This is a genomic window from Pedobacter sp. ISL-64, assembly GCF_018613605.1.
GTDB lineage: Bacteria > Bacteroidota > Bacteroidia > Sphingobacteriales > Sphingobacteriaceae > Pedobacter.
On record NZ_JAGGPU010000011.1, the window covers coordinates 1 to 115,343 of the forward strand.

The 115,343-nt window shown below is 38.7% G+C and carries 96 protein-coding genes (1 of these 96 running past the window's edge); 44 read left to right on the forward strand and 52 right to left on the reverse strand.

Annotation, left to right across the window (positions count from 1 at the left end; genetic code table 11):
• Positions 1 to 172: 172 nt before the first annotated feature.
• Positions 173 to 2,533, reverse strand: coding sequence for a mechanosensitive ion channel family protein (locus J7E57_RS16235; protein WP_215131869.1), 2,361 nt, complete (start codon positions 2,531 to 2,533; stop codon positions 173 to 175).
• Positions 2,534 to 2,886: 353 nt separating this feature from the next.
• The gene (locus J7E57_RS16240) at positions 2,887 to 3,396 is read right to left on the reverse strand and encodes a PRC-barrel domain-containing protein (RefSeq protein ID WP_215131871.1); all 510 of its coding nucleotides are present in this window, start codon (positions 3,394 to 3,396) and stop codon (positions 2,887 to 2,889) included.
• A gap of 282 nt (positions 3,397 to 3,678) precedes the next feature.
• Between J7E57_RS16240 and J7E57_RS16245 the strand changes: the two genes are divergently transcribed.
• Entirely contained in the window at positions 3,679 to 3,969 is a 291-nt protein-coding gene (locus tag J7E57_RS16245) for a hypothetical protein (protein WP_215131873.1), read from the forward strand.
• A gap of 100 nt (positions 3,970 to 4,069) precedes the next feature.
• Here J7E57_RS16245 and J7E57_RS16250 read toward each other — a convergent pair whose 3' ends face one another.
• The 3 genes from J7E57_RS16250 to J7E57_RS16260 form a co-directional block, all read right to left on the reverse strand.
• Positions 4,070 to 6,343, reverse strand: coding sequence for a GH92 family glycosyl hydrolase (locus tag J7E57_RS16250; protein WP_215131875.1), 2,274 nt, complete (start codon positions 6,341 to 6,343; stop codon positions 4,070 to 4,072).
• A 332-nt stretch (positions 6,344 to 6,675) separates the two neighbouring features.
• Positions 6,676 to 7,275, reverse strand: coding sequence for a GIN domain-containing protein (locus J7E57_RS16255; RefSeq protein WP_215131877.1), 600 nt, complete (start codon positions 7,273 to 7,275; stop codon positions 6,676 to 6,678).
• A 521-nt stretch (positions 7,276 to 7,796) separates the two neighbouring features.
• Complete coding sequence (locus J7E57_RS16260; RefSeq protein WP_215131879.1) at positions 7,797 to 8,546, reverse strand: hypothetical protein; 750 nt, start codon at positions 8,544 to 8,546, stop codon at positions 7,797 to 7,799.
• A gap of 853 nt (positions 8,547 to 9,399) precedes the next feature.
• Here J7E57_RS16260 and J7E57_RS16265 point away from each other — a divergent pair.
• The 5 genes from J7E57_RS16265 (at position 9,400) to J7E57_RS16285 (ending at position 18,071) form a co-directional block, all read left to right on the forward strand.
• Positions 9,400 to 11,721 carry a PSD1 and planctomycete cytochrome C domain-containing protein gene (locus J7E57_RS16265; RefSeq protein ID WP_215131881.1) on the forward strand — a complete coding sequence of 774 codons (2,322 nt, stop codon included), beginning with the start codon at positions 9,400 to 9,402 and terminating at the stop codon, positions 11,719 to 11,721.
• A 3-nt stretch (positions 11,722 to 11,724) separates the two neighbouring features.
• Positions 11,725 to 13,176, forward strand: a complete 1,452-nt coding sequence (locus J7E57_RS16270) for a DUF1501 domain-containing protein (protein WP_215131883.1) — start codon at positions 11,725 to 11,727, stop codon at positions 13,174 to 13,176.
• 9 nt (positions 13,177 to 13,185) lie between these two features.
• Positions 13,186 to 14,211: a hypothetical protein gene (locus J7E57_RS16275; RefSeq protein ID WP_215131885.1), complete on the forward strand. Its 1,026-nt coding sequence runs from the start codon at positions 13,186 to 13,188 to the stop codon at positions 14,209 to 14,211.
• Entirely contained in the window at positions 14,211 to 16,373 is a 2,163-nt protein-coding gene (locus J7E57_RS16280) for an FN3 associated domain-containing protein (RefSeq protein WP_215131887.1), read from the forward strand. The genes J7E57_RS16275 and J7E57_RS16280 overlap by 1 nt, the downstream gene beginning before the upstream one ends.
• Before the next feature lie 426 nt (positions 16,374 to 16,799).
• Positions 16,800 to 18,071, forward strand: coding sequence for an MFS transporter (locus J7E57_RS16285; protein ID WP_215131889.1), 1,272 nt, complete (start codon positions 16,800 to 16,802; stop codon positions 18,069 to 18,071).
• A 305-nt stretch (positions 18,072 to 18,376) separates the two neighbouring features.
• Here the strand turns inward: J7E57_RS16285 and pepE are convergent, their stop codons facing one another.
• The 37 genes from pepE to J7E57_RS16470 all read right to left on the reverse strand — a co-directional run bounded on the left by pepE (position 18,377) and on the right by J7E57_RS16470 (position 56,135).
• Entirely contained in the window at positions 18,377 to 19,072 is a 696-nt protein-coding gene (pepE, locus tag J7E57_RS16290; RefSeq protein ID WP_215131891.1) for a dipeptidase PepE, read from the reverse strand.
• A 906-nt stretch (positions 19,073 to 19,978) separates the two neighbouring features.
• Positions 19,979 to 20,374: a hypothetical protein gene (locus J7E57_RS16295; protein ID WP_215131893.1), complete on the reverse strand. Its 396-nt coding sequence runs from the start codon at positions 20,372 to 20,374 to the stop codon at positions 19,979 to 19,981.
• 198 nt (positions 20,375 to 20,572) lie between these two features.
• Positions 20,573 to 21,154: a WcaF family extracellular polysaccharide biosynthesis acetyltransferase gene (locus J7E57_RS16300; RefSeq protein ID WP_251029944.1), complete on the reverse strand. Its 582-nt coding sequence runs from the start codon at positions 21,152 to 21,154 to the stop codon at positions 20,573 to 20,575.
• Positions 21,138 to 21,734, reverse strand: a complete 597-nt coding sequence (gene xrtY / locus J7E57_RS16305) for an exosortase Y (RefSeq protein ID WP_215131895.1) — start codon at positions 21,732 to 21,734, stop codon at positions 21,138 to 21,140. Before xrtY ends, J7E57_RS16300 begins: the two co-directional genes overlap by 17 nt.
• Positions 21,731 to 22,609, reverse strand: coding sequence for a glycosyltransferase family 2 protein (locus J7E57_RS16310; protein WP_215131896.1), 879 nt, complete (start codon positions 22,607 to 22,609; stop codon positions 21,731 to 21,733). Before J7E57_RS16310 ends, xrtY begins: the two co-directional genes overlap by 4 nt.
• Before the next feature lie 7 nt (positions 22,610 to 22,616).
• The gene (locus J7E57_RS16315; RefSeq protein WP_215131898.1) at positions 22,617 to 23,918 is read right to left on the reverse strand and encodes an XrtY-associated glycosyltransferase XYAG1; all 1,302 of its coding nucleotides are present in this window, start codon (positions 23,916 to 23,918) and stop codon (positions 22,617 to 22,619) included.
• 63 nt (positions 23,919 to 23,981) lie between these two features.
• Positions 23,982 to 25,397 (reverse strand): exosortase Y-associated Wzy-like protein, encoded by a 1,416-nt coding sequence (locus tag J7E57_RS16320; protein ID WP_215131901.1) that lies wholly within the window; start codon positions 25,395 to 25,397, stop codon positions 23,982 to 23,984.
• Positions 25,387 to 26,688 (reverse strand): glycosyltransferase family 4 protein, encoded by a 1,302-nt coding sequence (locus J7E57_RS16325; RefSeq protein WP_215131903.1) that lies wholly within the window; start codon positions 26,686 to 26,688, stop codon positions 25,387 to 25,389. The genes J7E57_RS16320 and J7E57_RS16325 overlap by 11 nt, the downstream gene beginning before the upstream one ends.
• On the reverse strand, positions 26,681 to 27,496 hold the full coding sequence (locus J7E57_RS16330; protein ID WP_215131905.1) for an FkbM family methyltransferase: 816 nt from the start codon (positions 27,494 to 27,496) through the stop codon (positions 26,681 to 26,683). Before J7E57_RS16330 ends, J7E57_RS16325 begins: the two co-directional genes overlap by 8 nt.
• Positions 27,497 to 28,768 (reverse strand): glycosyltransferase, encoded by a 1,272-nt coding sequence (locus J7E57_RS16335; protein WP_251029945.1) that lies wholly within the window; start codon positions 28,766 to 28,768, stop codon positions 27,497 to 27,499. It lies immediately after the preceding gene.
• Between the two features lie 7 nt (positions 28,769 to 28,775).
• Positions 28,776 to 29,990: a hypothetical protein gene (locus J7E57_RS16340; protein WP_215131907.1), complete on the reverse strand. Its 1,215-nt coding sequence runs from the start codon at positions 29,988 to 29,990 to the stop codon at positions 28,776 to 28,778.
• A 7-nt stretch (positions 29,991 to 29,997) separates the two neighbouring features.
• Positions 29,998 to 30,720 carry an FkbM family methyltransferase gene (locus J7E57_RS16345; protein WP_215131909.1) on the reverse strand — a complete coding sequence of 241 codons (723 nt, stop codon included), beginning with the start codon at positions 30,718 to 30,720 and terminating at the stop codon, positions 29,998 to 30,000.
• Complete coding sequence (locus J7E57_RS16350; RefSeq protein ID WP_215131911.1) at positions 30,698 to 31,738, reverse strand: glycosyltransferase; 1,041 nt, start codon at positions 31,736 to 31,738, stop codon at positions 30,698 to 30,700. The genes J7E57_RS16345 and J7E57_RS16350 overlap by 23 nt, the downstream gene beginning before the upstream one ends.
• Positions 31,735 to 32,721: a glycosyltransferase gene (locus tag J7E57_RS16355; RefSeq protein ID WP_215131913.1), complete on the reverse strand. Its 987-nt coding sequence runs from the start codon at positions 32,719 to 32,721 to the stop codon at positions 31,735 to 31,737. Before J7E57_RS16355 ends, J7E57_RS16350 begins: the two co-directional genes overlap by 4 nt.
• The gene (locus J7E57_RS16360; RefSeq protein WP_215131915.1) at positions 32,702 to 33,859 is read right to left on the reverse strand and encodes a glycosyltransferase; all 1,158 of its coding nucleotides are present in this window, start codon (positions 33,857 to 33,859) and stop codon (positions 32,702 to 32,704) included. Before J7E57_RS16360 ends, J7E57_RS16355 begins: the two co-directional genes overlap by 20 nt.
• Positions 33,856 to 34,782 (reverse strand): glycosyltransferase family 2 protein, encoded by a 927-nt coding sequence (locus J7E57_RS16365; protein WP_215131917.1) that lies wholly within the window; start codon positions 34,780 to 34,782, stop codon positions 33,856 to 33,858. The genes J7E57_RS16360 and J7E57_RS16365 overlap by 4 nt, the downstream gene beginning before the upstream one ends.
• On the reverse strand, positions 34,783 to 35,751 hold the full coding sequence (locus tag J7E57_RS16370) for a hypothetical protein (RefSeq protein ID WP_215131919.1): 969 nt from the start codon (positions 35,749 to 35,751) through the stop codon (positions 34,783 to 34,785).
• A complete protein-coding gene (locus J7E57_RS16375) occupies positions 35,752 to 36,618 on the reverse strand; it encodes a putative sugar O-methyltransferase (RefSeq protein ID WP_215131921.1) in 867 nt (288 codons plus the stop codon). It lies immediately after the preceding gene.
• The gene (locus J7E57_RS16380) at positions 36,618 to 37,460 is read right to left on the reverse strand and encodes a hypothetical protein (RefSeq protein ID WP_215131923.1); all 843 of its coding nucleotides are present in this window, start codon (positions 37,458 to 37,460) and stop codon (positions 36,618 to 36,620) included. Before J7E57_RS16380 ends, J7E57_RS16375 begins: the two co-directional genes overlap by 1 nt.
• On the reverse strand, positions 37,457 to 38,269 hold the full coding sequence (locus J7E57_RS16385; protein WP_215131925.1) for an FkbM family methyltransferase: 813 nt from the start codon (positions 38,267 to 38,269) through the stop codon (positions 37,457 to 37,459). The genes J7E57_RS16380 and J7E57_RS16385 overlap by 4 nt, the downstream gene beginning before the upstream one ends.
• Positions 38,269 to 39,249 carry a glycosyltransferase family 2 protein gene (locus tag J7E57_RS16390; protein ID WP_215131927.1) on the reverse strand — a complete coding sequence of 327 codons (981 nt, stop codon included), beginning with the start codon at positions 39,247 to 39,249 and terminating at the stop codon, positions 38,269 to 38,271. Before J7E57_RS16390 ends, J7E57_RS16385 begins: the two co-directional genes overlap by 1 nt.
• Positions 39,242 to 40,381, reverse strand: coding sequence for a glycosyltransferase (locus tag J7E57_RS16395; RefSeq protein ID WP_215131929.1), 1,140 nt, complete (start codon positions 40,379 to 40,381; stop codon positions 39,242 to 39,244). The genes J7E57_RS16390 and J7E57_RS16395 overlap by 8 nt, the downstream gene beginning before the upstream one ends.
• Positions 40,378 to 41,508 carry a glycosyltransferase family 4 protein gene (locus J7E57_RS16400; RefSeq protein WP_215131931.1) on the reverse strand — a complete coding sequence of 377 codons (1,131 nt, stop codon included), beginning with the start codon at positions 41,506 to 41,508 and terminating at the stop codon, positions 40,378 to 40,380. The genes J7E57_RS16395 and J7E57_RS16400 overlap by 4 nt, the downstream gene beginning before the upstream one ends.
• Before the next feature lie 92 nt (positions 41,509 to 41,600).
• The gene (locus J7E57_RS16405; RefSeq protein WP_215131933.1) at positions 41,601 to 42,257 is read right to left on the reverse strand and encodes a class I SAM-dependent methyltransferase; all 657 of its coding nucleotides are present in this window, start codon (positions 42,255 to 42,257) and stop codon (positions 41,601 to 41,603) included.
• Entirely contained in the window at positions 42,248 to 42,976 is a 729-nt protein-coding gene (locus J7E57_RS16410; RefSeq protein WP_215131935.1) for an FkbM family methyltransferase, read from the reverse strand. The genes J7E57_RS16405 and J7E57_RS16410 overlap by 10 nt, the downstream gene beginning before the upstream one ends.
• Before the next feature lie 71 nt (positions 42,977 to 43,047).
• Complete coding sequence (locus tag J7E57_RS16415; RefSeq protein ID WP_215131937.1) at positions 43,048 to 44,220, reverse strand: glycosyltransferase; 1,173 nt, start codon at positions 44,218 to 44,220, stop codon at positions 43,048 to 43,050.
• Positions 44,207 to 45,349 (reverse strand): DegT/DnrJ/EryC1/StrS family aminotransferase, encoded by a 1,143-nt coding sequence (locus tag J7E57_RS16420; RefSeq protein ID WP_215131938.1) that lies wholly within the window; start codon positions 45,347 to 45,349, stop codon positions 44,207 to 44,209. The genes J7E57_RS16415 and J7E57_RS16420 overlap by 14 nt, the downstream gene beginning before the upstream one ends.
• On the reverse strand, positions 45,325 to 46,077 hold the full coding sequence (locus tag J7E57_RS16425) for a class I SAM-dependent DNA methyltransferase (RefSeq protein ID WP_215131940.1): 753 nt from the start codon (positions 46,075 to 46,077) through the stop codon (positions 45,325 to 45,327). Before J7E57_RS16425 ends, J7E57_RS16420 begins: the two co-directional genes overlap by 25 nt.
• Positions 46,061 to 46,510, reverse strand: a complete 450-nt coding sequence (locus tag J7E57_RS16430) for a hypothetical protein (protein WP_215131942.1) — start codon at positions 46,508 to 46,510, stop codon at positions 46,061 to 46,063. The genes J7E57_RS16425 and J7E57_RS16430 overlap by 17 nt, the downstream gene beginning before the upstream one ends.
• Positions 46,503 to 47,762, reverse strand: a complete 1,260-nt coding sequence (locus J7E57_RS16435) for an ABC transporter ATP-binding protein (protein ID WP_215131944.1) — start codon at positions 47,760 to 47,762, stop codon at positions 46,503 to 46,505. Before J7E57_RS16435 ends, J7E57_RS16430 begins: the two co-directional genes overlap by 8 nt.
• A gap of 73 nt (positions 47,763 to 47,835) precedes the next feature.
• A complete protein-coding gene (locus tag J7E57_RS16440) occupies positions 47,836 to 48,207 on the reverse strand; it encodes a four helix bundle protein (RefSeq protein ID WP_215131946.1) in 372 nt (123 codons plus the stop codon).
• A gap of 118 nt (positions 48,208 to 48,325) precedes the next feature.
• Positions 48,326 to 49,180: an ABC transporter permease gene (locus J7E57_RS16445; protein WP_215131948.1), complete on the reverse strand. Its 855-nt coding sequence runs from the start codon at positions 49,178 to 49,180 to the stop codon at positions 48,326 to 48,328.
• Complete coding sequence (locus J7E57_RS16450) at positions 49,173 to 50,366, reverse strand: glycosyltransferase family 4 protein (RefSeq protein WP_215131950.1); 1,194 nt, start codon at positions 50,364 to 50,366, stop codon at positions 49,173 to 49,175. Before J7E57_RS16450 ends, J7E57_RS16445 begins: the two co-directional genes overlap by 8 nt.
• Entirely contained in the window at positions 50,356 to 52,143 is a 1,788-nt protein-coding gene (asnB, locus tag J7E57_RS16455; protein WP_215131952.1) for an asparagine synthase (glutamine-hydrolyzing), read from the reverse strand. The genes J7E57_RS16450 and asnB overlap by 11 nt, the downstream gene beginning before the upstream one ends.
• A gap of 154 nt (positions 52,144 to 52,297) precedes the next feature.
• On the reverse strand, positions 52,298 to 52,801 hold the full coding sequence (locus tag J7E57_RS16460) for a UpxY family transcription antiterminator (RefSeq protein WP_215131954.1): 504 nt from the start codon (positions 52,799 to 52,801) through the stop codon (positions 52,298 to 52,300).
• 107 nt (positions 52,802 to 52,908) lie between these two features.
• The gene (locus tag J7E57_RS16465) at positions 52,909 to 55,317 is read right to left on the reverse strand and encodes a GumC family protein (RefSeq protein ID WP_215131956.1); all 2,409 of its coding nucleotides are present in this window, start codon (positions 55,315 to 55,317) and stop codon (positions 52,909 to 52,911) included.
• On the reverse strand, positions 55,317 to 56,135 hold the full coding sequence (locus J7E57_RS16470) for a polysaccharide biosynthesis/export family protein (protein ID WP_215131958.1): 819 nt from the start codon (positions 56,133 to 56,135) through the stop codon (positions 55,317 to 55,319). Before J7E57_RS16470 ends, J7E57_RS16465 begins: the two co-directional genes overlap by 1 nt.
• Before the next feature lie 357 nt (positions 56,136 to 56,492).
• Between J7E57_RS16470 and J7E57_RS16475 the strand changes: the two genes are divergently transcribed.
• From J7E57_RS16475 to J7E57_RS16520, 10 genes are all read left to right on the forward strand, one after another.
• A complete protein-coding gene (locus J7E57_RS16475; protein WP_215131960.1) occupies positions 56,493 to 56,858 on the forward strand; it encodes a hypothetical protein in 366 nt (121 codons plus the stop codon).
• A 136-nt stretch (positions 56,859 to 56,994) separates the two neighbouring features.
• Positions 56,995 to 57,399 (forward strand): hypothetical protein, encoded by a 405-nt coding sequence (locus J7E57_RS16480; protein WP_215131962.1) that lies wholly within the window; start codon positions 56,995 to 56,997, stop codon positions 57,397 to 57,399.
• A 447-nt stretch (positions 57,400 to 57,846) separates the two neighbouring features.
• Complete coding sequence (locus J7E57_RS16485; protein ID WP_215131964.1) at positions 57,847 to 58,299, forward strand: hypothetical protein; 453 nt, start codon at positions 57,847 to 57,849, stop codon at positions 58,297 to 58,299.
• A 338-nt stretch (positions 58,300 to 58,637) separates the two neighbouring features.
• Positions 58,638 to 59,042 carry a hypothetical protein gene (locus tag J7E57_RS16490; protein WP_215131966.1) on the forward strand — a complete coding sequence of 135 codons (405 nt, stop codon included), beginning with the start codon at positions 58,638 to 58,640 and terminating at the stop codon, positions 59,040 to 59,042.
• A gap of 109 nt (positions 59,043 to 59,151) precedes the next feature.
• Positions 59,152 to 59,892, forward strand: coding sequence for a glycosyltransferase family 2 protein (locus J7E57_RS16495; protein WP_215131968.1), 741 nt, complete (start codon positions 59,152 to 59,154; stop codon positions 59,890 to 59,892).
• 319 nt (positions 59,893 to 60,211) lie between these two features.
• Positions 60,212 to 61,291, forward strand: a complete 1,080-nt coding sequence (locus J7E57_RS16500) for an MraY family glycosyltransferase (RefSeq protein WP_251029946.1) — start codon at positions 60,212 to 60,214, stop codon at positions 61,289 to 61,291.
• Positions 61,292 to 62,140: 849 nt separating this feature from the next.
• Entirely contained in the window at positions 62,141 to 63,142 is a 1,002-nt protein-coding gene (gene gap / locus J7E57_RS16505; RefSeq protein WP_215131970.1) for a type I glyceraldehyde-3-phosphate dehydrogenase, read from the forward strand.
• A 424-nt stretch (positions 63,143 to 63,566) separates the two neighbouring features.
• Complete coding sequence (locus J7E57_RS16510; RefSeq protein ID WP_215131972.1) at positions 63,567 to 64,004, forward strand: GNAT family N-acetyltransferase; 438 nt, start codon at positions 63,567 to 63,569, stop codon at positions 64,002 to 64,004.
• Between the two features lie 6 nt (positions 64,005 to 64,010).
• Positions 64,011 to 65,204, forward strand: coding sequence for a phosphoglycerate kinase (locus J7E57_RS16515; protein ID WP_029279640.1), 1,194 nt, complete (start codon positions 64,011 to 64,013; stop codon positions 65,202 to 65,204).
• Positions 65,205 to 65,486: 282 nt separating this feature from the next.
• Positions 65,487 to 66,461 (forward strand): DUF1080 domain-containing protein, encoded by a 975-nt coding sequence (locus J7E57_RS16520; RefSeq protein ID WP_215131974.1) that lies wholly within the window; start codon positions 65,487 to 65,489, stop codon positions 66,459 to 66,461.
• Between the two features lie 75 nt (positions 66,462 to 66,536).
• On the opposite strand, the gene J7E57_RS16525 is transcribed toward J7E57_RS16520, so the two are convergent.
• Entirely contained in the window at positions 66,537 to 67,274 is a 738-nt protein-coding gene (locus J7E57_RS16525; protein WP_215166204.1) for a TlpA family protein disulfide reductase, read from the reverse strand.
• A 183-nt stretch (positions 67,275 to 67,457) separates the two neighbouring features.
• On the reverse strand, positions 67,458 to 69,029 hold the full coding sequence (locus J7E57_RS16530) for a PepSY-associated TM helix domain-containing protein (RefSeq protein WP_215131978.1): 1,572 nt from the start codon (positions 69,027 to 69,029) through the stop codon (positions 67,458 to 67,460).
• 428 nt (positions 69,030 to 69,457) lie between these two features.
• Here J7E57_RS16530 and J7E57_RS16535 point away from each other — a divergent pair, with 428 nt between their 5' ends.
• The 21 genes from J7E57_RS16535 (at position 69,458) to J7E57_RS16635 (ending at position 99,010) form a co-directional block, all read left to right on the forward strand.
• Complete coding sequence (locus tag J7E57_RS16535; RefSeq protein WP_215131980.1) at positions 69,458 to 72,583, forward strand: SusC/RagA family TonB-linked outer membrane protein; 3,126 nt, start codon at positions 69,458 to 69,460, stop codon at positions 72,581 to 72,583.
• Between the two features lie 26 nt (positions 72,584 to 72,609).
• The gene (locus tag J7E57_RS16540) at positions 72,610 to 74,472 is read left to right on the forward strand and encodes a RagB/SusD family nutrient uptake outer membrane protein (protein ID WP_215131982.1); all 1,863 of its coding nucleotides are present in this window, start codon (positions 72,610 to 72,612) and stop codon (positions 74,470 to 74,472) included.
• A gap of 98 nt (positions 74,473 to 74,570) precedes the next feature.
• A complete protein-coding gene (locus J7E57_RS16545) occupies positions 74,571 to 76,868 on the forward strand; it encodes a hypothetical protein (RefSeq protein WP_215131984.1) in 2,298 nt (765 codons plus the stop codon).
• A 1,155-nt stretch (positions 76,869 to 78,023) separates the two neighbouring features.
• Entirely contained in the window at positions 78,024 to 78,491 is a 468-nt protein-coding gene (gene mraZ / locus J7E57_RS16550; RefSeq protein WP_215131986.1) for a division/cell wall cluster transcriptional repressor MraZ, read from the forward strand.
• Entirely contained in the window at positions 78,481 to 79,386 is a 906-nt protein-coding gene (gene rsmH, locus J7E57_RS16555) for a 16S rRNA (cytosine(1402)-N(4))-methyltransferase RsmH (protein ID WP_215131988.1), read from the forward strand. The genes mraZ and rsmH overlap by 11 nt, the downstream gene beginning before the upstream one ends.
• Positions 79,383 to 79,805 (forward strand): FtsL-like putative cell division protein, encoded by a 423-nt coding sequence (locus tag J7E57_RS16560; RefSeq protein ID WP_108199761.1) that lies wholly within the window; start codon positions 79,383 to 79,385, stop codon positions 79,803 to 79,805. The genes rsmH and J7E57_RS16560 overlap by 4 nt, the downstream gene beginning before the upstream one ends.
• A complete protein-coding gene (locus J7E57_RS16565; protein ID WP_215131990.1) occupies positions 79,795 to 81,897 on the forward strand; it encodes a penicillin-binding protein in 2,103 nt (700 codons plus the stop codon). The genes J7E57_RS16560 and J7E57_RS16565 overlap by 11 nt, the downstream gene beginning before the upstream one ends.
• A 164-nt stretch (positions 81,898 to 82,061) precedes the next feature.
• Entirely contained in the window at positions 82,062 to 83,519 is a 1,458-nt protein-coding gene (locus J7E57_RS16570; protein WP_215131992.1) for a UDP-N-acetylmuramoyl-L-alanyl-D-glutamate--2,6-diaminopimelate ligase, read from the forward strand.
• Positions 83,519 to 84,766, forward strand: coding sequence for a phospho-N-acetylmuramoyl-pentapeptide-transferase (gene mraY, locus J7E57_RS16575; protein ID WP_215131994.1), 1,248 nt, complete (start codon positions 83,519 to 83,521; stop codon positions 84,764 to 84,766). The genes J7E57_RS16570 and mraY overlap by 1 nt, the downstream gene beginning before the upstream one ends.
• Positions 84,767 to 84,970: 204 nt before the next feature.
• Entirely contained in the window at positions 84,971 to 86,359 is a 1,389-nt protein-coding gene (murD, locus tag J7E57_RS16580; RefSeq protein ID WP_251029947.1) for a UDP-N-acetylmuramoyl-L-alanine--D-glutamate ligase, read from the forward strand.
• Between the two features lie 15 nt (positions 86,360 to 86,374).
• Complete coding sequence (locus J7E57_RS16585; protein ID WP_215131996.1) at positions 86,375 to 87,568, forward strand: FtsW/RodA/SpoVE family cell cycle protein; 1,194 nt, start codon at positions 86,375 to 86,377, stop codon at positions 87,566 to 87,568.
• A gap of 111 nt (positions 87,569 to 87,679) precedes the next feature.
• Positions 87,680 to 88,054: a four helix bundle protein gene (locus J7E57_RS16590; RefSeq protein WP_215131998.1), complete on the forward strand. Its 375-nt coding sequence runs from the start codon at positions 87,680 to 87,682 to the stop codon at positions 88,052 to 88,054.
• A gap of 86 nt (positions 88,055 to 88,140) precedes the next feature.
• On the forward strand, positions 88,141 to 89,253 hold the full coding sequence (murG, locus tag J7E57_RS16595; RefSeq protein WP_215132000.1) for an undecaprenyldiphospho-muramoylpentapeptide beta-N-acetylglucosaminyltransferase: 1,113 nt from the start codon (positions 88,141 to 88,143) through the stop codon (positions 89,251 to 89,253).
• 167 nt (positions 89,254 to 89,420) lie between these two features.
• Complete coding sequence (murC, locus tag J7E57_RS16600) at positions 89,421 to 90,776, forward strand: UDP-N-acetylmuramate--L-alanine ligase (protein ID WP_215132002.1); 1,356 nt, start codon at positions 89,421 to 89,423, stop codon at positions 90,774 to 90,776.
• A complete protein-coding gene (locus J7E57_RS16605) occupies positions 90,769 to 92,034 on the forward strand; it encodes a cell division protein FtsQ/DivIB (protein WP_215132004.1) in 1,266 nt (421 codons plus the stop codon). The genes murC and J7E57_RS16605 overlap by 8 nt, the downstream gene beginning before the upstream one ends.
• A 5-nt stretch (positions 92,035 to 92,039) precedes the next feature.
• Positions 92,040 to 93,398, forward strand: a complete 1,359-nt coding sequence (gene ftsA, locus J7E57_RS16610; protein ID WP_055915204.1) for a cell division protein FtsA — start codon at positions 92,040 to 92,042, stop codon at positions 93,396 to 93,398.
• A gap of 130 nt (positions 93,399 to 93,528) precedes the next feature.
• On the forward strand, positions 93,529 to 95,154 hold the full coding sequence (ftsZ, locus tag J7E57_RS16615) for a cell division protein FtsZ (RefSeq protein ID WP_215132139.1): 1,626 nt from the start codon (positions 93,529 to 93,531) through the stop codon (positions 95,152 to 95,154).
• A 166-nt stretch (positions 95,155 to 95,320) separates the two neighbouring features.
• Positions 95,321 to 96,562 carry an aminotransferase class I/II-fold pyridoxal phosphate-dependent enzyme gene (locus J7E57_RS16620; protein ID WP_057932618.1) on the forward strand — a complete coding sequence of 414 codons (1,242 nt, stop codon included), beginning with the start codon at positions 95,321 to 95,323 and terminating at the stop codon, positions 96,560 to 96,562.
• A gap of 262 nt (positions 96,563 to 96,824) precedes the next feature.
• Positions 96,825 to 97,001, forward strand: a complete 177-nt coding sequence (locus J7E57_RS16625; protein WP_029278061.1) for a hypothetical protein — start codon at positions 96,825 to 96,827, stop codon at positions 96,999 to 97,001.
• 358 nt (positions 97,002 to 97,359) lie between these two features.
• Complete coding sequence (locus tag J7E57_RS16630; protein ID WP_215132006.1) at positions 97,360 to 98,346, forward strand: helix-turn-helix domain-containing protein; 987 nt, start codon at positions 97,360 to 97,362, stop codon at positions 98,344 to 98,346.
• Positions 98,347 to 98,527: 181 nt separating this feature from the next.
• Complete coding sequence (locus J7E57_RS16635) at positions 98,528 to 99,010, forward strand: GNAT family N-acetyltransferase (RefSeq protein ID WP_215132008.1); 483 nt, start codon at positions 98,528 to 98,530, stop codon at positions 99,008 to 99,010.
• A gap of 46 nt (positions 99,011 to 99,056) precedes the next feature.
• Here the strand turns inward: J7E57_RS16635 and J7E57_RS16640 are convergent, their stop codons facing one another.
• From J7E57_RS16640 to J7E57_RS16665, 6 genes are all read right to left on the reverse strand, one after another.
• Entirely contained in the window at positions 99,057 to 99,332 is a 276-nt protein-coding gene (locus J7E57_RS16640) for a hypothetical protein (RefSeq protein WP_215132010.1), read from the reverse strand.
• Positions 99,333 to 99,343: 11 nt separating this feature from the next.
• Positions 99,344 to 99,664, reverse strand: a complete 321-nt coding sequence (locus J7E57_RS16645; RefSeq protein WP_215132012.1) for a hypothetical protein — start codon at positions 99,662 to 99,664, stop codon at positions 99,344 to 99,346.
• Between the two features lie 223 nt (positions 99,665 to 99,887).
• Positions 99,888 to 100,775: a 4-hydroxy-tetrahydrodipicolinate synthase gene (gene dapA, locus J7E57_RS16650; RefSeq protein ID WP_215132014.1), complete on the reverse strand. Its 888-nt coding sequence runs from the start codon at positions 100,773 to 100,775 to the stop codon at positions 99,888 to 99,890.
• 88 nt (positions 100,776 to 100,863) lie between these two features.
• Positions 100,864 to 102,876, reverse strand: a complete 2,013-nt coding sequence (gene ligA / locus J7E57_RS16655; RefSeq protein ID WP_215132016.1) for an NAD-dependent DNA ligase LigA — start codon at positions 102,874 to 102,876, stop codon at positions 100,864 to 100,866.
• A 371-nt stretch (positions 102,877 to 103,247) separates the two neighbouring features.
• Complete coding sequence (locus J7E57_RS16660) at positions 103,248 to 104,555, reverse strand: ATP-binding protein (protein WP_215132018.1); 1,308 nt, start codon at positions 104,553 to 104,555, stop codon at positions 103,248 to 103,250.
• Positions 104,556 to 104,895: 340 nt separating this feature from the next.
• Positions 104,896 to 105,570: an ACP phosphodiesterase gene (locus J7E57_RS16665; protein WP_215132019.1), complete on the reverse strand. Its 675-nt coding sequence runs from the start codon at positions 105,568 to 105,570 to the stop codon at positions 104,896 to 104,898.
• A gap of 171 nt (positions 105,571 to 105,741) precedes the next feature.
• Between J7E57_RS16665 and tyrS the strand changes: the two genes are divergently transcribed.
• Positions 105,742 to 107,028, forward strand: coding sequence for a tyrosine--tRNA ligase (gene tyrS, locus J7E57_RS16670; RefSeq protein WP_215132021.1), 1,287 nt, complete (start codon positions 105,742 to 105,744; stop codon positions 107,026 to 107,028).
• Between the two features lie 134 nt (positions 107,029 to 107,162).
• On the opposite strand, the gene J7E57_RS16675 is transcribed toward tyrS, so the two are convergent.
• Positions 107,163 to 109,607: an outer membrane beta-barrel family protein gene (locus tag J7E57_RS16675; protein ID WP_215132023.1), complete on the reverse strand. Its 2,445-nt coding sequence runs from the start codon at positions 109,605 to 109,607 to the stop codon at positions 107,163 to 107,165.
• 118 nt (positions 109,608 to 109,725) lie between these two features.
• Between J7E57_RS16675 and J7E57_RS16680 the strand changes: the two genes are divergently transcribed.
• Positions 109,726 to 110,841, forward strand: coding sequence for a sensor histidine kinase (locus J7E57_RS16680; protein ID WP_215132025.1), 1,116 nt, complete (start codon positions 109,726 to 109,728; stop codon positions 110,839 to 110,841).
• Entirely contained in the window at positions 110,816 to 111,532 is a 717-nt protein-coding gene (locus J7E57_RS16685) for a LytR/AlgR family response regulator transcription factor (RefSeq protein ID WP_215132027.1), read from the forward strand. The genes J7E57_RS16680 and J7E57_RS16685 overlap by 26 nt, the downstream gene beginning before the upstream one ends.
• Positions 111,533 to 111,898: 366 nt before the next feature.
• On the opposite strand, the gene J7E57_RS16690 is transcribed toward J7E57_RS16685, so the two are convergent.
• On the reverse strand, positions 111,899 to 113,101 hold the full coding sequence (locus J7E57_RS16690) for a GTP-binding protein (protein ID WP_251029948.1): 1,203 nt from the start codon (positions 113,099 to 113,101) through the stop codon (positions 111,899 to 111,901).
• Positions 113,102 to 113,187: 86 nt separating this feature from the next.
• On the opposite strand from J7E57_RS16690, the gene J7E57_RS16695 reads away from it, so the two are divergent.
• The 4 genes in view from J7E57_RS16695 to J7E57_RS16710 are tightly spaced (at most 22 nt apart) and all read left to right on the forward strand, a layout consistent with a single transcriptional unit that may run on beyond the window.
• A complete protein-coding gene (locus J7E57_RS16695; protein WP_215132029.1) occupies positions 113,188 to 113,583 on the forward strand; it encodes a MerC domain-containing protein in 396 nt (131 codons plus the stop codon).
• A 22-nt stretch (positions 113,584 to 113,605) separates the two neighbouring features.
• Complete coding sequence (locus J7E57_RS16700) at positions 113,606 to 113,770, forward strand: hypothetical protein (protein WP_215132031.1); 165 nt, start codon at positions 113,606 to 113,608, stop codon at positions 113,768 to 113,770.
• The gene (locus J7E57_RS16705) at positions 113,763 to 114,389 is read left to right on the forward strand and encodes an ABC transporter ATP-binding protein (protein ID WP_215132033.1); all 627 of its coding nucleotides are present in this window, start codon (positions 113,763 to 113,765) and stop codon (positions 114,387 to 114,389) included. The genes J7E57_RS16700 and J7E57_RS16705 overlap by 8 nt, the downstream gene beginning before the upstream one ends.
• A protein-coding gene (locus tag J7E57_RS16710; protein WP_215132035.1) for an ABC transporter permease crosses the window boundary here: on the forward strand, positions 114,389 to 115,343 show its 5' portion. It continues 260 nt past the right edge of the window; 955 of the gene's 1,215 nt are visible here — the first part of the coding sequence; the start codon lies at positions 114,389 to 114,391; its stop codon lies beyond the right edge, outside the window. Before J7E57_RS16705 ends, J7E57_RS16710 begins: the two co-directional genes overlap by 1 nt.

A 115,343-nucleotide genomic window follows, 5' to 3' on the forward strand; every position in this document is an offset into this window, starting at 1 on the left:
AATCAACACAGAATCTTAGTGAGTTTCACCAATGTACGAGAATCCCTCTGCTCCGTCATACTGAACTTGTTTCAGTATCCATCATGCATTTTTACATGTGCTCAAAATCTGAACACATTATAACCATATGTCCAGATTTAAAGAGAAATTGGACATATTACAATAATTCTAATTACAAAATTTCGATGTTCTTCTGCTCAAATACCTCAAATATCTGCGCATTGATCATGCTCCGGGTTAAGTCAGCTTTAGAAATATCCTTACACCAGAAATAGATGTTGATATTACTGTTCAGCTTACTTACCGGGCTGATCATAATAATAGGTTCTTTGCTGATAAAAACATTGTTGTTCTCTACAATAATTTCCCTGATCAGGTTTACCACTTCAGTAGAATTAAAGGGTTTTGCAATCGATAAAGAAATATCTACGCGCATCTGGTTATTGCTCAGTGTCCAGTTGATGATGTTGTTGGATAGGATAGACCCATTTGGGATGATAATTTCTGCACCTTCATCACTAAGCAAGGTACTGGCACGTACACCAATTTCCTTTACCCTTCCTTTTTTATTGCTCAGCTCAACAATATCACCTATACGGATGGTTTTATCAAAAATGAGAATAATCCCCGAAACGAAGTTGCTCACAATATTCTGTAAGCCCAACCCAATTCCAACACCCAATGCGCCAAGAATAACCGTGATTTTATCAATTGGTAGTCCAGAGGCTGCAACGGCAATTAAAAAGCCGCCAATCAATAACACCAAACGGGTCACCAGTAATTTAGATCGCTCTCCTTTGTTATCATCAAAACTATCATCGCCTGTATCACCAAAGAAATAAGCAATGTATTTCTGTAAAAAGTTGGCGATCCAGATAATACCCAAAAACAATACGATACCGCCAAAGGTAAAAGAGAAACTGCCTATGGTTCTTTTTTCGGTGAGGATTTCCATTACCGATTCATATAGCCCATTAAAAATATTCAGGTTGGTGGTAAATATTACAAACCAGATTAGGGTAGCACCAATACCTGTGAGCCTTTTGAGTCCTGCAATTACAGGCTGCCAATCAAAATACTCCGGAAATCCCTTACGTATCCTGCTGCTTTTCATCTGTAGCAAAAAGGCTTCTACCAATACTTTTGCCAGAATGGTTAGCGATATGCCATTTAAAAGCGAGCTTACCCCGGTTGAATAAAAAATCTGCGTGAGCGTAAAGCGGCCAAATAGATTACAAAACGTGGCAATGATAGCAAAGCCAACGTAAATAAAGCCCGTGGTGAGGATCATTTTATATCTTTTGGCTTTTTCATCGAGCATTTTCCATATCATAATACCATAGGCAACCGAACTGGTCGTTAGGAACAGAAGGAGCCAGCGCTGGTACCTTGGTGGCATACCCAAAAGGCGTAAGAAAACTGGGGCAAGAAGGAGTATCACAAATATGCACCAATAGTAAAATAACTTTGAGTTTAGCTTTTTGCGGAAAAATACAGTGAGCAAAATAGCGAGTATAATCTCTACAGCTTCTATGTAGAGTGCAGGCGCCCTCAGATCGAAAATAGGCGCTAGCGCAAAGAGCATGATAAAGGCGATTAAATAAGGCTGCGGACTAATCAGCGAAAAACCATCAAGCGTTTCTAAACGGCCCCGCTGTTTTACGCTTCTGAAATTGAAGAATACCCAAAAGAAGAATACCGCGCAGGTGAAGAGCAGCAGGAGGCGGCTACTTCTGGTATACACAAAATAATAACCCGATATTTCCTGCTCTCCTTTAATAAACCTACGGAAGCCCATGCTTTTATTGGCCCGTTTATTTACCGATTCCCATAAATAACGGCGCTCTTTACCAAAAGCTTTAATGCTCACTGCATCGAGTTGGCTATCGGTAAGGTACATTAACTCTTTAATATTGATGAGGTTAGAAGAGGTTCTGGCCTGAAGGTTGTTGATTGATAAAGTAGTCGTTTTTAATAAACTATCCATCAATACACGTTTCTTCTTTAACTCTGCAAACTCATCTTTAAACATAACCTGTATGGCAGGCACTGTAAACACTTTAATCAGTACGGTATCTTTACGCAGGTTAAGAATTTCGGTTTTTAAAGCCCGTAACTCCTTTTCATATTCATCAAGATCTGATAAACAATCTTTGTTATTGCTCTGTAGTTCTTCCAGCAGGGTTTGGTCCATCTGCAGATTTTGCAGATTTGGAGATCTGTCGCTTTGTATTAACCGGCTTTTAAGCAATGCCAGTGCAGCTTCATCCTGAGTTAAATGTGCCTCAATAGGCTTAAGTTTCTTAAATGAGCCAACGGTAACCGGAACTTTATTTACGGTTTCAAATACTTTTTCCAGGTGCGCCAGGTAATCGCCTTTGGTCAATGTAGCAGAATCTGAAAGAATAGATACATCCTGCCCCTTATCTACAGGCTTATCTTTCTGCGCAAACACATGGCCAGAAAAAAATAGGATAAGGAGTAAAGATATTAAGTTCCGTATGGTTGGATAAAAAGAATTTTGTGTTATCATCTAGCTTAAGCTGTATTGGATATTATCTTTTATTGATATAAAGATTTTCAAAAATAGGGATTAGAATTGATTTTTTATTGAGAATGAAACTACTACAGAGTTCGGTGCAAGCTTTTAATTACTGCTTTGTATTATCAGGAAACCGGACGAGTTTAAGCTATTCTTAAACGATACAGCTATGGTGCTTTTGGAGAATCAGTATATCGAAACTGAAAGACCGGAAACAAGGGATAATTTTATTTAATACGCTCAACTTAAAAATAAAACGGGAACTTTCTGATCGAAAGCTCCCGTTTTTTCTGATGATAACTATACTAGTGATACCTATGCACCATTACAATTTAACATGTCAATTAAATTAATGGATCAGAATCCTGATTGCGGGGATTGTGCTCCGGAAAACTATTCTTATCGAAATGATGGTGACGATAAAAGTTTGCACGGTCAATCTCTACAATTTCATCTTCCATCCGCAATGCCGCCGGACTTCCAATCACGCCGCGGATCTGGTTCTCCAACTCAGGCGTAACCTCACCAATAATATACCTCGGCATTGCCCTGAACTGGTCATGGTGTATATCGGGTAAAATAACTTCTTTTTTATCTTCACCTAAATTTGCGAGCCCGATGGGGATCAGTATAGCCTTTTCTTCCAAATCTTCGCCCATGTCGGTAAGCTCCACAATAACATACCGTATTGCATTTTGCTCGGGATTAAATAGGAGGTCGCGCACCTTTCCAACCGAATCGCCAGCTTCATTTCTTACTGGCCAACCTTTAATGTCAGCCTCGCCATCTGTTAATTGATAACTACTTTTTGAGAGCTCTTCTAAATTGCTGTATACAATAGTTCCTGAATCCATAATTTTTTTTAAGGGGTTATTAATAACGATGCCCATTTTTACAACAAGTTTTATCAGGAGATGGTTTTTATGCTAAGGCGACAGGATACAAAAAATGGGCGGCTAAAACAAATATCGTAAAGGAGGTGATTAACGGTAAATGTTTGTGATCTAGTGTTTTGTGTTGACGTTATAAGGTGTGGAAAACAACAAAAATATTAATCGAAATAATTTTTTTACCGGGCGGCAATCACGCTGTTTAACGATTATTTTGTATAATCGTTAAAATAGAATCAGAAGTTAATGAAGAATGTAGCTGAATTTAGAATGTCATTAAAAGAAGACAGGCCAGATAGCAACATGTCGGTTCAATTGCGCGCACTCTGGTATGATGCAAAAGGAGATTGGCATACGGCCCACAACCAGGTCGACCATTTAGGCGATGTTGCCTCTGCCCGCATCCACGCCTACCTGCACCGCAAAGAAGGCGACATATGGAATGCCGATTATTGGTATGCTAAAGCTGGCGAAAAAAGACCACAATTATCATTAGATCAGGAATGGGAAGAATTGGTGCAGCGTTTTTTATCATGATGGATGTAAATTACCTATCATTTTGCGCTAGTAATAACTAATAGTATGCTGGGGAGATAATACCTGAATAATATTAATCTCCCAAAATCTCCAGTCCTTTTTAGTTCGCAGACATTTTAAACGAAGGGGGAAGTGACGCTTCATCCGTTGCCCATAATTTATTCGGACGCTTGCCCATTACCAGCTCCAATTTGCCCCCTTTCATTAAATCCTCGTGAGCAAACCACGATTTATTCCATACTTGCCCGTTCAGTTTAGCCGATTGAATGTATTTATTTTCAGGAGAATAGTTGATACAGTTCAACTCAAACTTTTTGCCATTTCCCAGATCAAGTTTTACGTTGGCAAAAGTAGGGCTGCCAATTACATACATGGGCAAGCCTGGGGTTATTGGGTAAAAACCCATCTGCGAAAATACTACAAAAGAAGTAAGGCCACCGCCATCTTCATCGCCAGGAATACCCATTAAATCATTACGGAACCACTGACTTAATAAACTCCTTACCCTTTTTTGCGTGCACCAGGGCTGTCCTGCATAATTATACAAATAAGGAATATGCATGGCAGGTTCATTACCCATAGAGAACTGCCCAACATTACCTGTATGATCGGGCAACTGTGAATAAAAATCAAATCTGCTTTTCCCTAGCGGTGTATTATACATTTTCTCCAGTTCATCAACAAAAGCCTGTTTGCCGCCAATCATATTTACCAAATCGCCCAGGTTGTGTAACACATCCCATCGATAAAGCCAGCCATTGTTTTCGTCGTAAGTTTCTCTGGCACCAAGTCCGCCCGAAAAGCGGTAATCCAGCGGTTTAATAAATTTACCTTCCGCATCTTTCGGATGAAAAAACCTGGTATCCGGATTAAACACCGTATGGTAGCTGTTACTTTTATCTAAAAAGTATTTTGCTTCATCGGTTTTACCCAATTGCTGAGCAATATTGCCCAAGCACCATTCATCATAAACCGTACCCAGGGTAACGGCTATCGGTTGACGTTTTTCAAAACCATGAACTTCTGCTGCGGTTTCTTTTTCGCCTTCAGGCAAGGCAGGGAAATAGCCCTTATCTTTAAAAAACTGATCTAAAACACCTGCTTTTTTTGAGGACCACGGGGCCAGGGTTTTTTCGGTAATGGCTGCTTTACAATATTGATAAGCTTCATCAAGATTAAAATTTCTCAAACCCTTGTTATAAGCATCAATTACGGTGGCCACACCATGGTTGCTGTTCATCCTCCGGCTATCACCAGTTACCTCCGGAAAAGTTGGCATCCAATGGTCTTTCATCTGTTGTGCCATTCGAAGGTAAGAATTAATCATATCGCCTTCCATTTTTGGCTCAATAATCACACGGAGTGGATGTGTTGCGCGGTAGGTATCCCAAATCCAGTCGTCAGTGAAAAATGGCATGCCATTATCATTATGCACTTTTCCATCGAAAGCACTAAAATACTTTCCATCTTCAGATAAGCTGATCATTCTTTCGTAAGTGCGATAAAGGGAAGTATAAAAGATGGTTTTGGCTGTTTCATCAGTACCTGTTACCATGATCTTCCCAAGCGTGGCGTTCCAGATATTCTTTCCTGTCTGTGCAACCTGGTTCAGGTTATAATCCTTGATTTCTCGACGGAGATTGTGCTTTGCCTGTTCTTCACTGATAAATGATATGCCATAACGTGCCTTGATCTGCTTGGTTTGAGTTGGAAATTTTAAAATAAGATAAGCATCACGACCGGAAGCAGACTGTTCCCTGGCATCAATTTTAGTTCCATAATGCTTACCTGATTCAACGGGTGTTAAATCAGTTTCGAAGTAGAGGTAAACCTTGGTATTATTGTCTAGTTTCTGAAAACCACTTATCACATTTTGGCTAACTTTTAGCACGCCGTTCCTGGTGTTTAAAACCAGGTAAGCCGGAACATTTGTGTGCGAAAAGTTGAGTGCATATATCCCCGATTGGTGCGAAGGCGCAAATTGTACATTTATTCCATAATCATCGAGGTCGACCTCGTAATAATAAGGCTTAATCACCTCATTGTCGTAGCCATAAGAAATTACGTTACCCACATTTTTGAGGTCGCCCTGAAAAGGACTTAAATTAAAAGCCGAGCTGCCCCGGTGGCTGGTAACCACAACCGGCAAACCATCTATCGTATTACTGGTAAAATTATCACGCTCCGGATAAACCCTTAATAAGCTGTTAGGTAAATGAACAGTAGGATAAGTGGGTACAAGTAAATGGCTAATGTTACCAATGTATGGGTTAACATAGTCTACCGGTTGTTTTTTAGCTTGTGCATGTGCAAAATTGATACAAGCTATTAGCAAAAATGTTGCGCTCAATAAACAATACGTATATTTTTTCATGTAATGGATTTCGATTAGATGTGGCAAACATAACATTTTTCAAAAACGATATTTAACGCAGACGAGTTGCCGACTGTATCATTAATGATGTAAATCTTTTTAATCCTGCCTATAACAGTAAAACGATTTATCAAATCTAATGGAAAGGATCAATTTATCAAAAAAGCAAAAACAGAAAATGCCCGTTCCTATTTGGCCTGTTTGTATCTTATAAGTTTATTACAATGCCTTGTGCCAAAAAATTAGGTTTACGGCTTAAGTCTAAGTGGTGTATAAACAAAAAAGAGCGATGAATAAATCTCATCGCTCTTCGAATGTTAAATTTTTATTTATTATTTTGCTAATGAAGCAGTTTGTGTTGTTTCGGTTACTGGTGAGCTCATTTGTGTTTTCAATGCTGCAAATCGGTCTAGATTCAATTTTGGTGTGCTTCCCATTACTAAGATATGCGCTCCTGTAGCGCCGCTTAATTTTAAATCCGCACGGCCTTCAATTACAGTATATAAACTTTCTGTATCTGAATCGATTTCTGCAACTGCATTTCCTTTTAAGAATAACTGAAGATATTTGGTATCCAATTTGCCCACTGTTTTTACTACGGCATTTTCAGAAGCCTGTACTCTGGAAATATTTTTTACATAAACTGTAATCTTAGCCGCATTTCTATCTACTGAACTGATTTTTAATGCATGTCCGTCTTGGATCACTTTTACTTTACCAGTGTTATCATCATTGTAGCTCACACTTTCTTTTTCTCCTTGTATCAACGTGATTTCTACATTGCCACTTACAATAACCTGGCTGATATTTTTAGGTGCCGATATTTTGATTGGCTGTTTCTCGCCTGCCATTACACTTGTTGAGAAAATAGCAGAAGTTAAAACGATAGCTGCTAATATTGATTTTGTTAGGGTTTTGATTGAGGTTTTCATAATGCTGTTATTTATATTTTTAATTAATATTTTGTGTTTGTTTTGTAGATAAGACACCACCAGGGCCAAAACGTTGCAGCAGAAAACCCTCAATTATACCAACACTGCTTAATTCTCGACGAACGGGTTTAAAAATCGGGCGAAAAAGAGTTCATTTTTACGAGTACTTCCATACCTATCGCTTAATTCTATGTACGATCTTAATCTTGTTGGCTTAGAATTAACAATCGCTGAACATTTGCTTTAAACGCCTGTTAATCTTTTGCGGTAAGTTCCAGCAAATTGAGGCCATGAGAATGACCGTACGATTGAAAAAAATAAAAGAAAAATTAGAGCGGCTAACCAGCTAGGAGCCTGTAATACGCTAAAAAGATAGACTGGTGGAGTTAATACCTGCCTGAAAAAAATTGACCTGCCTCAATAATCCGGAAAGATGTGCTAAATCAATAATACCAAGCTCAGAACTTGGGTTTAAATGGGCAGATGCTTCACATTCTGCCCGTTGGGTTTCACTATAATGGCTAAAATTTAATCGATAGTTTTTCAGAAACAAGAACATTGTTTTTGTAGTACTCGAAGAACCAGGTTCCATTCTTTTTTAAAACTACGCCGTTCCCGTTTCCGTTGCTGGAAATGTAACAGTCCTCTACAGAGGTTTTGAGTAAGGTCATTACAATTTTAGGGCTTGCATCTATCAGTTGGTAACCATTGCTTATAGGCTGGGCGTACAATAGCCCCTCTTGTTGTTCTATTTTGGCGACGATTGGTTGACTAACCGGTACAGGTATTTGCTTAGCCGCTACGTTTGCCGGAGCAGGTGTTGGATTGGCAGCCGCAGTTGGATTGCCTGCTACATATTTAAAATCGTTAAAAGACGTAAATGCATCTTTCAATGCCAAATTGTAAGAAGTCTCGTATTCTTTCTCTCTGCTTTTACCTGCCTTGCTTTTTATCACTACAGCACCCTTACAATCTTTAAGTAAAAGGGTAAGATTGGTAACGAACATACTATTGTTTTCCTGAACTTCTACTACCAGGGCCTTGCATCTATCTGTTGCAATTTCTTCTGGTATTTCCGAATTATCAAAATACACAGTAAAACCTTTCTCCTCAAAAAAAGCTTTTGTTAGTGTATTTAAACCATATTGATTAATCTGTTTGAGAAAACTAAATTTCTCGGGCACAATGATGTATTTGTAATTGGCGGTATTAGACTGTGCCTGTACAGAAAAAGAGATTGCTAAAAGGACAATAAAAAAATATCTTTTCATAACGATTATAATGGAGTTTGGATAAGATTCCGCCTCAATTTATAGATTGAAACGGAGAAAATCAAATTTAACTTTCAGTAACATGATACATTATTAATCGATAGGTGTTTAAGAACGCTAATCCAATTTAAGTCCATGATTTTTGGAGGTCGCTGTGATTTACACCACGCAAAATGTAAGCTAAATTATTTTGATTCTCTTCTGTTAATTTAGTCATTCATCATTAATTGTAAATTAAGGTCTTATTAAATGCCTATTCTTCGATACGACGGGGTTATTACGTTGCCGTTTACCAATGTTAATGAATTTAATAGGGTGATTATCCAGAAATTCCATAGCCTAATCATGATAAGCTTTATCAGCAATATAAAACGTTTGTATGTCTCATTTTCCCGGCAATTGCGTGTTTATTTTTACGGCCGCAAAAAAAACATAACTAATTGTCAAATTACATGTGGTTGTAGCCAAGATATTTTTTAACCTTTAAAGTTACAAGTGCAGGAATCTATTTTCTTAGATATCTACAGCTTAGATGAGATTGAAAAATTATTTAAGGAAATCATAAGGAAATGAGTGTAAATCTGCAATACCTTAAGGGGAGCGATAAACGGTGAAAAAATAGATGTGAAAAATAATGTGATCAGCGCTTATTTGACCTCATTCGGTCCCGCCAGTTTATGCTAAATTAAGGAAAAACTTAACCGAGGTGGTGAGCGGTTTTGGTTCATTAACAGTAAGATAGTCCATTTTTATGTGTAGGATAATCCATTGCGTTAACCGTTTTAGTTATTTATTATTATAGTGCCCCCTGCTGATCATTACAGCATCAGGGGCGAAACCAAATATAATCAGTATGAACCGTAGGCTTTTTTATTTAATGCTGTTGTTTTCGGCTATTATATATGCCATACAGGCATGCAATAGTTCGTCCACGAGCCAGGTTGCACAGGAGCAGGTACCTGATAGCATCAGTTATAATTTTCATGTCCGGCCGATACTGTCCGACAAATGTTTTATCTGTCACGGTCCTGATGCCAATAAACGTGAAGCCGATTTAAGGCTGGATATAGCGGAAGAAGCTTATAAAGCTTTGAAAGACAAACCTTCGGCGCATGCGCTTGTCCCCTTTAAACCCTTAGCCTCTGAACTTTTTTTGCGCATTTCTAGCCAGGATTCAAGCCAGCTAATGCCGCCTAAATCCTCCAATCTCAAACTAACCGCGCATGAAATCGCAGTTATCGAAAAATGGATCAAACAGGGAGCTAAATATGAGCGGCACTGGGCTTTTACGCCGCCAAAAAGCCATCAGATCCCAAAAGTGGAAAATAAGGAATGGGCAAAAAACGAAATCGATTATTTCATTCTGCAGAAACTGGAGCAAAAAGGGATAAAACCAAATGAACAGGCAGATAAAGAAAGGTTATTGAAACGGGTCAGCCTCGACCTTACCGGCCTACCACCGGATATGGAGATGATGAATAGGTTCATGGCCGATAATAGCAACAATGCCTATGAAAAGGTTGTGGAGTCACTCCTTCAGCGCCCCGCATATGGGGAGAAGATGGCCCTGCATTGGCTGGATGTGGCCCGTTATGCCGATTCGCATGGTTATCAGGACGACAACTATCGCAGTCAATGGCCATGGAGGGACTGGGTTATCCATGCTTTCAATACCAATATGCCCTACAAGCAGTTTATAAGCTGGCAGCTCGCTGGAGACCTGATGCCTAATGCTACCAAGGAGCAGTTGCTCGCGACTGGCTTTAACCGGAACCACAAAATCACCGAAGAGGGCGGGGTAATTGATGAAGAATACCGTGTTGAATACGTAACAGACCGGGTAAATACCTTTGGCAAAGCCATGCTGGCTGCCACAATAGAATGTGCCCACTGTCACGATCATAAATATGATCCCTTCTCTCAAAAGGAATATTATCAGTTATATGCTTTTTTTAACAATGTTAAAGAAGTCGGACTTCAGTCAACTGTCGGGGGGGCTGAAACCTACGCGAAAAAACCGTTGATGGAAATCAGCAATGAAGACATCAAAAAGATATTGGCTTTTGTAAATAAGAGAGATACCAATAAATTGATTGTTTCGGTAATGGGGGATAGGGATACACTACGTAAAACCTATATCCTCAATAGGGGGGTGTATGATGCGCACGGTGAAGAAGTACAGGTCGGTACCCCGAAATCTTTGCTCGCTTTCAGCGATAAATATCCAAAGAACCGTCTGGGTTTAACGCAGTGGCTCTTCGATAGGAAAAACCCGCTTACAGCAAGGGTATTTGTGAACCAGATCTGGCAGGAATTTTTTGGACGTGGTATTGTAAAGACCTCAGGTGATTTTGGTATGCAGGGCGAACTTCCCTCGCATCCGGAACTACTGGACTGGCTGGCGGTAGATTTTATGGACCATGGCTGGAACATCAAGCGTCTGGTCAAACAGATCGTAAGCTCAGCGACTTACCAGCAATCTGCAGTCGTATCAAAAGAGAAATTAAAAACCGACCCTGAAAATATCCTGCTTGCGCGGGCACCTCGTTACCGCATCCCGGCAGAATCCATAAGAGATGTGGTGCTGGCTAGTAGTGGCTTATTGGTTAAGACCATAGGCGGTCCAAGTGTAAAACCTTATCAGCCTGCCGGACTTTGGGAAGGAGCGACCTCCGGGCGTGGTATACTGGCCTCCTACCGCCAGGACCATGCCGAAGACCTTTACCGCAGGGGAATGTATACATTTATCAAACGTACGGTCCCACCGCCTTCAATGGGTGTTTTCGATGCCAGTAACCGCGATCAGTGCGAGGTAAAACGGTTAAACACCAATACCCCGCTTCAGGCACTGGTGATGTTAAATGATCCAACGGTACTGGAGGCTTCGCGCGTTCTTGCAGCGAGACTCCTACAGGAAAAGAACACTACTGAGGATAAAATCAAGACCGCATTCCGGTTGATTGTATGCCGGATTCCCAATGAAAAGGAGATAAAACTGCTCAGTTCTTATTATGCAGATCAACAAAAGATATTTAAAGATGGGAAAGATGCAGAGAAAGTATTGACTGTGGGCGAGTACCCACTTCCTAAAAACATCAACAAGGTCTCACTGGCTGCAATGACGGAGGTGATTACCACCATTTATAATTTAGAGGAAACCATTACAAAAACCTGATATATGGAAAAGGATATTTTAGAACATGGCCTTAACTTTAACAGGCGCCGTTTTCTCTCCAGGCTAAGCTTAGGGCTTGGAAGCGTTGCCCTTGGCTCCCTGCTGATGCCTGATCTCTTTTCGGGCAGCATCGATGAAAGCGATATTTTAGCTGGCCTTCCCGATTTTGCACCAAAGGCCAAAAGGGTAATCTATCTGTTCCAGAACGGGGCGCCCTCGCAGCTCGAGTCTTTTGACTATAAGCCCAAGCTCAGGGAGATGATGGGACAGGAACTTCCTGCATCTATCCGTGCCGGACAGCGGCTTACCGGAATGACAGCCAATCAGGCATCCTTTCCACTGGTGGGATCATATTATGATTTTAAGCAGTATGGCCAATCAAGAGCATGGATAAGCGACCTGTTTCCCCATACAGCAAAGGTGGTTGATGATATCTGTATCATTAAATCCATGTTTACCGAGGCGATAAACCATGATCCGGCACTGACCTTCTTTCAAACAGGGGCACAACAGGGAAACCGGCCAAGCATGGGCGCCTGGCTCAGTTACGGGCTTGGTAGTGAAAATAAAAACCTGCCGGCTTTTACCGTCCTGCTCTCTCGTGGCAAAGGTAACGGGCAAGGGGTTTACTCGAAATTATGGACAAACGGGTTTTTGGATTCAACGCATCAGGGGGTACACTTCAGTAGTGGAGAAGATCCGGTACTCTACCTTAAGGACCCTGAAGGGCTCAACAGGTTTGAACGCAGAAAAATGCTTGATAAGCTGGCGGAAATGAATGATATGTCGTATAAGGAATTTGGTGATCCGGAGATCAATGCCAAGGTACAGCAATATGAAATGGCTTACCGGATGCAGACTGCGGTGCCCGAAATTACCGACCTTTCTAAAGAACCGGATGATATCATCAAACTCTACGGCTCGGATTGCCTGGTGCCGGGAACCTTCGCGGCCAATTGTCTGCTTGCCAGAAAACTAAGTGAGAACGGCGTCCGCTTTGTACAGTTGTACCACCAGGGATGGGACCAGCATGGAAATCTTCCCTCGGAGATGGCCTCGCAGGCCAAAGATGTGGATCAGGCCTCGGCTGCACTGATCACCGATCTTAAGCAACGCGGGCTATTGGACGAAACCCTGGTCATCTGGGGCGGTGAATTCGGCAGGACCAATTACAGCCAGGGCAAGATGACCAAAGATAATTACGGGCGTGACCATCATCCGCGCTGTTTCAGTATCTGGATGGCCGGAGGGGGAGTGAAACCCGGGATAGTGCATGGCGAATCCGACGATTTTGGTTATAACATCATTAAAGATCCTGTACACGTGCATGATTTTCAGGCAACCGTGCTGCATCAGCTTGGGTTAAACCACGAGAAACTGATATTCAAACATCTGGGCCGTCGTTATAGGCTGACCGATGTGAGCGGTAAGGTAATCAACGACATTTTAATATAAATCCCGTTTATGGACAGAAGAAAATTTATAAAACATACCACAGTAGCATCTGCCAGTTTCTTTATTGCCAAAGATCTGGTGGCAAAACCTAAGGGACCTGTTTATGGGCATAACAATATGCGCTATATGCTGGATAACAAATGGGGACAGCTGAACCCTTTGAGAAACCCGGTGAATGATTGCCATGAGATGGTACAGGATGCCAAGGGAAGAATTATCCTGTTGACCAATGAGACTAAAAACAATATCCTCATTTATAATAAATCAGGGAAACTGCTAGATAGCTGGGGACATGAATTTCCCGGTGGCCATGGGCTTACCCTGGCAAAGGAAAACGGCAAGGAGTTTCTTTTTATCACAGATACCAACCGGCACCAGGTTTATAAAACCACATTGGATGGCAAGATCCTGATGACCATTGATTGCCCGATGGAAACTGGTCTATATAAAAAGAAAGAAGAATTTGTGCCAACTGAAACCGCGGTAGCTGATAATGGTGATTTTTTTATTGCTGACGGTTATGGCCTGCAGTATGTGTTCCATTATAGTGCCGATGGTAAATTGCTCAGTTATTTCGGGGGCAGGGGAGCTGAAACCAAACACCTTGATAACGCCCACGGAGTGTGCATCGATAAACGCAGTAGCACGCCAAGCTTGCTGGTTACAGACCGTACGCGTAACTGCTTTAAACGCTTTGATCTGCAGGGTAATCTGAAAGAGATTATCTCGCTTCCAGGCGCCTGCGTCTGCAGACCAGTGATAAAAAATGATTATCTGTATGCGGCAGTATTGCGCTCGCCTGACCTAAGTAAGGACGGAAGCGGCTTTACGACCATTTTGGATAAAAACAATAAAGTAATATCCAATATAGGGGGAACGCTGCCAGTTTATAAAGACGGGGTGCTGCAACCCATGGCCCAGGCGGAAAAGATTTTGTTGAACCCGCACGATGTGTGCGTAGATAATGATGAAAATCTATATGTCGCACAATGGGCATCGGGAAAAGTATATCCATATAAATTCACACGCATATAATGAAAATCACGCTGAAGGGTTTTGCAGAGAATGTGCTGTTCATGGCAAATGCCTTTATTATTTTTTTACTGGTTTTTGGCCACAGGATTTCAGTTCCATATTGGTTACAGCCGCTGGGAAGGATGCACCCTATGGTACTGCATTTTCCGATCGTTATTCTGCTGCTGGCGATGCTGCTGGAGTTTTTCCGCTTTAAAGATGCTTATGCCAAAGAAAAGCTCTACCATGATTTTACTTCCTGGCTACTGCTTTCTGGTACTCTTTTTTCAGCGGTAACCGTTATCATGGGGCTGTTCCTCTCTAAAGAGGAAGCGTATTCGGGAAGCACGTTACAATGGCATAAATGGACGGGAGTAAGTATCGTCCTCATCACCACCCTTATTTATTACTGCAGGAATTCTGCCTGGTATAAACTGCCGCTGGCAAGGGCTGGAGCTGTGCTTACCATATTCTTTGTAATCCTTGCCGGCCACTATGGTGCGGCATTAACCCATGGAGATAATTTTGTGCTGGAGCCGGTAAGCACGCCTGTTGAAAAGGCCAGCGTTCCGCTGGAGCAGGCAAAAATATTTGAAGATGTGGTTATGCCCATATTTTCTCAGAAGTGCCTCAGCTGCCATAATATCGAAAAGGCGAAAGGCAATCTGATCATGGATAATGCCGGCTCGATTCTTAAAGGCGGGAAAACGGGAAAACTCTTTGTACCCGGAAAACCTGGGCTCAGCTTGCTACTGGAACGGATACATCTGCCATTGGATGAAAAAAAGCATATGCCCCCTAGAGGGAAATCCCAATTGAGCGAAAAAGAGATGGAACTTTTGAAACTTTGGATAAAAAGCAATGCTGAAATGAAGAAGAAGGTCATGGATTTACCTGCAAATGATTCTTTACGGTTATTGGCAACCGCCTTTTTAGCCCCGGCCAATGCGCCGGAGGAGAAATTCGGGTTTGCAGCAGCAGATGAGGGCACCGTTAAAAAACTGAACAATAACTACAGAAATATTTACCCCTTAGCTAAGGAATCGCCGGCCTTGGCAGTAAATATCTATAATAAAAGTATTTATAAACCATCAGTGTTAAAGGAATTGAGCGAGGTTAAAAAACAGATAGTATCATTAAACCTGAGCGGTATGCCCCTGGGCGATGAAGACCTGAAAATCATCGCTGGCTTTGAAAACCTGCGTAAACTGAACCTGAATTTTACGAACATCAACGGAACAGGACTAAAGTATTTAACGGCTTTAGAACATTTAAATGCTTTGTCCCTTTCTGGTACCAGAGTGAATTATAATCTTGTCAAACAGGTTGTAAACATGAATGGCCTCAAACAGCTGACTTTATGGAATACAGGACTGACTGAGGCGGAAGTATCTCAGCTACAAAAAACAAATAAGAACCTGACCGTGATTGCGGGCTTTAAAGATGATGGAAAACACCCCGTTAAATTGAACAAGCCCCGTCTGAATACGGATGTTACTGTTTTTAAAGATGCCATTACCCTGCAATTGAAGCACCTGATAAATGGGGTTAAAATCAGGTATACTACAGATGGGACAGAACCCGACAGCCTTAAATCCCCCATCTATAACAGGGAAATTGTCCTTAGCGGGAATACCACGGTTAAGGCCAGGGCATACAAAGCAGGCTGGTACGGCAGTGATCTGCTGAGTGCTAATTTTTACAAAAGCACTTATAAACCGGACAGCATCTCATTTTTGTTGCCCGCCAATGATAAATACAGGGCTGGAGGGGCAAAGGTTCTGATTGATAATCAATTGGGAGACTATGATTTCAACCTGGGCAAGTGGATCGCTTTCAGGGAAAATAATATGGAGGCGATGCTTTACTTTAAAAGGCCGGTTACCATACAGTCGGTAACCTTACATGCGATGAAGCAGATACAGCCCTACATATTCCCGCCTACCGAAGTAGAGATCTGGGGCGGGACAGATAAAGATAAACTGCATTTACTGGGTAGGGTAAGACCCGACATACCGGAAAAAATGGAAGAACGCGAGCTCATTAAAATTGAAGCCAAGTTTAAGTCTCAGCATATTTCCTGCTTAAAGATTGTAGCCAAAAACTTAAAAAAACTACCAGAGTGGCATCCTGCTAAAGGACAGCCGGCCTGGCTTTTTGTAGATGAAATATTTCTTAATTGAGAATGAACGGGGCATTTCGGGAAAAACGGCCACCCGTTCCGCATTTAAACTGTCACCACATTTCGCTTTAACTTTCACTGAAATACACAACTTCGGCGGGGAATCGGATATACCACTGCAACATCTACAAGAACTTTTCAGAATAATCAGAGAAACTTATAAGAATTAGAAAGCAAACGGGGTATGCTATGGACTGATGTCATCGGCCGCTCCAGCTATTATTTCTAAGCAATCGATTGTTTTTTTAGAAAAAATATTTAATTTACCTTATTAAATAACTAATGCACAATGAAAAACTAATTGCGACTAATACTTTTGTGCAGGTTCTGACCAGGATCTTACAGGTAAAAAGCAAAGGGCTGGGTAGCAAGTGCATCGGAACAACCGCAGATAACCAAATTTTAAATCAAATATAAACCTAAACATATGCTTAACATTCAAAACACCAAACTATTCTGGGCAAGCTGCCTTGCCTTACTGGTCACCTCTCTTTCCTTCGGCATCCGTGCCGGTATCATGAACCAGCTCGGCATCGATTTTCAATTGACTACCGGTCAGTTGGGTACCATTACTGCTGCTGCCTTCTGGGGATTTCCGCTGGCAATTGTAGTCGGAGGATTTGTGGTCGATATGATCGGCATGAAACGTTTGCTGGTGATGGCTTTTATTTTTCACCTGGCCGGAATTGTGCTGACCATTTTTGCTCAGGGCTACTGGAGCCTGTTTTTATCAACGCTATTGATCGGCATTGCCAATGGCACGGTGGAGGCCGCTTGTAATCCCCTTGTAGCTGCTTTATATCCGGAAAATAAAACTACCCGCTTAAATCATTTTCACTTATGGTTTCCCGGAGGTATTGTGATCGGCACCTTGCTGGTTACCCTGTTTGTTCAGCTCGGACTGGGCTGGAAGGTACAGGTGGCCATGATGATTATTCCGACTTTAATTTACGGATACCTGTTTTCAAAGCTGGATTTTCCGGTTACCGAAAGGGTATCATCCGGTTACTCCAGTTCAGATATGTATAAAGCGGTACTTTCTCCATTGTTTATCTTTATGTTCATCTGTATGTTCGGTACGGCCATTACCGAGTTATTTACCGGGCAATGGATAGGTTTATTACTGAAAAATGTAACCGATAATGCCATTTTATTGCTCACGCTGACTACTGGAATTATGGTAATTGGCCGGGGTTTTGCCGAACCTGTGGTTCACCGTCTTGCCCCTCAGGGCGTACTGCTCTTATCAGCAATATTTGCCGCATTGGGGCTTTACATGCTGAGTACATTTACCGGGAATTCTGTTTTTTTCGCAGCAATTATCTTTGGTATAGGCGTTTGTTATTTCTGGCCGACTATGATCGGTTTTGTCGCTGAGAATGTTCCTAAATCGGGAGCCTTAGGCCTAAACCTGATGGGAGGTGCGGGAATGTTTGCTGTTTCTATTTATACGATGTTTATGGGTGGTTTTTATGATAACCTGATCGTTAAACATTTACCTGCTGGTGCCTCGTTAGGTGATTATTTAAAAGCGCCGGAGAATTCAGCACCAGCGCAGGCGCTTGCCAATGCCAAAAACCTGGCGGGGCCTGAAATTCTGCAGGCTACACTGATTATCCCTATAATATTGATTGTGGCTTTCGGCGGATTGGTTATATACCTGCGTTCACGGAAAAAGAGCAGGTCTGTAGCTTTGTAACTAAAAATACAATTTCTTTATAAGCGTTTAGTTCTAACGCATAAGAAGTACAATGAGCCTGTCTCAAAATAACAGATTCAGAAATAGCAAAAGAATTAAATTTGGCGGTGTCGTCATGCTCAGCTTGACTGGGTATCTTAATGCTTTGGTAGGGACTTATTTTTTGCCTTTCTATCGCATTAAGATTCCCGTTTTCACGGGAATGACGACCTTTCAAAATATTATTCTGCCAAAATCTCCAAAATCAATTCTGAAACAGCCTCATTTAGGGTTTTATTTTTCATCAAGGTTATTTCTGTCATAAATTATAGTAACGAACTGCCTGGCGATAGTTCATACGGGGCTTTGCCTACCTCAAATATCCTGGTATATTCACTTCCCTGTGTAGTGATTTCATCACCTAGTATCCTAATCCAATTGCCTTCGCGCAGCCCTACTACCTTTATGTTATTCTGCGTTAGAAATTCCATGATCCTGGTTTCCCTTGTTTCTCCATTATGTTTTAACTCCGGATTTGGGTCGAGGTAATGCGGATTAAGGTTGAAAGGAACCAGCCCCATGCAATCAAAAGAGGGCGGATACACAATAGGCATGTCATTGGTGGTTTTCATATTCATGCCACCGATGCTACTTCCTGCGCTGCAGCCCAGATAAGGTTTGTCAAGTTTGATGTTTTCACTTAGCTGCTTCATCAGTCCCAGCTCATGAAGTGTTTTTACCAGGAGAAAGGTATTGCCTCCGCCAGTAAAAAAACCTTTGGCAGTATGGATCGCCTCAATGGGGTTGTTAAATTCGTGCAGGCCTTTAACGCTGATATTTAACTGTGAGAAAAAATCGCGGGCTTTGGCAGTATATTCTTCATACGAAATGCCTCCTGGCCTTGCGTAAGGGATAAATATAATTTCATCTATCCCGGCAAAGAGTGTAATGAGTTCATCTTTTAAATATTCCAGATAATTACCGCCAAACAGCGTAGAAGTAGAGGCCAGGATAACATTCATTTTATTTGCTTTTGGCAATTATACCGTTTTTCCATTAAAATATTTATCCTTTGATCCAATAACTACACCTCGATTAATATTTATTCGTAATGATTGAATTTTTAGGCTCTCTTGCCTTATGTGATCGTAATGACGCTGTATCATAAATACAGAATTGTCATCCTGAAGGATGATTTTTTGTATAAAAACCAATATTAATAAAGTATATAATTTATTATTTTTTTACCCTACAGCTCATGCTTTCCTCGGCTCACCGCCGCCGATGGGCTCTTTCTTTTTTGAGTCAAAAAGACCAGCAGAGCTAGCTTGAACACAATTAAAAAAAACAGAGCAAGTGAAAAAACAAAAAACACCGGCTGAAAATTTATTCATTTGTATTATAGTTTTCAGCTGCATTCATGAGGGCTTCGCGGTTTTCTTTTGAAGTTAGTGGGTTGGCTGTTTCAGTGGAGCCCGAAAAATTTGTTAGGCCGGATTTAAGTGGAACGGAGATACGGTGCCACGGCCTAGTTGGGCTGAAATACGCAGTCGTCATAAACCGCTCATATTTAAATGAATACAAAATAAGGTCAATGGTGGACTGTCGAAGGGCCTGTTTAAATGCCTAGCAAGATGTTTCGACAAATTCGACCAGAATTACAAATATGATGCAGCCAGATCTTTTCTGCAAAAATAAACCCTGAAATGAATTACCTTCTGTGAGCTCGCTAAGACTCGGTTCAGGCTGATAACACGGTGCTTAGATACCGGTAGTACTTTTCAAAAGGGATATTATTAATCGAACTGAGGACAATATGTAAGCCGGCCATTTTCTAGATAATGAGAAACGGCAAACTGAAGGTTTTTCCGGAAATGAAGGTCAGTTTTTCTTTAAAGTATATTTTCTTTATGCCTTTCAGATAAAAACTAAGGCTGGGCGTTAGAGATCCTGGCTGCAGAAAGATATTTCCTTCGCTCATTTGTCCACTCTTTTAGCTTTGGAACAATATACAGGATTGCAAAGGCCAGTATCGAAATAACGGCCTGTAAAGAGAGGTTTATCTTGGTCACCGGATGAATATCTGCTTCACCCATTACCAGGTAAAGGCGGTATACACTCCTTATGATGATGAGTACCAACAAATATTTGCTCCATTTGAACCTTCGTTTGATCAGGATAAAAAGCAGATAACGCGTGATGAGGATTGATATAAAAATAACCAGCTCCTGCGTACTCTTATAATCATAGAAAAACAGATTTACTATCCCGATTAAAAAAGTAATTAAAATAAGATTAGAAGATAAGGAATACCTATTCTTCATTAATTTAAAATTTACCAACTTAAATAGGTTTATGACGACAGACGATGCAAATGTCTTGATAATTTTTTAAATAAGATAATTTTGATTGTTAAGAAATCTTAAACCATTGATATTTGTCAATAAATAATAAAATCGCTATTCAAAAAAAGCGGATTGCTGCTTTGGCAATCCGCTTTATATTTTAGCCTGAGTTTTGTATTACGCTTTCATTACACGGTCTTTAACCTTTACCGCAGGGTTTCCCTGGTAAATGCTGTAAGACAATAAGTTTTTGTTCGCTACACCTCCCATGGTTAAAACCGCATGACTATGCAAAGTTACACCAGGACCAACTGTAGCTGCGGCACCAATCCAGGCTCCATCTTCCAGCACAATGGGGCCAGTCATTAAGTCGAAATTTGTGCGGCTATAATTGTGGTTTCCGGTAATGAGAACAGCCTGTTGCGAAATACAGCAGTTTTTTCCAATTTTTACCTGATCCAAATTGTCTATATAACAATCAGCCAGCCAGCTATAATCACCAATTTCCAGTTTCCATGGATATTTAATGTGAATGCCCGGTTTTATGCGTACCTCTTTACCAATCCTGCTACCAAATAACCGTAACAAAGCAACCAGTACTGAGCTGACTGGCATTAAACGGCTTTTAAAAAAGATAACATCCGTAAAGTACCATAAAACCTGCTTGAGGATGGGAGCGCCAACCTTAAAATCGCCAGTATCAAAATTCTTATGTAGCTGTGTTTCTAGCAATTTTTCCTCTTTATTTGTTGTTGGCAATGGTTTGATTTTTAACTAATTTATTGCTTTTCCTGATCCAAAAATATAACATTGCGAAAATGCAGATGTATACAATGATATTAAAAATTTCGTGGTGATAGGTAAAATTGTTCCGCTGGGATTTAAAGAAAGCCATTAATACACCCAAACCGGCAATGCGCAGTACATTCAGAACGTAGATGGCAATAAAACCGATCACCAGCATTTTAAAAGTCGATTTCCATGTCGCTGGGAATGCCAGTACAAAAGCGGCCAAAAAACTCATTACACCAAGGCCAAGGCAGGAATAATTCACACGCAGATAAGGCCCGGATACTACCATAACGTCCATTTCGTTATAAATGGCATAAAAGCCAAAAGCTTTAATTATCCATACTGCAGGTACAATTAACGCTGTTTTTAAGCCCTGGATATAATCAAAATGATTAGCAATATAGGCATTATAAAATCTGGAACCAGGTGTCATTACACTGTTCATAAACAGATTACCCTGACTAAAGAGGATGTATAGTATAAACAGGGCAACCACAAATTTGATGGCCTTCTTATTCGCTTCTTTTTTCGCTTCTTCTGGGGTCATATGTTATCAGCATTTATAATGTAACTTCTGTTTTTTTGAATTACTTTAATTTTTTTATCTACCAGTTTTCTGAACCAGAAGCCTTGAAGATAATGGAACTTAATACCCGTGCTTCCGTCAAATATGCCCAGTTTAAAAAACATCCGGTAGCCAAAGTAAAGATAGGGGCGAAACCCTAGTGGAAGTTTCCACCACAATTGTTTTAACCATGCCCGCTTTTCATCGGGACTGCCTAGTAAGTTAGGCTTTAAACTTTGTGCGCGCAACTTTAACATCCTTTCTACCTCTTCCTGCGCCACCAGATCACTATAACGTTCGTGTTTGGCTTTCCAAAAAGCAATGTCATTCTCTTTTAGGTTTTCTTCCAAAATCCAGCCTTTCTTCCAGATTTTGGTCTTACCCGGTACAATAAAACGGTGATCCATGTTTTCGTTGAGATCAGAAAACCCGATCCCTGTCCTGAACATTTTTAAAAGGTAAAAAGGGTAGAAGGTACCAAACCTGATCCAGCTTCCCTGAAAGAAATTTTTGCGGTTAAAGTAAATACCGTTAATACCGAGATGATCTTCCTCTTTAAAATTGGCCAGCATTTCGAACAGCTCAGGCGTAACCGTTTGATCAGCATCGAGGCCGATTGTCCAAGGGGATTCTACTTTAAAGTTTTTTAAAGCGAAATCCCATTGTTTTGGGTGGTTTATAAAAGGGTTTTGTTTCACCTCAGCACCATAGCGATCAGCAATTTTCAAGGTTTCGTCGGTACTTCCGCTGTCCAAAATGAACATTCTCGCATTTAAGGCTTTGATAGACTCTAACAATCTGGGCAGATGGATCTGCTCATTAAAGGTTAAAATGATAAAGCTAAAATTTCGGTTCATATCAGGATTAAAGTGCTATTGGGCTAGCTAGAATTTCTTTGTAAAGTTCAACATATTGTTTAACCAATGTATCATCGTTAAAATCAGCATTGATTTGCAATGGAGCAGTACTTCTGATTTTTTTTCTTTTTTCAATATCCTGCTGAGCAGAAACTATTCCGGTTTTGATCTCTTCAATGCCTAACCCTGTAATCCACCCCAGGTTTTTAGCTGAGACATAATCAGCAAGGCCAACAAATTTGCTGATGAGTACGGGCGTACCCACACTTAAACTTTCTACCACTACGTTGGCAAAATTTTCATTGTAAGAAGTGAGCACAGTTAAATCATGCATGGCCATTAAGTTAAACTTATCCGCATTACTCACCTGTCCAAGCCAGGTAATGCGCTCGCTAAGTTTCAGCTTTTCAGCCTTGTCTTTTAAACTTTGTACATATTCTTCTTTTCCTGTACCTCCAATAGTTAATCTCCAAGGGATATCAACAAGTGCTAAGGCCTCAAAAAGCAACTCAAGCCCCTTCTTTTTTTCAATGCGCGAAAGAAATATAATGTTAAAAATTAGAGATTCTTGATACTTGCCACTCGCTATCTGATACCCACTATCTGCTACTCCTGAACCTAAACTAACCAAATTGGCAATTACCCTGATGCTTTTAGGTTGCACTATCGTTAAAATATCTCTTTTTTCCTGTTCGCTGGTGGCGTGGATATGGCAGTATTTTAATAAACGTTCTCCCAATAATTTATGGATGATTTTTTTTGGAAATGAATTCCGGTTACCAAATGTATAGGAGGTGAGCATGCCTCTAGGAGATAAAACCACTGGTATTTTATACCACATAGCCACTAAACAACTCAATACTGAAACTAAATTCCACCAGGCATGGATGTGTACAATATTCCCCTCCTCTGGAGGGGTGTCTGTAAGACGGGGTGGTCCTTTTAGGTTTTGATTGGTTGTGTTTAATTTGTTATGTTGAGCTGAGCCTGCACTGAGCTTGACGAAGTGTCGAAGGATCTTCCTTCTTAAGGACCGCAACAAACCTGGCGAAAAATGGCTGTGATCTTTTGTCCAGCGTTTAAAATAAGTAACCTTTACACCCTCTACTAGTACAGGTTTATCTATCGCCATGTCTAGCTCATTTGTTCCATTTGCCGTTGTAGTTAATATTTGCACCTCATTAACGCCTAACCCCTCACTCCTCACGGCTAACCCACCTAAGGCCTCGCATAACTTCCCTACACTCTGTATGGGGCCGCCGTAAATGTATGCGGGTTTATAAGAAGCAGTAATATGAATAATTTTCAATATGAATTCTTTAAACAACTAACCCCTAACCAGCTAAACACTAATCCCCTAAACCCTAACCCCCTAATCAAACACAGGCTTCAATACCTTTATGGTTCTAAGCAGATAAAAAAGAAACCACATAATTACATAACCCCAAAAGATGTTGTTGAACATAAATTCGAAGTTATTTCCCCGCCAGAGACCTTGGAAAATGCTATTGAACATAATCACACAACCCAGTTCGTAACCACCAAATAAACTTTCGGCTAAATCAGATAAATGTTGAACCAACATTCCGTATAGGAGCATAAAGAAAAATACACCAACTATACCCCAGCTTAAATAGGCATCAACTACGGGGCGAGTTTTTGCCGAAACTGCCGACATTTGATGTGCCACACCTGCATCGTAAACACGCTGCATGGAAACGGTTTCCATACTGGGTTTACCCGACCAGAAAATTCTGGGAATCAGTCCTTCTAAAGAATTTTCGACAATCTCCCAGTCATAATAGGGGTGATGATCAGGTACAAAATCTACAAATTGAGTAAACATTTCTAATTCGCTCAGTCTCCTGGTAAGGAAGCCCCAGTTCGTATCTTCAATCTGTTCCTCATTATCAAGGTTGATATTTTCAAAGGCCTGATTTTGTGCCTCTTCTGCACTTACTTCTCCACCCCAGCTTTGCCTAACCGTATTATTATATGTCGGCAAGAAATAAAGTAATATATAGGCCACAGGGATAGCCAAATAGAGAATCAATTTCTTATAATAAGGAAAAAAAACGCAGGCAATGACAATAACATTAATAATAATAGGCTCTTTATATCCTGATAATGAAGCATGGATAAAATTAAGGATGAAAATAGTAGCACCTATGCCAAGGTATTTGATGTTTTTTGTATTAAATCCTTTAACAAATAATACTGCTGCACAGGATATTCCGACCAGTGTAAGCGGGAGTGCAATTTGGCTAAGTCCTGAAAAATTTTGAGCTAACGATCCTATTGCAAATACAATAATACTGAGCCAGATTAAAAAATCATCATTGTCATCAAAGGCTTTTATACTCTTAATTTTAATGCGATTCTTTTGAACCAAAAGCATACCAGTAGCCAATGTCGCATGTGCCATTAAACTCATGCGTTGGCAACTGGCAATCAGTGCAGTTTGTTCACTTTCTTTAAACTGTGCGCCATAATTAACTTCAGTTAAATACCGGTAGCCTAAGTGATCCATAAAATAAAATATGGAAGTGGTACACATAAATCCTGCAAAAATGAGCTGGGTAAGAAATAAAGGCCGCATAATTTGCTTATGGATAGGCAAATCGCGATTAATAATCGCTGCCGGCGATAATATGGTCGTATAAAAAATAAAGAGTGAGCCAAACCATGCGACAAAATAAGAAATAATCGGGCTGTTGATTAATAAGTACGAAACCAGTACTGGAAAGTATAAGGTTATAATGAGTTTGGTAGGATTGTTATTTTGCATGTTTATTTTGGATGGTATCAACAATCACTTTCACTTGTTTTGCAAATGACCATTTTTGGATAATTTCATGTGAAGTCAATCCCATTTGCGCTAATTTATCTTTATTTTCAGTTAGCGTTTTTAGTTTTTGTTTAAGATCAGTTAAATCACCTGATTTAAATACTTCTCCATTAACTCTCAGTTTAACTAAATCTATAGCACAGCCAACTTTATTAGAGACCAATACTGCCTTTTTTGAAGCCATGGCTTCATTAACAGCCAATCCCCAGGTTTCGCTCAAAGATGGTAAACAAAATAAATCACATGCCTGATATACAACTGGCATTGTTGTTTGATTCTGAAAATCCATAAAGTGAATCCTCTTTTTTATACTGTCATCCTGATTGTTAATATCGTCATCCTGAGTGTAGTCGAAGGGCTTTTCATTGATGTTTTCCTCCCAACTCCGAACTTCCAATTCCGAACTACTTTCATTGTCATCCTGAGCGTAGTCGAAGGATCTCTTGGTTCCTAATCCCTCAACTTTCCTTTTCAAACTCCCCTCTAACACCCCATTTCCAACAAAAAGTAAATGTGTATTTTTCAAGTCAAGGTTAATAAAAGCATCTAATAAAATGAAAGGATTTTTAACAAGATCAAATTTGCCTGCAAAAAGTATTAGTATTTCCTTAGGAGCCATGCCAAGCTTGCCTCTTAAGGAACTAGCTTCTACACCTCTATCTTCTGCAAATCGTTCATTGTCTATCGCATGCGGCGCAAAAACCAATTGTTTTTCTAACAGACCATACTTTTTGAAATAATTCTTGTTTTGCTTCCCTACATAAAAAGCCAGGCCAATGTGGCGATATACCCATTTAAGAAAAATCTTTTTTAAGATAGATTTTAAACCAAATTGATAATTGAGTAAGGTAGAATCACCTCTGAAATAGACTGGGATTTTCCCTTTAAAATATTGAATTGCCTTTAAATGGCTGCGCCATGCCCACCCATAAACTAAAATGGCATCAGGTTTAAAGCTTTGGACCGTATCTATCAGATGAGGATTCACAATACCATTGAAATGATGCGTGCCTTTATCTTTAGCTATGTTTTCTACAAACGTAGAATCGTATCCGTCTAAAAGTGGTAAATCCCATTCAACTTGTTTTTTAAAACCAGCATCAAATTTATTTACAGAGGCTTTTCCCCAAGTATAAAATACTTTTAAATCAAGCTCTTTTGCCATCAACTGAAACACTGGTGCATAGTATTGAATAGGATGTGTAGTAATTATAGCCAGTTTTTTAATCATTAGGTACAGCTAAAATATTACCTGAAACTAAATTTTCAAAGTTGATGATTTTCCTCAACCCATTTCTATGGATATATTCAAAACCATAATTTAATGAAGTCAGTAAGATAAATATATAATCCTCTGCTCGACCAGTTTTTATATGGTAATGTTTATCGTACTCGAAAATAATTTTTGGCTTATTTTTCTTTATTGTTTCTATCAACCCATCTAAAACAAAACTTTCATAACCTTCAACATCAATTTTTATGAAGTCGACTTTTCGATCTACAATAATTTCATCTCCTACGAAGCACTTTATAGAAACGTTGCCATTTTGGTCGAATAGATTGTAGGCGCCAGGATTGGTGCTCTTTAAATCTGCTTGGATTTTAATTTGCTCATTTTTATTACTTAAAGCAATATTATGAGAGGTAATATTTGTGAAATTATTTAACTCAATATTTTTCCTGAGGGCAAGATAATTATGTGGAACAGGCTCAAAGGCAGTTACTCTACCCATATTTCCTGTAAGTTGAGCAAAATATATGGTATGAAATCCAATATTTGCTCCGATGTCTAAAATATGGTCGCCTGGTTTAATAATGGATTTAAAAACTTTTTTAAGTTCAGGTTCGTAATCTCCTGTATATGCAATTTTTCCTCCAATCCATGTTGAAGTATCGCAATAGATTTTGAAATTACCCTCTAATGGTTCGTCAATTTGGACTGCTTTTTTAAATTTATGCTTAGTAAAAAGATAATTAAATATTCTATCCTGCCCTCTAAAAAAAGGTCTTTTTAAAATAAATTTATAAATGGATTGCATTTAAATAACTTTATTGAATAGGTTTACTTGCTCTTTTGTCATTGCAGATGCTGTATAAGGTTGAAATGCTTTCCAATTTGTTTGAGGGATTAATTTTTGCACAACATTTTGTAGATATTCATTTAGTTGGTCAAAGGCAGAATTTTCATTTGCATCAATATCCAAATGATATCCTGCATTACAATCCTTAATGATTTGTGTAGCACTGCTTGCTTGGTGCAAAACAGCAAGTAGCGGTTTTTTAGCTAAGATATACGGATAAAGTTTTGAAGCGGTATATGCAGCTTGATTTGATCCAATGATAAGCAAACCGTCAGCTTGTTGCAAGCAATTAATGCTATCGTAAAAACCAATTCTATCCGTTTGCTCATGCACAAAAGGTAAGATGTTAAAGCGTTGTGCCATAGGTAAAATTGTGTGCTCACCCTTTCCTCGGGGTGCATAACTTGTACCTATAAAATGCATTCTAATCTTCTTGAATACAATGGGGTTTAATTCTAGTCCTTTTTTGAAGAATGTAAAAAGTGTATTCAGCGCTGGATGCAGATCATAACCACCTCTACCCACATAAACCAAATTAATGTGACTGCTATCAAATCGAATTTTTAGGTTTGAACCATTGATTGTTGCAATTTTAAAATCCAAATCAAAAGCGCCAAAAGTAATCACAGCGCTTGGTTTATCTTTTAAATATGGATAACGAACTTTTAAAGTATCAATATAATTTGCCGAAACACTGATTAAGCCATCAACACTTTTCATGGCAATTGGTTCTAAATATTTATTCAAACGGTAGGAGAACCAATACTTTTTAGGTCTTTCTTTTTTTGTTTTACTTTGATAGTAATCAGTATGCCAAGGATCTTGCATATCGATAACATAAGGTATACCATGTTTTTTTTTCCAATAAGCGCCCAAAATACAAATTGGAAAAGCAGTAGTCGAAAAATATATTAAATCGAATGTTTCCTTTTTTAGTAACTCATTTACTTTATTTCGGTAAAACCATAAAGAGCGTAAAGCTAAATTCCCAAGCCCAAGCTTACTTGTCCATTTTTTTGATAACGCTTTTACGCGATGGATTTTTACCTTATTTGGTATAGATTGTAATAAGAGTGGGTCTTTTACCGTATCAATATATTCATCTTCAACAGTTACAACTTCTGCATCCCATCCAAAGTTTTCAAAGTACGGCAAACTCATTCTAATGCGTTGCATATCCGCTGTATTGGCAGGAGAAAAATAAGGAGATATGATGAGAACGCGTTTCAATTAAATTTCAATTTTCGATTGTATATTTTACATTAGATAGAAATTTTTCCTTTTCACTATCCCAGTTTAAAGTTTCACCTGCATATTTAAAAGCTTGTTTTTGATGAGCAAATAATAAATATTTATCTTCTAAATACATTTTTAAGGCATGGGTCAAAGACTCAGAGTCATTTTTCTTATAGATTATTCCCATATTAGGATAATCTTCAATTAATTGTTTTTGAGCTGTGGTGTCTGATGCAATAATGGCTAATCCAGACTGGATATAAGTAAAGATTTTATTGGTTAAACAGATATCTCGATTTTTCGGAATTCCAATTTCTGTTGCTAAACCGATGTCAAACTTTTGGGCAAATGAAATAATTTGGTCTGGAGAAATAGGATGATAATAGCATATTGGATGAAACACCTCATTTTCTAGCGCAATTTGATTAAAATAATCTTTAATTCCATCCTTATGCTCACCCAATAAATGTAATTCAAACTTTTGCTTACAATTACCAATAGCTTTGATGACAGCTTCCAAGCCCCTATCTCTACCAATGACTTGAGAAAACCAAAACAATTTAATAGGGTAATCATGTATAATTTCATTAATGTTTTCTTTTGGAAAAACATTAAGAATGGTGTGTGGTCTTAAGTTTGGATAGAGATGCTGGTAAGCTTTACTGATTAACGGACTAGCAGTACTTAAATAGTCTAAAACTGGTAAATATCTATCTTCCAAATGCACCTTTAAACGCACATCAAATTGCTGAGGATCATCATATAGTTCATGGCGGTGAAAGTCTTCAGCATCAAAGCCCAATTTCGCTTTGTTTTTCTTCGCAGCGAGTGCTGCTGCTGGGAGTGCGGCTAAATTATGGGCGATATAGACATCTGCTTTTATTTTTTTAGCCTGATTAACCAATTCAGGAGTACATCTTCCAATGGCATAAAGTGCTGTAAATTTAATGCCAATAAGCTTTGCTAACCACTGTGCCAGCTTATGCCTAATTGTCGTAGAAAGATAAGTTATTCGACTTTCGGTTGGATGCCCACCAACCTTGATGGATTTTAATCTGGTCTCGTTTAAAATTTCAAAATCCAGACGTTCGGCCCAAGCTATACGGAATTGGTAAATCAAAGTTACTTCATAGCCTGCATTTATTAGGGCAAAAGCCTCTTTCACAAGCCTAGGGTTTGTGGAGGGTTGCCCTGATGTAATCAATACAACTTTCATAGTTTAGCTAGAGCCATCGTGTTGATGAAACTAACGGATGTGTTTGTTTAATAAATAGAAAATCTGATTGAAACAGTGCTTTGTCGTAAGGCCTACGCATGATTGAGCATATATCATATAAGATAAACCCATTATCCTTCATAAATAAAATGACGTCGCTAACTAATGGTGCACCTTTGTAAATCCCAAGCATGGAAACTTCCATGAGTACTGCCTGCGCAGATTTTAAAACAGTCAGACCGCCTTTTAAGATTTCAATTTCCGATCCTTGGGTATCAAGTTTAATAAGGTCTACAGATTCGAAATCTGTTTCTACAACAACTTCATCTAGAAGTTGAAGTTGTATGGTCTCCACTTTTGCATTGGTCTCATTATCCTCTTTGAAAATGGAACTCGCTGATTCGTAAATATTAAATTCAACATACTTTTTTTCAGCACCCAAAAGGGCAATATTTACTTTTGAACCAAAGATTTGCTTTGATACTTGATCTAAAAGAGGCTTTTTATTTTGCTGTCCTTCAATCATCAATAGCTGCACACCCGGAAAAATCTGATTAATCTCCAAAGCCCAATACCCCTCATAAGCACCAATGTCGATAATTTTTTTAGGATTGAAACCCAATTTCTTCAGTCTTGTAAATGAAGATTTTTGGGAAGGTACTTCAAATTTAGTTTTTATAATCTCAACCAGCTTTTTGGGGATGAGCTTAATAATCAGTTTTTTTATCATTTTGTAGTAGCGTTAAATACTCTTTAGCGATAACGGTGGCATCATATTTATGCTTAGCAGTCTCTCTACAAAGTTTTCGGTTTATCGTGTTAACTTTTAACAAATACTTTAGCATCTCTTCTTCATTTTCTACAATGAAACCTGATATTCCTTCGTCAATTACCTCAGGAACAGAACCCCTTTTAAAACCAATCACCGGAGTGCCGCATGCCATCGCTTCCACCATCACCATCCCGAAAGGTTCATCCCATTCTATGGGGAAAAGTAAGGCTTTTGCTTTTCCTAAGTATTCATTTTTTTGCTCATCATTTAGGGCGCCTAGGTAAATGATTTGTTCTCCATCAACCAAAGGTTCAATTTCATCCTTGAAGTAGGTGTAATTATCTAGAGTGGTAGGGATATTTCCTCCAATCCATAATTTATGGTCTGTTTTTTTTGCAATGGCTATGGCTGTATGAAGGCCTTTTATCTTATCTAATCTCCCTAAAAACATCAATGGGGCATCATGAACTATTTTTTCTTGCAATTGATAATTGGAAAAATCAATGGCATTGTAAACAGTTTTCCAGGTTCCCGCTACATTACCGGTACTCACACAATAATTACTACAGGCAGTAAATACCAAATTTTTATTTGGCAACGATGTCACCAATTTAATCCCTTTTTGTGCAACAGGCCTACCATAAGTCATGATTTTATGAGCCTTAGCATTCAGAATGGGTAAAAGATAAATTAAGCGACCAAAATTGTGAATAAAATCAAACTCATTTCTTTTAGTAAAAAGAAACTTCCAAGCAGATAATACCTCTTTAAACTGTTGAAATTTAGATCGTTTCAAATCATTCTTGCCAAAGCTGTAAACCTTTCCACTGATGTGTGAATTTGGCCCACCCAATAAGCTTACTTCATGACCAAGTTTGTGGTATTCTTCGGCAAACATAAAAACCAGTCTTTCATGCCCGCCATACAGTGGCGGTGGGACGGGAATTCCAGGGTCCATGATCAATAAAATTCTCATGAATAAACCTCGTTTAAAATTTCCAAGATTCGTTCGGCACTTCTTTCTAAGCTCAAATGCTTTAAAATATAATTCCTTGGAGCATATTTGTCATTTGACACGCCATTCATAAATAAAGGTAGTTTTTCTTTGAATTCATCGAGGTCTTTGAATTTTTCTCCACAATGTTCATCAAAATAGGGAACTGAACTTGCAGGTACAGCTTCCGTTTCGCCCCACGCTAATCGATGTGGATCTAACCAAAATCCCTGATCCCATGCCAAAATGGGAACATTCATGGCCATCGCCTCCTGATAAGCTAGACCTTGACTTTCATGCTCACAAAGGAAAATCATGCCATAGCTATTGGATAGTTGCTTTTGGTAAGTCTTGATATCATACTGCCCATAACGAATGAGGTGATAGTCAATACCTTTTTGATCAAGTTGATTTAGTATAGGCTTGAGCAATATTTCTTCATTTTCAGTTTTATCCCAAAGGAATTTCACATAAACCAGCAGTCTTTTTGATGCACCTGAACTGGGCTTCCAAAATGCTGTATCTATTCCACTCGGCCAGCTTTTACATTTTCCTGCACCATACCATCTGTTGTAAAGTGATACTGTCCATGGAGAATGCTGAAGGTAAGTAGCTACAGGATATTGTTCAAATAAATCTGGCCATTCAGATGGATGTGTCATCAATGCAATACCTGCAACAATTTTATTTGATTGATGGTAATGCTCCAAAACTTTGGGGCCACCTAATACAATGACCTGATCTTTAATTGTTAAGCGCTCAAATGGAATGTTAATCTCGTATTTAACATGCAACTTATCAAAGGATTTACAGAGATTTTTAAAAACTTTTTCAATTCCACTGGTCTTTTTCTTCTTGATGAGATTGCGTAACAAAGGAATAAGGTAACGATCGCCGGGAATAAAATGGTCTTTGCTTTTCTCTAAATGGAAATAAATGATAATTCTATTTTCTATCTTGCCCATTTAGAACATTAATAATTTGTTGAAGGCTGCTAGAAATATTTAGCTGATTTAATGCTTTTTGCTGTCCGGCTGTACGTAGATTAGTCCTGCGCTGTTTATCTTGAGCCAACATTTTGCTTTTGTCTAGAAAATCATCAATTTGCTGATAAGTTAGTATCTCTTGGTCTAAATCGTATAAATCTTCCAATCCTTCAGTATATTCAGTGAGGTAACATGCCCCCAGCATAGGTGCTTCAATATCTCTTAATCTTGAATAGGTGTCGGGTTGATGCATTGGAAAATTGAAGCTAGGATAACGGTTAATCCCTAATGTAATGGCGCTCTCGCGTGTAATCCTCACATAATCATCAAAACTTGGTTTACCTCTCAGCAAAGTGGATAATGTTTCACTTATGGCTGGGTGATAAGATTTGTGTTTTAGCTTGTGATAAAATGAACAAATGCCATGTTTCGATAGGAAATTGATTTGATTTTTCAATTTATCCATGGTAGAAAAAATTGGACCAACAGTACCTTGAGTTTCATCTATCCAACCACTTCCGTAGATATCAATTTTGCTAGTTCCTACCTGTTGCGATAGTTGCTCAAAAAATAGATGCCTTTGAATATCTTTTGAACCGATAAATACAATTTGATCTGTTTCTTCATCTGCTATAGTACGGTATTTTTGTTCAACCCACATCGGCATCGGTAGATAAATATAGGCCAGTTGAGCATCTCGATAAAATTTGATGGCTTTATATTCAGGAACCCAATTAAGGTCGAAGATCGCAAATTCCTTTGGTACCTTTTTGAACATCCTTACATGATCACAAAAAAAATTGACACATGGGGTGCCCATCTTTTGGATCTCAGCAATGGCAGAAGAATCGACCTGTTCTGGATATAGATAGCTTAAAAAAAGATCTACCGGATTTTCCTTCAGGTAAGAGATTGCTTTTTCCCAAGATGACGTTTTCCATGCAGAAAACTCTTCCTCGCTTTGCTGAACCAAACCTTTGGCCCAATCTATATCCTTGCATTCAACCCAATTTGCGCCAAATTCTTCGATTCCATTTTTGATGTAATATTCCCAAAAACTATATGCAGCAATAGGATGCTGAATTTGAGATTGAAGAAAGGATATAAAAATTTTCATGGTCTGATTAATGCCCTTCGAAAACGGAGTAGTTTTTCAGTGCGTTTAAATCCAAGTGTACGGTACAATTTTCCAAGCATTCCTTTTTCTGGTGGATTAAAATTTGGGTTCATTTCAAAAACCCATTCCACCACCGAAGAAGCTTCTTTGAGGTCGTATTTTGCGATCCAATGTGCTAAAACCCATAAAGTATTTAAACTGGCATTTTTTCTTCTTTGATTTAATGCATCATTCTTAGCTAATGTTCCCAAGATTTTTTGGTAAATTTTCAGGTGCTGTGCATTTTGAATCATATGGTTGCTTGCGGAGGTAAACTGTAACCTTTCCTGGGTGTGTACACGATGTGAGAGTGCATATCTATGATGTATAGATACTTGAGGGTTTTTTAGTGCGGTTTCAAGTACATATAAACGATCATCTCGAAAGGCAAAATCAGGACGATGTGGAATGTCTTTGATAAAATTTTTCCTAAAGAGGTAAGATGAATAATGTGACGAATCACATTCTCCTAATTGTTGTGCAATGAAATCATCACAATCGACCCACAGCTGACTTCTTAGCACTTTGTTGTTTTCATCAATTACTTGATAACCACTTACCACTACATCGGCTCCAGTTTCTTCTGCCAAGACTAATTGTTCATCATTGGCCTTTGGAGAAAGTAGATCATCAGAATCTAGAAAGCGAATATATTTTCCTGTTGCCAATTCAAAACCTCTGTTCACTGCCCAACACTTCCCCAAATTTTCTTGTTTAATCGCTTTAATATCGGTTTGTGATTTTAACCATTCCCAGGTGGTATCGCTGCTACCATCGTCTATCACAATGATTTCTATTGAGCAGCTTGTATTTCTGCAACTTTCTATAGTTTGAGGTAAGCTCCACAATCGATTATAAGTTGGAATGATAATGCTGATATCCATTTAGACCGTACGTTCTGATTTCTCGATTTTTCTAATGCCGAATATTTTTCTGTAAACAGGACGGAATGTGTTTTTAACAGAAATCTTAATTTTCTCTGGCCATTCAATTTCAAATTTAGCTTGTAACTCTGTCAACCAATTTAATTTTTGGTTTAAGAAATGTTCTAATCGGAAAACTTCCCTTTGATAAGGATAATGTTTTGTATAGTAGCCTAAAAAATGAAAAATTAGCGGCTGAACTTTTTCAAATGGATACCAATCCTGATGCAATGGATGAGGTTTTGATGGATTAATTAACCACCTTTCACCGCTCACCACATCAATTTTATAGCCACCAGGGCAAGCTTGAGGATCGCTCATTGTGGTGCCATCGTCTATTAACGGTTGCATTTGATGAAGTTGCATTGCCAGTGCCATGATTACCTCATCATTTGGTCGATTTCTCAATCTTTTGAATCCGATTTCATCATACCTTTTTTCCAAATCCCTTGCTGTTTCGTAAACTTCTTTGGCTTTTGCATTATTTTCTAAGTAATAAATGCCTCCGTTAAATTTGGGCATTTGAACAAGGTTAAACTGTTGAAGTATAGACTTAACATCTCCAAACCATTCTCCGTCACTGATGTAGCCGCCAAGCACACTCACCGTGTTTCCAAGAAACTGATTAAAAATGAGTTCAATATTGCCAAAGATCAAACAATCACTATCGATAAAAAGTGTTTGCCCTGCTGGTACAATTTTATCAAGATGGAGTTTAGGAGAAAAACCAAGTCCGAAAGCGCCTTCTTCAATAACGATTGTTTTCGCCCAGGCTTTTACATCAGCTGGAATAAATGCAGGTTGATCAGTAACAATGATGAATGAAATTGACTCGTGATCATTCCATCTGATAAAGGACCTCGCTAAATTAACAGCTAAGTCGACATATAATTTTTTTCCCGTCGCTAAAGTGATGACCTGCCTTTGCATTTACCTATTTTTAATTCCTTGATAGATTTTTAGTCCGAATTGATAAAGTTTTGGAGAAAGTTTATGGACAAATCTTCTTCTGTAAGGGAGTCTATGAAGTGACAATTGGGTATTCCAAGCTAAAATAAAGGTATTTGCATTGGAATCTTCAACTGGAAGTGTGCCCATTCTTTTTAAATCTAATGCTTCCATTTTATTGAAAATAACAACAGGGTGGTAGGATTCAACCCTGAAATTATAAATCATAAAACCACTCTTGGCACGGCTAATTACTTTTTCTAAATATTGATCTTGAATGAATGGTGTACATTCCGTAAAAGCGCAATTACTCACACAAATGTCGTAAGTTTGATTTTTTACTTCATCTAGATTGCCAAAAATCACTTTATCTAAATATTGATTTCCAAATTTCTCAAGGTATTTTGTTGTGAGCAGATTAACTTCTGGCAAATCAAAAATGGTATATGAGGCAATATTAAAACGATCCATCACCAGCTTGGCTAAACCACCATATCCACCACCAATCTCTACAAGATGTAAGCCATCAAGGTTCCCAAAACTATTTTCTAAATAAGCCAATTGACGGATGTAATGTAAAGTGGAGGGAGAAATATTCCCAATTTCTTCATAATAATGGATGTCAGCCCCTCCAAAATTGTCGTTTGTTTTGAAGGTATTAATTCCCGTTAACAATAATGGTGCATGTTTTTTGAGCTGATTTAAATAGGTTAATCCATCTTCATAAGAGAAATGTTCTAGGATTTCCTGAAATGCCTCATTTTGCCTGAAGGTACTGAACACAGCATCATCAGTAGCGGCTCTCTTACAGAAATCATTATAGCGTTGGTTGTCTGAAGCTGATTTCATCAATCTTTGTTCTTGAGTGTTGATTGAGCTGAAGCTACAACTCTAAAGCAGAATTCGTAAATCTTATTGTTGTAGAGTTGAACAACGAATAGTTTAAAGAAAGTACCTATCAACTTAAAAACCATGGTCACGCGTCGCCAAAAAGGAGGAACGGGAATAGTCATCAAATGTTCTTGCGTCTTAGCTCCTTCTAGAGAGTTGGTCATGTGCCATTTTCTTGGCGTTGTTTCCAGATAACCTTCATGTGAAATGGAGAATTGATCTACCGGGTCTAAAACCACAGTTTTAATATTTTCATCGGAAAATTTTTTAGTGAGGAAATTCTCAAAACCATCCTGACCTAATTGTCCACCCTTTGGCGCTAATTCCAATGCGAAAAATCCATCTTGCAACTGTTTAGTATTACAAAGGCATGGATTAGCGGAAAACCCATAGATAGAATTAAAGAAATTTCCCATCAATGGATTAATCTTCTCCTCTTGGGTTAATGGTCCGGTTTTGCTGAGCATAATCTCGGCCCAATCTTGATGGTTTTCAAGCTGTGCGGCAAGCGTTTCTAGGGCTACCGAAGAATGAAAAGTCCAATCATCCTCCAACCAAAAAAAGTAAGGGGTATTGATTGTTTTCAGCGTAGTAGAGATGCTATTTACATATCCGCTTCTTTGAGGATGCTGAAGAATAACGTCAGGTTTAATCTCGTTGATCAGCTGAGGATTAACTTGTCCATCTACAGCAAGGATAACCTTCGTCCAGTTATAGCTAAAATGTTTGCGAAATGAGTTGATGGTTTGACTTAACAGATGCTCACGTCCTTCGCAAGTAAAAATGACAAGTGAAATCATATATCGACAGTAGCTTTGCTTATTTCGCTATTTTTTATAGCCAATATATTTTGATACCTGAAAATTTCATGTTTAGAATTATACTCGCCCAGTGGCAGTAATCTATTGTTGGGCATGATCCGATGGAGCTTATAATTCGGCAAAATTTTGTAGAAATCAATCATGAAGCTTTTTGAGGTGATGTTAAATTCGTTGAATTCAAACTGGATAATTGAAATGGCCTGCTTGTTGAGCATTTTTTTTGCCCCTTTTAGTACGCTTAATTCGTGACCTTCAACATCAATTTTCAAGAAATCAATTTGGTTAATGTGATTGGTTTCACAATACTCATCCAAGGTAACAAAATTGCATTCAGTTCCTGCAGATGTGTTCCCTACAAAAGTGAAAATATCGTTAATGGAAGCAGGATAGGCAGTAGCCATGCTTGCATCATCATCTTTACTGGCAATGTAAAGGTTCGCTCGTTCCGCCTTATCGCTTAAACCAAAATGATTACAGATGAAATAATCCGTTTTGGAGCGTTCTTCCAAGGTTTTAAAAGTCTTAGCAATAGGCTCGAAGCAATGAATGGTTGATTGCTTGTAATTTTTCCGAAGGAAAGAAGCATATTCACCGATGTTTGCCCCCACATCAAAAATTACTTTGGGCTCACCTTGGAGTAAGTCGGGAACAATTGTAGTGACAATATATGCTTCTCCAGAAAAGTAAGTGTTATGACCAACTCCCAACTGAATATGAGCATGAGCCAAGAGGTCTACCTTTAGGAGTTTCAATATTTTAATGAAAAAGCGCTCAATTAATCTTCTCATTATTTAAATCTAAAATAATCAACTTTCATCACAGTTTTCCATCCAAATAGCCGACTTATCACTTTTTTGACAGGACTTTTGAAAGGCTCAATCTTTAATTTAGGGTACAACTCCTTAGCTTTTTGGGCAGCCATTGCTGATAAGTCTTTATATTTTGGATAGAAGATAAAAGCATCGCCCCATAGCTGATTGCTCATGGCTATTTTTGCCTCAAGTTTAGGTGTTGCGGCTAACAGATATTCAGTTTTGAGTAAGGTAGATTGGAGCGTGTTTTTACAGGCAATATAGCTTCTTATCGCACTTAGACTATTTTGTTGCCTGAATTTTCGATAGTAATTGATTCCTTTTTTTGCAAATATCACTTCATCTGAGGCCAAGATCACCCTGCAAAAATATTCACCATCTTCATCCGGACAAGGAGAAATAGAACAATTCCATGGACCAGCTTTTTTAATGATATCGATGGGCGTTAAAAATGCATTAGGTTGAATCATCCCGCCATAGGTTGGTCCGATATAATTGCCTCCATAAAGCTTAATCAAAAAATCAATAGAATTATTTTGTTCATGTGCATACCATTCCTCAATTACTGGATAGCTTTTATGATCTGTTTGATCGAAGAAATGAACAGTCGAACATAATGAAATTGCAAATGGATGCTGTTTTAAAATGGCCACCTGAGCGGCAATTTTATCTTGGCTCAACAGGTCATCTGCATCAAGATATTGGATGTAATTTCCTTGAGCTGCTTCAAGTCCGGTTTGCTTAGCCGCACTTGCACCTCCATTTTTTTTTGTGATAACCTTGATTTTTGAACTTGGGATGTCATCAATCACCTTCAAGGTTTGGTCCATGGAGCCATCGTTAACCACGATAATTTCCAAATTCAGATGGGATTGATTCAAAACAGATTGAATGGTTGCTTCAATAAACCGCTCTGCGTTGTATGCCGGAATAATGACGGAAACTAAATCATTCATTTAAGATCAATGATAGCTGTTGGTGGATATTTGCAGGATTGAATTCATTTTCTGCCAACTGAATGGATTGACGGCTGCATTTTTCCCAAAAATCTGGGAATTGCAACCGACTGATCATTTCTGAGATTTCGTCCATCGAATCATTATTGACGTAACATTGCCATTTATGCTCTTTCGCCCAAAGGCCAATAGCACTCTCTTCAGGTGCAATGATCAGAATTGGTATTCCTAAATGGCAAAATTCAGTGAGTTTGCTCGGAAAACTGTGTGTTGCCCTAATCTCCTCCGCTAAGTTAAAAGAGTAAAATATGAGCAATACATCCATCTCTTCTAGTAACACGGTGAAAAGGTCATGAAGTTTCTCCAATGGCCTCCTTATTTTTATTCCTTCACAATCGCGAAATCGGTTAGCAATGGAAAGGTCTGAATTCGTAACCAAAGTTAATTGCCCATTCATCGATTGTGCCGCCTTAAATATTTTCTTGATCAGTTGGTCATGGAATGGAAGTATCGTTCCAGCATAGCAAAGCTGAAGACCCTTGAAATTTACTTTTGCCAAACCTTTCTTTCTGGAGCTACCTTCTGGAATAGGATAGATCACAATAGCGTTTTCCCCACAATTTTGTTTAAGCAATTCTTGCATAGGTTTCGAAACAACGAAGAAATGTTTACAGTGATGAATGATGTTTTTGAGGTTGCCCAAGCTGAACAGATGACCTTCAAAATACTTGCTGAAAATATTGTCGTCGTGGAAAAAAAGATAGTAAGGTAACTTTGTTTGTGAAGCTATGATTTGTGCTAAAAGGCTGCCAGTGTCTTCTAAAATACCAAGAATTTTATCTCCCTTTTGAAAAGTTAATCGGTTTTTTAAAAAACGATAGTGAAGCCAAAATCGGAATGTTGAAAGCAATGGTGTATATTTTCGCAAGGGCGGATGCCACCATCTCTTTTGGATATTGATTTGGGTAAATTCAGTTCTTACCCCATGATTTGGACTACAATTCAAAAAGACGATATGATGCCCTTCTTTTTGAAGTCTCTTCAAATGCCTGTAGATCACCACACTACCACCGCCTCCATCTTTCAGTGGAATAATGGTACTGGAAAAATAAATTGTTGCTGGGGTAATCAAAAATTAAGAATGGTATCTATTTTTTTTACAGAATTGTGCCAAGAAAATTGCTCGTGGGAATAAATCAGTGCGTTTTGATGCATTTTTTGCTGTAATTCATCATCCGATAGAATAGCTGCTAAAACTTCTGTAATATTGTCTTGATTAAAACTCAACCCATTCTTTCCATGATCGGTCAACGTGCCGAAAGCTTTAATTTTATTATGTAATACTAAAACATTTCCATAACAAGCTGCCTCTACGGCTGCCAATGGAAAACCTTCCCACAACGAACTTAAGCAGAATAATTTTGAGCGATTGTAAATGCCATACAATTGGGCGGGATCGGAAATATTTCCAGTAAAAATGACCTGATCTTTTAAATGAGGATAATTTTCAAAATATTTATTGATATAACCTTTAAATTCAGGTTCGATTGGCCCGACGAAATAGAATTTCCAATTTGGGGCAGACAATTTTGGAATCGCTTCTAACAATAGCTCATTGTTTTTTTGTGCATCACCAATTCTTCCAACAGAAAGTAAAATATTCTCTTTTTCCACAAAACTTTTCACCCCTTTGGTTAGGGCAAAAAGACGATCCAAATCGGCACCATTAGGTATCATTGCCATCTTCTTTTCAGGCACTCGATATCGATCTTTAAAATAGTGGTAACCATCTATAGATTCTGCAGAAATTAATTTTACCATCCTAAAGAATAACGGTAATAGCATTTGCTGATAGCCCCAGCTTTTTACTTTTCCTAATATTCCAGCTGAGTTGAATATGCTGGCTTGATTTTTATGGAAATCTATATCAATATCTAGTTTTAGGTAAATTTTCCCATGAGGATGAAAAAATTTATATACAATGGCATAAAAAATATTCTCTGAGCTAAAATGGAATAAGTTGAGGATTTCTATTTCTTTCGCATGCTGCCTGATATAGGCATAAATGGATCGCTCAAAAAATTTACCTCTACCTTCGTTTGGTAAAAAGTGGAGCTTTAAACCAGGAACTTCAGTTTTTAAATAAGGATAATTAGCCTCAATAACATTTGTTTCAGTTGGAGGTTTTTTCCATGGTCCGGCTTTTCGACCTCCTTCTAATGAATGGAAATAAGATACTAATGTTGAATTATAGCCCAAAATTTTAAAAAATTGATAGGGAATTTGACCAGTATCCTTTTTTAGTTCAAGGTTTTCGATGTGCGGAACAATGGTTACAAAGGACCTAGACATTATTTGGTCGCAATAGAAATTTGATCATAGGAAATGGTGATCCCTGCTCTTATTGCTTTAGTAAATGGAAAAAACGCCAATAATCTGTTGTACCATTTGATGTATCTTATTTTATTTTCATTCACCGTAGAAGCCCAAGGAATAAGTGGTGTGTAAGGTTGGTCTGTAAATCTTTCTCTCTCCAAGCTTTCGAAAAGTGTGAGTACATTCATCAAGCCTAATTCTTCATATAGTGCAGCCATTCCTTCGGGATAAATCCTCCAACAATCTACCGGAGCTTCATGATAAGGCCAACTAATTGGTGAGATTGTAATGATCAGCCCTCCTGGTTTTAATATTCTTTTCAATTCAGCAAACCAGGTCCAAAATTTACGTACATGTTCCAGCACATTAGAAGAAATAATAATATCATAAGTATCGTTTGCTATCGGATAATTATATTCATCAGTCGACAAAATGTCTAAATCCTCATTCTTAGCATTGCTAGTTCGCTCGCCCGCCGCTATATTTAAAGTATGCCAGGTGATAGTAGGGTTGCCAATCATAGTAGAAAAGCTAGAAGGAATCATGTCTGGACCAATCTCTAAAACTTTTAGGTTATTTTTAAAATATGTTTTTGCATATTTTTTGAATAGTAATTCACTGTTTAAATGCATGATTGGTTCAGGACTGTTGTGAAAAAATGATTATTGTTAAGTTTTACATACGCAAAGTGATAGGGTGATAACGCATCCATTACCGATGATGTACTGCCAGGTCTCATATCTTCATGGGTTTCTATTATTAAGTTTTTTACTTTTGATAGCCATGAGGTGCTCTTTTCAAAGAGCTCTTTTTCACTTCCCTCAATGTCGATTTTAAGAATATCGATATGACCTAAATTAAAATCACGATAAATGTCAGCAATTGAAATTCCATGAATGTCATAATTATTATTTGTACTTTCTGTAAGTTGAAATGCCCATTTGCTAGCCTTTAGATCAATAAATTTTAAATAGGTTTCACAGTTCCATAGACCACGTTTTAAAATGGTAATGTGAGGGTATCCTGCTGTATTTTTTTTGAGCATTTCGTAATTTGAATCTTCGGGTTCAATACAGAAAAGCTGTGCATTAGGATGTTCTTTCAATATATATAAAGCAAAGAGACCAATATTTGCTCCAGCATCAACAACAATATTGTGGTCTTTTAAAGCTAATAAGGCCTGATAATTTTGATCTATAAATATCTCTTGGAATACCCCAATATCAGAAGTGTTTTTCCTTAAATAGATTTTCTCCTTTAATCGAGGTAGTTGAAGTACGATCAGTTCATCATTGTCTTCCAGTTCAACTTGACGTAAGATACTTAGTCCTTCGATACCAAAAGCCTTCATGTATTTTATCGCTCGCTTTTGAAGGTGCAGAAAACTGCGAATTTTTCCGAAAATTGACATGCTAAATCAAGCTAATAATCCCATGTTCTTCTTACATTAATAGACTCAACGAAGATTTGATTTAGTTTTTTCATAGTCTCTTCAATATTATATTTTGAAAATTCTTTTTGGGTTACCGATTGATTTCGCAAATTGTAAAGTTGAATGAGGCTGTCATGAATTTCATTCGTACTGTCCGGATTGAAATATATACCATAATCGCCCAATAACTCCCTATGTCCGTCAAAATTGGAGCAAGCTACTCTACAATTTAACGCTTGTGCTTCCAATAATGGCATATTGGTTGGCCCAAGATAGGTAGGCATCACTAGACCTAAAGAATGCATATAGAGCCATTTGATGACCGATTTTTCAACAAATCCAGCAAAAAACACGCGATCAGCGATATTTAATTCATTAACTAAATCCTGAAGATAGAGCTTGTTCTTATAATCGCCACCGGTAAATACCAGTTTTACTTGAGGATGCTTATCCAAAAACTGCTTAAAGGCCATGATCAGCCCATAGTGATTTTTATGTGCACCAAAAGCGGCAGGATAGAAGAAATATTCGTCACTCTGCCTAATAAAATCAGGTTTAATAGGGCTAATTTCTGGACCAACAAAACTTGCGGGGAAAAATGGTAGTACTTTAATTTTATTTGGGAAATAATTGAGGTAATTGATCATTTCAATCTTGCCGGCCTCAGAATCGGCGCAAATAAAGAGCGCCTTTTTTATCAATTTAAAATATTGCTCCCTGCTATCGAAGGTATTGGCAAATTCATCAAAAACATAGGTGCTAAGCTGCCCTAAATCCCAATTGTTAACAATAAATGGAAAGTCTGTATACTGCATGAAATTAACAGGATAGAAAATCAATTTTACCTTACTCTTTTTCAGGATATCAAAATTGATTTGTTTTCGCTTCTTTCTAGATCTTCCGGTAAGATCCACTTCCCAACGAAATAATTTATGGAACAGGTTGCTTAGTTTTCTGCTTAAAAAACTTTCCTCACTTTCAAGTTTAACATAAGGTTTTTTGAATTTGCCATCTTTTAAAAAGCCAGTAAATACAATTTCCAACTCAGGATCAAACTCGAAAGTGTCGATATTTGTAATCAGCGCTTCAGGATAAGTGAATGAGCCTCCATTATGTGGAGATGCCTCTTTGTCTGCCCAAACAGCAATTTTAAATTTTTCCATTTAAGATTATCTTTACTACTTGGTAAGCTTCTTCTTCTGTAAGCCCTAAACCACTTGGCAAATAAAACCCATTTCGAGCTAGCTTTTCGGCAACAGGATATGTTTCGTCTTTAAATAAGCCCATATTTTTAAATACAGGCTGTTCATGTACGGGCCAGAAAAATGGGCGAGTACCTATCTTGTTTTCAGCAAGATGGCTAACCATATTTTCTTTTTCTTGCTCGGTAGGTGCGACTAAGCCAAATACCCAATAAATGTTTGTAGCAAATTCTGTTTTGGCTAAAGGTAATTGATACCCTTTTTCCTTTAAAGAAGAAAGTTTATCCTGATAGAATGTCCCCATTTCTCTTTTAATGGAAATAAAATTATCTATTCGCTCTAACTGAGCAAGCCCTAAAGCAGCTTGCAAATTTGTCATTCTATAATTCCAGCCTAATTCGTAATGCACAAAACGCGGTCCATTTGGCTCGAAACAGAGGTTGCGTAATTTTTTGCATCTCTCAGCTAAGACTTTATCATTGGTTAAAATCATTCCACCTTCACCAGTAGTGATGTGTTTATTAGGATAAAAGCTAAAAATGCTAATGTCACCAAAACTTCCGCATAGTTTACCTTTATACGTTTGTCCATGCATTTCTGCAGCATCTTCGATTACTTTTAGTTGATATTTTTTCGCTAAAGCCATTATCGGATCCATATCCACCGGTAAGCCATAAATATGTACAACCAAAATCGCTTTTGTTTTAGATGTAATTTTAGCCTCAATTTGACCAACATCCATATTCCATGTATTAGGGTCACTATCTACCAATACCGGGACTGCGCCTTCAGTAACTACCGATTGTGCCGGAGAGATAATGGTAAAAGCAGGCATAATTACCTCATCGCCAGAGCCAATGTTTAATGCTCTAATGGCAATGTCCAAGGCCGCAGAACCATTGCTTGCCGCTACGCCATATTCACAACCTATATATGCACTAAAATTTTGTTCGAACTTAGTTATAAAAGGCCCCTCGCTAGAAATCCAACCCGTTTCTATACATTCAGTTAGGTATTTTAACTCATTGCCATTAAGTAGGGGTGTGTTAACTGGAATTGGGTTCATTATAACTTCTTTAAAATATAACAAACACCCCAAGTTTCGACGGAAGGAGTGGCTTGGCTTAGAAATTCTTCAGTATGGATAACTTCAAATCCTGTTGTATAAGCAAGTAGTTCTATTTCTGGTCTGCTGAAATGCCGCATTGGATGCTGCTCTTGAAAGAAATGGGTCGAACCGTTGTTAAGATCTTTTACTGTAATATCATAATTGACTTCAACAATATTTAATTCGGAATATATCACTGGCTTTGCATTTCTAGTAACCTCAATATTTTGATTTCGAAGTATTTTAGTTCGTTTTTCTGGTATTTGGGAATGTACGGCAGCACTATGCCAAACATCGAAAATGAATAGACCTTCTTTGTTTAAGTAATGGTGAACATTCTTGAAGGTCTTGATTAAAGCCCCATTGTTGGTTAGGTAACTGATCACATGGAAAAGAGATATGGCAATATCAAAAGAGATGTTTGATCTAAAGTCAGTAATATCTGCAATTTGAAAACTCACTCCTTCTTTTTTATTCTGGTTCGCTATTTCGACCATTTCAGCACTCTGCTCAATACCGAGAATTTGATGTCCTTTCTCTGCTAATAAATTTGCATGTTTGCCAGTTCCCGAGCCTAACTCTATAATTTTATTGCCTTTAGAATGGTATTTCTCAAGTAAACCAATTAGATAGTCGGTTTCTGCCACATAATCTTTGTCCTTATATAGCAAATCATAATATTGACTATAAAGCTTAAAGTTTTGGCCCATTACCTTTGGTTATTAAGTTGATGTTTTCGGGCTTGTGGTCAAATCTTATTTTATCTTCATCGCCACAGTAAGGGCCTTGTTTGATTTCGATCATTTCAGTTGCCTCTAACATTTCGAATCCATGCCCACCAGCCGCCAATAAGATTACATCGCCTGTTTCTACAATTCGGCTTTCTAGATATACCTGTTCCTCATTGTAAAAATCGACCCTTACTTTCCCCAATTTAATATATAGAACTTCTTGCGTTAAAGTTACTTTTCGTTCAACTAAATTATGTACATGTGGTTCGATTACATAACCTTTTGCCCGGTTCATATACCCTAATTGCTGAGAAAAATCTCCTGGTGTAAAAAAAGCTATACCCTCTTTTTTATAGTCGGCCTTGATGACAATCGCTAACTGTTTTCCTTGGTAAATTACTTCTTCAATCATGAGGTATCATACTAGTTAATTTTGATTCAGCAACTTGGAAGCCTGTTCTTGCGGCATAAGGAAAGGTTCTATTGTCCATCGGTGCGTCAAATATTTCAAAATGAAGAACATCATCTAGCCAATCACAATTTTCGGATTCGCTAACGCCTAGCCAGGCATAAATAGAATAAGGTCCAGGTATAAATCTATTAAGTTTGATTTCACACCTGTAAGATGTTTCCTGTCCTTCAAATTTGATATATGGCTGTAGTTCTGGAATGGCTTCCATAATTGTTCCCCCTAAGCTTCCCTTTATGCCAAAAACAGCAAATGCATTTGGGTGCTTTGAAGTCGAATTGGTTTTAAAATCAATTGTAAGTGTTAACTCTGGTTGCTTGCCTGAAATACTACATTTTAAAAAACTAAAATGTGGATTCGTTAGCTTTCTTGTACTTTTCCAATTACAAATTGTATTCAGATTATGGCTTTGATAATGACGAACGGAAGAAGTTGCACCACCTAAAAAATCTAATAAGCCATCCTTAAGCACAATACCGCTTTTGCAAAGGTTCAATACGGCATCCATATTATGGCTTACAAAAAGCACCGTCCTGCCTTCGCCCTTGCTCACTTCACCCATTTTGCCTAAACATTTTTTTTGAAATTCAGCATCACCAACAGCTAATACTTCATCTACGATTAGCATTTCACTTTCTAAATGCGCGGCAACGGCAAAGGCTAAGCGAACGTACATGCCAGAGCTGTATCTTTTTACTGGTGTATCTAAATAACGTTCTATACCTGCAAAATCTACAATTTCATCAAGCTTGCGCTGGATTTCCTTTTTACGCATGCCTAAAATAGCACCATTTAAAAAGATGTTCTCACGACCGCTCAACTCTGGGTGGAAACCTGTTCCAACTTCAAGTAAACTTGCAATTCGGCCTTTGCCTGATATTTTACCGGTAGTAGGAGCAGTTACTTTACTTAATATTTTAAGTAGTGTGCTTTTCCCGGCACCATTTCTACCTATAATGCCTACCGCATCACCTTGCTCGATTTCGAAATTAATATCTTTTAAGCTCCATACTACATCGCTTTCACTTTTGGTATTCTGATTATTGCTTTCGCCAATGCGTAAAAAAGGATCTTCCTTACCACGAATCCGTGCGTACCAACGTTCCAAATCGCGGCTAATGGTGCCTGTACCAATTTGACCCAATTGATAGGCTTTACTTAGATTTTCTACTTTAATTGCAATATTTTTTGACAATGTTTAGCGGCTAGGGGTTATAAAAGGAAGGTTATGGTTTAGGGGTTATGGATTAGCGGTTATGGGAGAGAGGTTAGGGGTTAGACTTATTAATCTGTGAATTTCTGAGCCCACTCAGCTTAATCGTTATGTTTTCAATTTTCGATCGGTACGTTAAATATTCTTCGTCGGTTATATAATCAAGGTCCATGGCTGCGATTAAATGATTTAGGGTTCCGAGGGTAGTCGTATAAGCCATATTGGTATAATACGCTTTGTCTTTCATTGTGATTTTTCCTGATCCTTCTGCTAAACAAGCACCAATGCTGCTTGCTGACCTTTTAATTTGGCTAATCAATCCAAATGTTTCTTCTTTCGGAAACTTAAGTGTTAATTGATAAATGTCTTTTCTAAAAGATCTGGATAGTTGCCAGACTTCTAATTTTTCAAATGAGTAGGTGTGCATATTTCCTTATTTTTTATAGATGAAATAAATAAGGGATGATTGATATGAATATATAAACTTTTTACTAACCCTTCTACACCCTAACCATTAACCTCCTAAACACTAACCCCTAAACCCTCTACACCGTATCAACAAAATTCCGTTCCACTTTATTAAAAACCACAGTACCAATTAACAGTAAAACTATAGTAACAATTGTAGCGTAGCCTAAACTAAACCAACTAAAACTTCCTTCTCCTAAAAAGCCATACCTGAAGGTTTCGATAATTGGGGTCATTGGGTTGTATTTAATAATCCAAGCATATTCGGGATATTTTTTAATCGCTTCGGATAAGGGATAAATTACCGTGGTGGCATACATCAGCAACTGTACACCAAAGCTAATCAGGAAAGCCAAATCTCTGTATTTGGTAGTCATGGCAGAAATAATCATGCCTGCACCCAAACCCAATAAAGCCATTAGTATTACAATTACCGGGAACAGGCAAATTGCCCAACTGATGTTAAAGTTTGCACCAGAAAAATAATAATAGGCCAATAAAATTAGAAATAAGAGCATTTGCACGCCAAATCGAACCAGATTGCTCACCACTATACTTAATGGCATAATTAACCGTGGGAAATACACTTTGCCAAAAATGCCTGCATTATCTCTAAAAACAGATGATGTTTTAGTTAAGCAATCTGCAAAATAATTCCATGCAGTAATGCCAGCCATATAAAATAAGGGTTTTGGTAAACCATCAGTAGATATGCCTGCGAGGTTGCCGAAAATAAAGGTAAAGATGATGGTAGTAAACAAGGGTTGAATAAAAAACCAGAGTGGCCCTAAAATGGTTTGTTTATAGAAAGAGACAAAATCTCTCCTGACCAACAACACCAACAAATCTCGGTATGCCCAAACTTCATGCAGTTTAAGATCAAACAAGGATGATTTAGCCTCAATGGTCCATTGCTGTTCTTCCTTAATCATAAATATTCGGTTTATTCACCTGTATGTTTTTTTGTTGATCCCTGCTAAATGCTGTATGATTAATTGAACCTTTTAAAATCAAGTTTTTGACCAACTGAAGATATTGAGCATATCCAAATGCCTGTATACATTTCTCCTGGAGGCTCTTTTTCTCATTGTCCGTTTGACTATGCTTTAGCATTACAGATATGCTACTCAGAATGCCTTGTTGATCGTCAGGATCTACCAATAAACCAAGCGCCCCATTTTGAAGCGCATCTACACTGCCATCTTTATTGCCGGCAATAACCCTGAGGCCACTGGCCAGGGCTTCGATGAATACAATGCCGAAACCTTCTTTTTTACTGGGTAGTATAAAAAGATCAGACAATAAGAAATGTTCGGTAAGTTCAGCTTCATCAATAAAACCGATCATTCTGATATGATCTTGAATTTGGTTCTTTGCAATTAAATCTTCTAGCCGTTTCTTTTCCACAGCATCCCATTTTCCACCCAAGAGGTAAACCAGGTTTGGGTGTTTCTCCAAGAGTTGTGGCAATAGCTCAATGGTGTGATCGTATCCTTTGTATTTCTCTGAAGAAGATAAGCGGGATAGCGAAAATAGCACCAAGTTTTCGCGATTTAAATGGTAGCGATTCAATAAACGCTGTGGTTTTTCGAACTGGGTGGGCAGATAATAAAAGGGGTCAAGACAATTGTTTAATACTTCAATGTGATTTGCGGGAATGTGATGCATTTCCATAATTTTATCGGCAGTAAAATGACTTACACAAATAATCTTATCCAACTGGTTTAACATTTTGAGTTTGGAGTCGGATAACTTTTTCCAAATTTCTATACCATGTGCCAATAAATAGATTCTTTTATGGGGATGTATTTTCTTGATGAAATAGACAATGTTGATTAAATGGATATGGCTTAATAAAATTACGTCTGCTTTTAATCCACTTAAAAAAGATTGCACCACGAAGCGTTCTTTGTTTCCATTAAAACCTTGAAACTGTTGTTTGCTCAGGTACCTGGAATCTCGGTCGGTATTTTTATCGTACATAGAATATACTGTCGATTGAACAAGCTCGTCTTCGCTTAAATCGTATAGTACACGGGATAAACTTCGGCAAACCTTTTCAATGCCACCAGTAAAACTAAATGTTTTAAGGGTTAAAAATAAAACCTTAACTGGCATGATATATTCTGTATAAGGCCAGGGCAGAACTCCAGTGCAATTTGTTTTCTCCAAAGTTTTGCATGAGCGATTTTGCCCGTTTATTTGCATATCGTGATGGATCGGCAATATTACAGCTTTTTCTCATCCATTCCTGAAATGGGAAAGTAAAACCCATTTTCGATCTTTTCCATGTTTCTATTGGCAAATCTTCTTTGTAAGCCTCTACCAGGAGTTTTTTTTTCTGTTCGTAACTGAATTTAATTTCGTTCGAGATAGAAAGCACCAGTTTAACAAAGTTGATATCAAGAAAAGGAACACGCACTTCAACACCATGGCTCATGCTCATAAAATCGGTATCCTTTAATAACTGATTTTGCATGTACATGTTAAATTCAAACCAACTTGCCCGAGTTTCGTTACTGGTTTTCTTTATTCCGGGATGAAGCGGGATTTCTTCCAGGCAATCGATAACCGTTTTCATATCGATGTCTAATAATTCAGCAATCACATCGGGAGAATAAACACCTCTTAAACAGAGGTACTCGCCAATAGGAGAGTTTAAACTGAGGTAATATAGTCGTTTAAACTTGGTGTTGTTGGAGAAACGCATACTCCTTAAAACGCTTTTACTTAACCAATTTAGGTTTTGTATTTTATGTATCCGATCAAAGGAAGGGTAGCCTCCGAAAAGTTCATCGGCACCTAAGCCAGATAGCACCACTTTTATTCCTTGCTCTTTTGCCGTTTTACAAACAAACCAGGTATTGATCCCATCATTTGTGGGTTGATCCATGTCTGTTAAGACGGTTTCAAAATTCTGTACGAAATCGCGATAGGTAATCAGCTGTTCAATCTTTTTAATGTTTGTTTTTTGAAGTAAACTATTCCGTTGTTTTTTTTCGGAAAAATCTATTTCATTAAAATTGGCAGAAATACTCAATAACCGTTTGTTGTTATATTGATTAGCCAGTATGGTAATGATGCTTGAATCGAGACCGCCACTAAACAGGATACCGATATCAACATCCGAAATCATTTGTTGTTTGATAGAATTCCCCAGCTGTTCACGAATCCTTTCTATAGCATAGGTTTCGTTTTTAATGTAAGAAGTACTTTCAAATTCATGGTAAGATTGAATAAAACGTTCAGCGCTTCTAATATTGTATTTCAGAAAACAGCCTTTCCCTAAGCTACATACATTTTTGAGGGTAGTATAGGGTTCAGGGATGTGGCCAAAAGCAAGGTAGTAGATTCGCCAGTTATCATTTTCCTGGTAGATATCAGCGTGTTTGAATGCCTTTACTTCTGATGCAAAAGTTAAAGTTTCGTTAGCGAAATGATAATACAGTGGCTTGATCCCGTTTTGATCCCTTACGAGATATATACACTGATGCCGTTTATCAAAAATGCAGAATGCAAAAATACCATCCAGTTTTTCGAAAGCTTTTTCTCCCCAATGCTGATAGGCGTAAAGGATTACTTCGGTATCTGTTTTGGTTTTAAATATGTAACCTAAATTAATTAATTCGGTTCTAATTCGCTGATAATTATAAATTTCTCCATTGTAGGTAATCACCAGATCTTCTTTATGGCTTACCATCGGTTGGTGCCCACTCGAACTCAAATCTAAAATAGCTAGTCTACGGTTACCTATACATAATGGTGTTTTTTCGGCAGCGTAAATACCATGATCATCAGGTCCGCCATGTTGCATACTATCGCACATGGCTTTCACCTGTTGATTAACTTTTTCGAACGAATTTTTGCTATTAATGATGCCTGCTATGCGACACATTGTTTTTTTATTGAATAAAATCTGGACTATTTATTCTGCACCGGATACAGCTTCGCCCCCTCAGTCACATCTTATTTTCAAAATGAACTGATTATTTTTTTATATATCTTGCTGAGCCCTATCTCACATCTCAGGTCTCACATCTCTTCTCTCCCTATAGCGGTTCTACAAAAGCTATCGATGTATTAATATTAATCGAATAGCCCATATTTTGTAAACGCAAAATAATACGTTGCTTATTGTGTACCGATACCAATTCGGCAATTATGCCTTTAAAAGGTCCGGCTTTAATCAATACGCTTTCGCCCGGTTTAATGTCATAATCAATAAGCTCCAGATCGGCGTCTGTAGCGAGCAAGAGCTTAAGGTCATGGATTTGTTGATCAGGAATAGAAGCGACTTGGCTTGAGAAATAAATAAATCTGGCAACACCATTGGTCATCAAAACTTCTGCATATTCTCTCGCCGAAATATACGCAAATAGATAAGATTTAATCAAGGGCTCTTCGACGATTTTTTTACGGTCGCTCCATTGCTTAACTACCTTTTTAAGAGGTAAATAAGTTTGAATTCCTTTTCTGTTCAATTCCTCGTTCGCTTTTTTTTCTGCTCTCGAACGTGTATAAACCGGATACCACCTGTAATGTTGATCTATCATTATACTATATCAATGATTAAACTCCATCTTCTAAATTAACCAATCTAAACAGTTAAGCGATTAACCTCTTCCATCTTACTTTTTCTAACCCCTAACCCCTAAACCAATTAACCTTTTCTCTTCCAAAATTCCCACCAGCTCTTCTCATCATCGTAATAGCCACTTTTTCCATAACCAGTATAATTAGAGTAATAGTATGTTCCCGTATTACTATGTGCATAATTGGTGGTGTAAATGTTTGCATGTAACTTCTCATCACCAAATGAATTTAAAATAATGGCAATGTTATTTAGCCCATACTCCTTTGATAAACGATCAGGAATGGTGGCGGCTCTGAATTTGGAAACACCTGAACGGATAATGAAGAGATTAATATCTGCTTTTCTAATGAGTGGTACAGAATCTGAAACCAGACCTACAGGAGCGGTATCAATAATGATATATTCATAACTTTTCCTAAGCTTTTCAATAAGGGTTGCCATCGATTTGTGATGCAACAATTCTGAAGGATTTGGAGGCACTGGGCCAGAGGTGATGTAGTCGATATTGTGCCGCTCATCGGTAAAGATGATATCAGCTAAATCAGATTGTTTTGATAAATAACTACTTAAGCCGATGTGATTGTCGGCGCCAAAGGCATAGTGGAGTTTAGATTTTCGTAAATCTGCGGCAATCAGGATTACCTTTTTATCAATAATGGATAGGGTACCTGCAAGATTTAAACTTACGAACGATTTTCCTTCTCCTGAAACCTCTGAGGTAATACAAATTACCTTAGTCTCCTGATCACTCGCCATGAAGCTTAGGTTTGTTCTCACCGATCTAACCGATTCGGCAAATATAGACTTAGGTCGTTCTATCGATAAAACGCTTTCACCAAGGCCAACTTTTTTAGGATATTTTAAAATCACGCCAATAATTGGGGTTGCGGTTAGGCCCTCGATGGTTTCGATATCGTAGAGATAAGGATTTAATATCCTGACCAATAGAATTAAGCCCAGCCCCGAAAATAAACCCATAAATAAATAAGAGGAATAGATTTTCTTAGGCACGGGAGAAATCGGAAAAAAAGAAGGCTGTGCTACGCTGATAATTGTGGCACCCGAAATTACAGCTGCTGAGCTGATCTGAGCGGAGAGTTTTCGTTCAAACAGCATCGAAAACATGCGTTGGTTGATGTCGAAATTACTCTGCAATTTTGCGAAATCATTTTGTTTGGCCGGTATGCTGCCCAGTGCCTGATTTGCCTGGCCAATCTGTCCATTAATGTAACTGATTGTTTTTTGGTTACGCTCATGCAATAAACGGATATTGGTTACAATGGCCTGCTTTACTTCATTAATCTGCCGGTTAATATCCTGAATAGGCTGCGCATCGGCATTGAAATTCTGTAATTTATTTTCTCTATTTAGGATCAGCCCATTGAGTTGCGCAATTAAACCAGTTAAGAGTGTGCTGTTGGTCCCTTCTAAATTAAGGTTCAGCTGGATCCGGTCCTTATTGTTTTTTACCTGTGTTTCTAATTGCTGGATACCCAGTTCTTGCAGTTGTAATTCGGCAATCTGGTTTTGCAGATTGCTCAGTTTCGAATTTCCGAGCTGCCGATCGCTGGCGGGATCGATTAATTTATTATCGCTTTGAAAGCTAGAAAGTTTGTTGCCCGATTTATTCACCTGTGCATCTAAAAACGCAATTTGGCTATCCAGGTAATCTATAGTTTGTTTGGCCGACCTTTTTTTGAGGGTTGCATCATTCTTTACATATTGTTTAATAATCTCATTGAGCACATTAGCAGAAAAAACAGGATTGCTATCCGTGTGGGTAACGCCCATAATATTGGTGTTTTTCTCCTGTTCGAACACATTTAATCCCCCTGTAGCTCTGCCATACAAATCTCTAATCCCATTGAATTTAAAACTGTAACTGCCGGTAGACGGAATTTCGGTTTTAACTATAAACACCATATTTCCGGTATTAATCGCTTGCCCATAACGATATTTTTTTGAACTCTGATTATTGTCGTCGCTACTCGATAATTCAAAGGTTTTGCTATCAACCGGCTTAGCAGAATAGGTAGCTCTACTGAAATCAACCGAATCCTGGGTTAAAATATCCACTTGAAAAGGCTGTTTCGGATAAAGTTCAGTCACACGTACCCTTCCTTCTAAATAGTAGCTGATTTTATAATCAAGATTCTTTAATGCATTTAAAATTACGTCTTCCGAACGCATAATGATTCCTTCAGTCTGAATCTGGTTTTGATTAAAGGGGCGATAATTTACAGGTGAGCCAGGAAGTGGCGGCATTTGTTGCTGCTGATCGCCATCTAACTTTAGCGAAGCAGAAGTAATATAAATAGGGGTAATGCTGCGTACATATAACCAGGCCATCACAAAACTGATCAATACCGTTCCGGCAACCCAATACCACCTGCTTAGAAAAATCAATGCGATTTTCCAGTAATTAATGGTTTGGTTGGCTAACTTCTTATTTTCGGTTTGTGTAGTATTATCCATTAGCGGGTTAAGGTAAAGATTAATACGGCCAAATTGACGACTACAAGCAGCGGTTGTACAATATTATTAACACTGGTTAACTTTTCGCTCAATGCCGAGCTCTTGGTTTGTTGAAGAACAATAATGTCGTTGTTCTGGAGGATGAGTTTTTTGCTGGCTAAACTGTTGATGTCATTCAGATTTACATAAATAATTTCCGGGTGGCTTCTTTCGCCGCGGATAATTTTCAGCGTTTTAGGATCTGCCGTTTTATTAATGCCGCCTGCCTCGCCAATAATATCAATCAGCGTAGTATTTTCTCGCTCAAGCAAAAAATTGCCTTGCCTACTAAATTCGCCAAGTAAAGTAACTTTTAAATTTACTACACTCAACTCTATAATGGGGTCGCGCAACAATTGTTTTGCATATAAATCTTGTATTTTAATGGCAGCATCTCTTCTGCTCAGTCCTAGTACCTCAACTTTCCCAATAGCAGGTAAATTTACTTTCCCATCTATATCTACAAGGTAAGATAATGTACTATTTATACTGCCAGCTACTACATTTTGGCTGCCACTTGGATTGCTTGCGGAAGAAGTTGAAGCCCCAAACTCTTTGTTTTGTACATTTCGGATAGCCAACTGATCATTCACCTTTATTTTGTAATAGGCATCACTAATGCCCTGGTCGTTTACCACATATACCTGTTTAATGGTATCGGTGACCACATCACTCGGGGCGTTAAACAGACTGTGCTCTTTTCGGGCAGCACAACCTACAAAAATTGAGCAAATGAATAAAATACAGACACATTTTAATATTGCTTTTGTTGGGATCATAATTTGGGATGAGGAAATAGATTTGTGCAATAGCTTACACGCAAAATATGGTTAAATATGAATAATATATGGGTTAAAGATGCTTAAAAAAAAATAAACTGAAAAGTAAGATTTACTTACTGTCTTTTAAGGAGGTGATGAATAATGCATAGTTTCATTGTCCGTTATAATTCAATGTTATTCGTTAATGCATAATTAACAACGTTTTTTAAAGCCATTTGTTTAAAATCGGCCAATAATAAAAAATGTAGTTAGTTTTGATACGTTATTTTTATATTGACAAAAATCATCATAAATATGTTTTTATGTAGAATTACTACTACGATTTAATGTTAGTTTTGATCAAAATTAAATGTTATGGTCAAGTTTGCCTTTCTACTGCTGTCGATTATGTCTTGCTGGTTAAAAGTCGATGCTGATACCGGTTGTTCTTACAATGGATACGTTTATACCAGGGCGCCATATATCCTCAATTGGTATTGGTCTGTTCCAATTCAGGATAACTGCCCTTCAGGTGCGCTCCATTCTACCCAATACGCAAATGTTTCTGCCACTTCTACTACTCCTTGTTCTGTCGGAGTTTTCGCGTGGGGAGTGCAAGTCAATTATGAAATTGATTTTTGTCCTTTGGATGATTTTATTTGGGTAATGACCTTTCTAAGTGGAATTTTTGGTTACATGTTTATCCATAAAAAAAATTACTCTCTATCTTATGTTGCTTAAGCCAAAAGGCTTAATGCACTTTAAAAATTGAGGTCAATTACAGCGCTAGGCATACTGATAAATGTGTAGTTAAAGTTTTATTTATTGATTCTTTTGTTGATCTTTGAGGCAAGTCATCTTATCCCTTATCTGGTTCATGAAAATTATTTCATTAGTCTTTTTATGCGCATTATACTTTATTATTGGTAATGTTCAAGCACAAACTTATGGTTGCCTCGTAACTGATGGTGGGAACAGGCGATTATACACGATGCCAGAAGCACCATCTACAACATATACTGCAAATTGTGGCGGTGTTAGTCAATCTAACTTAAGCGGCTATACCGGTAGTCCTGTCACAATTGATGCGAACTGTTCCTGGACACCAGGTATCTTCGATGTTCAACCGCATACTTGTTATATTCCAGTTGGGGGTTATTGTGGTAAGCTAGGGACTTACGTACTAGCATGTCCAATAGATGACTGTACATACCTGCTAGTGCTTTTTGCAGGTTTTTTTGGCTTTTATATTTTAATCGTGAAGCGCAATAAAATCGCCTAATGAAAATCCCTTAAACCTATAATTTCACAGATGTTTAGAAACATCGACCTTCTTTGGAATAATTTTGCTTAAAAAAGCATTATTCATTTTATTCATGATAATTGTCAATAGGTCGATTGCTCGCAGTAACAATGGCTATTTTTCCAGAATATTCCTCTAAGCGTCATTAGGTTAGCTTTTTCGTCAAATTAGACTCGATAATTGTTCGATTAATTATCTATGTAATGTCTTTTTTAAAAACCAAATAAAAAGGTGAGGCGTATATCCTTCTTTTTATTGCAATATTTGCAGAAAATGTAGTTTTAAAACTACTGATTTTTGGTTTTTATGAAGTTTTTGTCGTCTATTTCTATCCTTATTTTAGGATCTTTTTTTAATCTATTATTTGCTCAAACTACTGGAAGAGGATGTAATCTTGGTAGTAGCGTTGCCACTGAATATTTGGGAATGGCTACTTATAATGGGCGTGCCGATCAAAAGGTTTATGTATATAGCTCTTCCCCTTCTGCAATTATCGAAATTGTATTTGGACAGGGCTATAGCGGTTATAGGTGTGGATACATTAATATATATGATGGAGGAGCAAGGTGGGATTCCGCTACCCAGCAGAGTATACCTTACCAGGCTGTAAATGAAATAACAAATAATTATACAAACGATGAATCACATAGATGTGTTACCGCTTTATCGCTTAGCCAGAACTTCGACAGTGGTCAGGGTGGAGAGGGTTATGAGGCAGATTACAGTTATAATAATCCAGCTTACTATTCAAATAACGACCCTAACTATCCTTGCAATGCGCCCCCTAACAATCTTCCGGTAGATCAGAACATTATATTTATGCTTTTACCATTAGGCCTTTTCGGCTTTTTGAAAGTTAGAAAGAAATCTGAAAACTAGCTGGTTTAAACTAGATAGGGTAGTTGAGTATAAATCTTAAAACTTCTTGAACAAAAGGAACAACGAATTCATAATGTAAGGTGGCTAATTTTATATGGGATCAATATCGATATGAATGAAGGGGCATATTAGTTATCGTATTATTCTTTTCTTGAAATACTTTATACGTATTTGTTCAGGGTTCAGCCACGGGACGCATCATGCCTGATGAATAAATTGTTTACCGAAATCAGTAATGAAGGCGGAATCCTCTTAATAGTTGAAAGCAGTTGAACAAAACGAATGTAGTTTCTGCATTAGGTTTGGTGTAGTTTTGATTTGGATATAATTCTACAGTTATGGACTCCTTGAAATGCTTAGCTATATGGATTGTTTTGTTTCTCTATTCTACCTTAGCTAAAGCTACCGATGGATGTTTGATCACCGGCGGGACTGAACTTTATGATACTCCCACATTAAATGTTTTAACTGGAGGATATAAGCTTTATACTAATTCGTTATATCCTTTATCCAGTAATTATTGTAGTTGGGCAGCCGTATCATATACAGGGAATACATGTGGTGTTTGTTCCGGCTTGGGAATTTGTGTATTTGGAATCTGTCCATGTATTGGAACAGCTAAATATGGTTTGGAGGGGTCATTCACAATGGTTTTATGCAACTTCGATGACCATTCGTGGCTTTTAGGCGCAGCGGCAGGTATATTTGGTTTATTAGTCATCAAAAGAAGAAATAAACTATAAATCATCTTTGTCGGCTCGAATAGAAAACCATTCGACATATGTAAAGCTATTCTCTATCTTTACGCAGTTTTCACCTTTAAGAAAGCCGGAGAATCCCGATTTGGTCACAATGAAAATATCCCTTATTACAGTCGTTTACAATGGAGAAACCTTTTTGCAGGAGTGTTTTAATTCGGTAATCGCGCAAACCTATGCTGACATAGAATATCTTGTAATTGATGGGGGATCGACAGACAGAACGTTGAATATTATTCAGGAGAACCAATCTCATATTGGTTATTTTGTTTCGGAAAAAGATAAAGGTTTATACGATGCCATTAATAAAGGGATCCGGAGGGCAACCGGTGAGGTGATCGGAATTTTAAATGCCGATGACCTATTTGCGCACCCTGATGTATTGACATCAGTAGCCAAAACCTTTATCGATCAGCCGAAGATAGATGGACTTTATGGTGACCTCAACTACATCCATCCAAAAACACATAAGATTATTAGGACCTGGAAATCACAGCAAAACACTTTTCAAGATCTTAAAAAAGGCTGGATGCCCGCGCACCCTACACTGTATTTGAAAAGATCTTTGTTTCAGAAAAACGGCGATTATGCCTTAGATCTGGGTACTGCTGCCGATTACGAATTAATACTACGTTACTTTTATACCCATAAAATAGAAGCGGTTTACCTGCCTATCTTAATGGTGAATATGCGCACGGGAGGGGTAAGCAACCAATCTTTAAGGAGCAGGGTATCTGCTTTTGTTAATGATTATAAAGCTTTAAAAAGAAACAGTGTACCACACCCCCTTTGGGTCGTGATCAGGAAAAAGCTGAGTAAACTCAGCCAATTTTGATTCTTTTCGAAGAAGAATTTAAGGAAATAAATCTCCTCAGATTATCGTCATTGCGAGAAGGCTTTTTCAGCCGACAAAGCAATCTTACAACGATCGCTAAGCGTGCGCTTTAAGATTCCCGCCTGCGCGGGAAAGACGATCACTCTACTTGGATCTGTCATTAATCGCAACTCCAGTCTTTCTGAGGTAATCTGATGTCTGGTCAGCAAAACACCATTATAAATCCACCTCACATTTGATTTATGTCATGTCAAACATTTTACATCACAATTTTGTTTATCTTAGTATAGCTATATTTGCTTGCAAGTCTCTATAAGTTTTGCTAAAAGATATTCTGAATACCAGCCCTAACTATTTCTGTATAGCCATATTTATTTTGGCCTTTTCAATTGTAGTTATTAGTATTCCAAGTATAATCTATACTTCGTTAAAATATGGCCTTTTTGATAAGAACGACCTGTACCGTAAAAACCATAAACGCAATATTTCACGTTTAGGTGGCTTGGCCATTGTAGGTAGTTTTACCGTATGTATCCTGCTTTTTTCGGCCATTATTAATTTTAAAGAAGCTAATTTTTTAATTGCATCGTGCATTATCCTTGCGGCGCTTGGCTTAAAAGACGATGTTTATGGCACCAATACCAGTACAAAATTTATTCTACAGATCGTAGTAGCCTTTATCCTGGTTTTTTTTGGTGCCTTCCGTTTAACAAGTTTGTACGGTGTATTGGGTATAGGAGATATGGCGCCTTTATGGGGAAGCCTTTTCTCTATCGCGCTGATCATTTTCCTGAACAATGCATTCAATTTAATAGATGGCATTGACGGACTGGCAGGTGGAATCGGCATTTTAACAAGCCTGGCTTTCGGTATTTTGTTTTCCTTGATGGGACAAGTGCCCTATGCATTTATAGCCTTTGCCCTTGCGGGTGCCATCGCAGGCTTTTTAAAATACAATTGGTTTCCTGCGAAAATATTTATGGGCGATACAGGCGCACTGATCATTGGGCTTATTTCTGCTGCCCTGGCCATTAAGTTTATAGAGCTCAATAAGTTTACAGGTGAAAATAAACCTGCTTTTTATTCTGCGCCAGCAATAGCGGTAGCCATACTGATCGTACCCATTTTCGACTCATTAAGAGTTTTTACCATCCGTATTTTAAAGGGAGGTTCTCCGTTTAAGGGAGACCGTAACCACATCCACCACCGTTTAGAGCAGTTAGGGTTTAAGCCCAGCTGGATCGTAATTTCTACTGCTGGGTTTAATCTGGCTGCAATAGCGGCCACCATTTTCCTTCAGCAACTTGGAAATTTTGTATTGATTTTCCTCATTATTGGTCTCTGCATTGCGTTTAATACCTTGCTTACCTTAGGCCTGCTTAAAAAGAAAGGCAGGTGAAATTAATTTAGCATATGTTCCTGTACGCCAAAAATAAATTTTAATTTTTAGTAAAGCAGGTGTTTGCCTATCGGTTTCCTTGCAGATCAGAAGTACCTAGCCCCGGTCGCAGCGGCATCCCCGGAGCGCAGCGCCGGGATATAGCGAAGAACGGGAAGAAACATTCATAGCTGTACAGGCTTTGCGCTCCTAAAAAAGAACCTTATCATTTTAAAAAAGCAGATGACTTTGCACTCTTGAAATAAATTTTAATTTTTAGTAAAGCAGGTGTTTGCCTATCGGTTTGGGTAGTCCTTCTTTCCGCTCCTATCTTTTTGTGATGGTTAGTGAGAAGTTGTGTGTTGGTGCTACAAAAAGGATAGCCGCTACAATAAGGTTTATTTAACCGAGGTCTGTGGAACAAACCCACTTCGTATATTAACTATAAAAACAATGGGCAGCTTTGTATCGGTTCCCTTTGCAGATCAGAAGTGCCTAGCCCCGGTCGCAGCGGCATCCCCGGAGCGCAGCCAGGGATATAGCGAAGAACGGGAAGAAACATTAATAGCTGTACAGGCTTTGTGCTCCAAAAAAGAATCTTTTTAAAAAAGCAGGTGACTTTGCGCTCTTAAAAGTAGCATGCCCCGCGGCAAAGCGCGGAAAAAATCGATATCTGTGTCTAAACATTAGTTTTTTCTGAGCCAGAATATTTTAATAGCATAACGCTCACCTCAGAAAAAGAAGCAAAATTGACTTTTTAAGAAAAGCATAGCTGCTGAAATAAGGTTTCATCATTCCTTTTCCATCTTATATAATCAGGTCTTTGCTTTGATAAATAAATACTAATTTTGCGCTCTAATTTTTATAATAATGAGGCTGGCAATAAATGGTTTTGGTAGAATAGGAAGAACATTTTTACGCTTAGCATTGGCTGAGGGATTTGAAGTAGTGGCGATTAACGACCTGGCAGATGCCAAAACGATGGCTCACCTATTTAAGTACGATACTGTTCATGGTGTTTTCGCAGGGAGTGTTTCTGCAAAACCTGATGCACTGGTAATCAATCAGCTTTCTATTCCGGTTTTCGCTATCAAGGATGCCGATGAATTGCCTTGGTCGGCACTTAGGGTAGATCTGGTTATCGATTGTACAGGTAAAAATCTAACCAAGCCATCAGCAGAAAAACACATTACATCTGGAGCAAAACAAGTGTTGATCTCTGCCCCGGCGGCTGAAGATATCCCGATGGTGGTATTAGGTGTAAACGATCATCAGATTGATTTAACTAGTCCTGTATTATCAAATGCGAGTTGTACAACTAATAATATTGCCCCGATGATTAAGATTTTGAATGACAACTGGGGCGTTGAAGAAGGTTATATTACGACCATCCATTCGATGACAGGTGATCAGAATCTGCATGATGCCAACCATAAGGACCTGCGCCGTGCAAGGGCGGCTTCATCTTCCATTATTCCAACTACAACAGGGGCAGCAAAAGCCATTACCCATATTTTCCCTGAATTGGATGGTCGTTTAGGTGGAGCAGGAATCAGGGTTCCGGTTTTAAACGGATCTTTAACTGATTTTACCTGTCTGCTAAAGAAGAAGACAAGCATAGAAGAAATTAATGCAGCTTTTAAGCACGCTGCACAAAACGAATTGAAAGGTCTTATTGAGTATACTGAAGATCCAATTGTATCAGTCGATATTATAGACAACCCACATTCCTGTATTTTCGATTCGCTATTAACCTCTATCGTTGGCGATCTGGTTAAAGTGGTGGGCTGGTATGATAACGAATTTGGTTACAGTAGCCGTTTGATCGATGTGGTAAAAAAATTGATCAGCTTGGTAAAGCCTAAAACGTAGGGCTGGTTTATCGCTTCATTTTAAACGATAGTGTTCCAAAAGAACTCTTTCGGAGGAGAACCGATGGCGCTGCGAAGCAAAATCTTTTAAATTTCATTTCTATAATTTGCTTCAAAGATCTCTCCACTCCGCATTGCTTCGGTCGAGATGACGCCGATTTTTAGAATCTGTCAATGGTAATGATAGAAATTAATTGGTACTGCAAGAAAATGCAAGACGCCCGATTAATTTCTTTCTCCTATAAAGACAGAACAGCCATTATTTTCAACTTATTTTAAATACTACCAGGGGAGTATCTAAAATGTTAAAAATTCTAGCCGATATTATTATCGGGTTTCAATTGCTTTATTAACTTTGCAAACGTTTGCAGTGCATCCAATAGCAATATCTTCACACTTGATGTAAGCTAGCTGATATTAAAAATATGGTCAAATTTATTCTTCCAGAAGAAGTACTGCCTTTAAGAAGCCTGGTTTTGCGCAATGGCAAACCATTCGAAGCATGTGTTTTTGAAGGCGATCTTGCCTACGATACCTTTCATCTTGGTTTTTTAAAAGATGGAGAAATAAAATCAATTGCCACCTTTATGCGGAACGATTTTTTTCCGGAAGAAGGAGAGGGCTATCAGCTTAGGGGCATGGCCACCCATCCCGATGCAGTTGGAAATGGTTATGCTGCTGCACTGGTTACTTTTGCCATTGAATACCTGAAAGAATATAAAACCGATTACTTATGGTGTAATGCCCGTTCAACGGCGGCCGCTTTTTACAAGAAAATCGGCTTCACTACCGAATCGCCGGAGTTCGATATCCCTGGCATTGGTTTCCATTACGAAATGAAATTAAACTTAAATCAAAAATAATTAAACATGAATACAATTGACCAGTTTGACTTTAAAGATAAAAAAGCATTAATCAGGGTAGATTTTAATGTGCCTTTAGATGACGAATTTAAAATTACAGACGATAAAAGAATCAGGGCGGCTTTGCCAACCATTTCTAAAATCTTAAAAGATGGTGGTGCGGTTATTTTAATGTCTCACTTAGGTCGCCCGAAAGATGGCCCTACCGATAAATATTCTTTAAAACACATCTTATCTGATCTATCTGCTCTTGTTGGTGTTGAAGTTAAGTTTGCTGATGATTGTATTGGCGAAAGCGCAGTAAAACAGGCAGCTGATTTAAAACCAGGTGAAGTTTTATTGTTAGAAAATCTTCGTTTTTACAAAGAAGAAGAAAAAGGTGATGTTGCCTTTGCAGAAAAATTATCAAAATTAGGCGATGTTTATGTAAACGATGCCTTTGGTACTGCTCACCGTGCACATGCTTCAACTTCAATTATTGCCCAGTTTTTCCCAGATGCAAAATACTTCGGTTATTTAATGGCCTCAGAAGTAGAAAATGCAGAGAAAATATTGAACCACGCAGAAAGACCTTTTACTGCAATTATGGGTGGTGCTAAGGTGTCTGATAAAATTCTTTTGATCGAGAAATTGCTGGATAAGGTAGATAACCTGATTATTGGTGGGGGTATGGCTTACACTTTTGCTAAAGCACAAGGCGGGGAAATTGGCACCTCATTATTAGAAGCCGATAAACAAGCACTTTCTTTAGAGTTGATCGAAAAAGCAAAAGCAAAAGGCGTAAACCTGATTTTACCTGTAGATACAGTAATTGCTGATAAATTTGCAAATGATGCTGATAAAAAAGATGTAGACTCTGGTCAGATTCCTGCAGATTGGATGGGACTGGATATTGGCCCAAAATCGGTTGCCCTGTTCCAGGATGTAATTAAAAATTCTAAAACCTTGTTGTGGAACGGACCGATGGGCGTTTTCGAAATGGAAAGTTTCCAGGTAGGTACCAAAGCTGTTGCAGAAGCAGTTGTGGCGGCTACTAAGGATAACGGTGCATTTTCATTGATCGGTGGTGGCGATTCAGCAGCCGCAATTGCAAAATTCGGCATGGAAGATGAAGTAAGCTACGTTTCTACTGGTGGTGGTGCTTTACTTGAGTATATGGAAGGCAAAGAATTGCCAGGTGTTAAAGCCATTAATGGATAAATATCAATCTTATATATAAACGGGCCCTTGCAGATCAAATTTGCAAGGGCCTTTGTTTTTAGATGATTTCAACTTACGCTGTTTTGTACATGGGTTAGCACACGTGTTTATTAAGACTTATCGTTATAACGGTACAGCAGTCTTGTAACGATGCTGTGTAGGAGCGAAGCACTACTTGTGCTTAAAACAAATAAATCATACCTTACTGGCAATTTACCTTGGCCTGTAACTTATTGGTCCTGGGTTATAAAACATCAGGTACATAATAATCAAATTACATTTATGAGAAAAAAAATCTTTTTGTTTAGTATAAGCTGTCTGCTCCTTGCAGGTCTGTCTCAAAAAACATTTGCTGCAACAGTAACGATACCCGATAACATTAAACTTGCTGTTGAGCCTGTAGCATTGATTGGCCGTTGGGACATTACCGTTGATGTAAACGGAAAACCGGCGCCAGCTTGGTTGGAAGTAAAACTATCAGGTTATAAAACTTTAGTGGGGTACTTTGTATCTACCGCCGGTAGTGCGCGTCCGGTATCGGAAGTGAAGTTTGATAATGGAAAATTTAGGTTCGAAATCCCGCCACAATGGGAAAGCGGTTCTTCGAATTTAGTTATCGACGGCACCATGGGCGACGCAGGGATTCAGGGAACAATGACCAATTGCGATGGTAAACAATATAGCTGGAAAGGCGTTAAGGCACCTTACCTGAAAAGAACGGCAGCACCAGTTTGGGGCAAACCTGTCAATTTGTTCAATGGCAAGGATCTGTCTGGCTGGAAAGCCAGCGGACAAAACCAATGGATTGTGAAAAACGGTATTTTAACTAGCCCGAAAGCAGGTTCAAATCTGATCTCTGAACAGAAGTATAATGATTTTAAACTTCATGTAGAATTCAAATACGCCAAAGGCGGAAACAGTGGGGTATACCTAAGAGGCCGTTACGAGGTGCAGATTGAGGACAGCAAAAAAGATGCACACCCTAACAGCGTGCTATTCGGTGGCATTTATGGATTTTTAACCGCCAATGAAATGGTTACGCTTGGCCCGGATGAATGGCAACGTTACGATATTACCCTTATTGGCCGTTTGGTAACAGTGGTAGCCAATGGTAAAACCATCATCAGTAACCAGGAAATCCCGGGCATTACCGGAGGGGCATTGGATAGTAATGAGGGAGAGCCCGGGCCTATTTATCTTCAGGGAGATCATGAACCGATCGAATACCGGAAAATCGTTATTACACCGGCGAAATAATTATCTTTTATAGAGGGCTTGGATTTTCCAGGCCTTTATCGTTACTAAAGGGCCAGTCACATATAAAAGAAGATGTTAATTTGGGTTTTTGATAAGTTTTTCAATAATCTCAGTAAAATAATTATCGTCAACGGCAGTGATGTTTCCCTTGATATTTATTGGATAACCTTCTTGGATATACCTCAGTATGCCATATCTGTCGATAAAAAGGTTCTTGGGAAGTGCACTAACTTTGAGTTTCTTTACATAAGTTTTACCATCCACTAATATCTGAAAGTTAAAATCTTTATTTTTTAAAAAGTCAAATAAGTGATCGTTTGCGACATTATTCTCAGTAATCGCGATAAAATTCATTCTGTCTTTATATCTCTGCTTAAGCTTGCTTAGTTGAGGCATTTCGGCAATACATGGGGCGCAATAGGTAGCCCAAAAGTTTATAAGTGTAGGTTTGCCTAAAAGCTCCTTAGCGTGTATTTCCTTACCATTCATATCTTTCAATTTGAAGGAAGGAAGCCTCTGATTTAGCAATAAAAATGTAGAATCTTGTTTATATGTAAATCTAAGTTCTTGAGAATCCTTAACTGAAGATTTCTTTGATACCAAAAGATTAATGTAATTGATCACTGTATCATTTTTTACGACTTTATGATAAATGACGGCCGTCATTTCAAAAGCAGACGGTAATGTTTTTTTTGCTGAATTGAGGTGACGTTTTATCTCATTAGCCTCAATGAAAGAGCCATTGTTAAGTGTGTATAAATTGTATTGTGAATAGCCTTTAACTGCTAAGAGGAAAAAAACTAGCGTTATCATTTTTTTCATTGTACTGTGAAAAATTTAACAGCTAAGTTAACCTATTTTACAATAGTAATTTTGTGGCGGAGATTTTTGTTAGCTCATAGGAAGATATTTAACTGATATGGTAGCTGTCGTATTGCCTCGTCCTGAAATTCCTCCCTTTATGCAATTAGTAAATAAATTGTAGACTTTAATATCTTAGAACGTTTCTAAACCCGTATTTAGCAATAACATATACACAGCCAGGTAACACACCAAAAATGCTGTCGATAAGGCAAAATAGCGGGTTACCTTATAACTGCCTTTTTTAAAGGGAAGGAGAAATAAGATATTGAACATTTCAGATAACAATGCACATATAAAATTCAGGCATACCATTACGCAGCTAAAGGCCACTACAAAAATGGCTGGCTGGATAACAATTCCTGAAGGAAGGCCATAGAGTGCACCCATCATAAAACTAATCGGAAGAATAATCGAAGCATATTTTAATCCCGATTTAAACTGTAAGAGAAAGTACTTGCCGAGTTTCGGAAGCGGCGTTTTTGTTTTCGCTGGTTTTAATTCTTTTTCAACAGCAGGGGTTTCCAATGCCTCATCTAAAGCTGCTTCATTTGTTTTTCGTTTTTTGCCTTTCTTTTGTTTCTTATAACGTGGCCACCAGATTATAAAACCTGTAATAAAAAGTGCAAGGGGCATTAAACCAGCAATAATGGCGATAATCTGTGTTGGCCTGCCGCCAAAGCTCCCGTAGTGGATTGGTGTTAACCAGCTGAGATAAGCATTACCAACATTAGGGAAATCCTTCCGGCTGTTCAACATTACTTTGCCTGTATATTGATCAACAACGAGCATTTCTCTTTTTCCAACGCTAGGTAGGTTTCCGCTCACTACATCCAAACGATAAGTTCCTGTTTTGTCGGCCGGAAAAGCAATCCCGCCAATATAACCATTAGGCATTTTTTCTTTAGCTGCGGCAACAATCTGTTTAAGGGGAAGTGGTACCGCCTGTGCATGCCATGCCGATTTAGCGCCTAACAATTTGGCAACACCCTGCGGAGACTTCCCGCTAAGCAGGAACAGCAGTGGGATAATGAGGGTAGAAAAAGTAATAGAAAAACCGGTAAGGCTGAGTATGGCCACAATGGGAGAGGAGTAAAAACCGAGTGAATTGTGCCAATCGTAATTTTGCCGCTTAAACGATCCGCTAAATCTTACGGTAAGCGCTGATTTTAACTGTTTCCATTTCTTAGGGATCCATAAACGCAGGCCAGAAATGGTTAAAATTAAAAGGCAGAGGGAAGCTAGTCCGCAGATATAACGCCCCGCAACAGGGATAAGCAATGTCCGGTGAAGTTCGGTAACCACATGGATAAAAGAGCTGGTATGTATTCTTTTACCCGTTGTTTTTCCGGTATATGGATTAATAAAAGTTTCTCCACCACTTTTTAAATTCAGAACGCTGTAAGCTTCATTGGGGTTTTTGAAGTTGTTAAGCATCAGATAATCTATTTTTAGTTCGGGATAGTTTTTCCTGATCAAGGGTACAATATCCTCAACGGGCATTTTTTGTTTCTTTGCAATTACCTCGAACAGGGTAGGATTCAGGGCACGGTCAATCTCATCCTGAAAAACCAAAATACTACCGGTAACACCTACAAAAGCTACAATTGCTCCTGCAATAATACCAACATAAAGATGCCATTTGCCAAACCACCGTTTCTGGTGTTTTGCCCAGTTTAAACTTTTAGGATTCTGTTCTGATTTCATTTTTGAGTGTTGCATTCCCTCATGCAGTATTGGTTGGTTTATGCCTACAAAGAAATCGTTTTAATTGCTTTTATCCAAATTATTTTTAATGAGTCTAAATAATGATTTAAATAAAATTATATCTCCATCCTAATAGATCCTTTATACTTTTTGCTTCGATAAACCCCAACAATACTGTAAATGCCTGGGCAGAGAAGGAGGTAAAGTTCACGTAGATAGCCCTGATATGGTTTATTTGGTGTTTCAGGTCATATTTTATTCACCAGCAAGGGCAAAGGCAAAAAAAACATTGTAAACAATCAAATTAGTGGTAGTTGCGGCTAGGTATTCTTCTGAGATTTATCCTAACAGCATGGATTGTTTTGTTGTGCTCCAAACTAACCAGCAAAAAACCAAACAAAAAAACTAACCAACCAAAGAATCAGATTATGAAACAGGTATTACAAATGCACTTAAGGGTGCTCGGAATCGTCTTCATCTTACTGCAGTCCTATCATGTATTTGCGCAGGTAAAAATATCGGGAAAAGTAGTTGATGCAGAAGGGAAAATTCCATTGGCAGCCGCCACAATTACTGTTACCGGAGGTGCTGCATCCTCGGTAAAAGCAGATGAGTCAGGCCGGTTTACAATAGCTGTACCCAGTGGCGCATTGCTAAGAATTACAATGACCGGTTATAAAGCGGTAACTGTTACGCCTCAACAGGGAATAGTAATAGAAATGGTCTCTACCGCTATTAATTTAGGTGAAACCGTCATTGTGGGTTATACGAAACAGAAGAAAGAACTTTTGAGCGGGTCTGTCGCTTCTGTTAAATTTAAAGAGACAGACACCGAAATCCCGACTACATCAGTGGGTAACTTATTAGCGGGCAGAATGCCGGGCTTATATGTCTCCACGCCTAGCGGGATACCAGGAGCACAGCCCAGCATTCGCATCAGAACGCCAAGCTCATGGAATACAGCCCCGGTTTTATATGTAATTGACGGAAAAGTAACCAGTGATGCCGCAGAATTCAACAATTTAAGTCCAAATGAAATTGAAGATGTAACCATTTTAAAAGACGCAGCGACTACCGCTGCTTATGGTGCCCGTGCAGGTGGGGGAGTGATGTTGATTACCACCAAACACGGTAAGGCCGGAAAAGCATCTGTAAACTATTCGGTGAATACTGGAAAAGATGTCCGTGGAAATAACATGGAGCTAACCAGTATCATGGAGTGGGGAGTGATTCAAAACAGAATTTGGGGCGAAGCTGGCGGACCGGCAAATACTCCCTGGACCGCGGATGCAAAAGCATACTTTCAGGATGCGGATTTTGGTGGCGGCAAGGGCTACGGTTTTAATGCCTTAAAAGATGTTTATGTCGATCCCTCTATTACTACACATAATTTAAGTGCTTCGGGAGGGACGGATAAACTTCAGTATTTTATCGGCGGCTCTTATGTAAATCAGGAAACTTTTATCAAAAACACCAACGAAAAAAAGTACAACGTCAGGGCAAATATAACGGCTAGCCTTACCAAAGATGTAACCGTTTTCGCCGGCTTTAGCATAAACAATAATAAATTTAATGCCCCTCAGGGCGACTGGTCAGGAGATATGTTTCCTAAACTTTTGGTATGGCAGCCATATATGCCCTCGTTTACGGCTTCGGGCGACCCAGTGTATTACTTCTGGATTACCAATAAACCAGGTGAAGCACAAGGATTGGCAGGCTACAATAAGTCAGAGGTCACCAAATCTATTGCGAATTTAAATTTAACTTATAAAGCCCCTTTTTTGGAAGGATTAAGTGCTAAAGTGGGGTATATAAAAAGCTTTACGAACACCAATCAAAAAATATATTCGCATCCTTTTACCTATTATGAACTGAAACAGATTACACCCGTTATCTGGGATTTGAATACCGTTGTAGGAAAAAGTCTTACACAACATTCGAATTCTATAGAAAAACTATCTGCCTGGAACCAGGAGGAACAACTGAACTTTCAGTTAAACTTTGAACGAAATTTTGGCAAACATCACGTAAACGCGGCACTGGTATACGAACGTCAGGAACGTTCAGGCGACGGTATTGATGCGGCCATCAATGGTTTTCCTATTTATACAACTGACCAGTGGTGGGCTTCTACCGGAGGAGCAGGTGTGGTAAACGGTACGGCAACAAAAAGTATCAGCAATACCTATGGTTTCGAGGTAACAACCGGTCGTAAATCGTATGTTGGACAATTTGCTTACGATTATGGAGATAAGTATATCGCTACTTTCACTTATCGTTATGATGGTTCGGTAATTTTTGCCCCGGATAAACGTTGGGGATTCTTTCCTGCTGGTTCTGCAGCCTGGGTGATCTCTAAAGAAAACTTTTTTAGAAATGTAAAAGGAATCGAATCATTAAAATTAAAGGCTTCTTTTGGAATAACAGGTAATGATAACGTAGCACGCTGGCAATATGAAGATAAATATGTTCCTGGAGGCAGTGCATTTTTTGGCGAGTCGCCTGCACTTAACCCTGGGATACGATATGATGTATTACCCAATCCCGACATTACCTGGGAAAAATACCAGAATAAAAATATAGGGATCGATATTAGTTTCTTAAAACATTTTACGGCCTCAGCTGAGTACTGGCATAACCTTACCTACGATATTCTGGCTGCAAAGATCCAGTCTACCCCACCAACCTTTAGCCGCCCTTTACCATCTGTAAATTATGGCAAAATGAAAGCAAGCGGTATTGATATTGGCCTGAACTACAACAACAGGGTCGGCGAATTTAATTATAGCGTAGGTGCGAATTTTACTTATGGCGATTCATGGTATGTGATGAGAGACCAGAATGTAACTTACGATTATCAGGATATACTCAAAGAGGGGCGTTCTGCGAATATGATTACAGGTTACACCGTTGATAAGATGCTCAGGTCGCAGGCAGATGTGGATGCTTTACTAGCGGCTAAACCAGGATATACTTTCAATGGCATTGCGCCTAAACCCGGACAGCTGGCCTATGTGGATTTTAACGGTGATAATAAAATCAACGACAATGACATTACCGTGCTAAATAATAGCAATAATGCCAAAGTAGTAGGTTTAAATTTAACTGCAGAGTGGAAGGGAATAAGTGTGAATGCCAATTTCAACGGTTCGTTCGGTTATAAAAAATCTTTTAATGATTTATCCGGAGGCGTAGAATGGAACAGGATGTGGCGCCCTTGGTACAATGAGTCATGGAGCCCGGAAAATCCTGATAACTCCTGGTTGCCTTATCGTTACAGTGCAAATGATGCCGTAAGAGGTGTTAATACAGCAGGAAGTAATTTCTGGCTGGCAGATGCAAGTTTTCTACGGCTGAAATTTTTGAATGTTGCCTATAATGTTCCGCAAAAATTATACAAAAAATACGTAAACAACATTCGCTTTTATGTATCCGGATCTAATCTTTTTGTGATCAGCAAATTCAACAAAAAATTCTATGATCCTGAAATGGGTGGAGGTACGGCTTTCCCTATTGTTAAATCCTACAATGCCGGTCTTAGTGTAACTTTCTAAATTTTAACATTAAAAGGAAATCAAAAATGAAATATCTAAATCAAAATAAATTTATCCTTTATATCACCCTGATTATTGCTTTGGGCTCATCATGTAAAAAAGGATTGGATTATGAAAATACGGCAGCCATAAATCCAAAGAATGTATGGACCGATTCGGTCTTGATCAAGTCCTATCTGAACGATGTATATGGGGGGCTTATGCCCGGATGGCCGCTTGGTAGTGGCGCGAATGCCGATGAGGGCATTAACGCATCTGGAGGAAACTTAAGCGGCTTCCAACGCGGTATAATCGATGTGGTAACAAATTCCACCAGTCTGAATTATACCTATATCGACAGAACCAATTATTTTATGGATCAGTTGAGCGGTCTGCCCGAATCGGTAATAAACCCAGGTACCAAAAACAGGTTAATGGGCGAGGCCAAATTTTGGCGGGCCTGGACTTATTGGGGAATGGTCAGCTCGGTAGGCGGCGTACCATTGATCTTAAAGACACAAGATGGGACTGATGTAAATTCACTGAAGGTAGCAAGGAGTAAAACATCTGAGTGCGTTGCACAGATTATAAAAGATCTGGATGAGGCCGCTACCACTTTGCCACTCAACTACAGTGGTGTTGATTACGGCAGGATTAACCGCGCTGCTGCGCTCGGTTTTAAAGCAAGGGTGCTTTTATGGTATGCAAGCCCTTTATTTAACCCTTCAAATGATCAGGCCAGGTGGACAAATGCCTACAATGCTGCTAAAGCTGCTGTACAGGCTGCGGATGCTGGTGGATTTGGCCTGTTTGCAGACTACAAGTTAATCTGGTATTCGAGGAACAAAGAGCACATTATGACCAGGCAGTACTACTATCCGGATAGTTACATGAACTTCAACTCCATCAGACCCCTTCCTTTTACAAACGGAAATACCAATACCGATCAGCCTATATTACCCCTATTGATCGCTTATCCAAAACGTGATGGCAGCCCGATGCAGTTTGATAAAAACCAATTGTCCAATGCAGCCTATAATCAGCAGTTTCTAACCGATTTTTACACCAATCGGGACGACCGGTTTTATGCAACCATTTGGTGCGGCGGTACCGTGTACCCAACACCTGATGTGAATACGATCGGTATGACAGCACCAAGATCTCGTACTTACTGGCAAGCCTGGACATGGAAAGCAGCCGCAACACCGAGCACTGTTCTCCCGGAGAAAAATAGTACGGTATTCTCGGGCATTTCTCCGCTTGTCCAAAACGGTGATGAAAACGGGGTAACGGGTTTCTTCCAGCGTAAGGGTTTAGATACCCTTATCGACAGAGCGGCGCTTGTGGGCGTGGCTGCAGGTGCTAAAAGCTGGTTTTCACCAATGCGTTATGCAGAACTATTGTTAAACCTTGCTGAAGCTGCAAATGAAACAGGTAATAGCAACGATGCAATAACCGCTTTATCTTCCATTCGTAAACGTGCGGGCATCGCCGCTGGTGCATCCGGAAAATATGGCATCACAGCAACTTCACAGGCTGACCTTCGCGCAGCGATCATGAACGAACGTCAGGTGGAACTTGCTTTTGAAGGATTTAGGTTTAATGATTTAAGAAGGTGGAAACGTTACGATATCCTTAATACCCAGGTGACCAGGAGAGGTTTATTCCTGATGCTAAACAAAGGTGAAGCTTTACCTGGGAATACAGACAACATCATGACTGCTGCTGTAAGAAGTAAATTCTCCGCAGTGATTGTGGAAAACCTGGATAAGACGCCTTCGGCTAATCAGACTTATAACCTGGACCTTAACCACTGGTTTAACGCTTTAAATCCAACTCAGATGTCTGCAGTACCTGACCAGTTGCCACAGAACAAAGAATGGGGCGGCCCTTTTGATCCGCTTCAATAAATATCAATAATCAGGCAGGTGGATATGACCAGATCCACCTGCTTTTATTTTTAATTAACTTTAACAATTTACAGCACACATACAAATAAAGACCTGAAATGCAAAATAGTTTTTTAAATACGACCGTTAAAGCCATTGTCTTGTTAATGGCGGTCACCTGCTGGTTCTCAGCAAAAACTTATGCACAGACCGAGTTTTCTACAGATTATTTTAAGATAAGGGTCGATAACAAAGGTTTTGTCACCAGTATGAAAAACAAGACTAAGGCACCATACAAGGAATTTAGCCTAGCAGAAAAGCCCTCACCTTTGTTGAGTTTATATAGTGATGCTAAAAAAAAATACTTCGAACCCACAAAAGCGGTTTATATAAAAAATAAAAAAACACTCTCGCTATATTATGCCAATGGTTCGGTGGCTACTGTTAAACTGGAACCTAAGGCGAAATATTTCAAATTAACCCTGTTGTCGCTTACCAACCGGAAAGGTATTGATGTAATTGAATGGGGCCCGGTACATACCAGCATCAACAATCTGTTTGGAGAAATCATCGGTGTGGCAAGAGATACAAGTGCTGCCGTAAACTACTCCATCGGTATGATGGCCTTAAACGATAATACCCTGGGCGGAAAAGCGGAAACAATCGGTGATGCAGCGCCGTTTCAATATGTTGTTCACAGTCCCGATACTAAACGATTTCCCTTACCTGTCAACCTTCATGAAGGTCAGGTGTTTACGCTTGGAGGGAATGGTATCAGCGATGTTGCTTTTTATGCACACAAAGAACCCTGGTACCGGATAATGTATGGCAATGCAGCTAATGTGGGTAAAAATGGAAGAATATCGCTCTCCTATCAATCAAGAGACCGTGGTTTTGAAAGAGAGGTTTACTTTTCGCTCATTCCCAATATGGCGGCCAACATCCCAAACCATTTGCAGGTGCAGGCATTACCAGGGGTAGATTATATCGGATCATCCGTAGCCTTATGGGGAAGCCCGGATAGTACGGCTTTGTTGGATGTAATCCAGAAAATTGTTTTAACGGAAAAACTTCCGCACCCAACCATTAACGGAAAATGGATAAAAGACCCGGCTGCTTTTGTTCCTGATCTTCTTACCAGTGGTAATTTAAATGACAGCACCATCTCTTATGCATCGAGATTGGGTTTTAAAACCATAAGTTTATATGATCAGGGTTTTTTAAGGGCTGATCGTGGTAACCAAGGTTATATCGACGGAAGAAATTTTGAGAAAAAGCCAATAAAATTAACTGGTCGAAGTGTTTCGCATAAGGAGTTTTCTGATATGGCTGCTAAACAGGGCATCAGCATCGGCAGAACACCTATTACCACTGCTTTGGCCCCGGGAACTATGGATGCGAGCCCGATACCGAGCGATAGCCTGTGTTATCAGCAAAAACGCCTGCTGGTAAAAAACATCAGCGTAGCCGACACCGTTATTCTTGTTGACAACCCGATTTATCTTGACGAGATTGCTAGCTGGGAAGGTCATTGCGCCAACTTAAATATGGTCAAAATCGGTAAAGAACTTATTCATTATATGGGCGTTTCCAAAGAAAAACCCTATAGGCTTTTGAATGTGAAGCGCGGATACTGGAAAACCACCGCGTCTAACCACTCGGACGGAGATGCTATTTACAAACTTCAGGTAACGGTTAATTATGGTTATGACGGGCTCATTCCGAATATGCAACTTCAGGACAAAATAGCCGAACACTTTGCTGAAATCTGTAAAATTAACGGCCTTTCTTATTATGACTTTGATGGACAGGAGTTTTTGTTCAATAATGGCCACGGTTACTATTCGGCTAAACGTTTTTTTGGTAAAATGTTCGAAAAAGCTGCGCAGTTGGGGGTTCCTTATATCCGTTTCACGGGTGCTACCTTATCCGAAGGCTCATGGCATTATCAAAGCATCTGGAATGTTGGTGGTGGAAAAAATCTGTACGATGCCGAAACCCGCGAATGGGGCAGCACGACCAGTCAGGGGAAAGACCTTCGCGACGTATGTTACGCCAATTATTTTCCGGTGGGCATGGGCGGGAACTTCCCGATCAATGCCAAATCAAAGGTCGAAGAATATGAACATATACAGGCTGTTTCTGTAGGTGTTGGTACAACATATAGTTTGAAAGTAAGCCAAAAAGATGTCGAAAGCTGTCCGCAGAAAGATGCCATTTTCAAAGTAATAAGAACCTGGGAAAATGCAAGAGCTGCCAATGCCTTTCCCAGAAGTGTAAAAATGCAGCTGGCAGACCCTGCAAATAGCTGGCAACTGGAACAGGTTGATGATAATAAATGGAAACTATATTCAATTGTCAACGGAGAAAGAAAAACGGCTATCAGCTTAAACAGAGATATTGCAGGAGGATATTAAGTACCACTTGCAGATTTTGAAGTACCCTTCTTTGGAAATTTATCAAAATATGTATTCCTAGGGAGGTGATTTCACTCAGGTGCTGTCATGTTGTTCAAAGGACTCCCTACGGAGCGCTTGTCGAAACACCTTAAAGCGTATTTAACAGGCCCTTCGACAAGCTCAGGATGACAAATCTATATTTATGATACAGCCTCTTTTTTTTGTGCCATACATGGTGATAAACTTGACGGTGCGAGTACAATGTCATTAAGTTGAGCCATTCGGCACAAGCAAAAATAAATTAAACCACAGATAGAAAGGATGCACACAGATATGAAAATCCGTGTTTATCTGTATGCATCTGTGATTAAAAAACGCTTAGTTTAGTGACATTGCAGGGTGCCGCTTTGCCAAGGGCTAAATTGGTTAGGCCTGTTGCACGGAAAACCCCTCATTTAGCAATTACAGGGGTGATCTAAACCCGACCTTAGCGGGATGCCACAACTTTTTCAATTGGGCAGAAGCGGGGGCGGGGCTGCTTCCTCCACAGGTACTGAACTATACATTTCCAAAAACCTTTTATCTGGCTGTAAGAGTTTGAACCACAGGTAGAAAGAGTGCATGAGAATATAAAATTCGTGTTTGTCTGTGTGTATCTGTGATTAAAAACGCTTAACGTAATAACATTGGATGCGGGTTCGCTATAGGGTATTTAATCGTCAACTATTAGCTAATAATAACAATGTCCATCGTGAGGTGAAATCTGAAGGAAACCTGCGGTAAAGTTCCTGCCCAGGGAACACAAATATTTTCTGCCATCCCTGCTTTTCTAACGTATTACCCACGCTGCTGTCTAATGAAAGGTATGATTTTTTGGGGTATAGGGGCGGTCACTATCTGAATAAATTTTGGCTTCTGTTAAGGAGTTCATTACTAGCGTCCTTTAAATTTATGGGAAAAATTGGGCGGAGGTGACACTCTAGGTAATGTATTTTTAACCCGCTTATTATCAGTTGTTAATGGTTTTTTGCTTGTGCTGATAGTCTTATTCTAACTATATTGTGAGACCATTATTGTAACAAAAGAGATGTGGAAAACTTTTTTGTGGTAAAAAGTGGTAAAAAGTGGTAGAACTATTTACTTTTACACTAGATATAAAGTGTAGATACCACTATGACCCAACTTTTAGGAGAATTCGATTGTAAACTTGACGCAAAGGGCCGCCTTATGGTACCTGCTGCGCTTAAGAAACAATTGCCTGAATCTGAGAAAGAAGGGTTGATCATTAACCGTGGTTTTGAGAAAAACCTGGTGATCTACCCTAAAAATGTATGGGATGCCGTTGTGGCCGATCTTGCCAAGCTTAATATTTACGATCAGGAAAACAGGGCCTTTGTACGGGCTTTTACGCGTGGGGCTACCGAGCTTTCGCTTGATGCGGCAGGCCGTGTGCTTTTGCCGAAATCTTTGGTAGAATATGCGGGTATTGGTAGTGATCTTGTTCTGGCCTGCCAGTTGGATCGTATCGAGGTGTGGGATAAAAAAGCATACGAAGATATTTTTGATGATGTTCCGGCCAATTTTGCAAGCCTTGCCCAGAAAGTAATGGGCAATAAGAAAGGAGGGGCGGATGGCGAATAATTACCATATTCCTGTAATGTTGCAGCCTTGTATTGATGGTTTGAATATCAAACCTGACGGGGTGTATGTGGATGTTACTTTTGGCGGCGGTGGTCATTCGAGAGAGATTTTGAAACATCTTGGACCGAAAGGAAGATTGATCGCATTCGATCAGGATCCTGATGCCCAGGCGAATGTTCCTGCAGACGATCGTTTTGTTTTTATCGACCAGAACTTTGGTTTTTTGAAAAATAATCTCCGCTTAAAAGGTTTTAAGCAGGTTGATGGTATTCTGGCTGATCTTGGGGTTTCCTCGCATCAGTTTGATGTGCCACAGCGTGGCTTCTCTATCCGTCATAATGCCGATCTGGATATGCGTATGGATCAGCATCGCGATTTAACGGCTGCCGAAATACTGAATACCTATACAGAGGATAAGCTGCATAAAATCTTTGGGATTTATGGAGAAGTGAAAAATGCTAAATCGTTGGCCCGTGCCATCGTGACTTCGCGTTTGGAGCAGCCTTTTACCGATATCGACAGTTTGAAGGCGGCAATTGCGGGTTATATCCCAAAAGGAAAAGAGAATAAATATCTGGCGCAGGTGTTTCAGGCGTTGCGCATAGAGGTGAATGCTGAAATACAAGTGCTTGAAGATTTTTTACTGCAGGCTGCTGATGTGTTGAAGCCGGGCGGTCATTTAGTGGTCATGTCATACCATTCTTTAGAAGATAGGCCGGTTAAAAACTTTATGGCGAAAGGCAAATTTCAGGGTGAGGTAGAAAAGGATTTTTTTGGAAATCAGCAGAAACCATTTAATGTAATTACACGCAAAGCGATAATTGCCACTGATGAGGAGATTGCTCAAAACAATAGGGCCCGCAGTGCGAAACTAAGAATTGCAGAAAAGATATGAACAGGTTTAGGGAAGAGATAGAGGAGGAAGAAGTTGGGCCTGAACCAGAGTTAAAAGCTGCGCCCAAAAGGCCAAAAACTGCTGAAGAAAAAATGGATAGTAATTCATTTATCAGTAAGCTTTTTAATGATGGATTAGTAAGTAAAGAGGCGGCAACTGATGCTTTGCCTTATTTGTGTTTTCTGGCGCTTTTGGGGATGATTTACATTGCTAACAGTCATTTTGCGGTAAACAATGTTCGTCGGATTGATAAATTAAATAAAGAAGTAAAAGAATTAAGATGGGAGTATAAATCCCTTAAGGCTGACCTGATGTTCAAGAGTAAACTGACAGAGGTTGCCAAAAAGGTAGATACCCTTGGGATAAAAGAACTGATTGAACCACCAAAAAAAATAATTGTTAAAAGCGATGAATATTAGAGCAAACATCTTGCTTCGTGTATATCTGGCATTTGGCTTAATTGTGCTTTTTGCTTTCGCGGTGTTTTTACGCCTCGGTCAGGTACAGTATGTGCAAGGGAAAAAATGGAAAGCTATGGCAGATAGTCTTTCTACACGATATGTAAATGTGGAGGCTACCCGTGGGAATATTTATTCTAACGATGGCAGTTTACTGGCTACTTCGATACCGGAATACGAACTGCGCATGGATATGTTCGCCGGTGGCATTGCTGATAAAGATGTGTTCAATGAAAAAGTTGATTCTTTAGGTTATAAGCTCTCGCAGATTTTTCAGGATAAAACGGCTAAGGAATATGCTAGATACCTGCGTAAAGGCCGCCAGGACAGCTCGCGCTATTTACTGATTCACCGAAAAGTAGGTTATGCTGATCTTAAAACCATCAGGACTTTTCCATTATATAACATCGGTAAGTTTAGTGGCGGTTTAATTGCCGTTCAGCAGAATAAACGTATTCTTCCTTTTCAGGCTTTGGCTGCCCGTACCATTGGTTATAAAAATGAGAATGTTAAAAACGGTGTTGGTTTAGAAGGAGCTTATAAGGAATATATCAACGGCGAAACCGGAAAAAGATTAATGCAACGTATCGCTGGAGGTGTGTATATCCCGGTAAATGAAGAAGCTGAGGTGGCTCCGAAAGATGGTGCTGATATTATTTCGACCATCGATATCAATATGCAGGATCTGGCGCAAAGTGCTTTAGAAAAACAGTTGATCAAATCGCAGGCCGATCATGGTGCGGTGATTGTGATGGAAGTGGCCACGGGCGAAATCCGTGCGGTAGCCAATTTCTCTAAAGTAGAAGAAGGAGTATATAAGGAAAAGTTTAACTATGCCATTGCAGGTAATCAGGATCCGGGTTCAACTTTTAAACTGGCCTCATATATGGCTTTGCTGGAGGATGAACTGGTTGATACAAATACCATGGTTGGAACGGGTACCTATAAAATCCCTGGCCATACAATTAAAGATTCTCACGGAAGTATAGGTGTGGTAACGGTTAAAAAAGCATTTGAACAATCATCAAATGCAGCGATTGCATATCTGATCAACAGTAAATATGGAGCTAACCCTAAAAAGTTTACTGATCATTTGTATGATTGGCATTTAAATGAAAAGATGGGCTTGCAGATTCCTGGGGAAGCTATGCCAGCGGTAAAGAATCCAAAAACCAATAAAAGTTGGAACAAAAATATGACCTTACCGCAAATGGCTTATGGTTATGAGATGCAGTTAACGCCACTTAAAATGTTGTCGTTGTATAATGCAGTGGCTAACAATGGTAAAATGGTAGCGCCAATTTTTGTAAAAGAGATCAGAAGGCTGGGTAATCCGATTGAGCAGTTTAAAGCAAGGGTAATCAACGATAAAATCTGTTCTGATGTTACCTTAAGCAAGATCAAAAAAATGCTCGAAGGTGTGGTATTGGAGGGTAGCGGAAAGCAAATCGTTTACAATCCCTTATATCCGATTGCAGGTAAAACGGGTACCGCACAGGTTGCTGATGCAAACAAAGGTTATAAGGCAAATAAGCAGTATCAGGCTTCTTTTGTGGGTTATTTTCCTGCTAATAAACCTAAATATTCGATGATTGTGGTAATTAACGATCCAAAGGGTGCTTATTACGGAGCATTGGTTTCAGGACCTGTATTCAGGGAAATCGCCGACCGTATTTATGCCAGCGATATGCAGATGTATAACGATATGCCGACCCGTTTGGTAGGTAATACGGGTAATCCGCCAACAAAAGCAGGACAGAGTAAAGCGACTCAGAAAGTGTATAAAGCATTTGGTTTTAAACCGCTTTTTGCTTCAAAATCTGAGTATTACAATATTATAGATACCAGTGCGGGAACAGTTTTTCAGGAAAATAACGAGCGTAAAGGTGTGATGCCAAATGTGACGGGAATGGGTCTGAAAGATGCACTGTACCTTTTGGGAAATGCGGGTTTGAAAACAAAGGTTTCGGGTTCTGGAAAAGTGATCAGTCAATCCATCATCGCCGGAACAAAGGTAGGTAAAGGATTGGGTGTACAGATAGAGTTGAATTAAGGCGTAAGGTAAAAGGTATAGGGTTTAAGGTCTTGCTACTCGATACTCATTACTTAATACTAAAAAAATAAACAATAAAATGAGAGAATTTTGAATGAGTGAATGTTTAAAGGCTATAGCCACATTCTATCATTCTCTAATTCAATCATTCAATAATTAATAGGATGCAATTACAGGATTTACTTTATGGCGTAACGATTAAAGAATTGGTTGGTAGAACCGATAGAGAAATCAATGCGCTGAATTTCGATTCGCGTAAAGTAAGTAAAGATGATGTCTTTTTTGCCGTAGTGGGCACTGTAGCTGACGGACACCAGTTTATTGAGCAGACTATTCAGCAGGGGGCAGGTGTAATTATCTGTGAAAATTTACCAGAGATCGATGATTTTACTGTTACCTACATCAAAGTAGATAATACTGCTGTGGCTTTGGGTATCATTGCCGGGAATTATTTTGGAAACCCATCAGCAGATCTGAAACTGATCGGCATAACAGGAACCAACGGAAAAACCACCATTGCTACTATTCTTTTTAAATTATTTAAAGATTTAGGTTACAAAACCGGGCTTTTATCAACGGTAGAGAATTATATCAATGATACAGTAGTGGCGGCAACGCATACCACACCAAATCCGATCGCATTAAATCAGCTCTTAAGAGAAATGGTCGATGCGGGTTGCGATTACTGTTTTATGGAAGTAAGCTCACATGCAGTTTCTCAACACCGGATTGAAGGCTTGACTTTCTCAGGTGGTGTATTTTCGAATTTAACACATGATCATTTAGATTTTCATAAAACTTTTGATGCTTACCTGAAAGCTAAAAAAGCATTTTTTGATGTACTGCCTAAATCGGCATTTGCATTGACCAACATCGACGATAAAAACGGAGTGGTGATGCTGCAGAATACAAAAGCGCATAAAAAGACCTATGCACTTAAACAACTGGCCGATTTTAAAGCAAAAATTATTGAGAACCAGTTTAGTGGCCTGCATTTAGATATCGATAACGAAGACGTTTACTTCAAACTTGTAGGTTCTTTTAATGCGTACAATTTATTGGCCGTGTATGGAACAGCCATTTTGTTGGAGCAGGATAAGTTAAAGGTGCTGACTTTGTTGAGCCGTTTATCAGGCGCTGAAGGAAGATTTGATTACATCACCTCCGCAGATAAGATTATAGGTATTGTAGATTACGCGCATACGCCAGATGCTGTTCAGAATGTGTTGAGTACCATTGCCAATATCCGCAAAGGAACCGAACAGGTAATCACAGTGATTGGATGCGGGGGAGATCGTGATAAAACCAAACGCCCTATTATGGCTCAGGTAGCATGCGATTGGAGCGATAAAGTGATCCTGACCTCCGACAATCCCAGAACAGAGGACCCACAGACGATTATCAGCGAAATGGAAGCAGGTGTGTCACCAACCAATAAGCGTAAAACCCTATCCATTTTAGATAGAAAAGAAGCAATAAAAACAGCCTGCCATTTAGCGCAGCCAGGAGACATTATTCTTGTTGCTGGTAAAGGGCATGAGAAATACCAGGAAATTAATGGCGTAAGGAACCATTTTGATGATAAAGAAATTTTACTTGAACAATTAAAACCAATCAGCTAATGTTATATTTATTATTCGAATACCTGCATAAGCATTATGATATACCTGGGTTAAGGTTGTTTCAGTACATCACTTTCCGTGCATCTATCTCTATTATTTTATCATTGGTAATTACCACCGTTTACGGACGTAGGTTAATTGATTACCTGCATAAAAAACAGGTTGGAGAAACGGTAAGGAATTTAGGTTTAGAAGGACAGATGCAAAAACAAGGTACACCAACAATGGGTGGTATCATTATTTTGCTGGGCATTCTTATTCCAACCTTGTTATTTGCCAATATCTCCAATATCTATGTGATTTTAATGATAATTACCACGATCTGGATGGGTGCTGTAGGCTTTTTAGATGATTATATCAAAGTTTTCAAAAAGAATAAAGAAGGTTTAGCGGGCCGTTTTAAAGTAGTTGGTCAGGTTGGTTTAGGCTTAATTGTAGGTTGCACCATGTACTTCCACCCAAATATTGTGGTAAGGGAAACTGTACAGGACGATGTAAAAAGCACCTCTACGGTTCCAATGGTATTGCGCCAAAAAGGCGAAACCTTTTATTATACACAAGATGTAAAATCGACTAAAACCAATATGCCTTTTTATAAGAACAATGAGTTCGATTATGCAAAGGTATTGAAGTTTTTGGGCGCCGATTACCAGAAATATGCATTTTTTATCTTCCTGATCGTAACGGTATTTATCATTACTGCGGTATCGAACGGGGCAAATATTACCGATGGGATTGATGGTTTAGCTACGGGAACTTCGGCAGTAATCGGGATCACGCTCGGTATTTTGGCTTATGTATCGGGTAATACCATTATGGCTGATTACCTCAACATTATGTATATCCCAAACTCTGCAGAGCTGATGATTTTTGCAGGTGCATTTGTGGGTTCCTGCGTAGGTTTCCTGTGGTACAACTCTTACCCTGCGCAGATTTTTATGGGCGATACTGGAAGTTTGGCCATTGGGGGAATCATTGCCTCATTTGCCATCATGATCCGCAAGGAGCTATTGATTCCGATTTTATGTGGAATATTCCTGGTAGAACTGGTGTCGGTAATTATGCAGGTGTCTTATTTTAAATATACCAAGAAGAAATTTGGCGAAGGCCGCAGGATTTTCCTGATGTCGCCTTTACACCACCATTACCAGAAAAAGGGATACCACGAGGCCAAAATTGTAACGCGTTTCTGGATTATCGGAATCATGCTTGCAATTATGACCATTGTAACATTGAAACTGAGGTAGTTCAAGGTAGAAGGTGTAAGGTTTAGGGTTTGAGGTGATTAACCCTGACAAAATATAAAACTAAGATGCCCTCAAGTGCCTTAGTTGGTGAAAAAATAGAATTAGAATACCCCTTAGTGGTAAATAAAAAATAAAAGATTGAAATGTGATGGTATTCTTGTCTTGATACTTGATACTCACCACTTAATACTAAAAAAAATAATAATGAGTACGAATAACATCACATCAAGCAATACTAAGTCAGCGATGACCGGGCAGGGCCGTGTGGTTATTCTTGGTGCCGGCGAAAGCGGAGTTGGTGCTGCAAAATTGGCTCTGGCAAAAGGTTTCGATGTTTTTGTTTCCGATTACGGTATAATTACCGATAAATATAAAGCTGCATTAGAAAAACTTTCCATTCCATTCGAATCTGAAAAACATACCGAAGAACTGATCTTAAATGCAACAGAGGTAATTAAAAGTCCGGGTATTCCGCCTACGGTCCCAATTATTAAAAAATTGGTCGCAAAAGGTGTTCCTGTGGTTTCGGAAATTGAATTTGCCAAAAGATATACCAATGCAAAAACCATCTGCATTACGGGTTCAAACGGTAAGTCGACTACGAGTTTATTAACCTATCACATCCTAAAAAATGCTGGGTTAAACGTGGGGCTGGCTGGTAATATCGGACAGAGTTTTGCAGCACAGGTGGCTACAGAAGATTACGAATATTATGTACTGGAGATATCAAGCTTCATGCTTGATGATATGTTCGCTTTTAAAGCGGATATCGCAGTTTTACTTAACATCACTCCAGATCATTTAGACCGTTACGATTATAAACTGGAGAATTATGCTGCATCTAAAATGCGGATTGTTCAAAACCAGACAGCAGAAGATGTTTTCATTTATTGTGCAGATGACCAAGAGAGCCTAAAAGCCATCGCGTTGATTAAGCCTGTGGCGAAAGCCTTTCCCTTTTCAATTACTAAAAAAGTAGAACTGGGTGCTTATTTAGAAGAAACTACTATACATATCCTTACAGAACCAAATAACCAACTAACCATGTCTATTTCAGATTTAGCCTTACAGGGCAAGCACAACATTTACAATTCTATGGCCTCAGGCATTGTGTCTAAAGTTTTAGAATTAAGAAATGAGACCATCCGCGAAAGCATGGGCAATTTCAAAAATATTGAGCACAGGTTAGAGCATGTGGCCAAAATTTCGGGGATCGATTTTATCAACGACAGTAAAGCCACCAATGTGAACTCTACCTGGTATGCTTTAGAGAGTATGACCAGTGATGTAGTATTGATTATGGGCGGTGTTGATAAGGGAAACGATTACAACATGCTTAAAGATCTGGTTAAAAGTAAGGTTAAGGCTATCGTTTGTTTGGGTAAGGATAACAAACGTATCCACGATGCTTTTGAGGATGATGTAGAAGTAATTGTAAATACTTTTTCGGCAGATGAAGCAGCGCAGATTGCTTTCCATTTGGCTAAACGTGGTGATACAGTATTGTTATCGCCAGCTTGTGCCAGTTTCGATCTGTTCAAAAATTACGAAGACCGCGGTAACCAGTTTAAAGCGGCAGTTAGAGAATTATAATAGGAGGTATAATATATGTTCCAAGCACTACTTAATAAAACAAAAGGCGATAGATGGATCTGGTTGATCATCATCCTGCTTTCGCTTATATCCGTAATGGCGGTGTACAGTGCAACAGGTACCTTGGCATATAAAAAAGGAGAAACGGTAGAAAAGCTTTTGCTTACCAAACATTTGATTTTTGTGCTGATGGGTATCGGGATGATCTATATTGCCCACCTGCTCGATTATCGCTATTATGCCGGTATTTCGAAGGTATTGATGATCGTTACCATTCCGTTGCTGTTCTATACATTAATATTCGGAACGAATTTGAACGATGCATCAAGATGGGTTAAAATACCGGTAATCGGATTAACCTTTCAAACTTCCGATTTGGCTAAACTCGCATTGATTACCTTTTTGGCCAGGATGCTAACCAAAAAGCAAGAAAATATTAAAAATGTTAAAGAGTCATTTATACCAATTATGGGCTCTGTTTGTGTGGTATTTGTTTTAATCGCACTGGCTAACCTATCTACAGCATTAATGCTGTTTGGTGTAAGTATTTTGCTGTTAATTATCGGTAGGATCAGTATTAAACAGATCGCGATTGTTTGTGCAGGTGGTTTCGTACTGTTATTGTTTGTTTTCTTTTTGGGTCCAAGGAGAAAAACATACATGTCGCGTATTAATACGTTTATGCATCCTGAAATGCAGCATTCAGATAAAACTTTCCAGGCAGATCAGGCAAAAATTGCTTTGGCTACTGGTGGTGTTTTTGGTAAAGGACCAGGTAATAGTACACAACGCAATTTCCTACCACATCCATATTCCGATTTTATTTTCGCCATTATTATTGAAGAATGGGGAACTGTGGGAGGAATTGTAATCATGATACTATACCTGGTGCTTTTATACCGATGTATCAAGATCGTAACGCGGGCACCCAAGGCCTTTGGTGCACTTCTGGCAGCCGGACTAAGTTTCAGTCTGACCATACAGGCCTTTGCAAACATGGCGGTAGCGGTAGGGTTGGGTCCGGTAACAGGGGTTCCGCTGCCTTTGGTAAGTATGGGCGGTACATCAATGATCTTTACCAGTGTGGCCTTTGGGATTATACTCAGTGTAAGCCGTGATGTAGAGGAAAATGCAAATGCGTTAACAAAAGAAGAAAAAGAGAAAGTAAAAAATAAAATAATAATAGGTGAAATACCTGCAATAGCTTAATTAATGATTGAGTTTTGAGTGATAGAATGACTGAATTAGCAAGTGAGAGAATAATTAATAATTGAATAAAACATCCTAAAGTTTTAAAGTTGAAATTTAAATTAATAAACGATGGAGAATGTAAGTAAAGTAGATTTTGTAACAGCAATAAAAGCAAGAACAAAAAAGTTTGTTTTAGATTCAATTAAGCTCTATCAGGTATTACCCAAAACGGAAGAAGCGAGGATCTTAGGAAAGCAATTTATTAGATCTGCATCTTCAGTTGGAGCAAATTATAGAGCTGCTTGTAGAAGTAGATCGAAAGCTGAGTTTTATGCAAAACTTAGTATTGTAGTAGAGGAGGCTGATGAAACAGCTTTTTGGATTGAAATTTTAACAGAATCTGGAATAACAGATTTAGCCAAAGCTCAACCATTGTTAAAAGAAGCAAATGAAATTTTGGCAATTGTAGCGAAGGCACGAAAAACAGTAAGTAATAATAAGTAAATGAGAATGATTGAATTAGAGAATGTAACGATCGCTGTTAAGCACTCACTCATTCAAAATTCAATCATTCACTAATTAAATAATAAATGAATAATTCCCCAAAAATTATCATATCAGGTGGTGGCACCGGCGGGCATATTTTTCCCGCCGTGGCCATAGCCAATGCGCTAAAACGCATGGTGCCAACCTGCGAGATTTTGTTTGTGGGTGCAATAGGTCGCATGGAGATGGAAAAAGTTCCCGCGGCCGGATATAAAATTATTGGCTTGAACATTAGTGGAATGCAGCGCGGCTCGATTGTGAAAAATCTGGCGCTTCCGTTCAAAGTAATCGGTAGTGTGCGCAAAGCCATGCAGATTATCAATGATTTTAAGCCCGATGCCGTAGTAGGTGTTGGAGGTTATGCCTCAGGCCCACTATTGTATGCAGCCTCTTTGAAAGGAATTCCTTACCTCATCCAGGAACAGAATTCTTATGCCGGAATAACCAATAAATGGTTAGGTAAAAAGGCTTCAAAAATCTGTGTTGCCTTTGATGATATGGATCAGTTTTTTCCAGCTGACAGGATATTGAAAACAGGAAATCCTGTCCGCCAGGAGGTAATTGATATTAAAGGAAAACATTTTCAGGGTGCCGAACTGTTAAAGCTCGATCCATTGAAAAAGACCATTATGGTTACCGGTGGAAGTTTAGGCGCAGGTACGCTGAATAAGGCAATTGAAAAACACTTACCCGATATCCTTGCTCAAGATGTGCAGGTGATCTGGCAAACAGGTAAATATTACTACAAAGAGATTATAGAAAGATTGGGTTTAGCATATCATCCCAATGTTCGCATCCTTGAATTTTTAAATAAAATGGACCTCGCTTATGCAGCAGCAGATGTAATTGTGAGCCGGGCAGGAGCTGGAACCATAGCAGAACTTTGTTTGATTAAAAAACCAGTGATATTGGTGCCTTCGCCAAATGTTGCAGAAGACCATCAAACCAAAAATGCGATGGCCCTGGTTAAAAATGCAGCAGCAATATTAATTAACGACCGCTCTGCAGAAGACACTTTGGTTAAAGAAGCATTGGCGTTATTAAATAACAAAGAACAGTGTGAAAAACTTTCAGAAAATATAGGTGAAATGGCATTGCCATCGGCAGACGAAATTATAGCGAACGAAGTATTGAAACTAATAAAGCGGAAAGACTAAAGTAAAAAGACCAAAGTCTGAAGGCAAAAATAGGTAGAGAATAAAAATAAATAACATAACTGGAGTATTGAAAGGAAGCTTTAAGCTTTGGTCTTTCAACTTTCAGCTTAAAACAGTAGAAAGGCGGGCTTTAAGCTTTAGTCTTTCCACTTTTAGCTTAAAATAAAATGGAACTAAGTAAAATAAATAGGGTTTTCTTTGTAGGTATCGGTGGTATCGGCATGAGTGCGCTTGCCCGTTATTTTGCTAAACGCGGACAAGTAGTTTGTGGTTACGATAAAACCAGGACTAAGCTGACCGAAACCTTAGAGCAGGAAGGCATTCTCATTACGTATCTTGATGAAGCCTCTTCGCTGCCCTGTGCATTTTTGGATGATCATGATGATACCCTTGTGGTTTACACTCCAGCGATTCCAAAAGATGCTAAAATTTTAAACCATTTTATAAATAAAGGTTTTGCACTTAAAAAACGTTCTGAGGTTTTAGGGATCATCAGTAAAGGAATGTTCTGTATCGCAGTTGCGGGTACACATGGCAAAACCACAACATCATCTATAGTTGCGCATATTTTAAAAGATACCGGCTACGATTGTACCGCTTTTTTAGGTGGGATAACCAGTAACTATAACAGTAATGTGCTTTTCGGTAAGAACAATGTTGTAGTGGTAGAGGCCGATGAATACGACCGTTCTTTCCTAACCTTGCACCCGGATGTAGCCGTGGTTACTTCTATGGATGCAGATCACCTGGATATTTACGGAGATAAAAGTCACCTCGAAGAATCTTTCCGTTTGTTTGCCGGTCAACTTAAAGCAGAAGGTGTGCTTTATGCGCACGAAGGACTACCGCTTGAAAAAAGCACCAGTTATGCGGCAAGTTCAACGGCAACTGCAAAGGCAGAAAATTTAAGGGTAGAAGGGTCGAAATTTGTGTTCGATTATACCGATAATACACAAAGTATCAAAGATATTAGTTTAATGCTACCCGGTAAGCACAATGTCGAAAATACAACGGTTGCCATTGCCATTGCGCTGCAATTGGGTATTGATGCAAATAAGGTGAAACAGGCGGTTGCCAATTTTAAGGGTGTTAAACGCCGCTTTGAGTATATTGTGAATAATGGCAATCAGATTTATATTGATGATTATGCACATCATCCTGAAGAACTGAGGGCTTGTTTTGATGCGGTAAGACAGTTGTATCCAGATAAAAAGCTAACGGTGATTTTTCAGCCGCACCTCTTCACACGGACAAGGGATTTTGCTGATGAATTCGCAAAAGTTTTAAGCACGGCTGATGAACTGATGCTGCTGGAGATTTATCCCGCAAGAGAATTGCCGCTTGAAGGGATAAATGCACAGTTTTTATTGGATAAAATCACTTTGGCAGATAAAAAAATATGTGGAAAAGATTTTGTGGTTCAGCATGTTAAGGACACAAAACCTGAATTAATTTTAACAGTAGGTGCGGGAGATATCGACACGATTATCGAACCCCTTAAAAATACTTTAAACAATGCTTAAACGGATAAACTGGAGCGCAATTTTTACTGGCTTTGCCTGGCTGATCAGCTTGGCAGGGGTGGTGGTGCTTTTGAGTTTTATCAATGTGAAGAAACAGACAGTTAAATGTACCGATGTTAAGATCCTGATTCCCGGAGCTGATAATTTTATTGAGCGGGAAGAAATCGATGCCATTTTAAAAGAAGATCAAGGTGTTCTTTTAGGTCGTAATCTCGAGAATATCAATATTCATAAGATCGAGAAAAAACTGCAGTCTAACCCTTACATCGGTTTTGCTAAAGTATATGTAGATATGGATGGAGTACTGCACATTGAAGTAAAACAACGCCAGCCCATCCTTCGCATATTGAACGAGAACGGGCAGGATTTTTACATTGATAATGATGGACTGAAAATGCCTATTTCATCAAACTTCACTGCCAATGTGCTTGTGGCAACAGGGCATATTACAGAGGTTTTTGGAAGCAGAGTTGATACCCTGCATACGCAATTGGCAAGAGATTTATATAAAACTGCGCAGTATATTAAGCAAGATACCCTTTGGGATGCTCAGATAGAACAGATTGTGGTTGATCAGAAAAACGACATCGAACTGATCCCAAGAGTAGGTAATCAACGTATTGTTTTGGGTAATGCCGATTCGCTTGAAAAGAAAATGAAGAACCTGTTGCTGTTCTATAAAAAAGCAATGCCGCAAGTAGGTTGGGATACTTATAAAACCATCAATATTAAATATACCAACCAGATTGTTTGTGAAAAAAGAGATTCGACAGAATTAGGGAAAAAAGCAAAAACAATTTCTGCTGCCGATAGTTTGAGGATACAACGAAACGTAACCGATTCACTGATCAACAGCACAATTGTGGCGGCTATGGATGACCGGCCAGAGGCAGATGAAGCCGAAAAGGTGACACCTAAAAGAGAAGCGCCCAAAAAGCCCGAAGCTAAAAAAATTGAGCCTAAAAAGGTAGAGGTAACGAAGATAGAAGCCAAAAAGCCCGAGCCTAAAAAAGCAGAAGTGAAAAAGGAGGCATCTAAAAAAACAGTACCAGTTAAAACAGAAGTAAAAAAGTCAGCGGTTGCGCAGGCCGCCAAACCGAAGGAAACAAAGCCAGCGGATAAAAAAGAAAAACCGAAGCAAACGGTAACAACACAGCCAAAGCCGGCAAAATCTGAGGCCCAATTGAAGAAAGAGAAAGAGGCAAGAGAGAGAGAAATCAGGGCCCTGGAAAAACAGTATAAAACTCAGCAAAATTAACGAATATGGACAAGGCAAAATTTACCAGTCAGTCGCCCATCGTAGTAGGATTGGATATCGGTACTACAAAAATTTGTGTTATCGTTGGTCGTAGAACACAACACGGTAAGATAGAAATCTTAGGAATAGGCAAGGCAGAATCGGCGGGTGTGACACGTGGAGTGGTTTCTAACATTCAAAAAACCGTGCAGGGTATTGCTCAAGCAGTTGAAGTAGCAAGCGGACAATCCAATGTAGAGATACAGGTGGTAAATGTGGGTATTGCTGGTCAGCACATTAAGAGCTTACAGCACAGAGGAATTTTAACAAGAAGAGAATTAAACAACGAAATCGGTAAAAAAGATATCGATAAGCTGATTGATGATATGTTTAAACTGGTAATGCCGCCGGGTGAGGAAATCATCCATGTATTGCCACAAGAATTTACCATCGATAACGAACCGGGAATCAAAGATCCGATCGGTATGGCAGGGGTTCGCCTTGAAGCTAATTTTCATATCATTTCTGGTCAGGTTACGGCTGTAAAAAATATCATCAAATGTGTAAACAATGCAGGTCTGCAAACTCAGGATTTAATTCTTGAGCCATTGGCTTCTTCTGAATCGGTGTTGAGCGAGGAAGAAAAAGAAGCCGGTATTGCATTGGTTGATATTGGTGGTGGTACTACAGACATTGCCATTTTCCACGAAGGTATTATCCGTCACACGGCAGTTATCCCTTTTGGTGGCAATAGTGTTACCGAAGATATCAGAGAGGGCTGCTCTGTAATGCGCAACCAGGCTGAGTTATTAAAAACACGTTTTGGTTCTGCATTGGCAGAAGAGAATAAAGAAAACGAAATTATTTGTGTTCCGGGTTTACGTGGCCGCGAACCAAAAGAAATTTCGGTTAAAAACCTGGCTTATGTCATTCAGGCACGTATGGAAGAAATTATTGAGCACGTATATTACGAGATCAAATCTTCTGGCTATGAGAAAAAACTGATCGGTGGTATTGTAATTACCGGTGGTGGTGCTTTATTAAAACACTTATCTCAGGCAGTTGAATATGTAACCGGTTTAGATTGTCGTATTGGTTACCCGAACGAGCATTTATCTAAATATGAAGATATGCCTAAAACCATTTATGATGATCTGAAAAGCCCGATGTATGCAACTAGTGTAGGTTTGTTGATCAAAGGAATCCAAAAAGCAGAAGAGTTAATTGAAGAAATGAAACAGCCTGGCGTTTTTGTAGAAAAACCAAAAACAGCCAAAGAAAAAGAGAAACGCGGACCAGGTTTGTTTGATAAATTACTGGCAAAAACAAGAACTTTCATTCAGGATGACATGAATGTAAGCGATGAAGATTACTTAAAAAGTTAATTACTTTTCCACAAAAGATGAGTTTTCCACATTATCAACAGTTGTGGAAAACGTCTGTTGAAAAAGTGTTAATATTACATTGAGTAATGAACAGAATTTAAAAATTTTTAAACAACTGATTCATAAAGATATGCAGTTCGAAATGTTAAAAGATAAGTCTTCAATCATCAAGGTAATTGGTGTTGGAGGCGGTGGCGGCAACGCAGTGAACCATATGTACCTGTCTGGTATTACTGGTGTGGATTTTATTATTTGTAATACAGATGCCCAGGCTTTGGAATCTAGCCCAATACCTAACAAGGTACAATTAGGTGCTAGCTTAACCGAAGGAATGGGGGCTGGTTCTATCCCTGAGGTTGGTAAAAACTCAGCTATAGAGAATATAGATGATATTAAGGCAATGTTAGGCAGTACAACCAAAATGCTCTTTATTACAGCAGGAATGGGTGGTGGTACCGGAACAGGAGCTTCTCCAATCATTGCGAAAGCAGCTAAAGAACTTGATATTTTAACTGTTGCCATCATTACTACACCATTTTCTTTCGAAGGAAAAAGACGTAGGCTGCAGGCAGATGAAGGAATGGAAGAGTTGAAAAAATACGTAGATTCTTACTTGGTAATTTCTAATGATCGCCTGCGTGAAATCTTCGGAAACTTAACCTTAGGCTCTGCCTTTGGCCAGGCCGACGATATTTTAACCACGGCTGCAAAAGGTATCGCAGAGATCATCACAGTTCCAGGTTATATCAACGTGGATTTTAAGGATGTGCGTACTGTAATGAAAGATAGTGGCGTAGCCATTATGGGTAGTTTTGCCGCTGAGGGCGAAGACCGTGCATTACAGGCAGTTGAAGGCGCTTTGGCTTCCCCATTGTTAAAAGATAATGAAATCGAAGGTGCCCGTTATATTTTATTGAATATTAGTTCTGGTCTGCGTGAAGTAACCATGGATGAGGTTTCGATTATTACCGATTACATTCAGGAGAAAGCTGGTTTATCGGCTGATTTAATCTGGGGTAACTGTACCGACGAATCTTTAAGCGATAAACTTTCAGTAACCATTATTGCTACAGGTTTCCAAACATCAGAAGAACGCGTAAACGAAGAAAAAAATAAAAAGAAAATATCACTTTTAACACCTGAAGAAGCACCGCTAGTTCGTCCCGTTGAACCAGTAAACTCTTTCATTCAGCCTAAAACAACGCCATCGTACGAGCCTGTTTTAAAAACGAAGGAAGAAGTTTCGCAGGCAGATCTTTTTGGTGGTATGTTCAATAAATCGGAACCTCAAAAAGTTCAGGAGCCAGAAAATAACGTGGTTCGCCATACTTTGATGGAGGAAGAACCCCAGATAGAAGAAGCACAGGAAACTGGCTTTGAGTTTGAGGTAAAATTAGCTGAAACTAATTTTGTGTTCGAAACACCGGCTGCCCAAATGCCGCCAATGCCTGAGCCTGAAATTGAAATGCCGGTTGTAGGTTTAGACGATGACAAAAGTGATGAATCGATGGAAGAGCAATTGAAAAAATCTAAAGAACGTATTTTGCGTTTAAAAGATTTAAGTATGAAATTGCGTACAACCAATGGTTTACAGGAGCTGGAAAACGAACCTGCTTATAAACGCAAGCAAATGCAGTTGCAACAAGTTCAGCATTCTTCTGAATCGCAGGTGAGTAGGTTTACTTTAAGCAACGATCAGGATGGTGGTACTGAGATCAGACCTAACAATTCTTTCTTGCACGATAACGTTGATTAAAACAAACCAAATATAATTTTAAAGCCCCGAAGTAAAATCGGGGCTTTTTTGGCATAAAATTGGAGTGTTAAAAAATCTTAATTAACACCTAAAAGATCATTAGGTTGATTTTAAGACGAATAAAGCTTAAATTCGCAAAATTTTATTATAAAAAACAGATAATACATTGGATATATTTGATAAGATAGCAAAGCACATGGGGCCACTTGGGCAGCACCAGAAATGGTCTCATGGGTATTTCTCATTTCCAAAATTAGAGGGAGAAATTGCACCTCACATGCAGTTTCGTGGAAAAGAGCATTTGGTTTGGAGTTTAAACAACTACTTAGGCTTAGCCAATCACCCGGAAGTTAGAAAGGCAGATGAAGAGGCTGCGGCAAAATTTGGTATGGCTTACCCTATGGGTGCCCGTATGATGAGCGGTAACTCAAACTATCATGAACAGCTGGAGCAAGAACTCGCAGAATTTGTGGGAAAACCAGACGCATTTTTATTAAACTACGGTTATCAGGGGATGGTATCGATTATCGATACTTTGGTTGACAGGAATGATGTTGTGGTATATGATGCAGAATCGCATGCCTGTATTGTAGATGGATTACGTTTGCACATGGGTAAACGATTTGTTTATAAACATAATGATATTGAAAGTGCCCGTAAGCAGTTAGAGCGTGCTACCAAACTGGTCGAAGAAACTGGTGGTGGTATTCTTTTAATTACCGAAGGTGTTTTTGGAATGAGCGGAGCTCAGGGTAAATTGAAGGAAATTGTTGATCTTAAAAAAGATTTCAACTTCCGTATTCTGGTTGATGATGCACATGGTTTCGGTACAATGGGTAAAACCGGTGCAGGTACACACGAAGCACAAGACTGTATCGATGGAATTGATGTTTATTTTGGAACCTTCGCCAAGTCTATGGCGGGTATTGGTGCTTTTGTTGCTTCAACAGAGCAAATTACCAATTTCTTAAGGTATAACATGCGTTCTCAGACTTTTGCCAAGGCATTACCAATGCCAATGGTAATCGGTTTGTTAAAACGCTTAGAATTGCTAAAAAGCAAACCGGAATTAAAAGATAAACTTTGGGAAATTGCAATGACCCTGCAAAAAGGATTACGCGAACGCGGATTCGATTTAGGTGTTACCGATTCGGTAGTTACACCGGTTTTCTTAAAAGGCGAACTTTCTGATGCTACTGCAATTACTTACGATTTACGCGAGAACTATAGCATCTTTTGCTCAATCGTTGTTTATCCGGTAATTCCAAAAGGTATGATCGAACTCCGTTTAATTCCTACAGCTGTTCATACACTGGAAGATGTACAACGTACTTTAGATGCTTTTAGTGAAGTAGCTGAAAAATTAGAAAACGGATATTATAAAGAGAATCTTTTCGCTACCGTTTAAGGTCTATATAAATTTTACAAAGCCCTTTAAATACGTTTAAAGGGCTTTTTTGTTGAAATTGTTTCTGTAAAAATCTGTATTTCAGTTACTTGACATAATTCTTTTGTGGAGAATATGTTTATAAAAGTATAGAATGTGGAAAAAAATGGCGTAGAAGGCTGTTTTTTATTGTTCTAAAAATTTTTTTATTTCACCAAACCCTTTAAATTAGAGTAAGATAATTAAAAACTAAAACCTTAAAGAACCATAGGAGTAATTAAAAATGAAAAAATTCGAAGAAGTAAAAAGTTTAGTGGCGGCTTTAGAAGCTGATGCAGACAAATTTTATAACAAAGGTAACAGCGCAGCTGGAACCCGTATACGTAAAGGTATGCAGGATTTGAAAAATTTAGCTCAGGCCATCCGTTTAGAAGTTCAGGAAACTAAAAACAAAGCTTAAGCGATCTAAATATTATAACAAAAAAAAGCCTCATTAGAGGCTTTTTTTTGTTATAACCATTCATTATTTTTAATCTATCTGTCAAATATTTTTATTATTGTAAAATATATAAGACAAATTATCCTTCATCCTTAAGTTTCCTTAGCTTTCATACTTTAGCGCTTGTGTTCCTTTATAAGTGATCAGATATTGCCCTGAAGGGTTGGTATTGCAACCTTTGCGATATATTAGCAAACTTTTTAAATGCAAGGAGAACAATTAAACACTGAATTTTAAGCACTAAATTACATGATATTTATTTGGTACCTAAGTAAAGGTAACCTTGAGTGTCAAATGCTAACGTTATTAACTGTTTAAGGTGTCAAAATATTTGTATTATACTCGGCCAGCTAGTGAAGATGTCAGCCATGTCCTGAATATCATGGGCGCTGTTCATCCAATAGATAGTAAATTGATTGAGGAGTTCAAAAAGCACCTCCTGCAGCTAAGAATAAACAAAGACCAAATACTTTTTAATGAGAATGAAGTGTGTGAATACATATACTTTATCGTTAAAGGGGCCTTAATGGGTTGTACTACCCATAATAAACAAAAAATAACCACTTACATTTCTGTTGAAAATGATTTTGTTAGTTCTATATCAGGGCTTCATGGATCTGGCTATTCGCAAGAGTATGTAGTGGCTGTTGAAGATACCCATTTGCTGGCCATGCGTAATGATGAACTCAACCGTCTTTTTTCACATCATTTCGAACTGAATTATATTTTCAGGGTTGTTTTGGAAAAATATTATAAAGATGCACAGCAAAGAGCGCACATTATACGGGTAGGAAACGCCAAAGAAAGGTACCTGTATTTTGCCAAAACGAATCCAGGTTATTTAGACCGCTTGCCTTTAGAACTGGTTGCCTCGCTGCTAAATGTTAAAGCTTCAACACTTTTATCCATTAGGAAAAATTTTTCAGGGAAAGACAAAAATAAGGAATTGGAAGAGTGGGGGCAAAAATTAGAATTGCATATCAATAAACATCAATCATTCAGGCATAAAGATGTCAGGCTTCAATCTCTTGCTAAAGAGGTTGGTTTAAGCAGTCATAAACTTTCTATTGTCTTAAACAGCTATTTCAATAAGAGCTTTATTGATTATATCAATCAATATCGTGTAAATTGGATTAAAGGAAGCATCCGGAACCCTGATATCATGCAGAACTTTACGCTAGAGGCACTCGCCTACAGTGCAGGTTTTTCTTCCCGGAGTGCCTTTTATAACTCCTTTAAAAAACTGGTAGGAATGAGTCCTGTCGAATATTCAAAAAAACCTAAATCAACAGAAACGATAGCTTAACGTTTCTGTTACAGAAATGCACTCTTAAGGTACTTTTTATTGTATAGTTGTGTTGATTTATAATACAGGACAAACTTGCTTCTGTATTATGTGCTATAAGGTGCATGTTTGGCTAATTTCGTGCAACAAACATAAACGATTAGATTTCATAGGCTGATATTGGCCAAAATTGATTAAAACTATGATAAGAATAATGCGTGCCGCAGACTGGGATGAGGTTAGTGCCATTTATCAGGAAGGAATCGATACTGGTACTGCAAGTTTTAGGACCCCTGATATTTCCTGGGAAAACTGGGATTCGTCACACCTTAAGGCCTGTAGGTTTGTGGCCTGCAAAGGTAAAGAAATTATAGGTTGGAGCGCGCTTTTGCCAGTATCGGCGAATTATGATGTTGGTAGGGTAGGTGAGACAGAAGTGTATGTTAAACATGGTTATAAAGGCCAGGGAATAGGTTCTTTACTGTTAGACGCACTTGTTAAAGAGAGTGAAAATAAAGGCATTTGGATGCTTCAGGCAGGGATATTTTTGCAAAATTCGGCCATATTGAAAATCTATGAAAAAGCAGGGTTCAGGGTAGTGGGCTATCGCGAAAAAATAGGAAAAGCAAAAGGCGTTTGGCAGGATAACCTGTTGATGGAAAGAAGAAATAAATTGATTGCATGATAAACAAAAGGTCTTTGAAAATAATTTCAAAGACCTTTTGTTATTTTTAGTATCTGAATGACTTATAATCATCCGCATAAATTCCTTTTTCAAACCTCACAAGTTTTTCATTTCTAAAAAAGAAAAATTTGTAATTTGTGCTGGTGTAATATGTGCTATAAATTCTGGTTCCATCTTCTTCATTCGCAGCGACCAATTCCGGCTTGTTTTTCTTTTTGAAATCAGATTCTGACATGCCCATCGTAAAAGTAGGTTCGAAGCCAACAAAGGCCCTACAGCTCAGCATTATTAATGCTAAAACAATTAAAATTATATTTTTCATGGTTATCTCCCTTATTTCTGATTAGCTTTTGATTCTTCTATTTTCACGGTTTTGTTATTGAAGTAATGCGTTTTTTGCTCAAATTTGTATAGTTTTTTTTGTGCAAAATAATAGAAATCAGAAAACGTTGATCTTTCTCCCGAACCTTTATAAACTTCATAGATTGTCGAATCATTGGCGAGGTAAACTAAAGCGGCCCGGCGATGAGAATCCTTAAAATCATTTTCGTTCATTCCAACATGGACATTGGATGATTCACTGTTCGGCTTAGCGCGTAGGGCACAGCCGCTGACCATTACGGCCAACATGGCAATACATAATACATTTTTCATTTTGTGTGTTTATTTGTGTGTATCGAAGCCAATTCAATAATGATGCCTTTAATATTCCTAAAACTTTTGGAGCGTTATAGTTTTTGAACTTTGTTTTAAGGCATTGATTGTCAGCTGATTTATTTACGTAATTTTTTATTTACACACAAAAAAACAGATTGTCTTCATTTACTTTTCAGCAAAATCAAACAATCTGTTCTAAAAATATTAATTGGGGTAGTGTTTAAGCCACCTCGCTTAGTTTTTCTATCTCTGCAATAATCGATTTTTCTAACGCCACAGAAGCTTTAACCAATGGCAACCTTACTGTATCGCCACAAACACCTAAATGTTTTAATGCCGCTTTTATTCCTGCCGGATTTCCCTCAGCAAAAGCCAAACGGGTAAATTCTATTAAGCTTAAATGAGCAGGCAAGGCCGCTTTATAATCGCCAGCTAAACAAAGTTTCACCATGTCAGAAAATTGCTTAGGTAAAGCATTCCCGATTACAGAAATAATCCCTGCTGCACCTAAAGCGATCATTGGCAAGGTAACCGGATCATCACCAGAGATTAAAAGAAAATCTGCAGGTTTATCTCTCATAATCTGGTTAAACTGATCAAAACTTCCTGAAGCTTCTTTGGTCGCGATGATGTTTTTAAAATCATACGCCAGTCTGCAGGTAGTTTCCGGGCTCATGTTGCTTCCGGTACGGCCAGGTACGTTGTATAAAATCAAATCTAAAGGAGAAATTTCTGCTAAGTATTTATAGTGCTGATAAATTCCTTCCTGCGTAGGTTTATTGTAATATGGACTAACCGATAAAATGGCGCTGTATCCGTTAGTATCGAAAGATTTAATATCTTCAGCAATGGCCAAAGTGTTATTGCCACCTATGCCGGCAACCAGCGGTAATCTATTGTTATTAATTTCAGCAGTATAGGCCCACACCTTCTTCTTCTCGTCCCTGGTCATTGTAGCGGTTTCGCCGGTTGTACCTAAAGAAACGAGGTAATCTATCCCTCCGTCTACCAAATGATTAATCAGGTTTTTTAAGCCGTTATAATCAACTGATCCATCTGTGTTGAAAGGTGTAACTAATGCTACACCAGTACCCTGAAATTTGTTCATTTTAATTTATAATTATTGAATTTTGAATGAGAGATTGAATGAATGCCTTGGACATTCTATCATTCACTAATTCAATCACTCTCTCATTTTATTTTATCATCTCTAAAAGTTCGGCATCGCTGATGATCGGAACGTTTAGTTTATTCGCTTTTTCTAATTTCGATGGCCCCATATTGTCGCCTGCTACCAGGTAATTCAATTTGCCCGAAATACCACTCAGCATCTTGCCTCCATTAGCCTCAATCATATCTTTTAGTTCATCGCGACTAAATTTTTCAAAAACGCCCGAAATTACGAATGTTTTTCCAATAAGTCTATCACTATCAAGCGTAATTACTTTTTCTTCAATTTCAAACTGTAATCCGGCTAATTTTAATAATTCTACCTGCTGTAAATGCTCAGATTTTCCAAAATACTCAACAATACTCTCTGCAATCCGCTGGCCGATCTCATCAATGGCAATTAATTCCTCTACAGTAGCTTTAGAAAGGTTGTCGATATTCTTTACGCCAGCGGCAGTTTTCTTTGCAACTGTTTCACCAACATATCGGATACCCAGGCCAAAAAGTACTTTCTCAAAAGGCATTTCCTTCGACTTTTCAATTCCTGCAAGCATATTCTCGATCGATCGTTCTCCGAAACGGTCTAAGGTTTTCAGTTGATCTGATTTTTGGTACAGGGTATATAAATCGCTGATGTGCCTTACAAGGCCATGCTTATAAAAGGTTTCAATAGTTTCATCGCCGAGCCCATCAATGTTCATGGCCTTGCGTGAAATGAAATGTTGAATTTTTCCAACAATCTGTGGCGGGCAACCCTCATCGTTAAGGCAATAATGAACTGCTTCTCCTTCTCTTCTGATTAATTCTGTTCCACATTCGGGGCAGTTGTGTAAATATTGAACCTTTGTAGCGCCAGGCAATCGCTTATCTAAATTTACCTTGATAATTTTTGGAATAATCTCACCACCTTTTTCTACATAAACGGTATCGCCTTCATGTAAATCTAAACGATCTATTTCGTTCGCATTATGCAATGTAGCGCGTTTAACCGTGGTGCCGGCCAATAAAACAGGTTTTAAATTGGCAACCGGCGTAACTGCACCTGTTCTCCCTACCTGATAGGTTACTTTTTCTAATACAGTTTCAACCTCTGCTGCTTTGTATTTGTATGAAATGGCCCAACGTGGAGATTTAGACGTGAAACCTAATTCTTGCTGTTGTGCATAACTGTTCACCTTAATTACAATACCATCGATATCATAACTTAGTTTAAAACGCTCGTTTTCCCAATGGCGTATAAATTCCAGTACTGCATCGATGTTAGAAACTAGTCGGTTATGTTCGCAAACATGGAACCCCCAATCTTTTACGGCATTTAAACTTTCCCAATGAGTTTTAAATTCATTTTTATCGGTGTATAAGAAATAAATAAAACCATCTAAGGGCCGTTTGGCCACTTCTTTGCTGTCCTGCATTTTTATAGTGCCCGAAGCAAAATTTCTAGGGTTTGCATAAGGGATCTCACCAAGTTCCTCACGGGCAGCATTTAAGCGTAAAAAAGCCGCTTTGTGCATAAAAATTTCCCCACGGATTTCGAAATGTTCGGGCGCAACCGCCGATTTGATCTGGTGTGGGATGGTATGAATGGTTTTTACGTTATTGGTTACATCATCACCTTTGGTGCCGTCGCCGCGGGTAACTGCACGTAAAAGTTTGCCGTTTTCGTAAGTAAGGCTAATGGATAGGCCATCAAATTTTAATTCGCAAACGTATTCAAAATTATCGCCAATCGCTTTACGGATACGTTCATCAAAATCACGGAGATCCTGCTCATTGTAGGTATTCCCCAACGATAACATGGGGTATTTGTGGTTTACGGTAATAAAATTTTTGGTAATATCTCCACCAACACGCTGCGTTGGCGAATTTGGATCGGCAAAATCAGGATTTGCTTTTTCGAGCCCAGCGAGGTGCTTTAATTTTTTATCAAACTCATAATCGCCAATGGTAGGCATAGCCAGCACATAATAGTTATAATTGTGCTGGTTTAATTCGGCCACCAGGGCATCCATTTCTTCTTTTATTGCAGTTAGCGACATAAGACAAATATAGAAAAAGGAGGAATTGGTTTTAATGATGATAAGAAATAAATCTGGGAGAATTAGCTTGACTCATGGTATGTTTAATTTATCGAACAAGATGAATTGTTAGATTTTAAGGGCACAGGGTGAAGGCAGCCCGTTGGAGTAGGATACTATTCAGGATTTGCAGTCACACATTCTCTTTCGTCTTGTGTTTCGATATTTCTTGTCCCATTTAGAATATAATACATTTACTTTTCATTCTAAAAATCGTCGGCAAATTAGAAGTTATGTTAATTGCCAAGGATCTTTATCAATCGAGGCTATGTCCGAAGATTTTTTTTACGCTTTTGCTGTGCCTTTAGTCATGGGGCATGTTAAGTTTCATTTTATGGCCGTAACATCCATTTCCAAGCTGGAATTATTTGAATATGCACACCATCTATAGTCAACTCTTCTTCTTCATCGAGCGTAATAATCAAAGCTTCGCTAACTTTACAGTAGATGGTAGCTTTAAGCAGTCCTTTTATTTCCCTGTTCCTTGTATCAGGATCAGTGAGCGTCCAACTTACCTGTACGGGTAAAGCGGTTCCGCCTTCTGGATAGATTATGAAATCACATTCGCCGGATGCCTCTGCATAGTAATAGATATTATTAGTATATATATTTCCGAATTTAAGATAAAGCTCTTTATATACTAGGTTTTCTAATAATAAACCATTATTGCCCGTATACTGTGCTGTATTTGCATTTAGCAATCCGTTATCCAGCCAATAAATTTTTTTGTCTGATTTCTCTCGCTTACTCTCTGAATAATCAAACCTGCTAATTCTTTTAAACAGATAAGCTTGTTCAGCCATATTCATCGCGTCATAAACACTATTTACCCCTACATTGTACTGCTGTGATTTAAGCTGGTTATATAACCGGCGAATGCTTATCGTTTTGCCTATTGTCGATGCAGCCTGGCGATAAAGGCTTCTTAGATAGGCGTAATTACTCAAATGATTATATTCAATAATGTCTCTTAGTAACATTGCATTATAATATTCCTGTAAATAGGCCAAACTTATTTGTTGCGAAGGGAGATTAATTGTTTCTGGATATCCTCCATTAACTAAGTACTTATGAAATAACGCTATTGTTTTGCTTTTGGCTAATCCATACTCTGATGGTATAAAATTACTGAATTCGCAGTATTCTTTGAAGGAAAGAGGAAGTAACTCGATTGCTATGCTACGACCTCGCAATACAGATTTCAGCTCTGTATGAAGTACAGAACTGTTGCTGCCTGTAAAAAAAATTTTTTTTGATAAGGTTTCGTTAATACGGTTTACGAATCGCTCCCAACCTGGTGCCGCTTGCACTTCATCAAAAAAGAACCACGCATTTTCCAATTTGGTTTCTGGATTGAGCTCCTGCCATGCTTGTAGAATTAAATCGAGCTGATGGGGTTCGAATTGTATACGTTCATCTTCAAAATTGAAATAGATAATCTGTTGAGGTGATATATGGCGAACTTTTTTTAACTCCTCAATTGTCAATTGCATTGCTGAGGTTTTGCCTACACGCCGCGGGCCGATAATTGCCTGTATTTTTTCAAGATCTAACGATATGCCAGTATTACGAGATCTAAGATTCTTAGACAGGGTTCTTTCTTGGTTTTGAATTAAAATCTCTTTAATTATTTCTTTCATGATACAAATATACAAAATCGTCTTTATTTAAGATTTATTTATGCTAAAAATATCTTTTTGATAAAGACTATTATTTGAAAACTATCTTTCATGGAGATATGATTTATGGAAATTCCCTTTTAAGAATCAAGACTATTCTGTCATGATATCTGTGGAATTATATTTGGCATTGGGATCAAACTATTGTCCAGTATACTTATAATATAAGCTAAACTTAATTTTATGAAGTATAAAAATAGAGCCTTTCTGCTATAAAATATTGGGAACGATAAGATTAAGTATTCATCATATCTGGTCTAACTTCTGTTAATGCTCAACTGATTAATATCCAAGAAACGTTTTATATTAACTTCCCCTCAATCTCCTCAAAAATGTCCATATAATCTTTTTCTAGAACGGTTTTAAAAATCCCAAGTTCAAAAGTCAGCTGCTGCAACTGCTTTTCATTTAACGTTTCTGGCCACAAACGCATACAGATCCTGTTAAGGGCATAACTGATATTTTCGAGTTTTTGGTAACTCAATAGGTATTTACTGCTGATGAACTCTTTTAGGAAGTTGAAAAATACTTCTGGATCTTTCAGGTTACAGTGCTTCAGAAAATCGCTTAATGATTCTTTTTTTACAGCTTCGAGTTTATCATAAAAATGATTCACCTGAACCAGATTATGCGTTACCAATAAATGATCCAGTAAAAGTTCTAAGCCAATGTGTGCGAGGAATGACGGGCGTACAGCAGTATTTTCTACAATGGGCTTAATGAGCTGCTTAAGCTCAGTGGTTTTCTCGAGAAAAAAATTAGATGAATGAAAAAGCAGGTCGACCGCTAAATGTCTTTTCCAGCCCATAAGCAGGTTTTCTTCATCAGGATTTCCTTTAAACAGGAATTCATTCTTCTGTGGATATAAATTTGCCTCTTTTGCAGCATTTTTAATCAGATCTGGCAAAACCGTTCCCATTACCACATTGGCATCATTATTTGTCCGGTCGAAATAATAATGGGATAAAAAGTTCATTTTGCAAGGTAATGTTTTCTTATATGGTTGTAAAGAGCCAATGGTAAAATATTGGTAAGGTTACGGGGCTGCAAAGCGCAATTGCGATAACTCATTTACAAAACCAACTAATTTGCTTTAAACTAAGCTAAAATTTTATCTTTGCACGCACATTATTAAAGTGTTTGTACAATGACGAATTTTGTTGAAGAGTTAAGATGGCGTGGCATGCTGCATGATATTATGCCGAATACTGAGGAAAAGTTAAACGAGGGTATGACTTCTGGCTATATCGGTTTCGACCCTACTGCAGATTCGTTGCACGTTGGGCACTTAACGCAGATCATGACACTGATTCATTTTCAAAATGCTGGTCACAAGCCGTTTGCTTTAGTTGGTGGTGCTACAGGTATGGTAGGCGATCCATCGGGAAAATCTGATGAACGTAATCTTCAGACACCTGAAATGATTGAGCATAACCTGAAAGGCATGAAAAAGCAATTATCTAAATTCTTAAAATTTGAAGAAGGTGGAAATGGCGCTGTAATGGTTAACAATGCCGATTGGTTTAAGGATATGAATCTTTTTACCTTTATCAGGGATGTAGGTAAACACATTACCGTGAACTACATGATGGCAAAGGATAGTGTTAAAAGACGTTTGGAAGGTGATTCTGGCCTATCTTTTACCGAGTTCTGTTACCAGTTGATTCAGGGTTACGATTTTTATCATTTATGGAAAAATGAAAACTGTTTGGTACAGATGGGTGGATCTGATCAATGGGGCAATATTGTTACCGGTACGGAGCTGATCAGAAGAAAAGATGCTGGTACAGCTTATGCCATTACTACACAGTTAATTAAAAAGGCAGATGGAACCAAATTCGGTAAAACGGAAAGCGGAGCAGTTTGGTTAGATCCAGAGAAAACTTCTCCATATAAATTCTACCAATTTTGGTTAAATGCATCAGATGATGATGTGAAAAAATGGATACGCATTTTTACCCTTAAAAATAAAGAAGAAATAGAAGCCTTGGAAAAGGAGCATGATGCCGCTCCGCATCTGCGTATCCTGCAAAAAGCTTTAGCTCAAGATATCACCATAAAAACCCACTCGGAGGAAGCTTTGGAAACTGCTATTAAAACATCTGAGTTTTTATTTGGTAACGGATCGTTAGAATTTTTGAAGAGTTTGTCAGAAAGCCAGGTGTTAGAAATGTTCGAAGGTATTCCACAGTTTAATATTTCTAAATCTGAATTGGCAGAGGGCATTGATGCGGCTACCTTACTTGCAGAAAAGGCTGCTGTTTTTCCATCTAAGGGAGAGGCTAAAAAAACCATTCAGGGTGGAGGTGTTTCGGTAAATAAAGAAAAGGTAGCTGAAATGGCCCAAGTCTTTAATGCAGATCATCTGATAAACGATAAATTCATCGTGGTACAAAAAGGAAAGAAAAATTACTTCCTTTTAATCGCCGGATAATATTTTCAAGCCCAATGAAATTAAAAGTACTCATTGGGCTTGAATTTAAAATTGAAGCTCAAAACGCCTTATGGTGTTTCGACAGGCTCAACATGACACCCCATAAGGTGCCTTTCTTTTAACTTCTTTTGTAACTACTCCTGGTCTGGCAGGCGGTCCTTTTCATCTTTTTTGCGGTTAAAGCGGTAAACCAATGTTGCGGTGGTTAATCTTCCGATGCCCTTAAAATTCGATTCTAAATAATAGGTATCTGTTGTGGTAATCTGTTTATCTATAAACGAATCGAATATGTTGTTTACCGCTAAAGTTACTGATACTTTATCTTTAAATAGATCTTTACTTAGTGCAATATTGGCGCGGTATTGCGCTTTATTGACCGATTGGATGTCGGTGTTTTTAGCCCTGTAGTTAAAACTGTATTCTATCGAAAAACTCTTCGGAAACTTCATCCGCGAGTTGATACGGGTAAACCAGGTATGGTCTTCAGATCCATGTGCTTTATTCTCAAAGGTACCTTGTTGCTTAAAAGCATAATAGTTAAAATCCCAGGATAACCGCCACCAGGATAGCGGATTGTAGGTGGTTGAAATTTCTAGTCCGTAACGGTCTTCATAATCGAGGTTAACAGGTGTGTTAACGAAACCATTAGCAGATTGTTTGAGTATAAATTCGAAGTAATTGGTAGCATGTTTATAATAAAGCGATGGATTGAAAGTGAGTTTTCCCCATCTTTGCAAGATGCCCAGCTCAAACGAGTTGGTGTACATTGGATTTAGGTCCGGGTTGCCCACTGTTAAGTTTCTTGTATCGGATAAGCCTGAAAACGGATTTAACTGCCAGAACTGTGGCCTGTTTATCCGTCTGCTATAGCTTAAACGCAGATCGGTACTCTTTTGCAGTTTATAGGTAATATTTGCGGTAGGGAATAGATCGATATAATCTTTTGAAGCCTGAAAGGAGCCCTGTCGGTCTGAAATGCCGATATCCGACAGTTCAGCCCTTAAACCCAGCAGGTAGTTAAACTTTTTGAATTTGTTCTCATACTGAAAATAAGCACCGTAAATGTTCTCATTGTACTTGAGCTTATTGTCATAGGCTGGAAGCAGTACATCGTCAGCTTTGGCCCAATAGTCACTTCTGATGGACCTGATATTCGCCCTTATCCCTGCCTCAAATTTCGAATCGCCAGAAAAAGTGCCTACAAAGTCACTTTGAATAAATATCGCATCGCTGCTTTCAATATCTCTTGATGTTAAACGGCTTGTGTTCGTTAAGGCTGGGAAAGTTTTTTGCTGGCTGATGTCCTGGTTTTCATCATCATTCCAAAAAACATATTGTAAACTCGTATTCCACTTTTGATCCTTTTTATCAAAGGTTTTTGCATAATTCAGTTCGAGCTGATTGTATTTTTGTGGCTCTCTGTAATTCTCGAAACGGTTAATTGTACTATCGGGTATATTGTTTTTATTATAATAATTGTACCGGTAATTGGTGGTGTCTTTATTCACCAGCAAATCATGATAAAAACTTCCGGTTAAGGTATTTTTGGAATTGATGTAATAATCCATTCCGAGATACACATTATAAAGATCATCATTTCTTCCCTGCTCGTTATTTTGTTTTAGTATGGTCTGTATCCCATTGTTTAAAACGCTTTGGTATCGTTGCTCCGACCCATAAAGGTTCCGGTACCGATAACCGATGTTACTAAAAAGGTTGATTTTTTCGGTTTTATAGCTCAGGTTTAAATTGCCGTTGTAATTTGCCGGATCGCCTACACCTACCTGCACTGAGCCGTTAAAGCCACTCAAAGTATTCTTTTTTAATACGATGTTGATAATACCCCCACCGCCCTGGGCTTCGTACCTCGAAGATGGATTGGTAATTACCTCCACCTTTTCGATATTGCTGGCGGGTATCTGCTCTAAACCATTGTTATTGGTCAGCATAGATGGCTTGCCGTTGATGAGTACCTGTACACTTCCATTTCCACGTAAACTTATGGCGCCATTGGCATCTACATTTACAGAAGGCACATTGTTTAAAATATCATTGGCAGAGCCACCTTTTGAAATTAGATCTTTACCTACATTAAATACTTTTTTGTCTAAACTTAATTCTACCGTAGTTTTTTCTGCGGTTACATCGACCGATTTCAACAACTGAACATCTTCTTTCAGGATAATGTCTCCAAGTTTAAGGCTCTGGGTTATTTCTCTGTTTTCGAGCAGTTGTGTTTTATAGGCAATAAATTCGATTTTAATGTGAAACCGGGCCGGTTGGCTGAGGAGCGTAAATTCACCTTTGCTATCTGTAACTGTGCTTTTTATAATTTTTTGATCAGCTACCGATAAAAGTTTGATGCCCGCGTTTTCGAGCGGTTTTAAGGTTTTTTCATCTATAACCCTTCCGGTAAGTTTAACTTCGGTTTGCGCAACGCTTTTCAGGGCCGATAATAAAAGGAGTAGGAAACACAATCGCTTAATCTGGTTCATGGTTTGTTTTAAATTTCCTGCAATATGGATGTTAGCACAAAGCAAAAACCCGTTTGAAGCCGTATAGGTAAGTATGGCATCCAAAAAGAGGTATTTTGGACCTTAACTCATTTCAGCATCCATTTGGATGTATCCGTATGCATTTTTGTTGTGTTCGTCGACGGTGCAAATTCGGATAGGTAAGAATTGTATATTTGTGTTGATGCCATTAATTGAGAGGATAGCCAAGTTCAGTTCCACACACCGGTTTCTTAGCCATGTTATTTTTTGGCTGGTTACCTCTATTGTATTTCTTAACCGCTATGATATTGATGAATACAATGATTTTCATAAAATCCTGATCCGGCATGCCTACTACATTTCCTTCACCATTATTGCTTCCTATTTTTTAACCTACCTGATCATTCCAAGGTTAATTACAGCCAAAACCTATTATGTGGTTGCTATTTACTTTCTGGTAGGAAGTTATATCATCTGTGTTTGTTCGAGAATAGTGGTGGTGCATGTGCTCGAACCGTTCTTAAGAACGCCACCATTTGGCCAGGAGACTATCCTAGAAATCGCAATGGACGTCCCCAAGCTTATTACACACTACTTTCCGTTAACGTTTTCTGCCGCCTGGATTTTTGCCTTTATTAAATTAATCAAAGAACAATATGCCATACAGCAGCATAAACTCTCTTTAGAAAAGGAACGGGCCGAAACAGAGTTAAAGGCCCTAAAGGCACAATTAAACCCACATTTTCTTTTCAATACACTGAACAATATTTACTCGCTTTCATTGGTTAACTCTCCAATTACTTCAAAATCAATTGCAGGCTTATCTGAAATACTCGATCATGTATTGTACAGGTGTAACGGTATGTATGTTCCTTTATCAGCAGAAATTACGCTGATTGAAAATTACATAGAACTAGAAAAACTAAGGTATGGTGGCCGTTTAGCGGTCAATTTTGGACATAAGATAGACGATGATGCCACTATTGCTCCTTTAATTTTGCTCTCCCTGGTCGAAAATGCTTTTAAACATGGTGCCGGCGAAGATATTGGCCTGCCTGTAATCAATATAGATTTAAAACTGAGCGAAAACCGTTTTCGTTTTATGGTTTCAAACAGTTTTATGCCGGGAAGGCAGAAAGAAGAAAATAGGATCGGGATAAATAACATAACCAAACAGCTTCAGCTGCTTTATCCTAAACAATACGATTTGAGCATTACTACCCACGATAATATCTTTGTAGTTTTACTACATATAAACCTAAAAAACAACACAAGTAAAAAAGATAAGATCTATGAAAGTAAGGTGTCTTTTAGTTGATGATGAGCCCCTGGCCATTCAATTGATACAAAATCACATTGACCAGCTAGATACTTTTGAGGTTGTGGGTACCTGCTCAAATGCAATCAAAGCATTAGAGATGCTCAGAACTGTGCCCGTTGATCTGATGTTCCTGGATATTAAAATGCCCCAGATTACCGGGATTGATTTTCTTAAAACCTTAAAAAATCCACCTGCCGTAATTATCACAACGGCTTATCGCGAATATGCAATAGAAGGTTACGACCTTGATCTGATCGATTATCTGCTAAAACCCATTACTTTCGACCGTTTTTTTAAAGCTGTAGACCGTTATTTAAGATTAAGGAGCCCAAACGTTAAATCTGATGTATTTTCACCCGTTACCGCACAGCAATCTATTTACATAAAAGCGGGAGGTAAGTTCCATAACCTGAATAAGGAAGAGGTATTGTACGTGGAGAGTTTAAAAGATTACATTGTAATTCATTGTACAGATAAAAAAATCACAGCGAAATATAAGATCGGCGATTTGGAAACTGAGCTCCAGGACAAGGCTTTTTTGCGCATACACCGCTCCTTTATAGTTAACCTAAAAAAAATAACCGCTTTTACCGCTTACGATATTGAAATTGGCACAAAAGAATTGCCCATTGGTGCAAGTTATAAGGAATATGTGTTTAAAAAACTGCAGCATACCGCGCTTAAATAATGCGATCTGCTTTTAGCAGAACATTTCATCCTGAACCGAAAAAAAGCCACTTCCGTGGCTTAAATGAGATGCTAACTTATAGATGCTAATTAAATACGTAAAACTTATTAAAGCACTTATAACATTTGTACCTCTTAACTGAAATCCATGGCATAAGCGTTTTAAAGAGAAAACCCCTGGGTACCCTATAGGTTTCGAAATTTTTACACTTCGGACAAGATAAACGGGTTTTAACTAAAGTTAATTCTTCTGTGGGTTCCATAATAAGCGTAAGTTTGGTCGGTAAATCAAATTTACGCAAAATAAAACCTAAGAATATCATCGAAAAACTACCATTTTGTTCATTTCATCGACTATTATTTCATTTTAAGGTAAAATATGTTCAAAAGGGTTATTAAAAGTGTTTTTTGTTTTATAATTTTTTACTTCTGTATCAGTTAACAGACAATATTCGAGCGATTTTTTTAATTCATCGTTGTTCATTTCCTGTCCAATAAAAATAAGTTCATTTTTACGGTCTCCAAAATCATTATCCCAATCTGCATCAATTTCAGTTCTGTTTTCCAGGTAGTCCACATATTGTTCACGTTCATGCTGCTGCATGCTTGCCCACCAAACCCCTGCCAGGTCGATGCGTAAGGAACCGCCTGCCTGCGAAAAATTAATTGCTTGCTCTGGCATGGCAGCAAGATAGAATATACCTTTTGATCGGATAATATTCTGCGGAAATTCCTTATTGATGTAATTCCATAATCTTTCAGGGTGAAAAGGCTTTTTAGAACGGAACACGGTAGAACTTATTCCATATTCTTCGGTTTCGGGCTGATGGAGTTCTTCAAGCTCCTTTTTCCATCCGGCTCCTTCAGATGCGGATTCAAAATCGAACAGTCTGGTGTTTAAAATTAAGGCAGGATCTATTTCCCCGAAAAGAGTCTGATAAATCTTGGCGTTTGGGTTCAGTTTGGAAATCAGTGCCCTGAGGACCTTAATATCGGTATCACTTACCAGATCGGTCTTGTTCAATAAAATTACATTAGCAAATTCAATCTGGTCGGTAAGTAGGTTTACAATAGTGCGTTTATCAGCCACATTATCAACCATGTTGCGGTCGGCAAGTTTATCTGCCGAACCAAAATCCCGGTAAAAATTATAAGCATCTACAACAGTTACCATTGTATCTAACTGGCTAAATCTGTTCAGGTCAATACCCGAAACTTCATCAATAAAAGAAAATGTTTGTGCAACAGGAATGGGTTCAGATATTCCCGTGCTTTCGATCAAAAGATAATCAAAGCGGTTTTCTTTTGCCAGTTTTTCCACTTCGATCATCAGGTCTTCCCGCAGGGTACAGCAGATGCAGCCGTTGCTCATCTCTACAAGTTTTTCATCGGTTTTAGATAAGGTATGCTGATCTTTAACCATAGCGGCATCGATATTTACCTCGCTCATATCGTTCACAATAACGGCCACTTTTAAATCTTGCTTATTCCTCAATATAGCATTGAGCAGTGTCGTTTTACCACTGCCCAAGAAACCGCTCAATACGGTTACGGGTAATTTCTTTATCATGTTAATGCAATTATGTTGCAAATATAACTCTGATTATTTTAAATGCAACTATATTGCTTTTATATTTGCAGACTAAATTTATTTTAATGAAACTACGGAGCTATAAAATCAACCTCGACCGGATCGGCATTACCGCCTCAACACTTTGTGCCATACATTGCGCAGCACTACCATTCCTGGTCACTGTTTTGCCGATGTGGGGTATGGGCTTCCTGGCCAATGAAGCGGTTGAAATTACGATGATTGCAGTTTCATTGATTATTGGTATCTGGAGCTTAAGTGCTGCCTACCGGAAACAACATCACCGTATTATGCCAATCCTGGTACTTATTTCAGGCTTTGCCTGCATTGCATTCGGGCATTTTTCGGGAATTGAGCTGCTGGAACCGATTTTGATCCCGCTTGGTGGATTTACCATTGCGACTGCCCATTACATCAATTTAAGAATGCTCAAGTCTTGTCCCATTGATCACCAGCACTAAAAATTTATCCTTATTAACGAATATGTCAAAGAATTATAAAATCCTGTTTATTCCGGCGTTGTTGTTCATCACCATGTTAAACCCTGCCTGTAAGCACGGTACAAATGATGGAATAGAACTGTACAGGCGTTATGCCATCAAAAATCTGGTAGTAAAAAAAGTGCAAAAGGTGTTACATCATGATTAAGATCAGTTCACTGGCACATGTTTATGAGAAGGGGAGAAGATTAAAATTTCCTGACTGGGAAATCGCAGATGTGGAGCAATGGCTTTTACTCGGTGCATCTGGTAGTGGGAAGAGCACACTGCTCAATATTATTTCTGGTCTTTTGGAGCCAAGCCAGGGTGAAGTTTTAATTAATGGAACCAATTTATATACGCTGCCTGCAAGAGGGCGGGATAGGTTCAGGGGAAGACATATCGGAATCATTTTTCAAAGGCCGCATCTTATTCGTTCACTTGATGTGCTCGATAACTTAGCGCTTGCTGCGGTAATGGCTGGGCTACCTGTAGATCATAAACGGAATCTTTCACTTTTGCACGATCTGGGTATTGCTGAGCTGGTTAAAAATTATCCTGACCAATTAAGTCAGGGGCAGTTGCAAAGGGTTTCGGTGGCGCGAGCATTGGTAAACAAACCCGATCTGCTGATTGCTGATGAGCCTACATCTAGCTTAGACGATGAAAATGCCAATCAGGTAATCCAGCTGCTGACTACCCAGGCTAAAGATAATGGAGCTGCACTGATCATTGCCACGCACGACCGAAGGGTTCGGTACCACATTACTAAAACCTATCTACTCTAATGAATATCTTTAAAATCAGTAGCAAAAACCTCGTCAGGAATAAGCTAACAACAATTTTGAATATTATTTTAGTTGCCTTTGGTGTAAGCATCCTGTCTATTCTCTTTTTGGCTTCTACACAGATTAGTAACAAACTGGAAAAAAATGCCAAGGATATCGATCTGGTTGTGGGGGCAAAAGGAAGCCCCTTACAGTTGATATTAAGCAGCGTTTACCATATCGATTACCCAACGGGAAATATTCCTGCTAAAGATGCCTACAAATTAATGCAGAACCCTATGGTTAAAAGGGCTGTTCCATTGGCATTGGGCGATAATTATAACGGCTACCGGATTGTTGGCACTGATAGTACTTTCTCCAATCTTTACGGTTTATCTATCCAAAAGGGCAGTTTTTGGCATAAAGATTTAGAAGTAACCCTTGGTAGCACTGTTGCATTAACATCGGGGCTCAAGATTGGCGGTTTTTTTTTCGGCGCACATGGTTTAACCGGGAATGGTGATGTTCATAAACAACATGCTTACCGGGTAAAAGGGATTTTAAAACCACAGGGAAACATAACCGATAATCTGATCCTCACTAATATTGGTAGTGTGTATAAAATGCATGAAGAGAAGCATGTTGAGGGCCATAGCCACGTTGCTGCAGAAGAAGCCAAAGAGATTAACGATAAACAGATTACAGCCTTGCTGATCCAGTATAAATCGCCAATGTCGGTGATTCTTTTCCCGCGGATGGTTAACCAAAGTACAAACATGCAGGCGGCCTCTCCAGCGATGGAAAGTGCAAGGTTGTTTTCACTGATTGGTGTTGGGATTGATACGTTACAATGGTTCGCCATATTTATTATGGGGATTGCTGCCCTGAGTATTTTTATCAGCCTTTATAACGCCATGAAAGAACGGAAATACGACCTGGCCATTATGCGCTGTCTTGGTGCATCAAAATCGAAAC

Bases quoted from the DNA above. Each gene is read 5' to 3' on its own strand.
- J7E57_RS16285 (WP_215131889.1), top strand. From the start codon at position 16,800: ATGCTTAACATTCAAAACACCAAACTATTCTGGGCAAGCTGCCTTGCC.
- J7E57_RS16245 (WP_215131873.1), top strand. From the start codon at position 3,679: ATGAAGAATGTAGCTGAATTTAGAATGTCATTAAAAGAAGACAGGCCA.
- J7E57_RS16380 (WP_215131923.1), bottom strand. From the start codon at position 37,460: ATGATTTCACTTGTCATTTTTACTTGCGAAGGACGTGAGCATCTGTTA.
- gap (WP_215131970.1), top strand. From the start codon at position 62,141: ATGAGGCTGGCAATAAATGGTTTTGGTAGAATAGGAAGAACATTTTTA.
- J7E57_RS16275 (WP_215131885.1), top strand. From the start codon at position 13,186: ATGGACAGAAGAAAATTTATAAAACATACCACAGTAGCATCTGCCAGT.
- J7E57_RS16365 (WP_215131917.1), bottom strand. From the start codon at position 34,782: ATGGATATCAGCATTATCATTCCAACTTATAATCGATTGTGGAGCTTA.
- J7E57_RS16375 (WP_215131921.1), bottom strand. From the start codon at position 36,618: ATGAAATCAGCTTCAGACAACCAACGCTATAATGATTTCTGTAAGAGA.
- J7E57_RS16255 (WP_215131877.1), bottom strand. From the start codon at position 7,275: ATGAAAACCTCAATCAAAACCCTAACAAAATCAATATTAGCAGCTATC.
- J7E57_RS16415 (WP_215131937.1), bottom strand. From the start codon at position 44,220: ATGGAAAAATTTAAAATTGCTGTTTGGGCAGACAAAGAGGCATCTCCA.
- ligA (WP_215132016.1), bottom strand. From the start codon at position 102,876: ATGTCGCTAACTGCAATAAAAGAAGAAATGGATGCCCTGGTGGCCGAA.
- J7E57_RS16605 (WP_215132004.1), top strand. From the start codon at position 90,769: ATGCTTAAACGGATAAACTGGAGCGCAATTTTTACTGGCTTTGCCTGG.
- J7E57_RS16695 (WP_215132029.1), top strand. From the start codon at position 113,188: ATGAAACTACGGAGCTATAAAATCAACCTCGACCGGATCGGCATTACC.
- J7E57_RS16515 (WP_029279640.1), top strand. From the start codon at position 64,011: ATGAATACAATTGACCAGTTTGACTTTAAAGATAAAAAAGCATTAATC.
- J7E57_RS16705 (WP_215132033.1), top strand. From the start codon at position 113,763: ATGATTAAGATCAGTTCACTGGCACATGTTTATGAGAAGGGGAGAAGA.
- J7E57_RS16270 (WP_215131883.1), top strand. From the start codon at position 11,725: ATGGAAAAGGATATTTTAGAACATGGCCTTAACTTTAACAGGCGCCGT.
- J7E57_RS16350 (WP_215131911.1), bottom strand. From the start codon at position 31,738: ATGAGAATTTTATTGATCATGGACCCTGGAATTCCCGTCCCACCGCCA.
- J7E57_RS16240 (WP_215131871.1), bottom strand. From the start codon at position 3,396: ATGGATTCAGGAACTATTGTATACAGCAATTTAGAAGAGCTCTCAAAA.
- J7E57_RS16665 (WP_215132019.1), bottom strand. From the start codon at position 105,570: ATGAACTTTTTATCCCATTATTATTTCGACCGGACAAATAATGATGCC.
- J7E57_RS16410 (WP_215131935.1), bottom strand. From the start codon at position 42,976: ATGAAGGCTTTTGGTATCGAAGGACTAAGTATCTTACGTCAAGTTGAA.
- J7E57_RS16445 (WP_215131948.1), bottom strand. From the start codon at position 49,180: ATGATTAAGGAAGAACAGCAATGGACCATTGAGGCTAAATCATCCTTG.
- J7E57_RS16405 (WP_215131933.1), bottom strand. From the start codon at position 42,257: ATGCATTTAAACAGTGAATTACTATTCAAAAAATATGCAAAAACATAT.
- J7E57_RS16465 (WP_215131956.1), bottom strand. From the start codon at position 55,317: ATGGATAATACTACACAAACCGAAAATAAGAAGTTAGCCAACCAAACC.
- J7E57_RS16370 (WP_215131919.1), bottom strand. From the start codon at position 35,751: ATGCAAAGGCAGGTCATCACTTTAGCGACGGGAAAAAAATTATATGTC.
- J7E57_RS16660 (WP_215132018.1), bottom strand. From the start codon at position 104,555: ATGAAAGAAATAATTAAAGAGATTTTAATTCAAAACCAAGAAAGAACC.
- J7E57_RS16425 (WP_215131940.1), bottom strand. From the start codon at position 46,077: ATGGGCCAAAACTTTAAGCTTTATAGTCAATATTATGATTTGCTATAT.
- murD (WP_251029947.1), top strand. From the start codon at position 84,971: ATGAGTACGAATAACATCACATCAAGCAATACTAAGTCAGCGATGACC.
- J7E57_RS16545 (WP_215131984.1), top strand. From the start codon at position 74,571: ATGCAAAATAGTTTTTTAAATACGACCGTTAAAGCCATTGTCTTGTTA.
- J7E57_RS16280 (WP_215131887.1), top strand. From the start codon at position 14,211: ATGAAAATCACGCTGAAGGGTTTTGCAGAGAATGTGCTGTTCATGGCA.
- J7E57_RS16625 (WP_029278061.1), top strand. From the start codon at position 96,825: ATGAAAAAATTCGAAGAAGTAAAAAGTTTAGTGGCGGCTTTAGAAGCT.
- J7E57_RS16310 (WP_215131896.1), bottom strand. From the start codon at position 22,609: ATGAACCGAAATTTTAGCTTTATCATTTTAACCTTTAATGAGCAGATC.
- J7E57_RS16460 (WP_215131954.1), bottom strand. From the start codon at position 52,801: ATGATAGATCAACATTACAGGTGGTATCCGGTTTATACACGTTCGAGA.
- J7E57_RS16325 (WP_215131903.1), bottom strand. From the start codon at position 26,688: ATGATTAAAAAACTGGCTATAATTACTACACATCCTATTCAATACTAT.
- J7E57_RS16525 (WP_215166204.1), bottom strand. From the start codon at position 67,274: ATGATAACGCTAGTTTTTTTCCTCTTAGCAGTTAAAGGCTATTCACAA.
- J7E57_RS16235 (WP_215131869.1), bottom strand. From the start codon at position 2,533: ATGATAACACAAAATTCTTTTTATCCAACCATACGGAACTTAATATCT.
- J7E57_RS16645 (WP_215132012.1), bottom strand. From the start codon at position 99,664: ATGAAAAATGTATTATGTATTGCCATGTTGGCCGTAATGGTCAGCGGC.
- J7E57_RS16355 (WP_215131913.1), bottom strand. From the start codon at position 32,721: ATGGGCAAGATAGAAAATAGAATTATCATTTATTTCCATTTAGAGAAA.
- J7E57_RS16510 (WP_215131972.1), top strand. From the start codon at position 63,567: ATGGTCAAATTTATTCTTCCAGAAGAAGTACTGCCTTTAAGAAGCCTG.
- J7E57_RS16535 (WP_215131980.1), top strand. From the start codon at position 69,458: ATGAAACAGGTATTACAAATGCACTTAAGGGTGCTCGGAATCGTCTTC.
- J7E57_RS16490 (WP_215131966.1), top strand. From the start codon at position 58,638: ATGGACTCCTTGAAATGCTTAGCTATATGGATTGTTTTGTTTCTCTAT.
- J7E57_RS16295 (WP_215131893.1), bottom strand. From the start codon at position 20,374: ATGAAGAATAGGTATTCCTTATCTTCTAATCTTATTTTAATTACTTTT.
- murC (WP_215132002.1), top strand. From the start codon at position 89,421: ATGGAACTAAGTAAAATAAATAGGGTTTTCTTTGTAGGTATCGGTGGT.
- J7E57_RS16470 (WP_215131958.1), bottom strand. From the start codon at position 56,135: ATGATCCCAACAAAAGCAATATTAAAATGTGTCTGTATTTTATTCATT.
- J7E57_RS16640 (WP_215132010.1), bottom strand. From the start codon at position 99,332: ATGAAAAATATAATTTTAATTGTTTTAGCATTAATAATGCTGAGCTGT.
- J7E57_RS16485 (WP_215131964.1), top strand. From the start codon at position 57,847: ATGGCTACTTATAATGGGCGTGCCGATCAAAAGGTTTATGTATATAGC.
- xrtY (WP_215131895.1), bottom strand. From the start codon at position 21,734: ATGACCCCAGAAGAAGCGAAAAAAGAAGCGAATAAGAAGGCCATCAAA.
- J7E57_RS16320 (WP_215131901.1), bottom strand. From the start codon at position 25,397: ATGCAAAATAACAATCCTACCAAACTCATTATAACCTTATACTTTCCA.
- J7E57_RS16635 (WP_215132008.1), top strand. From the start codon at position 98,528: ATGATAAGAATAATGCGTGCCGCAGACTGGGATGAGGTTAGTGCCATT.
- ftsZ (WP_215132139.1), top strand. From the start codon at position 93,529: ATGCAGTTCGAAATGTTAAAAGATAAGTCTTCAATCATCAAGGTAATT.
- asnB (WP_215131952.1), bottom strand. From the start codon at position 52,143: ATGTGTCGCATAGCAGGCATCATTAATAGCAAAAATTCGTTCGAAAAA.
- J7E57_RS16590 (WP_215131998.1), top strand. From the start codon at position 87,680: ATGGAGAATGTAAGTAAAGTAGATTTTGTAACAGCAATAAAAGCAAGA.
- J7E57_RS16385 (WP_215131925.1), bottom strand. From the start codon at position 38,269: ATGAGAAGATTAATTGAGCGCTTTTTCATTAAAATATTGAAACTCCTA.
- J7E57_RS16530 (WP_215131978.1), bottom strand. From the start codon at position 69,029: ATGAAATCAGAACAGAATCCTAAAAGTTTAAACTGGGCAAAACACCAG.
- J7E57_RS16495 (WP_215131968.1), top strand. From the start codon at position 59,152: ATGAAAATATCCCTTATTACAGTCGTTTACAATGGAGAAACCTTTTTG.
- pepE (WP_215131891.1), bottom strand. From the start codon at position 19,072: ATGAATGTTATCCTGGCCTCTACTTCTACGCTGTTTGGCGGTAATTAT.
- J7E57_RS16480 (WP_215131962.1), top strand. From the start codon at position 56,995: ATGAAAATTATTTCATTAGTCTTTTTATGCGCATTATACTTTATTATT.
- J7E57_RS16565 (WP_215131990.1), top strand. From the start codon at position 79,795: ATGAATATTAGAGCAAACATCTTGCTTCGTGTATATCTGGCATTTGGC.
- J7E57_RS16540 (WP_215131982.1), top strand. From the start codon at position 72,610: ATGAAATATCTAAATCAAAATAAATTTATCCTTTATATCACCCTGATT.
- J7E57_RS16585 (WP_215131996.1), top strand. From the start codon at position 86,375: ATGTTCCAAGCACTACTTAATAAAACAAAAGGCGATAGATGGATCTGG.
- J7E57_RS16690 (WP_251029948.1), bottom strand. From the start codon at position 113,101: ATGATAAAGAAATTACCCGTAACCGTATTGAGCGGTTTCTTGGGCAGT.
- J7E57_RS16475 (WP_215131960.1), top strand. From the start codon at position 56,493: ATGGTCAAGTTTGCCTTTCTACTGCTGTCGATTATGTCTTGCTGGTTA.
- J7E57_RS16440 (WP_215131946.1), bottom strand. From the start codon at position 48,207: ATGCACACCTACTCATTTGAAAAATTAGAAGTCTGGCAACTATCCAGA.
- J7E57_RS16560 (WP_108199761.1), top strand. From the start codon at position 79,383: ATGAACAGGTTTAGGGAAGAGATAGAGGAGGAAGAAGTTGGGCCTGAA.
- J7E57_RS16685 (WP_215132027.1), top strand. From the start codon at position 110,816: ATGAAAGTAAGGTGTCTTTTAGTTGATGATGAGCCCCTGGCCATTCAA.
- ftsA (WP_055915204.1), top strand. From the start codon at position 92,040: ATGGACAAGGCAAAATTTACCAGTCAGTCGCCCATCGTAGTAGGATTG.
- murG (WP_215132000.1), top strand. From the start codon at position 88,141: ATGAATAATTCCCCAAAAATTATCATATCAGGTGGTGGCACCGGCGGG.
- J7E57_RS16265 (WP_215131881.1), top strand. From the start codon at position 9,400: ATGAACCGTAGGCTTTTTTATTTAATGCTGTTGTTTTCGGCTATTATA.
- tyrS (WP_215132021.1), top strand. From the start codon at position 105,742: ATGACGAATTTTGTTGAAGAGTTAAGATGGCGTGGCATGCTGCATGAT.
- J7E57_RS16430 (WP_215131942.1), bottom strand. From the start codon at position 46,510: ATGATTGAAGAAGTAATTTACCAAGGAAAACAGTTAGCGATTGTCATC.
- J7E57_RS16360 (WP_215131915.1), bottom strand. From the start codon at position 33,859: ATGAAAATTTTTATATCCTTTCTTCAATCTCAAATTCAGCATCCTATT.
- J7E57_RS16345 (WP_215131909.1), bottom strand. From the start codon at position 30,720: ATGATAAAAAAACTGATTATTAAGCTCATCCCCAAAAAGCTGGTTGAG.
- rsmH (WP_215131988.1), top strand. From the start codon at position 78,481: ATGGCGAATAATTACCATATTCCTGTAATGTTGCAGCCTTGTATTGAT.
- mraY (WP_215131994.1), top strand. From the start codon at position 83,519: ATGTTATATTTATTATTCGAATACCTGCATAAGCATTATGATATACCT.
- J7E57_RS16570 (WP_215131992.1), top strand. From the start codon at position 82,062: ATGCAATTACAGGATTTACTTTATGGCGTAACGATTAAAGAATTGGTT.
- J7E57_RS16390 (WP_215131927.1), bottom strand. From the start codon at position 39,249: ATGAATGATTTAGTTTCCGTCATTATTCCGGCATACAACGCAGAGCGG.
- J7E57_RS16450 (WP_215131950.1), bottom strand. From the start codon at position 50,366: ATGCCAGTTAAGGTTTTATTTTTAACCCTTAAAACATTTAGTTTTACT.
- mraZ (WP_215131986.1), top strand. From the start codon at position 78,024: ATGACCCAACTTTTAGGAGAATTCGATTGTAAACTTGACGCAAAGGGC.
- J7E57_RS16250 (WP_215131875.1), bottom strand. From the start codon at position 6,343: ATGAAAAAATATACGTATTGTTTATTGAGCGCAACATTTTTGCTAATA.
- J7E57_RS16680 (WP_215132025.1), top strand. From the start codon at position 109,726: ATGCCATTAATTGAGAGGATAGCCAAGTTCAGTTCCACACACCGGTTT.
- J7E57_RS16330 (WP_215131905.1), bottom strand. From the start codon at position 27,496: ATGCAATCCATTTATAAATTTATTTTAAAAAGACCTTTTTTTAGAGGG.
- dapA (WP_215132014.1), bottom strand. From the start codon at position 100,775: ATGAACAAATTTCAGGGTACTGGTGTAGCATTAGTTACACCTTTCAAC.
- J7E57_RS16340 (WP_215131907.1), bottom strand. From the start codon at position 29,990: ATGAAAGTTGTATTGATTACATCAGGGCAACCCTCCACAAACCCTAGG.
- J7E57_RS16260 (WP_215131879.1), bottom strand. From the start codon at position 8,546: ATGAAAAGATATTTTTTTATTGTCCTTTTAGCAATCTCTTTTTCTGTA.
- J7E57_RS16700 (WP_215132031.1), top strand. From the start codon at position 113,606: ATGTCAAAGAATTATAAAATCCTGTTTATTCCGGCGTTGTTGTTCATC.
- J7E57_RS16520 (WP_215131974.1), top strand. From the start codon at position 65,487: ATGAGAAAAAAAATCTTTTTGTTTAGTATAAGCTGTCTGCTCCTTGCA.